This is a genomic window from Flavobacterium sp. GSA192, from assembly GCF_006386525.1.
Taxonomy (GTDB): domain Bacteria; phylum Bacteroidota; class Bacteroidia; order Flavobacteriales; family Flavobacteriaceae; genus Flavobacterium; species Flavobacterium commune.
Genome location: NZ_VAHC01000008.1, coordinates 1 through 93,453, shown reverse-complemented (window position 1 = coordinate 93,453; position 93,453 = coordinate 1). Strand labels below are relative to the sequence as shown.

The window sequence follows — 93,453 nt, the reverse complement described above, 5'->3', positions numbered from 1 at the left end:
GTTGGTTCCGTGATTGTTACATCAATAGTTGTAGTACAACCTTTAGCATCCGTTACCGTGAAAGTATGTAAACCAGCAGCAAGCCCTGTTTGAGCAGGAGTGATTGTGTATCCGGCAGTTCCACCAGCAGGTGTAATAACAACCGAACCATCATTACCTCCTTTACAAGACACATTTACTTGGTTAGAAGCAGAAGCAGATAAAGCGTTAGTTGGTTCCGTGATTGTTACATCAATAGTTGTAGTACAACCTTTAGCATCCGTTACCGTGAAAGTATGTAAACCAGCAGCAAGCCCTGTTTGAGCAGGAGTGATTGTGTATCCGGCAGTTCCACCAGCAGGTGTAATAACTACCGAACCATCATTACCTCCTTTACAAGACACATTTACTTGGTTAGAAGCAGAAGCAGATAAAGCGTTAGTTGGTTCCGTGATTGTTACATCAATAGTTGTAGTACAACCTTTAGCATCTTTCACCGTAATGTTATAATTACCAGCAGCAAGACTAGCAAAAGTTCCGTTTGCTCCGAAAGTTGTACCGTCAATAGCATAAGTATAAGGAGCAGTACCATTAGCACCTGCTACCGTTACACTAGCTGTTGCATCTCCAAAACAATTCACATCAGTTTGAGAGGTAATAGCAGCAGTTGGTCCAGTTGAAACAACAATAGAAGTTGAACTACTAATAGTACAGCCATTACCGTCTTTAGCAGTGATTGTATATGAGCCATTTGCCAAACTATTAAAAGTAGCACTTGTTTGGTAATTTGCACTATTATTGATACTGTAAGTATAACTACCATTACCACCTGTAACTCCGCTAGCTGTTATGCTTCCTGGTGAACCATTACAAGAAGTAGGTGAAGGTGTTAAAGTTAAACCAGCTAATTGAGGATATATAGTAACTGTATGAGTTTTGACACTACTGGCTGGAGTTGGCGTAGCTGTATCTGTGGTCGTTAGGGTAATTGTATAATTAATAGGGTTTGCAGTATTGTTTACTGGAAAGGAATGTGATGAAAAAATGTAATCATCAAATTCTTGATTTACATCATCATATAAATCAGGAGAAACGGTAAAATCTCCTGTGCCATCACCATAATTAATTTTAAGTGTGTAAGGTGATTGAATTGCTGTCAAACCACCAGTTTGATATAATTTTCCTCCAGCGATATCTGTTGTAACAATAACATTATTACAGTTACGAGTATATGTAAAATCAGTTTTTAGTGGAGCATCTACGGTAATGTTAGGTAATTGACCATTACACTGGGAATAATTATTGTCAGGAGGACAGTTGGAAATGTTATCACTGCTGGTATCCCATGAAACCAAAATATTTTTTAATTCGAGTTCGTCACCACAAACCCAACCAGGAACTTCAATTGTTTTATATAAACTTGTTGATACCTGTCCATAATATTTAATTGTGTATAATGTACTAGCAGATCCATTAACAGATAATTCAAATTGAACTAACATGTCATGCTTGACTCCATTTCTAGAAACATCAACAAAGATGTAATAAGGACCTGTTTGATTACAATTTGTGATTGCTGTCCCATTTGATTGACCAATATAAGCTCTGTTAATCTCAATGGAGTTCGCTGTACAACCTCCAGAAGGGCATAAAGATCCACCTGTTGTAATGTTGTTTGGTTGTATTATTTGAGAAAAACCAATCGTTGTAGAAAACAACAATATTAGAAAAGTTAAAAATCGGATGGGAATGATTTTTCTCTTACGATTCTGTAAATAACTGTTTACTGTCGAGAATAGCAGAGCCGTAATAGTCAGTAAAAAAAGTAGAGTTGTTTTCATACAATTAATTTTTAATTTATGATTTGGGTAATTTTAAATCTATAATTGTCAGATTATATATTGATTTATTGTTGATGTTTGTTAATTATCATAAAGTTTATAAAAACCTTAATTTTTTATTTTGCCGAAATTACAGACAAATAAATTATTTGGTATTTTTTCTCTATCAATAACCTAAAAACTCGTTAAATAGCTTTTTTTTCGATTATCTGCGCTATATTGACCTTTGATTTTGTAATAAAATCTACGTGTTTTTATATTTTGATCCGCTGTCTTGTTGCAGTTGATTGTTTTTTATATCTTAAAAATTAACATAAAACCATGTTAAAATTTTAATCAAACTTAGATTGTTTTTTTCTATCCACCAAACAAAACATCGATAAAGTGTAAAAAAACATCGGTAAAATACATTTTTATAGGTTTTTACTTTCTTTTTTGTGTTTGTAGAAATATTCTTGTTAGTCTTAAGGCTTATAATTTTATATAAAATTGTTTATGGTTTATTTAGAAAGAGATAACTGTAGTTTATAAAAAGCAAAAAATAAAATGGGAATCTTTCGCTTTTCTTTTGTAAATTGTAAGTTCGATTTCTGTTTTAGAATTAATTACAATTAAATTCGTTATCTATGAAAAATTTAGTATTAATCAGACATGCAAAATCAAATTGGGACATGCCATTAAAAGATATTGACAGACCTCTGGATCAGCGTGGTTTACAGGATGCTCATTTAGTTTCTTCAAAAATTCAAAAATATGTTCCCAAAAAGTATATCATTTGGAGTAGTCCAGCTAAAAGAGCCTCAGATACTGCTATAATATTTGCGCAAAATGTATTATACCCAATAGAAAATATCGTTTATAAAGACGATTTATACACTTTTGACGAAAAACAATTGGAGCATGTCATTAAATCTTGCGCTAATAAATTTGATAGTGTAATTCTTTTTGGTCATAATGCTGCAATTACAAATTTTGTTAATAAATTTGGAGATATATTTATAGATAATGTTCCTACAAGTGGATTTGTTTCTTTAGAATTTGAAACAGATAATTGGAGTGAAATAAATAAAGGTAAAACCAAAAAAATAATAATTCCAAAAGATTTTAAATAAAAAATGTTTGATCAAAAGTATATTGATAGAGAAAAAAGTTGGTTAGCATTTAACGCCAGAGTACTACAAGAAGCAGCCGATGATTCGGTACCATTATTAGATAGATTACGATTTTTAGGAATTTTTTCCAATAATTTAGATGAGTTTTTCAGAGTTCGGTTTGCGGCTGTCCGCAGGTTGAGTTTATCCGGAAAAACTGGAGAAAAAATATTAGGAGGGATTTCTGCTCAGCAATTAGTCAAAGATATAACTGAAATTGTAATTCAGCATCAGGCAGAAAGTTTGGCAATTCTTAAAGATATTGAATCTAAACTGGAGACTCAGAATATCTTTATCATTAACGAAAATGAAATTTCGACTGAACAGGAAATTTTCCTGAAAGATTTTTTTATTCAGACATTAAGTCCCGAATTAGTTACCATTATCCTGAATGATTTGGCCGAATTTCCTTTGTTGAAAGACAATATAGGTTATTTGGCCGTGAAATTAGTCATGAAAAAAAATGCGGCTGTTCATTATGCAATTATCGAAATTCCCAAAACAATCAATCGTTTTGTTGTTTTGCCGTCAAATGATCATAAGCAATATGTGATTCTTATTGATGATGTAATCCGACATAATTTAAAAAGTATTTTCAATATTTTTGATTGTGAAAGTATTGCTGCTCACATGATTAAAATTAGCAGAGATGCTCAATTGGATATCGATAGTGATATGAGCAAAAGTATGCTCGAAAAAATTTCTACCAGTGTTAAAGATAGAAGAATAGGGGAGCCGGTGCGTTTTATCTACGATCAGTTGATTGAAGAAGATACCTTGCAGTTTTTTCTGGATAAGATGAAAATTGTTTCTACTGATAGTATCATTCCGGGTGGACGCTACCATAACAGAAGAGATTATATGGAGTTTCCAAACTTAGGAAGATATGATTTACTTTATAAAAAAAATATAGCGTTACCTATTCCGGAACTCAATTTGGAAGGCAGTATTTTAGAAAAAATCAGTAAAAAAGACTATCTTTTGCATGCTCCTTATCAGTCGTTTTCTTATTTAACTAAGTTTTTAAGAGAAGCTGCTTTGGATCCAAAGGTAACTTCGATAAAAATAACATTATACCGATTAGCTAAAAATTCCCAAATTATCAGTTCCTTAATTAATGCGGCTAAAAACGGAAAACAAGTTACAGTTCAGATAGAATTGCAAGCTCGTTTTGACGAAGCTTCAAATATTTCCTATGCTGAGCAAATGCAAACTGAAGGTATTGATCTTATTTTTGGTATCAAAGGATTGAAAGTACATAGCAAAATATGTGTAGTTGAAAGAAATGAAAACGGAAAAACAAAACGTTACGGCTTTATTTCGACAGGAAATTTCAACGAAGCTACTGCTAAAATATACACTGATGTCACTCTTTTTACAGCACATCAGCAAATTCTAAAAGACATTTCAAAAATTTTCGATTTTTTTAATATCAATTATAGAGTACATCGTTACAAGCATTTGATTGTTTCCCCTCATTATACCCGTTATCGATTTTATAAATTAATTGATAGGGAAATTTCGCATGCACTTGCGGGTCGTGTGGCTTATATGAAGTTGAAAATGAATAGTTTGTCTGATTTTGCCATGATTGATAAGTTGTATGAAGCCAGTAATGCCGGAGTTAAAATTCAGTTAGAAGTAAGAGGAATTTGTTCATTAATTCCGGGAATAAAAGGAATGAGCGAAAATATAGAAGCTATAAGTATTGTAGATAATTATTTGGAACATTCCCGTATTTATATTTTTGGAAATGGAGGTCAAACAGAAGTTTTTATTTCCTCAGCTGATTTCATGACCCGAAATTTAGATGGAAGAGTCGAAGTTACCTGTCCTATTTATGATCAGGATATTAAAAACGAATTGATTGAAAACTTTGATATAGGCTGGAAAGGAAATGTAAAAGCACGTTTTCATTCGTATAAATTAGATAATAAATACCGTAGTAATGATGGCGTAAATGTATTTAGAGCACAAATTGAAACGTATAAATACTATCAAAGAAAAGTAGGTTTATTAGAAGAAATTATTCTTTAGTGGTATTAAAACAGAAAAACTAATGATTAAAATTAAAAAATACGCAGCTATCGATATTGGTTCTAATGCCATGCGATTATTAGTTGTCAATATTGTGGAGCAAGAAGGGAAAGAGACTCAATTTAATAAAAGTTCCCTTGTACGTGTGCCAATTCGTTTGGGGCAGGATGCTTTTACAGTGGGAGAAATTTCTGCTGAAAATTCAGACCGAATGGTTGACGCCATGAAAGCATTTAATCTTTTAATGAAGGTGCATAAAGTTGAATCTTACAAAGCTTTTGCTACTTCGGCTATGCGTGAAGCCTATAATGGTAAAGAAGTTGTGGCACTTATCAAGAAAAAGGCCGATATAAAAATCGAAATTATCGATGGAAAAAAAGAAGCGGCTATTATTGCATCGACCGATTTGCACCATTTGTTGAAAACAGATAAGACCTACTTATTTGTTGATGTAGGTGGTGGTAGCACCGAATTCACCTTGTTTTCGGACGGTAAAATTGTTACTTCAAGGTCGTTTAAGGTAGGTACTGTGCGTTTGCTGAACGAAATGGTTCACGATGTGGTATGGGAAGAAATTGAAAAATGGATTAAAACCAATACAGCCGAATTTGATGAAGTTTCTCTGATAGGATCGGGAGGTAATATCAATAAATTATTCAAAATGTCTGGAAAAATGCAAGATAAGCCCCTGTCTTATTTGTACATCAATTCGCAATACGCCTTTTTAAATTCGTTAACCTACAATCAGAGAATTTCCGAATTAGGTTTGAATCCTGATCGTGCCGACGTAATTATTCCTGCTGTTCGTATTTATCTCAATGCGATGAAATGGAGTGGGGCCAGAAACATCTATGTTCCTAAAATTGGACTTTCGGATGGTATTGTTAAAGCCATGTATTTTGGTAAAATATAAATTATGATATGAATAAAACGAGATTAGAAGCCTTTAGTGATGGTGTTTTAGCTATCATCATTACCATAATGGTCCTGGAGTTAAAAGTTCCCGAAGGAGAACATTTTACCGATTTACTGACTCTTTTTCCTGTGTTTATTAGTTATGTGTTGAGTTTTATCTATGTTGGAATCTATTGGAATAATCATCATCATTTATTGCATAGTGCTAGCAAAGTTAATGGAAGAATTCTATGGGCTAATTTACATTTGCTTTTTTGGTTGTCATTAATTCCTGCTTCTACTGCCTGGATGGGTGAACATGATTTTGCAAAAGCTACTGTGACAGTTTACGGAATTGTACTTTTTATGTCGGCAATTGCTTTTGTTGTTTTGCAAAATACAATTATTTGTGCCGATGGTAAAGAATCCTTTTTAGCTAAAGCGGTAGGTAAGGATAGTAAAGGAAAGTTATCCCAGGCTTTGTATCTGTTAGCAATTGTGATTTCCTTTTTCAATGAGTGGATTTCTTTGGCGATTTATTTAACAGTTGCCTTAATGTGGTTAATTCCTGATACCCGAATAGAAAGCAAGATTTTAAACAGGGAGAAAAACTAAAATTTAAACATTTAAATCTAATCCAAATGTTGTTCTTAACAAATCAATATTTGGATTTATTTCATGTAAACGATTGTATCTGTCCTGATCGTTTAATGCTTTTTTGACAGCTACATTTTCATTCACGATTACTTCTATGGTAATGTTGTGATTGTGAAGATGACCTCTGAGATGTCCTAAAAGTCCATTCATTTCTTTTTCGAAATCCAATTTCGAACCTTCATTTGGTAATTCAATACTAATGGTCGTTCCGTTTAAAACAGGATCATTAATAAGTAATAAAGATTCCATGATTTTGAAACCTTTGTCTCCCAAACGTTTGGCGTAATTAGTCCATTGCAATAACATATCAGTTTCCGAAAAAGCTTCGGTAGGTAAGTCAACAGTTTCTCTTACCACTACTTTTTTGTTTTCTTCTAATGCTTTTTTAGCACGAATACTCGATAATGATAATGCCGAAAATTGTGGTCCTGTTGGTTCAGTTTTTTTAGGAATTTCAGCAGCTGGAGTTTCAGTTGCAACTTCTTTTTGAGGAATTTCAGGGGCAGAAACTGCTTTTCCAATAGGCTTAGATTGCTCTACTATTGAGTAATCATTTCTTCTAAAATAAGTAGGCGGAATTATAAAGGACTCAGCTTTTTTTTTTCTCCATCAAAAGTGATAGAGGCTAATTGCATCAGGCAAAGTTCAACAAGCAAACGCTGATTTTGACTTAATTTGTATTTTAAATCACATTCGTTGGCAATTGCAATTCCCTGTAAAAGAAATTCCTGAGAACATTTTTGAGCCTGAGTTCCATACATTTTTTGAGCCTGTTCACCTGCTTCTAATAAGCTTAAGGTTGAAGGTGTTTTGCTTACCAATAAATCTCTAAAGTGCGAAGCTAATCCGGCAACAAAATGATGCGCATCAAATCCTTTTGAAAGGATATCATTGAAAGCCATCAATAAATCAGGGATTTTATTCTCTAAGATCAAGTCGGTTACACTAATGTAAGTTTCGTAATCCAGAACATTCAGGTTTTCGGTAACGGCCTGACGGGTCAAATTGCTTCCACAATAAGAAACTACTCTGTCAAAAATAGACAAAGCATCACGCATAGCACCATCGGCTTTTTGAGCAATAATGTGCAAAGCATCATCTTCAAAAACAATTCCTTGACTTTGTGCAACTTCGGCAAGATGTTCTTTAGCGTCTTTTACGGTAATTCTTTTGAAATCAAATATTTGACAACGCGACAAAATCGTTGGAATGATTTTGTGTTTTTCGGTTGTAGCCAAAATGAAAATTGCATGCTTTGGTGGTTCTTCTAATGTTTTCAAAAAAGCATTAAAAGCCGCCGATGATAACATGTGCACCTCATCAATAATATAGACTTTGTATTTTCCGGTTTGTGGTGGGATACGAACCTGATCAATCAAATTACGAATATCATCCACTGAGTTGTTTGATGCCGCATCCAATTCGAAAACATTAAAAGCAAAGTCTTCGTTAGGATTATCATAACCAGGTTGATTGATTTTTCGAGCCAGAATTCTGGCACAAGTCGTTTTTCCAACACCTCTGGGGCCAGTAAATAAAAGGGCAGAGGCCAAATGATTGTTTTCTATGGCATTCAATAAAGTATTGGTAATCGCCTTTTGTCCCACAACATCATTAAATGTTTGCGGACGGTATTTACGGGCTGATACTATAAATTGTTCCATAGAAATTTTATTCGAAAGCAAATATAGGATTTGAAAAACCAAAAAGCAAATGCCAAATTCTAAATTAAAAAATAGTTTAATTTTTGTGTTTTCTATTCTTCAACAAAAGGAAAATTAAAGATAAAAAAAGTATCCCGTTAATGATTAATGAGATAAAAAAGAGTTGATTATTAAAATCATTTGTATTTTCATCGTTACTACTACTTTGTGATAATTTGTAAGCCCTTAATTGTTCCAATTGATAGAACCAATTCGACATTGTTTCGTTCCTGATTTTTAAATTATCAATTTCATTGCTTAATGAATCTATTTTTGTAGTTTTTCTTTCAGAGCTTGTAAATAATGGAATTGGAGGTAGGAATCCTGGTGGAATTTCTATTGTTTGAGTCGGTAGGCAATAATCTAACTTTATTGTTTTGTCATTATTGAAGTTAGCATATACAATCCATAAATCTTTTTTAAACGGGAATATTTCACAATTTGAATTTATAGATTTTCCTTTAATGATGGATGATTTATAATTTCCTTTGTAAAGTTCAATAATTCTAAAAGAATAAGTCTTTTTTATTGTATCAATCGTTATTAATTCTCCGTAAAAAACAATATTTGAATGTTTAAGTCCTTTCGAAACCATTGTCTCTCTTAAATGAGGAGGACAATTGCAACAATATGTAGTATTAAACCATAGGCATAGTATTAATATGAAGATGTTTTTCATTTTTTTAATTTATACAATAATAACGATTTTTGAAATTAATACTAAATTGATTTAATACTATTTTTTTATTTTGTTCTTCTTGATTTTATGCTAATGTCTAGTAGAATTTGCCCAGCTTCGGTAATAGAATTGGCAGCAAAACCGGATACATAAACCCCTTTTTTTCCAGTTTTACATTGTATGCCATATACTATTGCTTCGTCATCAGGATTTGATTCTCCTTCATAGCGATAGATGTGTTTGATTTCGTAATGATTTGGATTCTTTAAAATTTCATCTTCATGTTGATTGAAGTCATAATTGAATCCATTTTCGTTCAATTCGTCCAAAGCTTTTGAAACGGAATCGTAGTGGTATATATTTTTCATAATGTTAAAAAATTAAGTTGAAACCAATATTAAATATAACTAATTTATTTTTAAACTGTTATGTAATGCTTGTTAAAAGTAGCTTTGTTAGGCTTGTTGGCCTAATTTAATTATTGTAATTTTGCAGGACAGACCGCCTTATCGCCGTTTTGTTCCCGATAGCTATCGGGACAAGAAGGAGGAAAGTCCGGACACCACAGAGAAGCATAGCGGGTAACACCCGTCATTCGCCGCGGCGAATAGGACAAGTGCAACAGAAAGTATGTACAGGTAATGCTGTAGTGAAACCAGGTAAACTCTATGCGGTGAAATACCAAGTATATCAGCACTTAAGGATTTCTCGTCCGTTGTTGAAGGGTAGGTAGCTTGATCTTGTTGGTAACAACAAGGCTAGATAAATGATAAGGCTCCGATTTATCGGAGACAGAATCCGGCTTATAGGTCTGTTTTTTTTTATTTAAAACAAAAATAAAACCATTAAGGAATTCAAATTTGTTAATGGTTTTCTTATGTTGTGTTGGTTAAAATTATTCTTTTTCGTCATCTTCAAAAGAATCGTCTTCAAATTCTTCATCCGATTCAAATTCGAAAAAACTAAAAATAGAACCACCATAACTTTTCTGAAAAGAGAAATTAGGCAAGTGGTCTAACTTAGTATATTTAGAATGTTCAATAACCATCATTCCATCCTGGTTAAGAATGTTTCTTTCTAAAACAAGTAAAACTACTTTTTCAAAAGTGGCTTGGTCTAATCCATAAGGCGGATCGGCAAAAACAATATCAAACGAAGCATTGCATTTTTCCAGAAACTTAAAAACATCACTTTTGGTTGCAGCAATTGGAAAATCATATTCGGCAGCCGTTTGTTTGATGAATTTTACACAACCAAAATCGCCATCAACAGATGTTATTGGTGAACTTCCGCGAGAAGCAAATTCGTAACTGATATTTCCAGTTCCGGCAAATAAGTCCAACACTTTTAAACTATCAAAACTAAAATGATTGTTTAAAACATTGAATAAAGCTTCTTTGGACATATCGGTTGTAGGGCGAACAGGTAAACCTTTTGGTGGGCTAATGCGTCTTCCTTTGTATTTTCCTGAAATGATTCTCATGAGTTGAAAAGTATAAAATGATTTCTGTTTTCGGCCTCAGAAAAATAATTGTTCCATCTTAAATCTTCCACGTCAATAAGTGAAACATTGCGGATGTATTTGTAAGCTATTTTAAAAAACGGACTTTCGGTAGTGATGTTCCCAATTAATTCCAAAGGAAAATTTTCAGGATTCATATTTAGTTGTTCGGCAGTGAACAAAATGTAATAAATAAAATCTTCGGGAGTTTGGTATTCAAAAGAATTAAACAACAACAACTTTTGATTTTGAATCACCACAATTTCAAAATGAGTCGAATTAAAATGAACCATCATTTTTTTAGTGTCTACATTTTTAGAAGCATCTAATAATTTAGTAACTAAAATACTGTTGGCATGTTTGTATTCGAAAGAGCCAAATTTGTCTATAAAAAAATTATTCATATTCACATACGGAATATAAACGGCATTGATTTCGTAATTGCTGATTTCGTCAAAAGCAAAAAAATCAGTTTCAAAAACTTTAGTATTGTATTGCAAATAGCTTCCCAGATAATTTTCATCAAAAAGTGGAGCCGGAACAAAAGTCGATAGATTGTTGTTGTGAATTACAAGTACGTCATCATATTGTTCATTCAGTTCAGGATGTTCTGCAAAAGCATTCGCAAACAAATCTTCTATTTTTAAATTTTTGTCAAAATGGTCAAAATGGATTTCTTTGAAAGAAGAAACGGTATTGTTAAGTGTGTCAAAACAGCAAAAAGAAAGTCCCGTCAAGGAAACCTGAATGGAGAGTTTTTTATATTTCTTTTCGGTAATGTCCATTAATGAAGATTTTTTCTGCTTGGCAAACTTACAAATTTAAATAGCAATAACAATGTCAAAAGTCAATTTCAATACAATGCAGTTGCTGAAAGTTTTACCACAAAGAGTCACAAAGTAAAAGGAAAGATTCACTAAGTTTTTTATAACTACAAATTTCAAAAACTTATATTCACTTTATGCATTTAACTTTTCTATTTGTACTATTTTAAAAACTTAAATGACTTATATGGTTTAAAAAGTATTTTCAGTTTAGAAACATTTATCTGTAAAAACCTGCTAAATCTGCGTGCTAAAAAAACTATCTTTGAAGTTAAAATACAATACATGATTTCCTCCCAGTTTTATAGTCTTTTAAAAAAGAAATTCCCGTTTTCTCCCACTTATAATCAGGATATTTTTTTTCAGAAGATTGCCATCTTTTTGACAGAAACAACTAATGATAGCATTTTTGTTCTCAAAGGATACGCTGGAACGGGGAAAACTACGGTTATTTCGACTATTGTAAATAACCTTTTAGAGATTAATAAAAAATATGTTTTGTTGGCTCCAACAGGTCGCGCCGCTAAGGTAATTGCTAATTATTCGAACAAACCTGCTTTTACCATTCACAAGAAAATTTATTTTCCTAAGAAAAATTCGGGTGGTGGCTTGTCTTTTACTTTGCAACAAAACAAACATAAAAATACCATTTTTATAGTTGATGAAGCTTCGATGATTTCAGATGTGGATTCCGATTCAAAGATGTATGCCAATGGTTCCTTGCTTGATGATTTGATTTCGTATGTCTATTCAGGAACCAATTGCAAAATGATTCTTTTGGGAGATACTGCCCAGTTGCCTCCTGTAAATTTAGATATCAGTCCCGCATTAGACATTCGTACTTTGAGTATGAACTATAATAAGGAAGTCGATTATATCGAACTCGACGAAGTCATGCGTCAGGAAGAGAGTTCCGGGATTTTGCATAATGCGACCGAACTTCGGGAATTATTGAAAGATTCCTTCATTACCGATTTTCAGTTTAATGTTCGAAAATTCAAAGATATTGTTCGTTTGGTAGATGGATATGATATTCAGGATGCGATCAATTCGGCTTACAGTAATTATAGTATTGAAGATACCGCCTTTATTGTTCGTTCGAATAAAAGAGCGAATCAATACAATGAGCAAATTAGAACCAAAATTCTGGATAAAGAAAGTGAATTGTCTACCGGAGATTTTTTGATGGTGGTTAAGAACAACTATTTTTGGCTGAAAGAATCAGACGAAGCCGGTTTTATTGCCAATGGTGATATTATCGAAATTTTGGAGATTTTTAATATCAAAGAATTGTACGGATTTAAGTTTGCCAAAGTAAAAATCCGAATGGTCGATTATCCGAATCAGATTCCGTTTGAAACGGTTTTATTATTGGACACTATAAAAAGCGAATCGCCATCGTTGACTTACGAAGAATCAAACCGATTATATCAGGAAGTCTTAAAAGACTACGAAGGCGAAACCAAATTCAAGCAATTCCAAAAAGTAAAAGCCAATGAATATTTCAACGGACTTCAGGTGAAATTTTCTTATGCCATTACTTGTCATAAATCGCAAGGAGGGCAGTGGAACACGGTTTTTATAGAACAACCGTATTTGCCTAACGGAATTGACCGGGATTACATTCGCTGGTTGTACACCGCCATGACTCGTGCCAAAAACAAATTATACCTAATAGGATTTAAAGACGAGAGCTTTGTAGATTAATTTTTAGAAATTAATATCGTCAAGAACAGAAGCATACCGATCATGAAAACCCTTCCGATAATTAGTATAAAAATGAAAAACCAGTATTATTAAGGTATTAGTTAAATTGTGGTCGCAAGCGAACAAATGTCGAACCATTTTATAGAGGATTTGGAGTGAATCAATTCTTTAATTTGTAATACTATCTGATAATGTTAAATTTATTTTTAACATTTTTAGCGTAAACGAAAATACAAGTTTGGAAAAAGAATTGAATGAATTAGAATTATTAGAGTACCATACAAGGACTATAACTACAGAGAGAAAGGAATTATTGAACTTGAATGACAAATTCATTTTTTTAATAGATTATAAATTTGTCCAAACTTTTGGTTTTAGATTATGATGGCTAATGTTTTATTGAACCCTGTTAGAGTTCAAAACTTTGACAGGGTTAATGATTTATTGAGATTGCTTCGTTTCAATAACTATCGGAACGAAGCAATGACTAATACTTAAACTTCTTCTGTTTCACTTTGATTCCTGAAAACCAATTGACCGTCAAAAGCGTCCAAAAGGATAATGCTATCGGTAGTGATTTTTCCAGCCAGAATTTCTTTAGACAGCTGGTTCAAAACCTCTCTTTGAATCACACGTTTTACTGGTCGGGCACCAAACTGCGGGTCAAATCCTTTTTCGGATAAATAATCGATAGCTTGCGGAGTGGCGTCCATAGTGATGCCTTGTTGTGCCAGCATTTTAGTAACCGATTTCAGTTGTAAACCTACAATTTGCGCAATATTAGCATTGCTCAACGGCGTAAACATCACGATTTCGTCAATACGGTTGATGAATTCGGGGCGAACGGTTTGTTTCAATAAGCCTAAAACTTCTACTTTGGCAGCTTCGGTTGCGGCTTCAAGACCACCTTTTAGATTTTCAAATTTCTCCTGAATAATCTGGCTTCCCATATTAGAAGTCATAATGATAATCGAGTTTTTAAAATCGGCCAAACGTCCTTTGTTGTCTGTCAAACGTCCTTCGTCCAACACTTGTAATAAGATGTTGAAGGTATCGGGATGTGCTTTTTCAATTTCATCCAACAGAATAACAGAATAGGGTTTTCTACGAACCGCTTCGGTTAATTGTCCGCCTTCGTCATAGCCTACATATCCCGGAGGCGCACCTACTAATCGGCTTACGGCATGGCGTTCTTGGTACTCACTCATATCAATACGTGTCATGGCATTTTCATCGTCAAATAAATATTCTGCCAGAGCTTTGGCCAATTCCGTTTTACCTACACCAGTTGTACCCAGGAACAAAAAGGTACCCACAGGTTTTTTCATGTCCTGCAATCCGGCACGGCTTCGGCGTACAGCATCACTCACAGCTTCAATGGCTTCTTCCTGACCTACCACACGACGGTGTAATTCTTCTTCCAGATGCAGGAGTTTTTCTCTTTCTCCCTGAAGCATTTTCACAATCGGAATTCCGGTCCATTTGGCCACCACTTCGGCAATGTCTTCCCGGGTAACTTCTTCTTTTATCAAAGAACTTCCACCGGATTGGTTTTCTTGTAATTCTTTACCAAAAGTTTCCAGACGCTCTTGAGCTTCTTTGATTTTTCCGTATCTTATTTCGGCTACTTTTCCGTAATCACCGTCACGTTCGGCACGTTCGGCTTCGTATTTAAAATCTTCAATTTCTTTTTTAACCGCCTGTATGTTTTCTACAATATCTTTTTCTGATTTCCATTTGGCAAAAATCTTGTTGCGCTCTTCTTTTAGGTTGGCTAATTCCATTCCTAAAATTTTGAGTTTGCTTTCATCGTTCTCCCGTTTGATGGCTTCAATTTCGATTTCTAATTGCATTACTTTTCGATCCAAAACATCCAGTTCTTCAGGTTTTGAATTGATTTCCATTCGGATTTTAGAAGCTGCCTCGTCCATTAAGTCGATGGCTTTATCTGGTAAAAAACGGTTGGTAATATAACGTTGCGATAATTCCACAGCCGCAATAATTGCCTCGTCTTTAATTTGTACCTGATGATGGGTTTCATATTTTTCTTTAATACCACGCAGAATCGAAATGGCACTTTCGGTATCGGGTTCTTCAATCATTACTTTTTGAAAACGTCTTTCTAAGGCTTTGTCTTTTTCAAAATATTTTTGGTATTCGTCCAAGGTGGTTGCCCCAATAGCACGCAGTTCTCCACGTGCTAAAGCAGGTTTCAGGATATTAGCCGCATCCATCGCACCTTCACCACCTCCGGCACCAACGAGCGTGTGGATTTCGTCAATGAAAAGTACAATATCTCCTTCGGCAGAAGTTACTTCTTTCACCACTGATTTCAAGCGTTCTTCAAATTCTCCTTTGTATTTAGCACCCGCAATCAAAGCTCCCATGTCAAGCGAATACACAATTTTTTCCTTTAGGTTTTCAGGAACATCACCATCAACAATTCGGTGTGCTAATCCTTCGGCAATGGCGGTTTTACCCACACCAGGTTCTCCCACCAGCATTGGGTTGTTTTTTGTGCGTCGGGTTAAAATTTGTAATACACGTCGAATTTCTTCATCACGGCCAATAACGGGATCCAGTTTACCGCTACGGGCTAATTCGTTGAGGTTTTTAGCGTATTTGTTCAAGGAATTATAGGTTTCTTCGGCTGATGCTGAGGTTACTCTTTCGCCTTTACGCAATTCTTCGATTGTTGCTTTCAATCCTTTTTCGGTAACGCCCTGATCTTTTAGAATCTGTGCTACTTTAGATTTGGAAGCAAAAATAGCTAAGATTAAATGTTCGATAGAAACGTATTCATCGTTCATTTTTTGCGCAATTATTTCGGCTTCGTTCAACGTTTTATTGGCTTCTCTGGAAAGCATGATGTCTCCACCCGAAACTTTAGGAAAACTTTGAATGGTGCTATCCAAAATTTGCAAAAATAAAGGCACATTGACATTGAGTTTTTTCAAAATAAAAGGTGCTACATTTTCATCTACTTCAAAAATAGCTTTGAAAATGTGTTCGTTTTCTATTTGTTGTTGACCATTGCTTTGAGCCAACTGTTGCGAAAGCTGAATGGCTTCCTGCGATTTAATTGTAAATTTATTGATGTTCATTTTGTTTTATAGATTTGGTTAAAACTAATTACTTAACTTTGCAGGAGTTGGGACAAATTATATTCCATAGTAAAATTACGGACAAAAAGACACAAAAAGAATGATTTTTATCAGTTTTAAATGTCAAAAAGTCAGAAAATAAGTCAAAATATGAGTTTTTTAAAAAATTTCTTTGGGAGTGAGGAAACTCCAAAACAACAGGAAAGCAAAATAAATTGGGAATTGCTAACAGATGTGGATCAGTTAGGTGAAATTATTTTTAATTCGAATGAGAAACCGGCGGTGATTTTTAAACACAGCACCCGTTGCAGTGTCAGCAGAATGGCGTTAAAACAGTTTGAAAACGAGTTTGACTTGCAGGATAAGATTACACCGTACTTTTTAGATTTAATTACGTATCGCGAAATTTCGAATGAAATAGCTAATCGTTTTAATGTGTATCACGAGTCACCACAAATTCTTTTGATTAAGGATGGAAAATCAGTTTATGATGCTTCACATTCGGATATTGATGCAGGAGATTTGAGTGATAAGTTGTAACAATATAATTAAATTAAAAGCCACGAATTCACGAATTATAATGTGTTAATTCGTGAATTCGTGGCTTTTTTATTTGAATAAATCTCTCTTTTAATAAGCCAGATTCATTTTTTCTTTAATCTCATTCAAGCAAAGATTATTGATACTTCCTTCGTGTGAATGTTTTGTTGCTTTTGGTGATTTGTAATTTCCGGCTTCAATTTGCAAAGCTACTTCTTTGTAGGCATCTCTAAATGGGATTCCAGCCGAAACCATTTCGTTCAAAGTATCTACAGTAAATAGATAATCGTATTTTTTATCCTCTAAAATATTTTCTTTTACTTTAATATCCGGAATGGAGAAAATAGCAATATCCAAACAGGCTTTTAAGTTTTGAATCGCAGGGAAAACACCTTCTTTTAAAAGTTGTAAATCTCTGTGGTAACCACTTGGTAGGTTATTGGTAATTAAGGTTAATTCATATGGTAATGACTGAATCTTGTTGCATTTTCCACGAATTAACTCAAATACATCAGGATTTTTTTTATGAGGCATAATGCTGGATCCTGTAGTCAGATTTGCCGGTAAACCAATAAAATCAAAATTCTGGCTCATATATAAACAAACGTCATAAGCAAATTTTGAAAGCGTACCCGCTACACTTGCCATTGCAAAAGAAACTGTTTTCTCAGATTTTCCACGACTCATTTGTGCCGCAACCGAATTGTATTTTAAAGTGCTAAAACCCATTTCCTGAGTGGTAAAAGTTCTGTCAATAGGGAAGGAGCTACCATATCCTGCAGCAGAACCCAACGGGTTTTGATCTACTACTTTTAAAGCAGCATTAAGCATACTCATATCGTCTATTAAACTTTCAGCATAAGCAGAAAACCACATTCCAAATGAACTTGGCATTGCAATTTGTAAATGCGTATAGCCTGGTAATAACACGTTTTGGTATTTTTCGGCAGAAGCCATTAATAAATCAAAAAGTGATTTTACTTGTTGTTTTAATTGTAGCACTTCTTCTTTTAAGTACAGGTTCATATCAACTAAAACCTGATCATTACGAGAACGGGCAGTATGGATTTTTTTTCCGGCATCGCCTACTTTTTGGGTAAGTAAATATTCAACTTTTGAATGTACGTCTTCAAATGAATCTTCGATAGTAAAATTTCCTGCTTTGATGTCTTCCTGGATTTCTGCCAATGCACCCAATAAATCTTCACATTCCTGATTGGTAATCAAGCCTATTTTAGCAAGCATTTTTGCCTGAGCTATATTTCCTGTAACATCATGTTTGGCTAAAATCAAATCTAATTCACGATCGTTTCCAACAGTAAAAAAGTCGATTTGTTTATCTGTTGGTATTCCTTTTTCCCAAAGTTTCATAATTCAGTTTTTTTTGTTTTGCAGAGATACACTGAGAACACTCAGAGATTCGCAAAGTTTTTATTTTTTAGCCCCGATAGCAGCGAAAATCCTTTTATTTTTTTCTTTAAAAAATAAAAGATTGTAGCGAATAGCGGGATTAGCTACTTAATATTATTAAAAAAATCACTTAGTATTTTGATATACAATTCGATTCCTTCTTCTATTTCGTTTACATATATAAATTCGTCAGCCGAGTGTGAGCGTAAGCTTTCTCCTGGCCCCAGTTTTAAAGATTTGCAATATAAAACCGATTGATCCGAAAGGGTAGGCGAGCCATAAGTGGTTCTTCCCAAAGCGATACCTGCTTGTACCAATCCGTGTGAAACAGGAATTGATGAAGCGTTCAAGTGCATCGAACGAGGTGTTACTTCGGCAGCTACGTTTGCTCTTACTGTGTCTAAAATTTCGGTATTGTTGTAGCAATCATTCACACGAATATCGACAACCAAATGACATTCAGCAGGAACAACATTGTGTTGCTTTCCGGCGGTAACCTGGGTTACAGTCATTTTTACAGGTCCTAAAACCTCAGATATTTTCTCAAATTGATAGCTTTTAAACCATTCAATTACCGGCATGGCATTGTAAATAGGATTGTCAGGATTGTTGTGTGCAGCGTGACTTGCCGTCCCTTTAACAACCACATCTAATACCAATAATCCTTTTTCGGCTACGGCTAATTGCATTAAGGTTGGTTCACCAACAATGGCACATTCCAGTTCCGGTAAATGTTTTAGAATACTATTCAAACCATTTTTTCCGCTGCTTTCTTCCTCTGCGGTAGCTGCAACTACAATATTGTAAGGCAGGTTTTCATTGGCATAAAAATGAGTAAATGTGGCAATTAGCGAAACTAAACATCCTCCGGCATCGTTACTTCCCAGACCAAATAATTTTCCGTCTTCTACTTTTGCTTCAAATGGATCGTTAGTATAACCCTGGTTTGGTCTCACAGTATCGTGGTGCGAATTGAGTAAAAGTGTCGGTTTGGATTTATCAAAATGTTTATTGTAAGCCCAAACATTATTGTTTTCTCTTTCGAAAGGAATGTTATTCTGAGTAAACCAATTTTCGATTAAAAGTGCTGTTTGCTCTTCTTCACTCGAAAATGAAGGCGTCTGAATCAGTGATTTTAATAACGCAATGGCTTCTTGTATAAGAGTTTCTATGTTTTTCATATTTTATTTTTTTGCTACGAAGAGACAAAGTCGCAAAGTTTTAAATTATTTCTTTGTGTCTTGGCGTCTTTGTGGCAAATTAATTATAATTCTATACTCGTACAAATTGCCTCTGAGTTTTTCAACATTCTGTGATGGCCAATTTTAATTTTTTGAACTCCTTTAGACAAACTATTGAAACAGTTATCCAATTTAGGAATCATTCCCGAATGAATGGCTCCTTCTTCTTTTAATTGCGAATAAAGAGCAGAATTGATTTGGCGAATAACCGAATTTTCATCTTCAACATCGGTTAAAACTCCCGCTTTTTCGAAACAATAGTTCAAGGTTACTTCAAAAACTTCCGATGCTGCTATGGCTAATTCGCTCGCAATTGTATCGGCATTAGTGTTTAATAATTGTCCGTTTTTATCGTGTGTAATAGCACAGAAAACAGGAACAATTCCGCTATTGATTAAGGTTTCCAATAAAGGAGTATTCACTTTTTGAACATCGCCTACAAAACCGTAATCAATCGTTGGATGGTCTCTTTTAGTAGATTGAATTAAATTCCCGTCAGCTCCTGAAAATCCCATTGCATTGGTGTTATGAGCCTGTAATTGAGCAACAACATTTTTGTTGATTTCTCCGGCATAAATCATCACCACTACGTCAAGCATAGGTTTATCGGTAATTCTTCGTCCGTCAATCATCTGAGGAACTAAACCAATACTTTGCGCCATTTTAGTAGCCGATTTTCCGCCACCGTGAACCAAAATTTTATTTCCTTCAATCTTAGAAAAATCTGCTAAAAAATGAGCTAATTCCGTTGGATTATCTATGATGTTTCCACCAATTTTTATGATGGATAAGGATTGCTTACTTTTTTCCATTTTCCAATATTTTTTGCAAAACTAATTGAGCAGAATAGGTTCTGTTATTTGCTTGTTCGATGACAACAGAATTTTCGCTGTCAATTACTTCGTCAGTAACAATTACATTTCTTCTAACAGGCAAACAGTGCATGAATTTAGCATTATTAGTTAAAGCCATTTTCTCAGCAGTAACGGTCCAATTTGGGTCAGAATTAGTAATTTTTCCGTATTCTTTATAATTACTCCAGTTTTTAGCATAGATAAAATCAGCATTTTCGAAAGCCTTATTTTGATCGTATTCGATTTTGGAATCTTTGGTGATTTCCGGATTCAATTCGTAGCCTTCAGGATGCGTAATTACAAAATCCATATTTTCCTGCTTTTGCATCATTTCTACAAAAGAGTTTGGAACAGCCTGAGGCAAAGCTCTAGGATGTGGAGCCCAGGTTAAAACTACTTTTGCTCTGTGTTTGGTTTTGTGTTCTGCCATTGTAATTGCGTCGGCAAGGGATTGCATTGGGTGTCCCGTAGCACTTTCCATGTTTACAACCGGTACAGAAGCATATTTTAAGAAACCGGAAATTACGGTTTCGGCATTGTCTTTTTCTTTATCAACCAATCCTGCAAAAGCTCTAATCGCGATGATATCGCAATATTGAGAAACAACTGCTGCGGCTTCCTTGATGTGTTCCGATGAACCTTGATCCATAACAACTCCATCCTGGAATTCCAAAGTCCAGCCTTCGCTGTTAAAATTCATTACAATCACGTTCATTCCCAAATTCATAGCCGCTTTTTGCGTACTCAAACGGGTTCTCAAACTAGAGTTGAAAAACAACATCCCTAAGGTTTTGTTTTTTCCCAGTTTTTTATTCTTAAGCGGATTTTTTTTGATTTTTAACGCTTGTTTCACCCATTTGTCAAGTGAATCGATGTTTTGTATGGATATAAAGTTCATTGTTCTTTATTTATATGTTTTTTGTAAGCTGATTAAACGGATTCACGATAGCGAATCCGCATTATATGTGTTCCTATCTAAACAATCTTTGTAAATGCAATTTCATTCTTCAAGGCATTCAAGATAAAATTATCTTTCAAACCATTGATAATCCAGGTTTCAATATTAGCTTCTTTTGCGATGGCTACGGCTTCTATTTTTGATTGCATTCCGCCAGTTCCGTGTGACGATTTAGAATCTCCAATTTCTTTTTCCAAGTCCTTCAACTCTTTTACTGAAAGTATGGTTTCAGGAGTTCCTTTATCCATCGATTCTTTGGTGTAAAAACCGTCGGTATTGGTGGCAATAATCAAAATATCTACTTTTAATAAAACAGCGGCCAAAGCGGCTAATTTATCGTTGTCGCCAAATTTAATTTCATCCGTGGCTACCGTATCGTTTTCGTTGATAATTGGGATGTAATTGTTTTTAACTAATACGTTGATGGTATTTACGATGTTTTTTCTGGTTTGTTCTTTTTCGAAATCAGAATAAGAAAGCAAACACTGAGAAGTATTTAAGCCTAAATCCTTGAAGTTTTCATTGTAAATCCGCATCAAGTGTGGCTGACCTATAGAAGCCAAAGCTTGTTTTACAAAAACATCTTTGTCGTTATTGTCTAACTTAACAAATTGTTTCGCTGCAGCAATAGCACCTGAACTCACAATGATAAATTCGTATTCATCGTTTAAGGCGGCTATTTGCATACCAATGTCTTCAATCTTTCCTCTCGAAATATGATTGGTTTCTTTGGTTAGCGTATTGCTTCCTAATTTTAATAAAATTCTTTTTTTTGCCATGTTTTTTTAACCGCAAAGGGCTTTTTTTAACCACAAACCTGTCTGCCGACAGGCAGGGGACACTAAGTAATCGCAAAGTGCACAAAGTTTTTTATTCTTTTACTTTGTGAAAAAGTTCACAAAGTCATGTTTATATTTTTTACAGTTTGGGTTTTAAATCTGTAATCAAAAATCTTAAATCATTTTTGTTCTCGACTTCGCTCGAACTGACAACGGATTACTGCAAACTGAAATCTGCCTTCTGCTATCTAACTTGTCCGTCTCCGTAAATATACCATTTATTGGTTACCAAATGCTGTAAACCAATTGGTCCACGTTGGTGCAATTTATCGGTACTGATGGCTAATTCCCCACCTAAACCGAATTGTCCTCCATCAGTAAAACGGGTAGAAGCGTTTTGATATACTGCTGCCGAATCAATATTGTCCATAAATTGCTGAGCAACGGCATTATTTTGTGTAATTATTGAAGCAGAATGTCCACCACAATATTTGTTGATTTTTGCAATCGCTTCTTCGTCTGAATTTACGACTCCAACTACAATTTTATAATTCAAAAACTCTTCGTACCAAATTTCTTCATTTTCAATTGCAGGTATCTGAGTCGCATTTGCGAAAGCGGTATCACCTAAAATTTCAACGTTATATTTTTTTAATTCTTCAACCAATTGTTTACCAAAAGTTTCCCAATTAGGTAATTTAGTATCAATCAAAACTTTGTCTAAAGCATTGCAGACACCAATGTTTGTTGTTTTTCCGTTGATGATGATATCAAGGGCTTTTTTCAAATTGGCTTCTTTGTTGATGTAAAGAAAGTTGTTGCCGCGACCACTTACAATTACCGGACAAGTAGCGTATTTTTTAGTAAACTCAATTAGTTTTTCACCACCACGTGGTACAATTAAATCCACTCTTTGTGTTGGTTTTTCTAAGAAAGCCTGAGTTTGAACACGATCATAATTTAAATATTCCACCCAGTCCGTGCTTACTCCGTTTTCTTCCAGTGCCTGATGCCAAAGACTTACAATCTTTTGATTAGAAAGTAAAGATTCTTTACCACCTTTTAATAAAATTTTGTTTCCTGATTTAAAGGCAATTCCACCCGCTTCCACAGTTACGTCCGGACGCGATTCGTAAATAATCAAAATCGTTCCAAAAGCAGCCGTTTTGTTGCTGATTCTCATTCCGTTGTCATGAGTAAACTCATAACGAACCTGTCCCACAGGATCTTCCTGACCGGCTAATTGTTTTACCGAAAGAATCATTCCGTCTACCTTAGCATCATCTACAAGCAAACGTTTTTCCATAGCTAAATCTTCACCGTTATAATTGGTTAAATCCTGCTGGTTGATGGCTTTTAAAGCTTCTCTTTCTTGTTCTAAAAGAGCCGCCATTTTTGTCAATACAGCGTTTCTTTTTTCTATGGATAATAATGTACTCATTTTTATGATTTAATTATTTTAAACAAAATATAAATTAAAAAATTCAACCATATAAGACATATAAGCTCATTTAAGCTAATTGGAACAAGAACTTATCTGTTCTTATATGTTTTATATGGTAAAAAAATCTATATTCTAAATGTTTTAATTATTATTTTAATTCAGCTAATGATTCCTGTAAAGCTTTGATAAATGTGTCAATAGCATCCGTTGTAATCGTTAGCGGAGGAAGGATTCTCAATAAGTTTTTATTGTTAGATCCACCTGTGAAAATATATTTTTCAATAATCATTTTCTTTCTCAAAGCACTCACGTCAAAGTCAAATTCAACTCCTAACATCAATCCTCTTCCTTTTACTTTTTTGATTTCAGGAATTACTTTAATCGCTTCCATAAAGTATGCTGATACTTTGTTGGTGTTTTCGATTAAGTTTTTGTCTGCCATCACATCTAATACTGCAATTCCTGCTGCACAAGCTAAATGACTTCCACCAAAAGTAGTTCCTAGCAATCCGTAGCTTGCCTGGAATTTAGGCGAAATCAAAACCCCTCCAATTGGGAAACCGTTCCCCATACCTTTTGCAGTAGTTACGATATCCGGATGGATTCCGTGGTGTTGGAAAGCAAAGAATTTTCCGCTTCTTCCGTAACCTGATTGTACTTCGTCCAAAATCAAAATCACTTCATTAGCCTGACAAGCTTTTTCTAAAGCCTGGAAGAATTCTGTTGTTCCCTGATCTAAACCACCAACCCCTTGAATTGGCTCGATAATCACCGCACATACATCTCCTTTTTGTAATTCCGCTTCAACCAATTCAATTTGGTTCAAAGGCAGGAAAGTAACTGCTTGTTGCGCATTCAAAGGAGCAACAATTTTCTTGTTGTCAGTTACAGCAACAGCAGCCGAAGTTCTTCCGTGGAAAGAATTATCAAAAGCAATTACTCTTGATTTTTCAGTATGGAAAGAAGCTAATTTCAATGCATTTTCATTTGCTTCAGCTCCTGAACTGCATAAGAACAAGCTAAAATCAGTTAAGCCGGAAGCTTTTCCTAATTTTTCAGCCAATTCTACTTGTAAAGGATTTTGAATCGCATTCGAGTAAAAACTCAAATTATCCAATTGTTCTTTTACTTTAGCCACATAATCCGGTTGGGTGTGACCAATTGAAATTACTCCGTGTCCAGAGTATAAATCTAAATATTCTGTTCCTTTTTCGTCGTAAATAGTGCAATCAACTGCTTTAACAGGCGTAATAGGATATAATGGGTAAACGTCAAATAAGTTCATTTTTTTTTTGTTGTTTAATTTTTTATTTGTTGATTTGGTTATTCGATTAAACAAATAACCGATTTACCAAATCAACTTTTTTTAGAATCCACATGGTTTAAGGTGTAATCCTGTAGTTTCTTCCAATCCAAACATTAAATTCATGTTTTGAACGGCCTGACCAGAGGCACCTTTTAATAAATTATCAATAGTTGATGTTATTAAAACCCGGTTTCCTTTTTTCATTAAACTAATGATACATTTGTTGGTTTGGACTACTTGTTTCATATTGATGTTAGTAGTTGTCACCGTTACAAATGGCTGATCAGCGTAGAAAGCTTCGTATTTAGCAACTAAATTCTCTAAACTCTCTTCTGATTTTGTGTATAAGGTTGCAAAAATTCCTCTTGGGAAATCTCCTCTGTTTGGAATGAAAATCAATTCATCATTAAAAGAAGCTTGCAATTGTTTAATACTTTGATTAATCTCACCTAAATGTTGGTGTTCAAATGCTTTGTAGTGAGAAAAGTTGTTGTTTCTCCAGCTAAAATGAGAAGTAGCAGCCAATCCTACACCGGCACCAGTACTTCCTGTTGTAGCATTGATGTGAACATCTTCAGTTAATGCTCCTTCAGCAGCCAATGGTAATAAAGCCAATTGAATAGCGGTTGCAAAACAACCCGGGTTAGCAATATAATCGGCAGATTTAATGTCGTTTTTGTTTAATTCAGGTAAGCCATAAACGAATGATTTTCCGTTGAAATCTTTGTCTTTTGTTAAACGGAAATCATTTCCTAAGTCGATGATTTTTGTGCTATCAGAGAACTTATTGTTTTCTAAAAACGCAATTGATTTTCCGTGTCCTAAACACAAGAAAACAACATCCACATCAGGATTGATAGTGTCAGTAAAATTCATTTCAATATCACCCAAAATATCCTGGTGAGCGATTGATAATGGTTTTCCTGCATTGGTGGTACTGTAAACAAAATCTAATTTGGCATTCGGGTGAAACATCAGGATTCTGATTAATTCTCCTGCTGTATATCCTGATCCACCAATTATTCCAACTTTAATCATAGTTTTTTATTTTTTTAGACTTTATTGTTTGAACAATTCAGTCTGAATTAAATGAACCATTAAGAAATTAAGTTTCATTAAGATTTTTAACTAAATGTTCCTTGATTTCTTAATGGTTGAAATTTTGTTTTAGCGTTTCTTATTAAAGAAAAGCTTATTCGTAAGTCTCTTTATTTACTGAAGAGAAAATGTTTTGAGCGTTACCTAAGATTTTGATAAATCCTTTAGCATCTTCTGATGTCCAAGCATTGTTCATTTCCCCGTATTGACCAAAACCAGTATTCATCAAGTCGTTTTCAGATTCGATACCATCTAATGAGAAGTGGTACGGTTTCAATGAAACAAATACTTTTCCGTTTACTGTTTTTTGAGTGTCTTCTAAGAAAGTCTCAATGTTTCTCATTACAGGATCTAAAAATTGCCCTTCGTGGAATAACATTCCGTACCAGTTTCCTAATTGTTCTTTCCAGTATTGTTGCCATTTACCTAAGGTGTGTTTCTCTAATAAATGGTGTGCTTTGATGATAATAAGTGGAGCAGCAGCTTCAAAACCAACTCTTCCTTTGATTCCGATGATAGTGTCACCTACGTGAATATCTCTACCAATGGCATAAGCGTTAGCTAATTTTTCTAAAGCTACAATATTGTTTGAAGGTTTGTCAGCAACTCCGTTGATAGCAACTAATTCTCCTTTTTTGAATTCCAATGTTACTTTTTCTTCACCTTCTTTTTCTAATTGAGAAGGGTAAGCTTCACTTGGAAGCGGCTCTTTAGAAGTTAAAGTTTCTTTTCCTCCAACACTTGTTCCCCAAAGTCCTTTGTTGATAGAATATTGTGCTTTTTCCCAAGAATAGTGTACTCCGTTTTTAATCAAATAATCCACCTCTTCCTGTCTTGATAATTTCAAGTCACGGATAGGAGTGATGATTTCAATTTCGGGAGCGATGGTTTGGAAAATTAAATCAAAACGAATCTGGTCATTTCCTGCACCTGTACTTCCGTGAGCGATAGCTGTAGCACCAACAGATTTAGCATATTTTATAGCTTCGATTGCCTGAAAAACACGTTCAGCACTTACTGATAATGGGTAGGTATTGTTTTTTAAAACATTACCGTAAATTAAATACTTAATGGCTTTGTCATAATATTTATCTAAGATAGTAAGGTTAGCATGCTTAGCACTTCCTAACTCATAAGCTCTGTCTTCGATAGCTTTTAATTCGGCATCATCAAAACCTCCTGTATTAATTAATACGGTGTGAACTTCATATCCTTGTTCATTTTTTAAATATTTAAGGCAATATGAGGTGTCTAAACCTCCACTATAAGCTAATACAACTTTTTTCATTTTTCTTGATCTATGGGCTATTTACTATTCTTTTAGAAGTTTCGTATTTAGCTGATTATATATAATTTAGTTTATTCGTTTTACTTATTCTAAAAACAATGCTTGCTTGATTTTTTTTAATCTGTTCCAAATCCTAACATTGAATGGATGTTTAGGCGGATCTTTTGGTTTCTCAGCCGGATCATATAACATTCCCGTGCACAAACACATTTTATAATCTTTGCTTTTTAGTATTTCAAAATTAGTACAGGTTTTACAACCGGACCAAAATGTAGGATCGCTGGTTAATTCAGAAAAAGGAACTGGTTTATATCCTAAATCAGAATTGATTTTCATTACAGCCAAACCGGTTGTGATACCAAAAACTTTGGCACCAGGGTATTTTTTCAAAGAATAATTAAACACAAAGGTTTTAATTTTCTTGGCCAGACCTAGATTTCTAAAATCAGGATGTACAATCAATCCAGAATGGGCAACAAACTTACCGTGTTGCCAACTTTCGATATAGCAGAAACCTGCAAAATCACCGTTTTTATCCAATGCGATAACGGCATCCCTGTTTTCCATTTTTTTCTGGACATATTCGGGAGTTCTTTTTGCTATTCCGGTTCCTCTCAATAGGGCAGACGTTTCTATAGTATCACAAATAATTTGTGCATACTTAAAATGTTCTTCCTGAGCTATAACAATAGAGATATTCATTTCAAAAGATGAATTTTGGGTTAAAAAATGTGAAATAATTATATTTTAATACGGAACCTTTTTTGAAATTGACTGCAAAATTAACATAATAAAACCAACAAGAAAAAATGTAGGAATATAAAATGTGTAAAATTTTGTTTTTAGGATATGTAAATCCAACAAATAATGGCTGTAATTTCAATTTTGGTACTGATAAAAAATAATGAATTGATTTAGACAAAGAAGTATTTAGATACTATACAAGTATCCGTACTTCGGGCGAAGTAACAGGCCTGTCTATCCGTGACAATGAGGTAATATGTACACTTTTGTAATTCATTGATGCAAAAGTACACATATTTTTCAAACTGAACATGGTTTTATAATTTATTTTAACATTTGAGTTTTTGTATCCAAATATTTGTAAATCAAATAGTTGTGTTTTATTTGATTGAAAAAGTTCTGAGGGTTTTAAATTTTGTTTTTTACCAGAATCCCTCTCAGTTTAGATTTCAAATCTTCACCAGTGTTGTAGATCATTTGTTCATTACTTGGAAACGGAACTAATTTTCGATTAAAATAAGAATAATAAGATTCTTCAGTAGCTCTTTTATCGCCTTTGTAAGTGGCATAATCATTCTTAAAAACAGATTCAGAAGTCAGTGGAAAAGATTGTAAAAGCTGTTTATTTTTAAAATCGATATAATCCACATTAGCAGTAATTTGAGAGGCTTTAAACTGATTGAATTCCCTAATTCGAATCACAATAGTTTTTAAATTATCTACTTTAATTACTTTTCCAAGGCTGTCTTTTACCGGTTTTCCGTTTTTGTCTAAAAGATCTTTCAGGCCGTCTTTGATTATTTTTTCTTTTACAAATTCTTTCTCTTTGATTTGCTCAGGTGTGATGTTGATGTCCTTGAAATTAACAACTATCTGGTAATCATATTTAATTTGTTTTTGAATGCTGTTGTGATAAACCGTCCATTTATCATTCATTCCAAGGGTGTTGAAATCCAGTAAATCGTTTTGTAAATCCACCGGAATTACCATATTAGTTTGATTGCGCAAGGCTACGGTAACGTAGTATCTTCCTTTGTTCAAGGCTTCTTCCTGTAGTTGTAAGGTGTTTTGGTAGTTAGGATTAATTTGGTTTAAATATTCCAAATCGTCATAAGCTTTTCTAATGTCCATTTTGTTAGTTGATTTTAGTAAAGCTTTGCTAGAATCATATAAATATTTAGACAAGGCATTTTTGCTTTCAACGATTTGTTTGTTGTAATTATCAAAAGAAAATTTAGCATTCTTTCCTTCTTTAAGAAGTTGTAAAGGAAGCAAAGGTTTTATTATTTCTTGACGACGGTCTAATTGAATATAGGTATTGTAAATTTTTTCCAGATTAGATGGATTTTTGTCTTGCTCGAGTAAGTTCAAACTGTTTAAATCTCTTTCTTTGGCTTTAAAAAAAGCTTCTTCAAGAAGATATACATAATCCTGATTTCCTTTTTTGTCTTTATTCGAACGCAAATTATTTACGGCGTTATCAATGGCTTCGTCATAATTTCCTGAAGTTAACATATTGCGGGTTTGTTTTACGCCACAGGCAGTTATGAAAATTAAAGTGATAAGTAAGGGTAGGTGTTTTTTCATGGTCAAAATTTTGAACAAATATATTTTTTTAAAATCAATTTTTTAGTATTATTAAGTGGCTCCTTAAAATTTATTAAAAAAAAGAAATTTTCCTTTCCCTAGTGCCTAAACGGAGAAAAATTTCTTTAAAATTCATTGAAATTACACCCTTTAGGGTTTTGGGGAATTAATTTTGATGAATTTTATGCCAAATAAAAAGCCATCAAAAATGAATTTGATGGCTTTCGGAAATATAAAAAGGTTTGTGTGTTAGTGAGCACCGCCTTCGGTTTCCACATGGGAAACTCCTTGTTTTTTGAGGATTTTAGGGCAATAAAAACCATAAAAGGCTAAATAACCAAATCCTAAAAGAGGTATGATGTAGGAGAAATGTGTCCAGGAAATCCCAAAAATTCCCTCAGGGTTACTTAGGTCAAAATCGCAAATTCTTCCCTGAACCAGCGGAATTACCCCGCCTCCTAAGATCATCATAATCAGGAATGAAGAAGCTTTTCCGGTATTTTTTCCTAAACCTGCAATGGCTAAGTCAAAAATTGAAGGCCACATTATAGATAAGAATAATCCTCCTGAGATAAAAAAGAATTTCGCAATTTCTCTATCCGGATAAATTAATCCCATTAACATCATTACTAATCCTGAAATACCAAAAAGCATTAATGTTTTTCCGGCATTTTTTCCACCAATGAAACTAATCAGGATAAAAATTAAAATCCAAATAGGATAGATATAGAAAGCATCGACTTCGTGTTCGGCAAAAATATTGGTAGCTATAATAACTCCAAAAGCAAGGGCAGGAACAATAAATTTAAGTGCCATCGTGGTTAGTTTGGAAGTATTAAATACGTTTACCCCTCCATTCCAGCGGCCTATCATTAAACTTCCCCAGTACAAAGCAATAAACGGAGGGATGGATTCTTCTAAGATATTTCCAAATTCGGCAGTTTTTAATAAGGCGGGAAGATTACTGATGATGCTCACTTCGGTTCCTACATAAATAAAAATAGCAATCATTCCTAAATACAATTGAGGATAATCGCTAATAGCAAATTTTTTATTACCCGCTTCTATTTTTATTTCTTCTTCTTTTGCAGGATCTTCAATTTTAGAAAAAAGCATAAAAAGTGCTACCAGAATAAATGCGCAACCTAGGATGATAAAAGGAAGTTTGATGTCTTCTAATGAAAGTGCTGTTTCTTTGCTGCTTCCCATTCCAAATAATGCAATTCCTAACAAAATAGCTCCAATAGTGGTTCCGAATGAGTTGACACCACCAGCTAATGTTAAACGATGCGCTCCGGTTGCGGGGCTTCCCATTTTAATAGCCAATGGATTGGCTACAATTTGTTGAATCGAAAATCCCAATCCTACGGTGAATAAAGCGGTTAGAAAGAAAGGAAAACTTTCCATTGTGGCGGCAGGAACAAATAAAAATGAACCAAAAGCAGAAAGAGTTAAACCGGCTGCCAGTGTTTTTTTGTATCCAAATTTTTGTAACACATCTGATTTTAGAGAAACCAGAAAAAAGATAATAGAACCCACAAAATAAGCTGCATAAAACGCCCAAGCTACTAATTGGGATTGTACCTGCGACAGCGTAAAAACCTTTTTAAATACCGGTATCAAAATATCATTGGCTGAACCAACAAATCCCCAGAAAAAAAATACGGTAACAAGGGAAATAAATTGCCCCCATTTGGTTTGTAAATTTTCAGAATTCATAATTTTTTAGTTGATTTTTTTAGTTTAGTGTTTTTTTTATTAGTGATGTTTTGCGTAAATGTATTTTTATTTTTTTTCAGTTCAAAAAGTTTAATTTTCTTTTTTGGAGTAAAATGTCGGTTTTTCGACGAAAGGCATAAATATTACATGTTTTCGACTGAATTGTACATGTTTTTGTTTTTATCGAGTGTAAGTTTTTTATTTCTTTTAAATAAAAGATGCTAGTTGGGATTTGATAAACAGTTAATGCTTATGCTGTGGAACTGGCTGTGTATAATGGTTTGGGGGAGTTGTTGAATAAGTAGTAAAATAGAATGATTTTTGTGATTTGAGTTTTTAAGAGCTTTTACCGCAAACTTGTTATCCTGACAGGGAAGGATCTTAGCAAGTTGTTCTGTGTGTGTTTTGTACTGTTATAGTTAATCAAGATACCACACGAAAGGATTGGTGCGGCAGCGTGGGGTTCATTGTTGCGGACACGGAAAATATTTCCGCGCTTTCAGTTTATATTTTTTTTCGATAATAATATTTTTCAAATCCTTTTGGGAAGTCAGTTTCGGTTCCAATCTTTTTAAATCCTAGTTTTTCATAAAATCCGGGTGCCTGAAATGAAAAAGTGTCTAAACTTATAAATCTGCAATTCCGATTTTTAGCTTCTTTTTCTGCTTCAATAATTAATTTTCGTCCAATTCCTTGATTTCTGTTTTCAGGTTTCACAACAAAAGTTTTTACTTCTAAAGTTCCCCAAATTGAACGTCCATAAAGTCCGCCAATAATTTCATTCCGTTCATCTCTGGCAATTATTTCAATTGGCTTGTTAATCTCATTTCTGAATTCTTCTGTTTTACTTAAATTATATTCAATGAGCAATTTGATAATTCTGTCGTGAGATTCTTGGTGAATTTCGTCGGTTACTTTTATTTTCATTTTGAAAAATGGTTGGAGGTTAGATATTGCTCACTGTTGCGGGCACGGATTATAAATCCGCGCTGTCTAGTTATATTTAGTTTTTCAAGTTTATGTCGAACTGTGTGCAGAGTCTGTCTATAAATGGTAAGTCATTCCAAAAATCATAGAACTCAATTACTTCTTCCATTACAATTTTTCCTGTGTCATCATAGCGTCCACGACTTATAGGCCTCGGTTTTGAAACCTCAGAATATTTATCTTTAAGTAATTCTTTAGCAGTTGCCTTGTCGCCACAATATAATAAATAGGCAACTAAGCCATGATAGAATCTGTTCTTGGCAGTTTCAAATTCATTTTGATTTTGATTTGATGGATAAATATTGTCTACTGAGTCAAATTTGAAGTTTTTTGAAAATGAAGATTTAATGTCGCTAAGAGATTTATTGTTGTCAAAAATGGGGGTTAGAGTCCGATTTAGCTCGGCTAAAAAATGCTTTGTCAATTCGTCAACTGTTTCTTTAGTGCTTTCTTGGTCAATGTCATAAAATGTTGTACCGGAATATAGGCCAAGGTCGTAGGATAGAAAACAATTGTCGATTTTTGATATGTGTAATTTAGTTTTGTCTGGCCAGATTATTTGTGCTATGCTTTCGTTGTGAAAACCAATTTGTGGCTGAATTACCATGCTTCTAAAACCTGTTTTTCTTTTTTTAAGAAGCTTATCAAAGAAAAAAACTTGAGTCAGGTCACTTGTTGATTTTGTGAACTTATTGCCTGATTTTTTAAACCCTTTAGGTTTAAAGTATAGGTTATAGATTGTCTGAACAAAATTTCCGAAACTATTTTCTATCTCTTCATAAGTCATTGGCTAGCCGTATTTAAGTGTTTGCAGGTAACTATTTATATTTGTGACAAAATAACATATAATCACCTATAAATTGGTGTATATGTTTGATAACTATCACACATTATTTGTTTTCAAATATATCAAAATATCTTTACAAAACATCTTCTGGAAACAAAACGAAGTAAATAGCCCTGATAGTCCCGAAACTTCGGGAGGTATCCTCTTGTCTTGTCTTTTGGGACGAGACAAGAGATAGAGTGTACAGCAGGAGGGAAGTACTTATGAAAATCAGTGAGTTGTGCTTCTAAAAAAGAAAAAAGTCAATAAAAGCAGTGTTGTTTGGGTTAAGTAGTGATTATCAGTGTGATTTGTTTTGTAGTTAAGAAAAAAAGAATTAATTTTGCGCACCTTTTGGTGAATAAGAGTTTCCTTTAGGTATCAACTAATTATATCAACAACTTCTGTTGTTTTCTATCACATTAAGAAACTCGAGAGAATACAGAATACAAATTTTTTATCAGCATGTCTGAACAAATTAAATCACAAGAAGAGTTTTTAGCAAATTTTAACTGGCACAACTTTGAAGAAGGTATTGATGCAGTAGATGAAAAAAACTTATTAGAGTTTGAAGAACTAGTATCTAAAACTTTCATCTCTACTGACCAAGAAGAAGTAGTTGAAGGAGTTGTAGTTAGAATTACAGATAGAGACGTTATCGTTGATATCAATGCTAAATCTGAAGGTGTTATTTCTTTAAATGAATTCCGTTACAATCCAAACTTAAAAGTAGGTGACAAAGTTGAGGTATTAATTGACATCCGTGAGGATAAAACAGGTCAATTAGTATTATCTCACCGTAAAGCACGTACTATTAAATCTTGGGATAGAGTTATTGCAGCTAATGAAACTGGAGAAATCGTTAATGGTTTCGTTAAATGCAGAACTAAAGGTGGTATGATCGTTGACGTTTTCGGAATTGAAGCGTTCTTACCAGGATCTCAAATTGATGTTAAGCCAATTAGAGACTACGATGTTTATGTAAATAAAACTATGGAATTCAAAGTGGTAAAAATCAACCACGAATTCAAAAATGTTGTTGTATCTCACAAAGCTCTTATCGAAGCTGATATTGAAGTACAGAAAAAAGAAATCATCGGTCAATTACAAAAAGGACAAGTATTAGAAGGTGTTGTTAAAAACATTACTTCTTACGGTGTATTTATTGACTTAGGTGGTGTTGATGGATTAATCCACATTACTGACCTTTCTTGGTCAAGAATCAACCACCCATCTGAAGTTCTTGAATTAGACCAAAAATTGAACGTTGTAATCCTTGATTTTGATGATGAGAAAACAAGAATTCAATTAGGATTGAAACAATTAAACGCTCACCCATGGGATGCATTAGATGCTAACTTAACTATTGGTGATAAAGTTTCTGGTAAAGTAGTTGTAATCGCTGATTACGGTGCATTTATCGAAGTTGCTGAAGGTGTTGAAGGTTTAATCCACGTTTCTGAAATGTCATGGTCTACTCATTTACGTTCTGCTCAGGATTTCGTAAAAGTAGGTGATGTTGTTGAAGCAGTTATCTTGACTTTAGATAGAGACGATCGTAAGATGTCATTAGGTATCAAACAATTGACTCAAGATCCATGGACTGATATTACTTCTAAATACCCTGTAGGTTCTAAACATTCAGGTATCGTTAGAAACTTTACAAACTTTGGTATTTTCGTAGAATTAGAAGAAGGAATTGATGGATTAATCTACATCTCTGACTTATCTTGGACTAAGAAAATCAAACACCCATCTGAATTTGTAAATGTTGGTGAGAAATTAGATGTAGTTGTATTAGAATTAGATGTTGACGGACGTAAATTATCTTTAGGTCACAAACAAACTACTGCTAATCCTTGGGATCAATACGAAGATTCTTTCGCTGTAGGAACTATCCACAACGGAGAGATTTCTGAAATTGTTGACAAAGGAGCTACTGTAGAATTCGGAGATGATATCGTTGCTTTCATTCCTACTCGTCACCTTGAAAAAGAAGACGGAAAGAAATTGAAAAAAGGTGATTCAGCTGATTTCAAAGTAATCGAATTCAATAAAGAATTCAAAAGAGTAGTTGCTTCTCACACTGCTATCTTCCGTGAAGAAGAAGAGAAAAATGTGAAAGCTGCAACTGAAAATACTTCATCTGCATCTACTACTAATGCACCAGCTGCAACTTTAGGAGATAACAATGATGTATTAGCTGCATTGAAAGCTAAAATGGAAAAATCAGAGAAAAAATAATTTCTTAGATTTTCTAAATATTGAAAGTCCCGATAAAATCGGGACTTTTTTTATGCTCATTTTTTTAAGTTTTTTAGGAGAAAAGAGTTTTATGTAATTTTAGTAAGGATGCTGCGTAATTATAAGGTTTAATGGCTTTGATTTTGAGTTTATTAAAAGTATAATTTCTTAAAAATATTGATTTCAACCGTTTTTTGATGCATTTTGTCGAATTTTTTGGATATTCTTGATGCTTTATTTCTTACATTAGCATTGTGTTACCCCAATAATCTAATCTAAAAAGTACAGTATGGCAATAAATCTACTTTCTTTTATTAAAAATAATCTTCTAAAATTCTCTGTTTTTCTTCTATTTGTTTTATCTTCAAATAGTTATTCGCAATGTGCCGGAGAAGATAGCAGCGTTACTATTTGTAATATTCAGGATCCTGCTAACAGCAATATTAATCTTTATAACCTTTTAGGAGGTAGTCCGGCAGCGGGCGGAACTTGGATTGATAACTCAAAACCTCTGGAAGAAAGTATTTTTAATGGATTTTTAAATGCCCAGGCATTACGAAGCAGTGGTATTTATACCTATACCTATGTTCAGGATCCATCAAGTTGTGCTGATAACGAAGCTACGGTTACTTTAAGAATTGGCCCTTATGCGGGTGTTCCCAGTCCTAACGTTTCTACTTGTAATGATGTAGAGTCTTTTAATTTATTTCTTGCTTTTGATGGTACAAAATTAGCTCCACAGCAAAATGGAACATGGAGAAACAGTGTTACTAATGCACTTTTACCAGGAAATACAATTAATCCAAAAGCTTTAGGGGAAGGAAATTATTCCTATACTTATACCATCCCGGCTTTAGACAGCTGTCCTGAACAGTCAGCTACGGTTTTTGTAACCGTTTTTAGAAAACCATTATCCGGAACTCCTTCCAATTTACTATTGTGTAGCAATAATGATTTAACGTTGTATAGAAATGTAAACTTGAATGATCTTTTATCAGCAGAGGATGCGGGTGGGAGATGGACAGATGTTTCTGGAACAAATCAGATAACAAGTCTAGCAGATAATAGAATAGATGTTGAGAGTATTTATAATACTTTTGGAGCGGGAACTTATAATTTTACTTATACCGTTTTATCCTCAAATCCTATTTGTACTAATTCACAATCAACCGTTCAGATTGTTATTGAAGATCCATTGGATTTTACAGGAAGCACCCTGGTTGTAAATTCAGATATTTGTGAAAACCTTATTCCTACAGCAACTTACAATGGTATTTTGACCAAGGGGCCGCAAGCTATTCCTAATGGTAATTATGATGTTAGTTATAGTATTTCGAATGGAACTACTACAAATTTCATAACTGTTAATGGTAATTTTGTCAATGGCAATTTTGTTTTTGATATAGATGAGGATAAAGAGTATCTTCTAGCCGTAGGCAATTATACTTTTACAATAACAAATATTGTCAACACAGCCAGTCGTCGTGCTTGTACTAATATTTTAGGAACTATTTCGGATATTTTAAATATTAATCCTTTGCCAAGAATTAATAATGCTACCGTAACCATTGAACCAATATGTAAAGGACTGGATGCTCTGGTTGAAATTTCAGGAAATACTAATTTAACAAATGGAAATTACAGAATTTCATATAATCTTTCCGGGGATAATGTCGCTGCAAGTCAGCAAACGGATTTTACGGTTACAAATGGAGTGGCACAATTTTCAATTCCGGCTACTCTGATTCCGAATGTTGGGGTGAATTCAGTTTTGAATTTTACTAATATTATGAATTTAACCAGCGGTTGTTCAAATCCTGTGGCTTTATCAAAAGCTTTTACTGTTAAGTCATTGCCAAATGTTGCTGCAGTTGCTTTAAATGCAAATAATATTTGTTTGGGTCAGGATGTCAGTGTTCAGCTTTCCGGATTAGGAACTTTGACCAATATTACCGTTGATTATTCTTTAACAGATGCTAATACTCTGGCTAATCAAAATATTATCCTTACAGTTAGCGCAGGGAATGCCAGTTTTACAATTCCTGCTTCAGCTCTTGTAAATACAGGAAATACAACAATTACGCTCAATTCTATTTTAGATAATTCAAATGGTTGTAGTTCAGTTGTTTTGAATAAAACCAAAACATTTGTTGTAAACAGTATTCCTAATAATCCTGCTGCTAATAGTTTTAGTTTTTGTAAAAATGATGTAAGAACAATAGCTAATTTGACACCAAGCGGAGCGCAATACCAATGGTTTGATTCGGTTTCATCTACCACAGTGCTAAGTGCTTCGACAGTATTGGTTACAGGAACTTATTATGTAAAAGAAGTAAATTCAACTACTACATGTGAATCGGGGAGAACAGCAATTTCAGTAACTATTAACGAATTAGATGCAGTTGTATTGGATACTGATGGTCAAAACTTTTGCGGTTTAGATAATCCTACAATTCAAAACTTAAGTGACAGGGTTTCGGCTAATGAAGAATTAGTTTGGTTTGATGCTCTTGAAAATGGAAATCAATTGAGTGCCAATACAGCTTTAGTTGAAGGAAAAACCTATTATGCTTACAATTTTTCAAGTACAACTAATTGCTATTCGGACGCACTAGAAGTTACAGTTTCACTTTCAAACTGTGACGTTCCTGATGATTTCTTTATTCCCGACGGTTTTTCGCCAAACGGAGATCAAAAAAATGATGTTTTCAGAATTAAAGACATTGAATTTATCTATCCTGACTTTACTTTAGAAATTTATAATCGTTATGGGAATTTAATGTTCAAAGGAAATCGTACTAAAACCGAATGGGATGGTCGTAATTCAGATTACAAAATAGGGGTTGACGGAATAGCGCCTAATGGTGTTTACTTTTATGTTCTTCATTTTAATAAAGGAAATAAAAAACCAACTCAGGGAAGACTTTACCTAAACCGATAGCTGATTTTGTTACATTAAAACTAAACTTCGAATGAAAAAAATAATATTAAGTATCAGTTTTTTACTGTTGGTAATAAAAGTAGCTGCACAGCAAGACCCCGAATATACGCACTATATGTACAATATGAATGTTGTGAATCCGGCTTATGCCACCGGAACACAAGCCATGTTAGATTTGGGAGTTTTGTATCGATCGCAATGGGCAGGAGCCATAGGAGCCCCTAAAACGTTTAACTTTTTTGGGCATATCCCTTTGAATAAAAAAGTCGAAATGGGTGCTTCCATAATTTCTGATGACATAGGCGACGGAGCTTTAAAAGAAGATAATTTCTATGCTGATTTTGCTTATGTACTTGATGTGAGTACTAAGGCAAAGCTGTCTTTAGGATTAAAAGCCGGTTTTACTTCGTTTAAAACTAATTTTAATGGCTTTGTGTTAGAAACAGGCGATTCTTCTACCGATGAGGCATTCTCGGAGAATAGGAGTACTGTTTTTCCAAACATTGGTGTTGGAGCCTATTATTTTACCGATAATTATTATTTAGGATTGTCGGCACCTAATTTATTTTCGTCTAAGCATATTGAAGAACGCTCAGGAATTAATGCTTTTGGTTCTGAGAAAATTCATTTGTTTTTTACAGGAGGATATGTTTTTAATTTGTCGGATACCTTTAAGTTGAAACCGGCATTTATGACTAGGATGGTTCAGGGTTCGGCAGTTTCATTAGATCTTTCGGCTAATGTTTTGTTCAATGAAAAATTCGAATTAGGAGCTGCTTATCGATTTGATGATGCGGTAAGTGCCTTAATGAGTGTTAAGGTATCGCCAAGTATTAGTGTAGGTTATGCTTATGATTATACTACTTCTAATTTTGGACAGTTTAACTCGGGAACGCATGAAGTTTTTGTTTTGTTTAATATCGATTTGTTAGGCAAAGGATTTGATAAATCACCAAGATTCTTTTAATATGATAGCAATGAAAAGAATATATCTTATTTTAATTGTATTGACTTTACAATTTACTCAGGCGCAAACACAAGATTTACAAAGAGCCAAACGCTTATTTGAACGAACGTATTACAGCGAAGCAATTACGCTGTATGAGTCTATCATGATTAGCAATCGTTCTTTTGAAGTGGTTAAAAACCTGGCTGATTCCTATTATTATACCAATGATTATGCAAATGCGCAAAGGAACTATCGCTTTTTGATAGCTAGATTTGCTGAAAATCTTGATGCTGAATATTATTTTAGATATTCTCAAACCTTAAAAGCTTCAGGCAATTATGATGAGGCTAATAAAGTAATGCGTGATTATTTTTTGAAAGCCAACAATCAAAAAGCTATTGAAAATCTTGAAAAAGAGAATCTGATTCTGGAGAATATTTCGGCTTTAGGCAATCGTTTTGATATAAAAAATATGCCAATCAATACATCAAATTCTGAGTTTGGAGCAGTAAAATATGGCGACAAATTGGTTTTTTCGGCAGTAATAAGAAAGCCTTATACTTTTGAAAAAGTATATAAATGGAATAACGAAAGTTATCTCGATTTAATGTCGGTTTCGCTTAAAAATCCTAAAGCCGATTCAATTCGAAAATTTGCTGTCGAATTGGCTACACCTTTACATGAATCCAATGCGGTTTTTACTAAAAACGGAAACACCGTTTACTTTACCCGCAACAATTCTAATGATGGTGTAAGAGCTAAAAACGAAAATAAGGTTTCGACTCTAAAAATTTACAAAGCAGAATTAGTTGATGGAAAATGGCGAAATATAACGGCTTTACCGTTTAACAGCGATAATTATTCGGTAGAACATCCTGCTTTGAGTAATGACGAGAAAACCTTGTATTTTGCATCGGATATGCCGGGTTCTTTGGGGTCATTTGATATTTACAGTGTTGCTATTTTAGGTTCTGATTACGGAACACCAAAAAATTTAGGAGCAACTATTAATACCGATAAAAAGGAGCAATTTCCGTTTATTTCAAAACATAACAAACTGTATTTTTCGTCTAATGGTCATGCAGGTTATGGTTTTATGGATGTTTTTGTTTCTGAGATTAAAAATAACGATTTTGCGAAGCCGGTGAATATTGGTTTGCCGGTGAATTCAGGATATGACGACTTTTCGTTTGTAATAGATTCCGATACCCAGCACGGTTATTTTGCATCGAACAGAAAAGGCGGAAAAGGCGGAGATGATATTTATGAAATTAATGAAATTCAGCCTTTAGTGGTTGAAAATTGTATGCAGTACATTTCGGGAATTATTACTGATATTGACAGTAAACTTCCTTTAGCAAATACCAAAGTAGTTCTTCAGGACGCTAAAAATAAGGAAATAGAAAGCAGTATCACTTCAGCCGATGGACGTTTTTCTTTTACAGTAGATTGTGAAAAAAGTTATTCGGTTCAGGCTTCTAAAGAAATGTACACGAATGCTTCCAAATTCTTGAAATTGTACAAAGAAAGAAAAAAAGTGAATGATGCTTCGATGGCTTTAAAATCATTAGAAGTTATTAAAAAAGAAGAATTAGCGGTTATAGAACAAAAGAAAAATGAAGCTAAACTTCTGGCTGAAAAACAGAAAAAAGAGGCAGCAATTATTGCCGAAAAGGCAAAAGTTGAAAAAGAAGCTGCGGTTAAAAAAGCTATTGTAGAAGCCGAAATCAAGAAGAAAGAAAAAATAGCAGCTATTGTCGCTGCTGAGAAAGACGTAGTAAAAGACAAAGAAAGATTGTTGATTAAAACCGATCCTATTTACTTTGATTACGATTTATGGTACATTCGAAAAGAATCTAAACCTATTTTAAATCGAGTAATTGAATTGATGAAAAAATATCCGGATATGGTAGTCGAAATAGGTTCGCATACTGATAATCGTGGAAATGGGAAATACAATTTGGACCTTTCTTCTAAAAGAGCTAATTCTACAAGAGAGTATTTTATTAGCCAGGGAATTCCAGAAAAAAGAATTTTTGCCAAAGGTTATGGTGAATCAGTTCAAATAGTAAAATGTGAACCAAGTGAATCTTGCAGCGAAGAACAACACGAATTGAATAGAAGGAGTGAGTTTGTGATTAAGAATTTGTAAAAGTAATGTAGTTTGTATTTATATCTATATAGTATCTATACAATTATTCTAACACAATACTAATGAATATACAATCAAATTAAATATTTGATTAATGTTCAAAAGGTATCAAAGAAATATTGTTTTTCATTGATACCTTTTCTTTTTTTCGTCCCTTCTTGACGATATTTATTTAGGAGATTTAAAAAAACTTCTATTAAAAGTTAATTAATAATATCATAATTCTGAAAACTGCCAGTAATCAAAATTAAAGAGTTCATGAGGTTTTCCACCGTGAAATATAAAATATATATCATGTATGCCGATAACGGGTTTTACATCAACGGAATGTTTTTTCCAATTTCCCCATTCACCTGTGTAGGAGGTATTTAAAATCCCTAGTAATTCTCCGTCACGAGAATCTATTCTTATTTCTATCAGGCCACCTTGATACCTACTGGAAGTAGTGGCTAAAAATTTATTAGGTCCTTTTTTTCCAAAATCAACATTTCTTACCTTTATGTAATCATTATCATTGATGGAGGTGATAAAGTTTCCAATCTTTTTATCACTTTCAGAAGTAATACCTTCGGACCAAGCTATGGTTTCGGCTTCATTTTTTTTATATGGGTTTAATGTGGCAACCGCTTCTTGTATGCCATTTGTCATTTTCATTTCAGGTATAGTACCATCTTTATTGTACTTAAATTTTTCAATACATACTGAACGACAATAGCTATGCCCTCCTGGAAGTCCATCATTGTGATAGAAAAAATAAGAATTCCCTTTATAGTCGATAATTCCTGGGTGGTTTGTGTTGCTGCCTTTTTCCAATGGCATAACGACTCCTTTGTATGTCCATGGACCTGTTATGCTTTTACTAGTTGAATAATGAATATCTTCTGGAAAGCCCGAAGCATAAGTCAAGTAATACAGTTTGTTGCGTTTATGTATCCACGGAGCCTCAGTAAAACCTTTTCCAAATATCGATTGATCATTTTTATTATAAGCAGTAATCGGACCATTAATTGAAACCATATCGTCGTTTAATTTCGCCCAATAACATACACCATTTCCCCAATATAAATAAGCTTGACCATTGTCATCTATAAAAACCGTTGGGTCAAGATCATCATAAGAGTGTTTGGCATCTGTGGTCATGTTGTTTGTTATGAGAGCTTTTCCTAAGGCATCTTTATATGGCCCATAAGGGCTGTCTGCTACGGCAACTCCAATAGAAACTCCCCTGACATTTTTGTTCATGGTAGAAATGTAGAAGTAGAATTTCCCATTTCGTTCGATACATTGTCCAGCACTGGCATCGCCAACTGACCATGAAAAATCACTTGTTTTTAATGGTGCGCCGTGATCTGTCCAGTTAACCATATCGGTGGTTGTGTACAAGCGATACTCTCGCATAAGGTATCTATTGGATGGAGCATCTTTTTCATCACATCCGACAAAAAGAAATACGGTATCTTTATATACCATTGGTGCAGGATCGGCTGTGTATTTAGTTTGTATTATTGGGTTTTGGGCTATCGTAATTTGATAAGCCATTAAAAATAGTCCAAGTAAAATAATTTTTATAGCACTAAAAAATTTCATAATAAATATTGTTAATTTAAAATAATAATAATAGTTCAAGGTTTTCTCAATTCTACAAACGTAGGTTTATTTCTATCGGCTCTAATTCAAATCTATATTTCAATTTAAACCCAACAACCTGAATAGAAGAACGGCCTTGTTCAAAACCGTTCTTTTTTATATCCGTCCCAACTTTCCCTGGGTGTGGAAATAATATAAATAAGCAAGTTTGTTATTGATGATAAGATTACCTAATTAAGGTTACTTGTAAAGTTGTAAAATCCAGAACCAATCTCGTATACAGCTTTTCCACTTTCCATTCTCAAAAATTTGACTCCATCCGACTGAGTAGTTCTTTTACCTTTTTTGATAACTTTTTTTTCTTTTAAAGCTGGTACATAAACTGTTGCTGTGGTGTTTGCCGGAATAGTAATATTGAGCGTAAATTTACCATTGTCTCGTTTCCAGTCGACGGAAATAAGTCCGCTAACAGTCTCATAAGAACCTTTAACCCACTTAAGGTCGCCTACAGGGTTAGGGTTAATAATTGATTTTCGAAAACCGGCACCGTCTTCTTCAACTCCTATCCCTAATAAATCGTGGAAAAACCATTCGTTAATTTGACCAGACATGAAATGATTTTGCGAGCCAAAGCTACCCACGCCGGCATCCCATTTTTCGGTTAGGGAAGTGGCCCCTTTCTTAATTTGATAGCCATATCCGGGCTTTTCGGTCTGATTATTCATATCGTATATGACGTCTGAATATCCTTCCTTTGCCAATGCACCCAATAAAAATCGATAGCCAACTTCCCCAGAAGTAAAGGAGTTGCCCTGGCTGCGAATGTCAGAAACTAGTGAGGTAATAAGCTTATTGCGGTTTTGAGGATCTGTAATATTCAAAAATAAAGGCATTGCAAGTGTAGTGTTTGATCCTGTTGCATAAATACCTTTGTCGGATTTATAGAATTCTTTGTTGAATGATTGACGAATGTCTTCAGTGCGTTGTTGATAAAACTTAGCATCGTCGACCTTTCCTAGAATTGTGGCTATTTGTGCCATAATTTGATTATCGTAAAAGAAAATTGCAGTTCCGGTGAATGATATCGGAGTTAATTGAGAACCCCATGCCGGTTTGGGACCAATGTCGTACCAATCGCCCAATCCAGCGGTTATGATGTTGTTTTTGGCGGATGAATCAAGAAAAGCGACGTACTGTTTCATTTTATCGTAATAGCGGTTGAGCAGTGATATATCGCCGGAGAAAAGGTATTGTTGCCACGGGACAATAATGAACGAGCTGCCCCATTCTACCGAGTTGCGAAATCCATTGTTGATGTCTTTTACCGCATAAAAATACTCGGGTGCAATGTTTGGTATTAATCCATTATCCAATTGAGAATCGGCCATGTCGTTCATTCCTTTTCGGAAAGTGGGCAGTAAATCAAAATTATATCGAAGCGAAGGCCCATTTAGGTGGTATTGCTCCAACCAGCTTTGTTTTTCACGGTGAGGACAATCGGTCATTATCGACATCATATTGCTGCGTTGGGCCCAACGAACTAAACTATAAATGCTGTTAAAAAGATTATTGGAACAGGAAAACTTTCCTATTGGTTCTGCAGAAGAATGCACTACCACTCCATTAAGCTTTTCGATAGTTGGCAAAATGCTTTCATTTTGGGCTGGAAATAATTCCACTTGCAGATAGCGTCCGCCTTGATAGAAAAACTTTGGGAACCATTTTTCGGTTTGGCGTGACGAAATGGTGTATTGCCACCATGCCGGACGCACACCGCCCTGAGTCGCAGAAGTTCTGTCCACAGTGCCATCTGGTTTTAGAAGCTCTGAAGGAATAATGCGTACATAAGCACCTGGATTTCCTTTTATGCTGATTTCGGGCATAATCGAAGCATTCTGACCAAGGTCGTACACCCAGAGATTGGGCTTTATCTTATTTATTTTAACCGGGTTTAATGGTTCAATGGCTTTAACTGGAGAAGATGAACAGGACAAACCTTTGAGTTTTCCTCCTGTTCCTTCGCGTTCAATTGCCTGATTCCAATGTTGGTCTGCTTTAAATGACGGCTGATCCCATCCCTGAGGTTCAAGCCGTGCATCGTAATCTTCGCCTCCAAAAAAGTTTGAATAGGTTATAGGGCCTGTACTTACCTGCCATGTTTTATCAGAGCAAACCGTTTGAACAGTTCCGTTTTCGTATTCGAGACGTAATTGGACAATTGCTTTTAAAGGTCCATAGGAATTTAGAAATTTTACATATCGTACTGCGTCAGGTTGAATGTTATACATGCCATTTCCAAGAATAAGACCGATAGCATTCGAACCTGTTTTGATTTGTTGGGTAACATCGTATGTATCATAAAGGACCGTTTTGGGATAATAGGACCAACCGGGAGCCATAATATAATTGCCGACTTTGCTTCCATTAATAATCATTTCGTATTGACCTAGACCGCTAACATGCACAACTGCCCTTTTAAGGCCAGATTGGGATGCAAACTCTTTACGAATAAGCATAGAGGAAAAATTGGGGTCTTCAGGTTTGGGATTAAAAGCGGTAAACTCGGCGAAGTCAAGTTTTAAATTAAAATCCGTTTTTGCAGACTTGTATAAATGGGCATACTTTTCTGCACCAACAGCCGAAATCCATTTAGCTTTCCAGTCTTCATCATTAATTATTCCCATGGTCCATTGCGATGGCTCGCTCCATTTGGATTCAATTCCTTTTTCATCCCAAACCTTCACTTTCCACCAATATTGTTGACTTGATTTTAAAGGTTTTCCGACGTATGTGATTTGTCCCATCTGGGAAGATTGTATTTTACCGGAATTCCATAAGTCACCCTCATCCTTTTTAAGATTTTCGAGCGACGAAGCTACTAATACAGTATAAGTCGTTTGGCGCATAGCACGTTGCTTCACATTGGTTTTTATAGTCCAGCTTAAAACAGGATTAGAGATATCAATACCTTGTGGATTTGTCCAAAAATCGCAACGGAGATTAATAGGGGTAGATGAAGCAAAAATACTTAATGTAAAAAAATGCAATATCAATATTATAAGCTTGTTAAGTCGATTCATAAATATTTTATTTACTTATTATTAACTCAGAAAAGTTATCTGAAGCCAAAAATTAATTTAGCTGAAATTCCTTTTTTTTAATTATATCAAACACGTGGGGTGTAATTCTGTTTAAATAAAAACGAAACACATAGACACATAAAACTTAATAGCAAATCGTTAAAGAACTAATAAAAGTGGCACTATTTTTCATATAGATTGACTATGTCAATAGTAAAACGTCTATCAAGTTCTTTTAAAAACTATAAATTCTATGTCTCTATGCGTTAAAAAATATTTGCACCCGATGCGTTATACCAATTAGAAATATATAAAATAGTTTTTTAGCTAACCTCACCTCAACCCTTTCCACACGAGCTACAGCGTACTGACTCAGCAAAAGAGTGGGAGTAAAGATGATATTATATATTTCTAAACGATATTAGTTCTCAGGTTAATTTTTGAAATTGGATTTTTATTCCGGATTATCAAGTTGAATTAAAGTCGGAATATTACGGTTTGCCACTATCCATCCATCTTTCAGCTTTAACTCAACAACCTGAATAGAAGAACGACGTTGTTCAAAACCGTCCTTTTTGGTATCCTCGCCAACTTGTCCAGGGTGTGTGAAATAATAAAAATAAGCATGGTCATTACTAATGACCACATCCCCATGACGTGCCGTTGCTATATCGTCTCTTCCTGAGCCCGAACCTTCAGGCATCAACGGACCTCCGGGTTGTTTATCCCATTTTTCTGCATCAACTGATCGTAAAGTGGTGAAACCCTTGCCGTCACAGAGTATCATCCAATAATAGTTTTTCCATTTAAACACGGCAGGCCCTTCACCTTTAATGGACATGACTAGTTTAGGCTCAGACCAATCTTTTAAATTACGGCTTTCTAAGTAGTAAAATGTTGAAGAATGGTTGTTAGGGTCTTTGTAATACATACGCCATACACCATCCGGCATTTTAATAACGTCGGCATCATAACTTCCAACAGGTAATTTAAATCGGCTTTGATAATTCCAATCACGGAGATTATAACTGCTTAGATGGTCAATAGATCCGGGAACTACACCCCATCGTTCGGCAATTCCAGCTTGAATACTCAGAAACATGTGCCATTTTCCATCGTCACCATAAATCACATCAGGTACCCACAATGTAGCGTTTTCACCACCAGCTTCAGCAGGAAGATTTGGAAAATTAGCATTGCCAACATAGCTCCAGTTAGCACCATCTTCCGATTCGGCAATGCCAATTGGGGTCTTAAACACCCAGCTTACTCCCGGCAATTGGGTTTCGGTAGCTCGGCGATTTGTATAAAGCATCCACCATTTTTTCTCAATAGAGTTCTATATTACAACAGGGTCAGCTGCTCCATCATAAACCGGATCACGAAAAACCGGTTTTGGAGCTAAAACACCTTCAGTATAAATGAAGTTGTTAAATTTTACCGTTTCATTCCCTGTAGCTACCAGACCTGCACGTAAGGCATAAAATCCACGGTAGTTATTATGATGTAAACCAGATACGTCAAAGTGTTCTTTTATAGTTTCCCATTTCAAACCATCTTTGCTTATTTGTAGTGTACATTGGTTTTTTTGGTTAATGATTTTCAGGAATAGGTGTTTTCCGTATTTGTTAGGCAATGTTGAGACTTCTTTTGCTTCATTATAAATTGTTATGTTTTTTTCGTTAGCTGTAAAACTGGCAAATGCATTTTCGCGATAATATAAAATAAGCCCACCAGTTCCGCCGTTTTCAAGAGTAACTTCGGTTTGTATTTGGTAATTTTTGCCTGGAACTGTTATTAATAAATTACGGCCATTTGCTGGAGAATCACTTTTGCCTTTTAAATAAAGGCTGTTGTTTTTTAGTACAATATCCTCCTGAGTATATCCTCCCCAGCTTGTCCATTGAATCCCCAGTTTTTTTGAAGAAAAATCATCAGATAAATTCATTCCTGCGAAAGTAGGGTTCGCTTTTAGAGGTTCGCGGGTTTCGTCCAATTGAAACCATCCGTCTTTTGTCCATTTAATGGGATCTATAAGTGTATGTCTACCCAGTGTATAAGCTTCTTTATCGTAAGCATGATATACGATCCACCAATTTCCCTGCGGATCATCAACAAGAGTACCGTGACCTTTTGACCACCAATCTTCGCTTGCTGAATAAGTATGAACAATTGGGTTATTTGGTGAGTTTTCCCATGGTCCTTTTGGGCTTTTGGAACGGGCGGAAACTACCATGTGACTTGTAGCGGGACCAGCAGTGCCTCCCTGTGCACTTGTAAGATAGAAATAACCATCTTTAAAGGTGAGTTTGGGAGATTCAAGACAAAAACATTCTGTTTTCCATTCTTTTGGATATTTCCATCCCTCATAAACATTGAATAGTTCCCCCACAGTAGCTAATCCGTCATCAGTTAGTTCAATCATAGACCCTTTACTTAAATGGAGATATCGCTTTCCGTTCGTATCAACTACATGTCCTGGGTCGATATTTTTAACTTTTAAATCAATAGGATCACTCCAAGGGCCCGCAATGTTATCAGCCCATATTACCCAGTTGGTTCCAGCGGAAGGATAATAAATATAATATTTGTTTTTGTATTTAACCAGGTCAGGTGCATAAGCAGAACCTTTTACTTTAGTCATGGTTCTGGTAAGTGGTTTCCAATCGATAAGATTGGTTGAATGCCAAATCAAAAATCCAGGGGAATATACAAAAGCAGAATGTGTCATGTAGTAGTCATTGCCGTCTCTAAGAATAGTAGGGTCGGCATAGTCTCCTTTTAAAATTACCTGCGGGTATTTTTGGGCAAAAACACTAAATGAGAAAAGGATTAAGCAGCAGCCAATAATCCAATTTTTAGCTAAATTCATTTTATTTGTATTTTAAATTAAAATTTCATTTTTAAATTCCATTTCGAAGCTAGTTTTTCAGCTTCAGCTTTAGTAATTTGAATTACTGTAGGATGTTTTGGTATAGAGAAGTTGACAGCTTTCATAACTCCTTCGTTAAAATGGCCTAAGTAGGTGAAGCTTTTGAAATCGGAAGTTTCACTAAATCCGAAATTATGTGGATTGACACGATACACATCGTAAATAAGTACCCATTTATTTTCTCCAATACGTTTAAAAACCGTTGGTGCTTCGCAACCTACTTTTTCACCATCACTACGTCCTGGAATAAGTTGATAGCCTTTATTAATCGAGTCAGAAACAGCTTGCTCTATATGAGCACCTCCATCGTGTAAAACAAAAAACATGTGGTATTTGTTGCCAATTTTTGTGATATCCGAATCGATGTATTCCACATTATTTGGGTATTCAAAAATAGGTTTGGGCAGGGTTTCCATTTGGGTAAACTCTTTGTTCATATAGGTGTAATATACTTTTGCCTTGTCGTTGCCAAAACGCATGGTAAAGTACATCATAATTTTTCCTTTGTCTTGGTCAAAAATCAATTCGGGTGCCCAAGCACAACCAATGTTTGTCAATTCAGGGAAAGCTGTATCGACTCTAAGTGTTGTATGAGACCAATGGATCAAATCAGGAGATTTCATTAGAACTAAACTACGGTTGTTTCCCCAGCCATAATCTTTAACATCTCTTTCCCACTGCTCTTTACGATATCCCGCTTTTTGCCCGTAGACATGCAAATCAGTCAGCGCCATGTAAAACATATTATCAGGTCCGCGCATTATATGAGGATCTCTAATTCCTTTTTGGATAGCAATAGTGTCTCCCAAAATAACAGGATTCCCATTGTTTACATCTGTAAAAGAATAACTATCGGGACTAAGTGCCATGTGGATACTATGGTCACTATCTTTAAAGTAAACCATTAAATAAGCCTTCATGTCTTTTTCTGAAGGGATTTTTGAAGTTTTTGGTCGAAAACAGGAGGTAAGCAAGATAACAGCAAGTGCTGTGTACAAGAATTGGTTTTTCATCATTTTTAATGTTTTTTTCATGCTACGAAGTAACATTATTCACCAATGATTGGAGCGTAAAATGGTTGAAAAAAACAACAAAATGGTTGAAAATGACTGTTACTCTTTGTTTTTTTTCTTAAGTTTTGCTATGTATTCCGAAGGTTTTATCCCAAATTCGTCCCGGAAGCATTTGCTTAAATAACTTGCGGTACCAAATCCAACTCGATCTGCTGTTTCGGCCACCGTATAACCTTCCTCGAAATGTTTTATAGCTCTTTTCAAGCGGGTGGAACGAATAAAGTCTGTTGGTGTTTTTCCTATAATGTTAACCAGTTTTCTGTAGAGTCCTGTACGATCCATACCAAGGTCTTGACTAAGCTGTTCTACTGAATAGTTTGCGGAATCAATATTTTCTTCGACTAAACTTAATGCTTTTTGGATAAATTTTTCATCAAAAGAGGATAATAAGGGTTCTGCATTTTCTGTTTTTAAACCTGAATTTAGTTTTGTTTTTTGTTCTCTTTGTTGTTGCAGTAACTTTTTCATGTCTAAAAGCAATGCTTTCAGGTTTAAATCTTCTGAAGTTTGAGAGTTACTATTATCTCCGTAGAGTTGATTAACCAAGTCTTGTAAATCTATGGCACTGTTACGAATTTGTTCGTCAATTAATTTTCTTTTGTTCCATTTTAGATAATAATGAACGCTGATTAAAATAACTACTATTGCTAAAATTATATAAACAATTATTGCCCATATAGTTTCGTACCATGCCGGCAATCGGTCAATGGTGATTTCGGTGATTTTATTTGTCCAAAGACCATTTGCATCGGTGGCTTTGATTTCTAAAGTATGTAAACCTTTAGATAGTCCTGTTAGAAATACATTGTTGTGCCCTTCTGTCAGGTATTCCCATTTTTCGTTTTTGTTTTTATATCTAAATGCAAAACGTATTTTGTCGGCATTTAGATGGTCAAGTGTCGAGAAAAAAAGCTCTACATTAATTTCGTCGGCTTGTAATATTACTTTGTTTTTTTCGAAGTCAGACAATCGTGTTTCTCCTCCAACGGTAACAGAAGTAAGTTTTACAGGGATTTCTTCGGGTTTGTTTTTAAATGCTGTATAAGATGGGAAAGTACAAAATCCGCCCATTCCGCTTACATGTATGGTTCCTTTTTCATCTTTGCCTAAAGAAAGAAAATTATTCATGGCAATCGCAGGATCTGAATTGAATAGCACATTGCTGGATTGGTTCGCGGGATTATAGATTATTATCCGTTGATTTGTTAATATCCAAACGTTGCCTGAATTGTCTGTTTCTAATGAAAGAATGGCATCCCCATTTAATCCGGCTTTTTCGTTGACAGATACGATTTGATTGTTTTTAGAATCAAAATAATAGACATCGCCTTGCTCAGTTCCTGACCAAATGGTATTATTTTTACCAACAGCAATGGATGAAAAAATCTTATTCGTGCCAAAACTTTTGATTTTTCCTTCTTCGGTTACTTTACAAAGCCCTGATTTTTCTGTTGCTAAAAATATTTTTTTATCGTGAGTTACAATAATGTTGTTTACTGTGCCAATATGGTTGCAGACTGTAGTTGTTTTTTTTGATGTTAAATTATATTTATACAGTTTATCGTTTGTCCCAATCCATAAGTTAGAGAATTCGTCTTCATACAAAGCATGAATTCTTTGGTTTTTAGGAATTTGAACAATTGTTTCAGGTAGTTTTAATTTACCATCTAAGTGATTTAATAAAACTACTTTCGTATCGTTCAATACAGTATAGACACCGTTTGTGTGTTTTGCTTTTTCAATCAGTATCGATTTTTTTTCCCAATGAAGACCAGGAGCATCTGATAAATAAGTGAGTTTTTGTGTCTGATTATTGTATAGATATAGTCCTTTTTGTTTTTGCCAAAACCAATAATAGTCTTTATCATAGACAAATGTGTTGGGCGCAACGGGGAATCCTAATTCATTTTTGATTTCAGGTATCTTAATGTGGTTAACCCGTTTTTGATTGAAAGATAAAGTGAACGATTGTGGATAATCGGCAGCCACCCATAAATTGCCTTTTTTATCAGAAATAATCTGATTTAAAAACATTTTATCCAATGGTAAATTATTTTTTATTGCTACCGGAATTAATTCATTTTTGGCAGAATTAATATAGCTGTATAAATTATCTTTTGTAATAGTCCATATCTGGTTATGAACCGAATCTTGAGCCATTCCCAAAATATAATTTCTTGAAAAATCATTTTCTCTGAAAGTTGTATTTTGAACAGTGTAAATTTTGTTTAAATTTTTCGCATCTGGACTAAATTTTACAATTCCTTTTCCCCATGTTGCTATCCAATATTGTCTGGATTTTGAATCTTGTAAAATAGCTGTGGGACTCTCTTGAAATGGCCAATGGTAAGAGGTGAAATTATTTTTTTGAGCATCAAAATTCCATATTCCGCCTTTCCATTGAATGATCCATATTTTTTTGGAGTTGTCCTCATAAATTTGTGAGACACTTCGGGATTCTCCTTTCCATTTTACATTGTAAGTTCCTAGTTTTTGCCCATTTATATTGTAATGAATTATTAAATTGGCAGTTGAAACCCATATCGTGCCGTCTGAAGCTGCTTTAAGGGCATCTATGCTCCAGCTTTTAATGGTTTTGTCAGCTACCTCTGTAATCTGATAATTATATTTGTTTAAAATATATAAACCTCGTCTAGTGCCAAACCAAATTCTGTTTTTATTGTCTTCGGTAATGCAGCTTATCCAATTGCTTTCTAATAAATTAGGAGTAGTATAGTCTGATCTAAAAATTTTCACTGAATAGCCGTCATCTCGACAAAGACCTCCTCCCTGAGTACCATACCAAATATAGCCTTCAGAATCTTGAAAAATCCTGAATAACTGCGACATAGGAAGCTGTTGTTGGTTTCTTAAATTTGAAGAAACTATAGTTTGAGCCACTATAGAAGTCTTTAAGAATAGATTAAGAAGAGATATAATTATAATCCTTACAAGCATTATTTAAGTTTATTTATGACAAAAATAGGTTTTTCAGTCTCTAATTGTTTAGTAAAAAACATGAAAATATCCTTTTTGTAAGTACTAGTCTGCAAAATATAATTTTGTAAAAAGTTTATTTTTTTAAAACCAAAGCGAATCCATTGTCGTAAATGCTTTTATACAACTTAAAAAAGTACATTTATGAAAACTTCAAAATTATTATCAGTAGCCTTTTTTGCCCTGGCATTTGGAGTCGCTTCTTATGCTCAAAAAACAGTAATGGTGGGTGGAGCACCCATGTATCCTACTAAAAACATTGTTGAAAATGCTGTGAATTCTAAAGATCACACCACATTAGTAGCTGCGGTAAAAGCAGCCGGATTAGTTGAAACCTTACAAACATCCGGGCCGTTTACTGTTTTTGCACCTACCAATGCCGCTTTTGAAAAATTACCTGAAGGTACTGTCGAAAGTTTATTAAAACCGGAAAGTTTAAAAACCTTGCAAACCGTTTTGACCTATCATGTGGTTGCAGGAAAAATGAATGCTGCCGATGTTGCTAAAGCCATTAAAGCCGGAAATGGAAAAGCTACTCTAAAAACAGTGAGTGGTGGAACTTTGACAGCTTGGATGAAAGGAAAAAAAATATACATCACAGATGAAAACGGATCAATGTCCGAAGTTACAATTGCAGATGTAAATCAGTCTAACGGAGTAATTCACGTAGTTGATACTGTTTTATTGCCAAAACAATAGTTGTTTGTTAATTTAGATTGTTGAGAATGACAAGTTGGAGTTTATTCACTTGACTCATTCAAAATCAAAAAGCACAGTATTACACTGTGCTTTTTGCGTTTTAGATGTTGTTTATAGATTCGGCCGTTTTAGCAAACGGTCGAGTTTATAACAACATTTTATTTTTCAAAGTCAACTTTTACTTTGAATTCGTTTGATTTTAAAATATTTTCGATAGAACCAAAAGTGGCAATGGTTTTTTGGTATTCTTTTTCTTTTTTCAGGGCAATTTGTCTCAAGGCATTTTGAAAACGGCTCACTTCTTTCAGCGTGGTTAAAATTAAACCCGGAACGGCTGTGTTTTTTCCTTCTTTATCTTTGGCCACCATTGTAAAATAAGAAGAATTGCAATGTTTAATAACTCCGGTTTGAATGTTTTCGGCTTCTACACGGATACCAATAATCATCGAACTGTTTCCCACATAATTTACGCTGGCTTTCATGGTTAGCAGTTCGCCTACTTCAACAGGTTTCAGAAAGTTTACGGTATCAACAGAAGCTGTAACGCAATAATTTCCTGAAAATTTAGAACCACAGGCAAAGGCAATTTGGTCCATTAGCGATAAAATATAACCACCATGGATTTTTCCACTGAAATTAGTGTGCGAAGGCAACATTAATTCAGAGATTGTTATTTTTGAAGAATCGACAGTTTTATATTCGGTACTCATAAATGTTGTTTTTGGGTAATTTAGATTTTAAATATCTTGTTTTTCAGCTGTTAAAAGTACAAAATTAGATTTTGGAGATTCGCATAAAGAACAGCAATAATCAACAGGCAAATCATTGAAGAATACGCCTTTTTCAATTCCCTGAACAGCATCGCCATATTCTGAATTGTAAATAGTCAAACATTCTGAACATTGGTAAATATCATGTTCTTGTTTTTCTTTTTTAGTGGCTGCTGCCGCATTGTTTTCAACCGGAGTATTATTTCCTAATTCGTTAAAGTATTTTTTACTTAATTCGATAAGAATACTAGGCAATTCCAGTTTGTCAATATCTTGGGTATGAATGATGTATTCACGGGTGTTAGGATCGAAATGTTTGGCATACAAAACATTGTAAGTATCCCTGATCTTTATGGATTCCAAATCTTTTGGTAAATTATTCTTTTCGATAACAATAGAAGTGAAATAATGTCCCTCGCGGTTGTAATCAGAAATACCAAAGGTGAGTCCGTAAGTACTGATGTCAAATTGATCTAATGTTCTAACCAAAAAAGTTTTCAGATTCAGAGACCAGTCGGTAGCTACAGGAAGATGCCAGTTTAATTCTAAAAGCGAATGACGCACATTAATTCCTTTTTTTCCCAGGAATTTTTCCCAGTCTAATTTTCGATCTTTTGGAATTCCTTTTATAATGAAGGATTTCCAGGGCGTGATACATATTTTTCCGATTTTGCAATCAAAACATAAATCACACATTTCTTTTAGGAATTCTAAATCGTAAAGGTTGTTTCTCCAGTATAATCCAAGCCAGTATTGATCAATTCCCAAGCGGTTCATTCCTTCGTAATACGGAAAAGGATAAAACGGAACATTTAAGGCTTTGTCAATCGTTCGGTTATTGGTGTCTAAATTTTCACTCACAAGGTTGAAAATCATCTCGATACCTATTGTAGGTTCTTCGTTAACAATGCGTTCGATTTCATAATAAATTTTAGAAATATCCCAGCTGTAAATCAATACAGGATACACTTCCATGCGCTGCCAGTTAGGCAAACGAATGTATAAATACCAATAATCTTCATGTTCAGAAGCAATAAAGTTGATATGTCCTGTAAATAGAGGAACAAGCTGTTGTTTTGGGTCGGTTATGTTTACCTTTAAAACCGGCTGTTCTTTGAATTGTTCTAATACATACAGGAATTTATTACCTGTAAGCCAAGGTGTATTTCTGAAAATATCAGTAGAAACATAAGAAGAAACAATGTTGTTTCCGCTTTGTTCATTAGGATAAACAATATGTAATTTGCCATTATTTTCCGTTTCCGAATATTGAAATCCATCAGGAAAAATAATGTCTTGTCGGGAACCAAAAGAAATTGTTTTTAGCCCTTGTGCCATACTCATGTTTACAATATTTCGTAATTCTCCTGGCGAAATAACGCCTCCTTTTACTATTAATCGTGTTAATTCCATGTTCTTGTTTTTTTAGTCCTTAGTCCTTAGTTTTTAGTCCTTAGCTGTTTGAAAAACTAGGGACTAGGTACTAAGGACTTTTTAACTTATTTACACTTTGCTAAAATCTCTTTTACTTCGGTTTTACAGCTACCACAACCTAATCCGGCTCCGGTTGATTTGCACAATTCTGTGAAATTAGTTGTTCCTGCTTTGACAGCTTCTTCGATGTTTCCACTTCCTACCTGGCTGCAAGAGCAAACTAGTTTCCCCACAACAGGCTTGGCAGAAGCACTGCTGCCTCTCAACAACTGATTACGTTTGTCTGATAATTCGATTTTGCTTTCAATCATGGTTTTGAATTCGGCAAATTCATTTTTATCTCCCATTAAAATAGCTCCTATTAACAAATCGTCTTTAACGATACATTTTTTGTAATAACGCTTTTTCAAATCGGCAAAGACAATTTCCTCGTAACTATCGTCATTTTCAGGAATACTAACTTCTCCAATACTACAAAGGTTGATGTCTTCCAGTTTTAGAATATTCATTAATACCGAACCTTTATAGAAACTGCTAATATCTCCGGCTAAAAAGTTAGCCAAAATATCAGCCTGTTCTTCGGCAGCTGAAGTAATTCCGAATAGTTTACCATCAAATTCGGCAATTTCTCCAATGGCAAATACATCAGGATTAGAGGATTGTAAATACTGATTGACTTTTACTCCGCGTCCGCAAGCAATACCGGATTCTTTGGCTAGTTCTATATTTGGAATTGTTCCAATGGCATATACAATAGCATTAGCCGTTAAAATACGTCCACTTTTCAGCGCAATTTCCAGTTCGTTAGCATTATCAGTTTCGAAAACCGTACTTACCTCATTATCAAAATAGATTTGAATATCCCGAAGTTGTACTTCTTCAGCTAATAATTTGCAGGAAATACGATCTAACTGGCGCTCCATTAATCGGGAAGCTCTTTGAATTATGGTGATTTTTACTTTTTTATGTTTTAAGGCAGCTGCTAATTCCAAACCTAATAAACCACCTCCTACAATTACTACGTGTTGTTCTTCCGGTGCTAAATTAGTGCTGTCTAAATAGTCCTTCAATCGGTCAGCATCTTCTTTTTTACGCATTGTAAAACGTCCCGGCAAGTGCAATTGCGCATTTTCCGGAACAAAAGGACGGCTTCCTGTAGCAAGGATTAGGTTGTCAAAAGTATGGATTTCACCACGACTATCGGTTATTGTTTTAGCAGTAGTGTTTATATTCTCTATACCTACTGATGATTTTAAAGTAATATTGAGTTTACTTAAACCTTCCTGATCTTTTACTTTTAATAAGTTTTCCCAGGACAATTCATTGGTAACATATTCGGGTAATAATACACGATTGTAAAACGGATTGGCTTCATTAGAGAAAACAATAATTTCATCCTTAGCATTCAGTTCTCTGTAATTTTGGATGAATCTAAAAGCAGCCGCTCCGGCACCTACAATAGCAATTTTTTGAGAAGGTTTTTCATATTTTGCTACGGCTACCGCAGTATATTTAAAATCAGGTTCTTTAGAAACAGGGTCAATTAGTGTATTGGTCAGGTTATTGGTTCTGTTTAAATCGTTGTCTAATTGTTTCCCCCAGTGCATTGGTAAAAAGACAACTCCTTCCTTGATAGTGTCAGTTACGGTGGCTTTGACACGAACTTCTCCGTTTTTACTGCTCACCACTACAATATCTCCGTTTTCTATTTCGGCTTTAAAAGCATCGATAGGATTGATTTCTAAAAACGGATTCGGAATGTGTGATAGCAATCGGGATACTTTTCCTGTTTTGGTCATTGTATGCCATTGATCTCTAATGCGTCCTGTGGTAAGTATAAAGGGATATTTATCATTAGGTTGTTCTGAAGTATTTTCAATTGATACAGGCAAATTGAAAATAGCTTTTTGAGAAGGCGTATAAAACTTTTTATCAGTAAAAAGGCGAGTTGTTCCCGGGTGTCCATAATCAGGAACAGGCCATTGAAAAGTACCTTCGTGTTTTAAACGGTTGTAATTCAGAAAAGAAATATCAATATTGGTGTTTTTTGTCATTTGACAATATTCCTTATATACTTCTTCTGATGTGTTGAAATTGAATCCGTTGAAGCCCATTTTTTTAGCAAAACGGGTTAGGATTTCAAAGTCAGGCAGTGCCTCTCCGGGTGCGTTAATTCCTTTAGGTAAATAGGAAATACGTCTTTCTGAGTTGGTCATTGTTCCTTCTTTTTCTAACCATCCGGCTGCCGGTAATAATAAATCGGCAAATTTAGCCGTATCAGCATTATGAGATATTTCCTGAACCACTACAAATTTGGCATTTTGCAATGCTTTTTCCACTTTTCGGGAATCGGGTAAACTCACCATTGGATTAGTACAAATAATCCAAACAGCTTTCATTTTTCCGGATTCTAAGGCTTCAAACATTTCGGTAGCAGTCAATCCCGGTTTTTCCGAAATACTATCTACTCCCCAAAAATCAGCAACTTCCTGACGGTGTTCCGGGTTGTTTAATTCCCTGTGAACCGCTAATAAACTGGCCATTCCACCTACTTCTCTTCCGCCCATGGCGTTAGGTTGTCCTGTTAAAGAGAAAGGTCCTGAACCAGGTTTACCAATATGTCCGGTTAATAAAGAGAGGTTTAATAAGGCAGTATTTTTATCAACGCCCACAGCACTTTGATTTAGTCCCATTGCCCAAAGCGAAAGAAATCCTTGAGCTTTACCAATTAGATCAACAGCCAAATCAATTTCTTTGATTGAAATACCACACAGTTGTGATGCTTTTTCCAGTGAAGTAGAAAGTACTAACTTCATGTAGGCATCAAAATTTTCGGTATGTTGTTTGATAAAATTAGTATCCATATAGCCTTTTTCAATAATTCTTTTGGCTAAGGCATGGTATAGTATAATGTCGCTTCCCGGAAGGATTTGCAAATGTAAATCGGCAGTTAGGGCAGTATCGGTTTTTCTTGGATCGATAACAATAACCTTTACTTTTGGGTTTTTCTCGCGGTGTTGTTCTAAACGTCTGAATAGGATAGGGTGGCACCAGGCCGGATTAGCTCCCGTAATCAGGAAAGTATCAGCTAGTTCAATATCTTCATAAGCAATAGGCACGGCATCTTCTCCAAAGGTTTTTTTGTAACCCACCACAGCCGAACTCATACATAGACGAGAGTTGGTGTCAATATTATTTGTTTTCAAAAAACCTTTTACCAATTTGTTTACCAAATAATATTCTTCGGTAAGACATTGTCCGGAGATATAAAAACCTACAGAGTCAGGACCATATTTTTTTATCATTGAAGAAAACACAGCTGCGGCACGATCTAAACCATCGTCCCAGCTTACACGCTCCATAGGGTGCGATTTGCTCCAACGCATTTCAGGATAAAGAATTCTGTCAGAAGTATCGTTAGCTACATAATGTAGGTTCATTCCTTTTGAACAAAGCATTCCTCTGTTTACAGGATGGTCTTTGTCTCCTTTTACCGTTACTCCATTGCTGGGATCTTTGCTTACAATGATTCCGCATCCTACTCCACAATATGAACACGTAGTTTTGATTTCTGAATTTTGCATTATCATCGGTATTTTTTAATTGCGAAATCTTTTTAAATAGTAGATACTATTTTTAAAATGTAAAAATACGTATTTATTACGTATAAGTACGTAATTTTTTTAAAAAAAAATGCAAGTTTGCCAAATAGCTAAAAGAAGTCTAAAATAATGCTTTTTATCTTTTTTTTGGTTCAAAAAACAATTATTAATTCAAAAAACAAATGTTTAGTCTGCTGTCAATTTTTATTTATTCGAAAGTAAATTCATGATTGTATCGTTTGTGGTAAATCTAATTTTCGATTTATTTATTAGGTAGTTGCAAATAAAAAAGTGTTTTTGAGTATTTTGTTCTATTAGTTTGATAATGTGTGTTTTTTGTTCTGCTTTTGATTGGTTTTTGAGTTTTATATTTATTGTTAGAATAGCATTCTTATAGTTTATAGTAGTCTATATATAATAAGGTGTAATTTTCTAAAAGACGGTTTTTCGTTTTTAGCTTTGAAATTTAAGGATGCTCAATTTTGAATTTTGCCACTTAAAATATTTTATCAGCACACTGATTTTTCTTTATCTATATATTATAGCTAAGCCGTTTCTTTTTTTTGAATATAAATTTGACTGCAAACAGCTATTTCCAGCTGTTATTTTTAATTATACGTATTTTTCTTTTTGCGAATAACTAGTTATTTTTAGTTTTTCGGTGTGTACTTAATTTTTGTTTTTCCTTGTGTTTATTGGGTTTTGTTCTTGTTTCTTGCGTTTTAGCAAGGTTTTGAATGATTTTTAATATTGGATTTACTGTTTTAAAAAGTTGTTTTTGACTGGTTTTTAGATGGTTTTTAAGTATTAGTACTTACGTACATTTGCTTCATACAAAACATAAATCATTAAAATTGTAAAAATGGAAAAATCAACTCAAAAAACAGCAAAGTTCTTTTCAAGAGTCCTATTAGCGGCTATAGTAACAGTGTTTTCTTTATCTGCAATGAAAACAAATGCGCAGGCAGGTGAACCAATTAAATTAGGATTCATTCCTTTAACAGATTGTTCGCCTATAGTTATGGCTAAAGAATTAGGTTTATTTAAAAAATACGGTGTAAATGTAGTGGTAACAAAAGAGTCTTCATGGGCTAATGTTAGAGATAAAATCTTAACAGGAGAATTAGATGGGGCACACTGTTTGTATTCAATGCCTTTCTCAGTTTACACAGGAGTAGGTGGAAAGGCTGGTTCAGAAATGAAAATTGCCATGATGCTTAACTCAAACGGACAAGCTATTACCTTATCAAATGATTTTTGTGGAAAAGTAGGTTTTAAAGATATGGCTAAGGTAGCTCCGGTAGTAGCTGCTAAGCTAAAAGCCGAAAAAGAAGTAACTTTTGCGATGACTTTCCCTGGAGGAACGCATGATTTATGGCTTCGTAACTGGTTAGCTGCGGCTGGAGTAAATCAGAAAACATCTAAAATTATCACTATTCCGCCTCCGCAAATGGTGGCTAATATGAAAGTAGGTAACATGGATGGATACTGTGTTGGAGAGCCTTGGGGTGGTGTTGCAGCTATGCAGGGAATTGGTTTTACACAAATTGCTACTCAAGACATCTGGAAAGACCATCCTGAAAAAGCATTGGTAGTAAACAAAGATTTTAGTGCTAAAAGAAGAGAAGATCTTAAAAAAGTAATGAAAGCCATTTTAGAAGCTTGTATGTGGTTAGATGTTCCTGCAAATCGTAAAAAAACAGCAGATATTATTGGAAAAGCACCTTATGTAAACGCTAATAACGATGTTATCCAAGATCGTTTGAATGGAGAATACAACTTGGGTTGTAAACTAGGACAAAAAATATACAAAGGAGACCAAATGGTTTTCCATAAAGGCGGATTGGTTAATTTTCCTCGTAAATCTCACGCTATTTGGGCTATGGCACAATATGTAAGATTTGGATATTTGAAAGAAGCACCAAATTACAAAGCGATTGCAGATAAACTAATTCTACAGGATTTGTATAAAGAAGTTGCTGCAAGTATGAAAGTAAAAGTACCTGCTGATGATATGAAACCATTTTCACTTACTATGGACAAAACGGTTTTTAACCCAGCAAATCCAGCAGCTTATCTTAAAGTTGTAAAAAGATAATAAAATAAAATAACAAATAATCCCTCTCGAAGGGGAGGGATATTTGAAAAAGCATCCCCAGAATAAACAAAAACAATTAAAAATAAACATTACAAGGAAGTTAAACTAAAAAAGATTGAATCATGTCAGAAAGAGAAATAGTAGCAGTAGGAACTTATGAGGAGGTAAAAGCAGCTTCGGTAGCCACTTCTCAAAGTGAAGAAAACAAAAACGAAAGATTAAGTGCATTAGCTGATAAGCTGTTAGAAAAATCAAAATCATTGCTTTTTGCAGCATTAGGATTGTTCATCGTTGGTGGATTGTGGGAGTTATTGAGTAGTATTACAAAAGATGCTCTGCCGGGTCCAATAGCAACATTAACGGTTTTATACGAAATGATTAGTGATCCGTTTTACGATTATGGTCCTAACGACAAAGGAATCGGATTGCAATTGTTTAACTCTATAAAAACCGTATTATTAGGTTTCTTTTTAGGCTCATTAGTAGCTATTCCAATAGGGATATTGATGGGAGCAAGTACTGTTTGCAAACAAATTTTTTACCCTATCGTACAACTTTTAAAGCCGGTTTCGCCATTAGCATGGTTCCCAATTGGTTTAGTGGTATTCAAAGACACAGGTTTAGCAACTATTTTTATTGTATTTATTACGTCGTTATGGTCAACATTAATTAATACTTCTTTTGGTATTGCATCTTTGCCTCAAGATCATAAAAATGTAGCCAAAGCATTTGGATTTTCTAAAATGAGATATTTAACTAAAATTTTAATTCCATTTAGTTTACCTCACATCATTACAGGTTTACGTTTGAGTATCAGTGTAGCCTGGTTAGTAATTGTAGCTGGCGAAATGTTATCAGGAGGAGCCGGAATTGGATTTTTTGTATGGGACAGCTGGAATGCTTTAAGTCTTGAAAAAGTAATATCAGCCATTATCATCATTGGTGTAGTAGGATTACTTTTTGATAAATTATTTACTTACATAGAAAACAAAGTGGCTTACAAAGCGTAAAACAAAGTGACTAAGGTACTGAGTTGCTATGACTCTAAGTTTAAAAAAACTTATAACCTGAAATCTAAAATCAATAGTCTAATATCTAAAATTGAATATCATGAGTTATTTAGAAATCAAAGATTTGGAAATTTCATTTCCAACACCAAAAGGAAAATATACAGCCGTAAGAGATATTAATTTATCCATCCAAAAAGGCGAAATCATATCTATAATCGGACATTCAGGTTGTGGAAAATCAACTATCTTAAATGCTATTGCGGGAATGTTAACACCATCAGCAGGTTCAGTAGTACTAAACGATCAAAACATCAAAGGTCCGGGACCTGACAGAGGAATTGTTTTTCAAAACTATTCGCTTTTACCTTGGTTGACTGTTTATCAAAATATATTTCAGGTAGTAGATTCGGTAATGGAAGGTACTGCTACAGAAAAGCATGAAATTGTAGAGAAGAATCTAAAAATGGTAAATTTATTCGAACACAAAGATAAATTACCAGGACAATTATCAGGAGGAATGAAACAAAGAGTGGCTATTGCCCGTGCCTTTGCCATCAATCCGGGAGTTTTATTGATGGATGAACCTTTTGGAGCATTGGATGCTTTGACCAAAGGAACCATGCAATTAGAAGTATTAAAACTATGGAATTTGGATAATCGTGAAAAAACTATTGTGATGATTACGCATGATATTGAAGAAGCTTTATTCTTATCGGATCGAATTATAGTTTTGAATAATGGGCCATCTTCAACTATCAAAGAAATCGTTGAAGTGCATTTGCCAAGACCAAGAAACAAAATCGAAATTGTAAAAATGCCTGAATATATTGAGCTTAGAGATAAGTTGTTGCATTTATTAACAGATCATTTCTCTATTGAAGATATGGGAATGAAATATAAAAATTAGTTTAATTTGTTTTGTTTGTTTTTTAAATCCCTATTGTAATCCAGCAATAGGGATTTTTCAATACAATTAATTTGTTTCCAATGTATAACTTAACCCAAATTCAGCATTAAAGAATGCTAAATCGGGGTTTACCCCTTATGGAATCATTAGTTTGCTTTTGCAAAGCTTTTAATGGTTAATTCGGGTTTAAAATAATTTCAGATGAATAACACAATTTTTGACTTTGTTGGCGGAACAATAGGAGAATGGAAAGTAATAAAAATGGCAACCATAAAAGGAGACAATTTGCCTGAGATTCCCTATATTAATAAAATTTCAAGTTCTCTGATTAAAAATGATGAGGGAATTTGGACCTTAAAAGGAATTGTCAGTAACCTAAGATACACGGAGAAAGCCGAAAAAGAGCAATTAGTAGCTATTCAGGAAGATTTAGGCAGGCCATTGGCAACTCAGGCAGCATTTATTCCTTTGCGAAAATCGGCTGAATGGTGGAATCTCGCTCAGGATGAGAGAAGAAAAATCATGGAAGAGAGTTCTAAACACACTCAAACCGGACTAAAATATTTACCCGCCATAGCTCGAAAATTATTCCACAGTAGGGATATTGGTGAAGCTTTTGATTTTTTAACCTGGTTCGAATACGCTCCTGCTGACGAAGAAGCTTTCGAAGAATTATTATATGCACTAAGAAAAACGGAAGAATGGAATTATGTCGATAGGGAAGTAGATATCCGATTAATCAAAGTTTAAGTTCGAACTCCCATCTCCCATCTTACTTTGTTCTTACAGCTTTTGGAACTAATAATTCATATTCTCCGCCATTTCGAAGTACATCTCTTACTATGCTTGAACTAATGTAGGAAGTACTGGCTGCGGTTAGTAAAAATACCGTTTCTATTTTTGATAATTGTCTGTTGGTGTGCGCTATGGCTTTTTCAAATTCAAAGTCGGCAGGATTACGCAAGCCTCGAAGAATGAAATTAGCGTTGATTTTTTTACACAAATCAATAGTCAGACCTTCATAAGTTATTACAGAAACCTTTGGTTCGTCTTTGAAAGTTTCTTCAATAAAACGTTTTCTTTCTTCCAGAGGGAACATATATTTTTTCTCAGCATTCACCCCAATGGCAATAACAATTTCATCAAAAAGTGGAATTCCTCTTTTGATAATATCTTCATGACCTAAGGTAATTGGATCAAACGATCCCGGAAATATGGCTTTTCTCATTTGTGAGAGTTTAAGATTCTGAGCTGCTAAGTTACAAAGTTTTTTAGGAGTTAATTTAGGTTTTTATGACTTCAATGTTTTAGGATTTAAAAAAATACAGGAGAAAAGATTGTTTTTTGTTTATTTTCTATTGAGTAATCTCGAAATAAAGGTTTTATGAAAAGTCTTGATATTGATAAAAAAAGATAAAACTTTAATTGTGGTGTTTTTAATTACTAAAAACAGACTTTTTATTAAACTTTAGTTAATGTTGCTTCCCGATGTTGCAAACCCCATTCCAGCATTTTGTCCAATACATCACTCAATAATTTTCCTGATTCGGTCAACTCGTATTCAACCATAATTGGAGTCGTATCATAAACGGTGCGTTTGACCATTCCGTTTATTTCTAAATCTTTCAATTCTTTAGATAACATTCGTGGAGTAATTTTTGGAATATTACGTTGAATATCTGTAAAACGTCTTTTCTCAAATAATAAGGAACCTATAATAGGTAACTTCCATTTACCGCTAATCACATTTAAAGTATCATTAACGGCTAATACAAACTGAATCGGGCAGGCTTTGGCTTCTTTGAAACTGATTGTACTTTCCATAATCTGTTGATTTTGTTATTACTATACAAAAGTATATCGATATATTTTAGTACTTTAGTATATTTTGTATAGCAAATGTAGTTAACTTTGAATAAAAATTAATCATAAAATCTTAAAAATAATGAGTGCAAAAATTTTAGTTACTGGGGCTACGGGAAATTTCGGAAGATTAACAATCGATTTTTTATTGAATAAAGGAATTGCTGCAAATACTATTTCGGCTTTGGTTAGAGATGAAGCAAAAGCATTAGATTTAAAGCAAAAAGAAATCAACCTGAGAATAGGGGATTATGATAATTATGACTCTTTGTTAGCAGCATTTCAAGGAATCGATAAATTATTATTAGTTTCAGGAACTGATTTGGTAAACCGTGGTAAACAACAATTAAATGCGGTTAAAGCAGCAAAAGAAGCCGGAGTCAAACACATTTTATATACTAGTTTCGAACGTAAAAATGAGACTGAAACATCTCCGATTGCTTTTTTAGCCCAATCGCATATTGATACAGACAATGCAATTAAAGCAAGTGGAATCAGTTATACTATTTTTAGAAATAATTTATATTTGGATGTACTACCGATGTTTTTAGGAGAAAAAGTATTGGAACAGGGAATCTTTTTTCCTGCCGGAGAAGGTCAGGCCGCTTATGTTTCGAGAAATGATTTAGCCGAAGCAGCTGCCAATGTATTGATTTCTGGTAAACACGAAAATAAAGAATATGCTATGAATAATGTAGAAAATTATTCGATGAAAAACGTAGCGGATACTTTGAGTGAAATTACGAATTCAACGGTAAGCTATACAAGTCCAGGTGTTGAAGTGTATTCAGATGTTTTGACTAAAGCTGGTGTTCCCGGAGAATATGTTGGAATGTTTGTAGGTTTTGGGGAGGCCATCAAACAAGGAGAATTTCAGGCTGAATCCAGTGATTTAGAAAAACTATTAGGTAGAAAACCAGTAAGTCTAAGTGATTTTTTGAAACAGCTTTATGGTAAATAATATATTTAGACTAAAAAGTTTGTAGTCATTAATCAAACACAGATTACACAAATTGCACCAATTTAATTAGTGCTAATTTGTGTAATTTGTGTTTAAAATAAAATATATTTGTTTATGAACACACTCAACGACCTACATAAAATTTCAAGTACTTTTTCGAATACCGAAAAAATGCCCGTTTTGTTTCTGGGGCATGGAAGCCCGATGAATGCGATTGAAGAAAATCAATTTGTGGCGGGTTTTAGAAGTATGGCTAAAACGTTACCGCAGCCGAATGCTATTTTGTGTATTTCGGCACATTGGTTTACCAAAGGGACTAAAGTCACCGCAATGGAAATGCCAAGAACGATTCATGACTTTGGAGGTTTTCCTAAAGAATTGTTTGCCGTACAGTATCCTGCTAAAGGCAATCCTGATATAGCCATTGCTACTAAAGAATTATTATTACCAACAGAAGTCGAGCTCGATCACGAATGGGGATTAGACCACGGTGCCTGGAGTGTAATCAAACATTTGTATCCCGAAGCTAATGTTCCCGTAATTCAATTGAGTATTGATTATTCAAAATCGCCACAATACCATTTTGAGTTGGCACAAAAATTAAGTGCTTTGCGACATAAGGGCATCCTTATTATAGGTAGCGGAAATATTGTACACAATTTACGCTTGGTTGATTTCTATAATATGGACATAGATAATTATGGTTTTGATTGGGCCATAGAAGCAAGAGAAAAAGTGAATTCCTATTTATTAGACGGTAATTTTCAGGCTTTGATTGATTATGAAAAAAATGGACAAGCTTTGCAACTTGCCATTCCTACACCGGAACATTATTTGCCTTTGATTTATACTTTGGGATTAAAAGAAAAACAAGAAGAACTAAGTTTGTTTAATGATAAATTATTGGGAGGATCTTTAAGTATGACTTCGGTGAAGATTGTTTAAAAGAAAAGCTCCTTAGTAATAATATAAATTCCCATAATCAATACAAACCATCCAAAAACAGGTTTTAGTTTGCTGCCGTCTATTTTTTTAGAAAGAAGAATTCCAATAAACATTCCTATAAATGCCATGGCTGAAATCAGTAACAGGAAGCCATAATCGATAGGAGTGTTAAGGTATAAATCGCCGGCGAAACCGATGGCTGAATTGATGAAAATAATCAATAGTGAAGTTCCTACGGCTTGTTTCATAGGTAAGTTGGCAAAAAATAACAAAGCAGGAATAATTAAAAATCCGCCACCAGCTCCCAGAAATCCAGTTACAATTCCTACTAAGGCACCAATAATAGCCAGCTGACTGTAGTTGATTTTATGGTTTGTAATCTCAGTTTTGTTCTTTTTTATCATTGATATCGATGCTCCGATCATTAGAATGGCAAAGACAATCATAATCAATAAATCTTTGGAAACAGCATAAGAAGCAACCGTAAATAGTGTAGAAGCAATTTTTGGAAAGATTACTTCTCTAATTATCAATATCGAAATAACAGACGGAACTGCAAAATACAATGCCGTTTTTAATTTAAGATTACCTAATTTATAATGACTGTAACCGCCATAAAAAGCAGTTATTCCAACAATAAATAATGAATAACTTGTCGCTAACTCAGGATTGATTTTAAATAAGTAAACCAAAATAGGTATCGTGAGAATTGATCCTCCGCTGCCAATTAATCCTAATGAAAGTCCAATGATAATAGATGCAAAATAACCGAAATATTCCATGTTGTAATTTTTTTTACAAAGGTTGGAACTATTTAGGCTAGTCACAGTAACATTTGTCACATGGATTTTTTTACATCAATAATTCAATTTGGTTACGGTGTAAGTTGACTAATCCGCGCTGTTCCATTTTTTTTAATAAACGCGAAATGACTTCTCTGGACGTATTTAATTCAAGGGCAATTTCCTGATGCGATAAGTTGATTTCTTTACAACCACAAGCTTTTGCATGACGTTTTAGATAGAATTCCAATCGTTCGTCCATAGCTCGAAACGCAATGTTATCAATGACTTCCAGAACTTCTTCAAATCGGGTGCGGTAGGTGTAAATTACAAATTCGTACCAAGTGCGATGATTCATCATCCATTTATCCATTAAAGCAAGCGGAATACTGATGGCTTCGACATCTTCAACTACCTTAGCGGTAATTTGGCTCGTTTGATTTTTTGTCGAACAAATTAACGAAATTGCGCAGGCTTGCCCGGGTTGCAGGTAGTACATTAAAAACTCTTCGCCATCTTCGCCTTCACGATAAATTTTTAATTGTCCTTTAAGGATTAAAATGGTGTTTTTGATGTATTGTCCTGTTCGCATAATGACATCTCCGGCTTTAAAATATTGATAGCTGGAATTGGCTTCAATTTCCTGAATAAGTTCATTAGAGAAATTTGGAAAGGCTTTTTTTATTGTAATGGTTTCTTCTGACATGATGGTGAAATTTTAGGCTACATCTTATTAATATGATGGATTTTTGTGCAAAATTCTAAGACTTTGGTAAAAGTAATTAAAAAAACGTGACATTTATTAGTTGATATGCTAAGAATAGTTGGCTGAAATTTAAAATAGCAAATTGAAGATATTGCATTTCTAATGGGAATAACGCGTTGTTTTTTAACAAAATATTAAGTGATTGTAAAATTTGTTGATTATTGTAAGCTCACTAAAACGTTTTCTTTAAAATATTCTCTAAATCAAATTTGAGGAGTCATTTTTTTATAAAAACATCGTATTTTTACAAAAAACACAACATTATTATGAATTTAACACAAGAAGATTGGATTGCTCAACTCGAAGAAGATGAGAATGCAGTAATTTTAGATGTCAGAACAGAAGACGAATGTGACGAAGGAATTATTCCTAATGCTATCAATATTGATATTCATAAAGGTCAGGGTTTTATTTCTGAAATAGAGAAATTAGACAAAAGTAAAAATTACTATGTCTATTGTCGTTCTGGTGCCAGAAGCGCAAAAGCATGCGAAATCATGAATGAATTAGGATTTGAAAATGCCTATAACTTATTGGGAGGTATGTTAGATTGGGATGGAGAAGTAGTTGCTCCCTAATCACTAATACATTTTTTAACACTAACTAAAATATTAAAACTAGATGAATTCAATACCGGAAGAGTTTAAGATAAAAACATTATTACACCAGGATACTTATTTAGTTGATGGCGAGTTGAAAAAATGGACAGGAAAGACAACCGAGGTTTTTTCTACTATTTCTTCTACCGAAGAATATGCTCCTACTTTGTTAGGGACCATTCCGTTTATGGGTGAAGAAGAAGCGGCAGAAGTGGTGAATTCAGCTAAAAAAGCGTTTAATAACGGTCAGGGTTTATGGCCTACTATGAAAGTAGCTGATCGTATTAAGTGTATGGAAAATTTCGTTACACAAATGAAAACTACCCGTCAGGAAGTAGTAAAGTTGTTAATGTGGGAAATTGGAAAAACCTTAGGCGATTCTGAAAAAGAATTCGACAGAACGGTAGATTATATTTACGATACTATTGAACATTACAAACAATTAGACAGAAGTAATGCTCATTTTACAAAAAGCCAGGGGGTAAATGCGATGATTCGCCGTGGGCCTATTGGAGTGGTTTTGTGTTTAGGACCTTACAACTATCCTTTGAATGAAACTTTTTCATTACTGATTCCTGCTTTGATTATGGGAAATCCGGTAATTTTCAAGCCTGCTAAAAACGGAGTATTGTTAATTTCACCTTTATTAGAAGCTTTTAAAACCAGTTTTCCAAAAGGTGCTATAAATATCGTTTACGGTAGAGGTAGAGAGATTGCTTCTCCAATTATGAAATCAGGAGTGGTAGATATTTTGGCTTTAATTGGAAACAGTAAATCAGCGATTGCATTGCAAGATCAGCATCCAAATAAAAACAGATTGCGTTTGGTTTTAGGATTGGAAGCTAAAAATCCAGCTATTATTTTACCGGATGCCGATTTAGATTTGGCAATTTCTGAATGTATTACAGGAACTTTATCTTTCAACGGTCAGCGTTGTACAGCTTTGAAAGTGTTGTATGTTCACGAATCGATTGCTGAAGAGTTTAATAAGAGATTCTCTCAAAAAGTGGATGAACTTATTTTTGGAAATCCTTGGGACAAATCAGTTTCATTGACTCCGCTTCCGGAAACTGAAAAACCGGCTTACATTCAGGGATTAATTGATGATGCTACTGCAAAAGGAGCTAAAATTATCAACCAAAAAGGAGGAGAGCATTCTGAAAATTATATTTTTCCAGCAGTTTTATTCCCTGTGAACAAAGAAATGCGCGTATATCATGAAGAGCAATTTGGACCTGTTGTGCCAATTATGACTTTCAAAGATATTCAGGAGCCATTAAACGATATGGCTGAATCTAATTACGGTCAACAAGTAAGTTTATTTGGTAAAAATATCACAACTATTGCACCGCTTATTGATGCTTTAGTAAATTTAGTATGTAGAGTAAACCTGAACAGTTCTTGCCAACGTGGACCAGATGTGTATCCGTTTACAGGTCGTAAAGACTCTGCAGTAGGTACATTAAGTGTTTTTGATGCCTTACGTTCATTCTCTATTAGAACCTTTGTGGCTTCTAAAGACAATGCTTACAATAACGAAATATTACAAGAATTATTAAATAGTAAAGAATCAAACTTTATTAATACTGATTATATCTTGTAGTACTAACTAAAACTAACTAAAAACAAGAAAACCGTTTCGATTATTTTCGGAACGGTTTTTTTATGTTTTGGATTATAAGTTTAAAACAAAATGATTGAGTAATTTAGCGTCGTATTTTTCTTTGTCAAACATATAAAGATAAGAGCCTTTTCGGGACGATAACATGTCTTTTTCGTTGAGTTTTACCAGAATATCTAAAGAATTGATTTTGCTGATAAAATTACGTTTGTCTAATTCTTTGTCTAAAATGGCTTCGTACAATTCCAGTAATTGACGCATGGTAAATTTTTCAGGTAAAAGCTCGAATCCTACCGGTTTTGTTGAAGTTCTGTAACGCAATCTTCTTACTGCATGAGCAACCATATCATCGTGATCAAAAATTAATTTGGGCATTTTTGATATATTAAACCATTCGGCATGGTAATTCCTGATTAATTCAGTATTGTGATTTTCAATATTGATAAGTGCATAATAAGCTACTGAAATAGTTCTCTCTTCAGGATCCCGATCTACTTCGCTGTAAGCATAAAATTGTTCCATGTAGATGTTTTGTAATCCCGTATAATGATTCAAAACCCTTATAGCGGCATCATTTAAAGACTCACTTTTCTTTAAAAACCCTCCCATTAAAGACCATTTTCCTTTTTCGGGAGCAAAATCTCGTTTGATTAGCAGGATTTTTAATCCCTCTTTGTCAAAACCAAAAATGATACAATCAACTGATAATAAGACTTTGTCTTCGGTGCTATAATTATTTAACATCTTAGTTGTTTATTTTGGGGTAAATATACTTACTTCTAAAAAAGTATCATAATTAATATAGAATGAATACTTCCTGATTTTTTAAAGAAATCGTTGGATTTTACTAAAAACCATTTGAATTCAATATTAATTAGCATAAAAAATGCCTGAAAATTTCTATTTTTTAAAGATATAAAACTAAATCCTGATAACAATTATCCAAACATCAAAAACAAATAGATATTTGTGTTTTCTCCCAAAGAATTACGCAATATAGCATAGGCTTTTGTTATATGAGCTTCAACTGATTTGATAGAAAGGTTTTTATACTCGGCAATTTCTATATTAGTGAGTCCTTCTTCTTTACTTAATAAAAAGATTTCCTTACATTTAGGTGGGAGATTTTGAATTTCTCTTTTGACCAATTTGATGATTCGTTCAAGTGAATGTTCATCCTCATTTTCTACAATAGCATTAAGAGCATCAATATATTTTTTTTCCAGAGGATAAACCGCTTTTTGACTTCGATATTGATCAATAAACTCATTGTAAACGGATTTATACAGAAAACTGATAAGTACAAAATCTTCTTTTAGATTTTCGCGTTTGTTCCAGATACGCATGAATACATTTTGAACAATATCTTCAGACAGACTACGATCATGAGTAAAATTATAAGCATAGACGCATAGTTTATGGTGGTAAGTATTTACCAAATAAGTATATGCTTTTGGAACTCCCGTCTTTAAAGCATGAATAAGTTCAGTATTATCAGAATAAACCTCTTGCATTGGGGTAAATAGAAATAATTAGCTTAATTTTTATGCAATGTATAAAAAAAAATATAAAAAAGTTAGGGTAGTGTAAAAACCACACGTATTAATAAAAAATAGTATTGCGATGATAAGTAGTAAAATTGAAAATATAATAGCCAAATTTTTAACTAATCAGGCTTCAGCATCCGAGTTGGGCGAGCTAGAAGTATGGATAGAAGAGGCTAATAATCTTGAATTATTTAATCGGTATGTTAAAATTAATTATGCAATTGAATATAATATGAGAGAATTTGATTCGAACAAAGTAAAAAATAAATTGCAGGAAGCATTTGCCATAGAGAATAAAGTGAGAAAACTTAAAAAGTTACGCAAAACAATTTATTATTCGGCTGCGGCAGTTGTTTTAGGAATAGTAACTACTACTTTTTTATACAATTCCGGTTTGTTTGATAAACCTGTAGCTCCAGTGGCAATAGTAAAAAACACCATTGAAGCAGGAACAGACAAAGCCATATTAACTCTCGAAGACGGAACGGCTGTTGTATTAGAAAAAGACAAAACCTATCAAAAAAATAATGTAGTCAGTAATGGTAAAGAATTAGTTTATGATGACCAAAATAAGACCAAATCAGGAATTGCCTATAATTATTTAACGATACCAAGAGGAGGGCAGTTTCAAATAAAATTATCTGACGGAACAAAAGTCTGGCTGAATTCAGAATCGAAATTAAAATTTCCGGTAGCTTTTAAAGAAGGCAGCACACGTCAGGTAGAATTAATATACGGAGAAGCTTTTTTTGATGTATCACCAAGTTCAGAACATAATGGAGCAAAATTTAAAGTATTGAATAAAAGTCAGCAAGTAGAGGTTTTAGGAACAGAATTTAATATAAAAGCCTATGAAGATGAAGATAAAATTTATACTACTCTGGTAGAAGGAAAAGTAGCGGTAAGCAATTCGAATTCAAAAAAGCAATTAATTCCTAATCAACAATCGGTTATTAATCTTAAAGGAGGAGACATAGTTGTTAATCCAATTGATGCTTATAACGAAGTATTGTGGACCAAAGGAATTTTTAGTTTCAAAGGAAAAAAATTAAAAGAAATTATGAATGTAATGGCTCGTTGGTATGACTTTCAGGTGGTGTTTCAAAATCCGGAACTTGAGAAAGTGAAATTCAATGGAGTACTGAGTAAAAACGATAATATTAAAGAGATCCTGTCAATAATTAAGAAAACTAACTTTATAAATGAATATGAGATAAAAGACCAGAAAATTATAATAAAATAAGAAAAAAAGGGGAGTAAAGTAATACCTGGACAGTACCCTACTTTATCCCCTAATGCGATTATTAATTAACATTTAACCAATAAACACAAATATATGAAAATTGAATTTACTAACCATTTTTTCTTTTTTAAGAGAAAATTTTTACTAACCAGTATGAAAGCTTTTATATTGTTTTTTTGTACGACCGCTTTTAGTTTTTCTTCAACTAATGTTTTTACCCAAAACGTAAAAATAGTTGTAGATAAAGATAAAGTTGTAACTATTGATGAAGTTTTTGACCTTTTAAGGGAGCAAACCAATTTTACATTTATCTATCAGGAAGATATGTTTAAGAATGCACCTAAAGTAAAGCTTAAAAAAGGAACTATTAGTGCCAATAAGTTACTCACAGAAAGCCTTTCTAATGAAGGTTTCAATTATGAACTGACCGGAAAAAATAAAATTATAATAACCAAAGCCAAAGCAGAAGAAAAACCGCAACAGAAAAAAAAGGTCTTGGGAGTTATTAATAACGCTGAGGGTTTACCCATTCCGGGAGTAAATATTTTGATAAAAGGATCTGCAGTAGGTGTGCAGTCTGATTTTGACGGAAAATTTGCTATAGATGTAGAAGGACCTAATTCAGTATTGGTGATTTCTTATATAGGCTATGTAAATCAGGAAATTACAGTGGGTAATCAAACCAATATTACAGTTAAACTTTTAGAAGATTATGCTAAGTTAGAAGAAGTTGTTGTAGTAGGGTATGGGACTCAAAAGAAATCAGATTTAACAGGTTCTGTTTCTGTTGTAAATGTAGAAAGTGCCAAAAAAGCAGTTACTTATGATGTTGCAAAAATGCTGCAAGGTCAGGCACCGGGTGTTAGCGTACAATCATCAGGAGAGCCGGGCGGATTTGTAAATATTAAAATTAGAGGAGTGAATTCCTTTAGTAACAACAATCCATTATTTGTTATTGATGGAGTGATTGTAGATTCTCCATTTGATTTTGCACCTGGAGACATCGAGTCGATGCAAGTTTTAAAAGACGCTTCTTCAGCAGCTATTTATGGGGTTCGTGGTGCCAATGGAGTAGTAATTATTACTACCAAGAAAGGAAAAGTAGGCGCAATGGAGGTTAAATACAAATCGCTTTATGGTGTTCAAAATGTAGCAAAACAATGGTCAGTAACCGATAGAGTAAGTTATCAAAGAATTACCACAGCAGCTGAACAAAATGATGGTTTGGGAGTAGCTCCAGGTAATGATCCTACAAGCCCATTTTACATCAATAATGTAAATACCAATTGGCAAAAAGAAGCTTATGGCACGGGTACAGTTCAAAATCATTCACTTACATTCAATGGTGGAGCAGAATCTCTTGGGTACAATTTGAATGTTGATTATTTCAAAAACACTTCATATTTAGAGACTCCACAGGATTACGAAAGGTATTCTATGAATTTGAATTTGCATGGAAAAAAAGGAAAATTCAAATACGGTTCAAAAATAGCTTATACAGAATCAGACAAAGAATCATTTAATAGCTGGGTAGGAGAATCGGCTATTCAGGCTTTGGTAACTGCTATTCCTACAATGCCGGTCTATGATGATAATTGGATAGGTGGATATGGAGGAACTTATAGTGATACGCAAAAAGCAATTTCACTTAATGTTATAGGATATAATAATTTAATTTCAAACTCAGGAAAAAGAAACCATTTTATTGGTGACATCTGGGGAGAATTGGAAATAGTTAAAGGACTAAAATACAAACTGGATGTAAGTTATGATAAAGTACACTGGTTTGACAAACGATATACTCCGGAATTTGAACTGGGATGGTATTATAAAGTACCAAGTACCAGAGCAACTCTTAACATTGCTACCGGAAACCAAATCAAAACCTTTGTAAATAACATTCTTACTTATAATGTAAGTTTAGGAAAACATAATATTGATGCTTTAGTTGGTTCTATTGACGAAAGAAATGATCATTACAATCATTTTTCTTCCGGAGTAGGATATGAAGCTAATGATATTAAAAAATTACAATTTGCTGATAATACCAACACCAATGAATACGAATATACCATTACCGGAAAATCGTATATCAGCAGATTGAATTATGGTTTTGATGATCGTTATTTGCTTACAGCTAACTTTAGACAGGACAAAACCTCTTTGTTTAGTCAAAAATACAATTCGGCTAATTTCTACTCTTTTTCAGGTGCCTGGAAATTAAGTAATGAAAAATTCATTCATTTACCGGAATGGGTTAGCAATGTGAAGTTAAGAGGAGGATATGGAATTATTGGAAACAACACCATTCCACAATATTTCTTTGCCACTACAATGAACAGTTTTGCCAGCTATACTTTTAATAATGAATTGGCTCCCGGTGCAACAGTTGTGAGCGCCTTAGATCCAAATGTACATTGGGAAGAAACTAAAACAACCAATGTAGCTCTTGAATTAGGAATGTTTGACAATGATTTGCAGTTGACAGCAGAGTATTTTATTAAAAAATCAAATGATTTATTAATTAGAGTTCCGTTACCTTTTTCTTCAGGAGCTTTTCCATCAGATGTTACAACCAACGCAGGAGCAGTAGAAAACAGAGGGGTTGAATTCTCGTTGATTTATAATAACAACAAGAATGAGTTCAAATACAGTATTGCGGCTAATATTGGAACTTTAAAAAACAAAGTAACACAAATAGGTTTTTCTGAAAATGGAAATCCTATACCGGGTCTTGCCGCTATGACAGAAGTAGGAAGATCGATAGGCGAAATTTACGCATACGAAACAGATGGAATTTTCCAATCTCAGGAAGAAATTAATGCAGCACCTTCACAAACAAATGTTCAGGTAGGAGATATAAAATTCAAAGATCAATTAACAGTCGATACTGATGGTGATGGCGTTTTTGATGCTGCTGATGGAGTTATAACTGATAGAGACAGAGTGTTTCAGGGAGTTACTATACCTAAATACAATTATGGTATCAATTTGAGTGCTTCTTATAAAAACTGGAATGCTACTATGTTTTGGCAAGGAAGCGGCGGAAACAAAGTATTTAATGGTTTGTACCGTGACTTAATGGTTGGAAAATATGGAAACCATCATACAGATATGTTAGATTACTGGACTCCAACAAACACTGATACTAATGTGCCAAGACCATCAATACAGGATGCTAACGGAAACAGCCGAGATTCGAATCGTTTTATAGAAAGTGGAAACTATATAAAATTACAAACAGCTGAGATTAGTTATAACATTCCAGTTAGTAAAACGAGTTTTATTAAAAACGCAAGAGTATATGCTAATGGACAAAACTTATGGATTATATCTAAATACAGAGGCTATGACCCTGATTTCATTAGCGATGGATTGTTTTCAAGAGGATATGACGGAGGCTCTTTCCCTAATCCAAGAACCATCTCTTTAGGTATTGAAGTGAATTTTTAAAACCAAGAAATCAATTTAAAACAAATCAAAATGAAACATAAAATATATAATTATTTAGCTGGTTTCTTTTCGCTGGCAATAATAACAACAAGCTGTGTTAACGATGAAGATTTAATTCAGGTTGACCCTAATAATAATGCTGTTGACTCTTTTTGGAAAACCGATTCAGATGCTTTACAAGGTGTCAATGCTGCCTACGGAAGTTTACTTACTGACGGAACTTATATGCGTAGTACACCTTTATTATTAGATTTAAAAGGGGATGATTGCAGAAGTAACAGCCCTTGGCCGGCTATGGCAAATGTGGGGAAATTTAATTCTAATGTGAGTGATGCCGCAATTTACGGTTGGGCATTTGAAACTTATTATCAGGGAATTTTTAGAGCTAATCAGGTTTTGACCAATGTACCATCTATTGACTTTACAGATGCAGCACTTAAAAACAGAATTTTAGGTCAGGCTTATTTTTTAAGAGGATTGTATTTGTTTCACGCAGTTAATATGTTTAAAAATGTACCGGTTCCAACACAATTGGCTGCAATTTATCCTCAAAAAACAGAAGCAGAAGGCTGGGCTCAGGTTATTTCCGATTTTAAAATGGCAGCCGAACTGTTACCAAAGTCCTATACTGAGGTTTCAGGTTTGGATGCAGGAGAAAAAGGTCGCGCAACTAAAGGTGCTGCATTGGGATATTTAGGAAAAGCCTATTTGTTTACCAAAGATTTTACAAATGCCAGAGATACTTTTAAAGAAGTGATTGATTTAGGAGTTTATTCATTAGTTTCTAATTACCGTGATAATTTTACGGAAACCAATGAAAACAATTCCGAGTCTTTGTTTGAAGTACAATTCAGCAGAGAAGCTGGAGGTGTTGACTTAGGATGGGGAGGTGCTCCTGCTTCGGGATGGGGAAAAACTTCTGCCAGAGCAATTACTTATGGTCCTAGAGATTTTGGATTTACGGATGTTCAGCCAACCAGAGCTTTATTTGACGAATTTCATCAGGAATTAACTCTATCGGGAGCGATAGATCCACGTTTAGATGCAACCATGTTCTATAACAAGCCAGGCGGAATGCAATTGTATGGACAGGATTTTGCTACTAAATACGCTTCAAATTCGGGAGATTTAAATGATTTATTTTGCAGAAAATATCAAAATTCTGATGGACAAAAAGTAAATGAATTTGACTGGAGATCAGGAATCAACGAGCGCTTATTGCGTTATGCTGATATTTTGTTAATGTATGCGGAATGTCTAAACGAAACTGGAAATACAGCCGGTGCTTATACTTACATCCAAATGGTTAGAGACCGTGTGAATTTACCAGTTTTGAGTGTTGTGAAACCAAATATGACAAAGGAACAAATGCGTGAGCAAATAGGTCACGAAAGATTCTTAGAATTCCCATTGGAAGGACACCGATTTGATGATATCCGTCGTTGGGGATGGTTACAGGATCCTGTTAAATTGGTTTGGTTAAAAGCCAGAGATGCTGAATTTAACTCTTATGCTGCAGGAAGAGAATTTTTTCCGATTCCGCAATTAGAAAGAGATAATAATCCTGGAACGATTCAAAACGACAGTTATTAGTATTTGCTGAATCAGTTTTCTAATACAATTAAAATTCTAAATAATCATGTGGTAAATTTTAAGGAGTTTACCACTTGATTTTATATCTGAATAAAAATGAAAAATTCAAATTCCATTTTAAAAATAGCTTCTTATTTAGGGCTTTCCTTATTTGTGCTTGCTACAGTAAGTTGTTCTAAAGATGATCCTACAACTGATGAGACCGACCCTCCCATTGTTGTTCCACCAGTAGTAACACCTACATTTAATGGGCCTAAATATGCTGATAATTACACCTCGATTGCTTCCTGGAGTAGCAGATCACAATGGAATTTAGCTAATGTCCATGATCCTACTGTTGAAAAATCAGGAGAGTATTATTATATGTATCAAACCGATGCTTCTTATGGTAATGCGCATGATGGACATGGCCATTTTCCTTACAGACGTTCTAAAGATTTGATTACTTGGGAATTTATGGGAACAGCTATGGCACAGGCTCCGGCATGGGTAAAAGATTCTTTGAATAACAAAAGAGCCAGAATGATTCCTGCTTTGCCACCAATAACTAATCCCAGATACGGATATTGGGCTCCATTTGTGAAAAAGGTTGGTAATAAATATCGAATGTATTACAGTATTGTGGTCGATGAACCTATTACGGGAACTAGTTTTGACACTTCGTGGTCAGAAAGAGCTTTTATTGGATTGGCAGAATCCGATGATTTAGCATCGAATGTTTGGGTGGATAAAGGAATGGTAGTATGCTCTGAACCGGATGGAGTAAAACCTTATTCTTTTACTGGCGAAAGAAATTGGGAAAACGCTTATTTTAAATTCAATGCAATCGACCCCACTTTTACAATCACTCCGGAAGGCGAACATTATCTAATTTATGGTTCCTGGCATTCGGGAATTGCAGCCTTGAAATTGAATCCAACTACAGGAAAACCGGACCAACTCAAAACCTTAAGCGATTATGGAACCCGAATCGCTTCCCGTCATCCTACTAGCCGTTGGCAAGCTTCTGAAGGTCCTGAAATAATATACAATCCGGACACGCAATATTATTATTTGTTTTTGGCTTATGATGAACTTTCGGTGGCCTATAATACCCGTGTGGCACGTTCCAGAAGTATAACTGGACCATATTTAGGTATTAACGGTGCTAATATTACTAATGGAGCCGATTGTTGGCCAATGCTTACACATCCTTATGGGTTTAATAATCATACGGGTTGGGTAGGTTTTTCTCATTGTTCTGTATTTCAAAATCCAGATACTAAAGAATGGTTTTATGCTTCTCAGGCACGTTTGCCTGAAGGAGTTCCCGGCATCAATGCGTCTAATGCTGTTATGATGGGACATGTTCGAGCCATTCAATGGACAGAAGATGGCTGGCCTGTAGTGGATGCTGAGCGTTATGCCGGAGTACCTAAAACGACTATTACCGAAGCTTCGTTTATAGGTCAATGGGAACAGATTACTATGAATTACCAATATAAAACGATTCAAAAATCAGTGAACATTTTTTTGACTGCCGATAAAAAAGTAAGCGGAGCTCTTACAGGAACTTGGTCTTATGATAGTATAAACAAGACTTTAATTGTAAATGGTATTAAATGTAAAGTTAGTGATGCCTGGGATTGGGAAGCTTCAACAAGAAAAGTAACGCTGAGTTATTCCGGACTAACCGCTGATGGAAGACCTGTTTGGGGCAAAAAAAAATAAATTAAAATAAATGCCCCATTAATTTGGGCAAATGCATAAGTTTTATTTTTAACCACGACCCGAGCAATAGCGAATAGGCAAAGCAATTACACGAATTAGCACCAATTTTAAGGCTAAAAAAATATACTAATCAATAGATTCGTGTAATCAATGACATCTCAATTTGTGTTATTTCGTGTAATTCGTGGCTGTTTTTTTATTCCTGAAGCTGATGCGATTATCTTGCCCTTTCGATTTTAGAAAGGGTTTTTGTTAAAATATAAGTTGAGTTTATTTATAGCTTGCTTTTATCTTTTTATTTTACCTATATTTACAAATGTTAAACATACACTTATAACCAATAAAAAATGTAACTAGAATGAAAAAAAATCTGTTCTTATTGTTGGCTTTTACTTTTTGTAGTCAACTTGCTTTTTCACAAAAAGAAACCACAATTCTTAGTATTAAAAAAGCTGAGAAACCTACTGTTATTAATAAAAATATTTATGGTCACTTTGCAGAACATTTGGGGAGATGTATCTATGGAGGTTTTTTTGTAGGCGATACGTCTAAAATTCCTAACACAAACGGAGTTAGAAATGACATTATCGCAGCATTAAAAGAATTAAAAATACCAAATTTAAGATGGCCTGGAGGTTGTTTTGCGGATACTTATCATTGGAAAGATGGTATTGGTCCAAAAGAAAACCGACCAACAATTGTAAATCAATGGTGGGGAGGAACAACTGAGGACAACAGCTTTGGAACTCATGATTTTTTAAATTTATGCGAAGTATTAGGAGCTGAGCCTTATTTGGCGGGTAATATTGGAAGTGGAACAGTTCAGGAATTAGCTGACTGGGTTCAGTATGTGAACTTTGCAGGCAAAAGTCCAATGAGTGATTTACGCAAGAAAAACGGAAGAAATGAACCTTGGAAAGTGAAATTTTGGGGTGTTGGTAATGAAGCCTGGGGATGCGGAGGAAATATGACTGCTGAATATTATGCAGGAGAATATCGAAAATATGCCACATTTATGTCAGATTGGGAAAATACAGGTGGAATCACTCGTATCGCATCTGGATCAAATGGAGCTGATTACAACTGGACAGAAGTTTTGATGAAAAACATTCCTACCAATATGATAGGAGGTTTAGGAGTACATCATTATGCTGTTATTAATTGGAATAAAAAAGGAGATGCTGTAGATTTTAGCGAAGATCAATATTTTGAAACGATGAAATCGGCGTTGAAAATGGAAGAATTAGTTACTAAGCACGCTGCTATTATGGATAAATATGATCCTGCTAAAAAAGTAACTATGGCTGTAGATGAATGGGGTGGCTGGTATGAAGTACAAAAAGGAACTAATCCTGGGTTTTTGTACCAACAAAACACTATGCGTGATGCTATGATTGCAGGTACAACGCTGAATACTTTTAATAACCATGCCGATAGAGTGCGTATGGCTAACTTAGCACAATGTGTAAATGTATTGCAAGCGGTTATCCTGACTGATGAAGCAAAAATGATTTTGACACCAACATATCATGTTATGAAAATGTACCGTGTGCATCAGGATGCTGAGTTATTGCCTGTTAACTTTACTTCGCCAATGTACACTTTTGAAGGTAAAAGTTTGCCTGCTATTTCTGCTTCGGCATCAAAAGATAAAAGCGGTTTAGTACATATTTCATTAGTAAATGTTGATTCTAAGAAAGAAAATAAAATCGAAATCGATTTGGCTGAATTAGGTTTGAAAAATGTTACTGCAACCATTTTGACTTCTAAGAAATTACAGGATTATAATTCATTTGATAAACCAAATGCAATTGAACCTAAGGAATTCAAAGGCTTTAAAAATGCTAAAGGGAAATTAGAAATAACTATTCCTGCGTTTTCTGTTGTAGTATTTGAAGGGAAATAAATTTATGAAAATCACAACTCTATTATTTAGTGTGAGTCTTTTATCAGCAGTTGTTTCTTGTAAAACAACTGCTGTAAAAGAAACGACTACTACTGGAAATCAGCTTTCGCTGAAAATGAATAATCCTATTATTACCGATAAATATACTGCTGATCCAGCTGCCATTGTTTACAAAGACAAGGTGTATCTTTATGCAGGACATGATGTTCCGCCAAAAGATGTGAATTCGTATCGAATGAACGAATGGCTGGTTTATTCTTCTTCAGATATGGTCAATTGGCAGGAACATCCAGTGCCTTTAAAACCTACTGATTTTGCTTGGGCAAAAGGCGATGCCTGGGCAGGACAAGTGATTGAAAGAAACGGGAAATTCTATTGGTATGTAACCGTTTCTCACGGATCGATTCATGGAAAATCGATAGGAATTGCAGTTTCTGATAGTCCAACAGGGCCTTTTAAAGATGCTTTAGGAAAAGCATTAATTACTAATGATATGACTACCAAAACAAAAATCAGTTGGGATGATATTGATCCAACAGTGATTGTAGATGATGATGGTCAGGCTTATCTTTTTTGGGGAAATACCGTTTGTAATTATGTGAAACTTAAAGAAAACATGATTGAAATGGATGGACCAATACAAACTATAGATTTACCTAATTTTACCGAAGCACCTTGGATTCACAAACGAAAAGGATGGTATTATTTGTCTTATGCGTATCAGTTTCCTGAAAAAATTGCTTACGCTATGAGTAAATCAATTACCGGACCCTGGGAATATGAAGGAATTTTGAATGAAGTTGCTGGAAATTCGAATACCAATCATCAGGCAATCATCGATTTTAAAGGCAAGTCGTATTTTATTTACCATAATGGATCAATACCTACTGATGGAGGAAGTTTTAGAAGATCAGTATGTGTGGATCGTTTGTATTATAATCCAGATGGAACTATGAAACGTGTAGTGATGACATCAGAAGGAATTCAGCAATAAATTTAAATGAAATCAAGTAAAAAAATACAGAACCTATTTCTCTCTTTAGTAGTTTTGATTGGTTATTCGTCATTGGCTCAGGATATCAGTGTTCATGATCCAGTGATGATTAAACAAAAAGATACTTATTATTTGTATTGTACAGGACGCGGAATCAGTGTTTTTAGTTCAAAAGATCTGAAAAACTGGAATAAAGAGCCAGCAGTATTTAAAGAAAAACCTGTTTGGGCTGATTCTGTTGCGGCTGATTTTAAGAATCACATTTGGGCACCGGATATTTCCTTTCACAACAATACTTATTATTTGTATTATTCGGTTTCCGCTTTCGCAAAAAATACTTCCGCGATTGGGGTTACAACTAATACGACTTTGGATCCAAAAGATCCAGCTTATAAATGGGTCGATCACGGAATTGTGATTCAATCCGTTCCTAACAGAGATTTATGGAATGCGATAGACCCCAATTTGACTTTCGACGAAAATAACACGCCTTGGTTGGCTTTTGGTTCTTTTTGGGAAGGACTGAAAATGGTGAAATTGAATCCCGATTTATTGTCAATCGCGCAGCCGCAGGAGTGGCACACTATTGCAAAACGAAAGAGAACTTTCGAATTAGCCGATGCTAACCCAGGAGATGCAGCCTTAGAAGCTCCTTTTATATTTAAAAAGAACGGTTATTATTACCAGTTTCTTTCATGGGATTTTTGTTGTCAAGGAGAAAAAAGCACTTATAAAGTAGTAGTGGGGAGGTCTAATAAAGTTACCGGACCATATTTAGACAAAGATGGGAAATCTTTAAATGAAGGAGGTGGTACTATTTTGTTACAACCAAATGAAAATTGGTACGGAGCGGGTCACAATAGTGCTTATACTTTTGATGGGAAGGATTATATTATTTTTCATGCTTATGAAAAAAAGAATAATGGAAAACCAAAATTAGAAATCAAAGAGTTGAAATGGGATGCTGATTTCTGGCCAAGTCTATAAAGTATTCAATATTCACTTTACAAATTGATTATTAAAAAAGCTTATTTTTTTAAAATAGTTTGGTTTATTCCAATGTGCTATGGGAGGACAATATTGAGAATAGCTTGTGATAAACATATCAAAATCCATCTCTCAAATTAATTTAATTCAAGTATAACATGCAAACAAACAGATTGAAAAACCTCGTATTATCAGCCATTGTTTTGGTAAGCGTCGCTTCCTGTACAGATAAAAAAGTACAAAAAGATAAGTCTAAAGAAGAAGTTACAACAAGTACAAAAACAACTTTGTCTAACAAACCTATTGTGTTACAAAGAGCAGATCCGTTTATCTACAAACATACAGATGGGTATTACTATTTTACAGGGTCGGTACCAACTTATGACGCTATAGAGTTAAGACGTTCAAAATCTATTGATGAACTTCAAAATGCTGAAACTTTTAGGGTATGGGAAAAACATAAAAGCGGACCAATGAGTCGTCATGTTTGGGCTCCGGAAATTCATTATTTGGATGGAAAATGGTACGTTTATTTTGCAGCAAGCGAGGAAGAAGATATTTGGAAATTAAGACCTTATGTTTTGGAGTGTACAGGTCAGGATCCTTTACATGACAAGTGGATTGAGCTAGGACAAATGCAGGCAGCTGATGCAGATCCAAAAAGCTTTACTGATTTTTCTCTGGACGGAACCGTATTTGAGCATAAAAATAAACGCTATTTCTGTTGGGCAGAAAAAACGGGTGGGCAGTTCGCAGCTTCTAATTTGTATTTAGCCGAAATGGAATCACCTATAAAACTAAAAACAGTTCAATTTATGCTAACGACTCCAGATTATGATTGGGAACGCATTGGCTTTTGGGTGAATGAAGGTCCAGCAGTTATTAAAAACAAAGGGAAAATTTACATTACTTTTTCGGCAAGTGCTACAGGTGCATGTTACAGTATGGGTATGATGGAAGCAGACGAAAATGCAGATTTACTAGATAGAAATTCTTGGAAAAAATCCAGATATCCAGTATTAAAGACCAATGAAGCGAAAAAAATTTATGGTCCAGGACATAACTCCTTTACAGTTGATGAAAAGGGAGAACCTTTAGTAATATATCATGCAAGGGATTACGAAAAAGCTGTTGGTGATCCAAAAGTAGTGCCAGCGACTGATAAAAGACCGTTGAAAGAAATTATTGCAGATCCGTTATATGACCCGAATCGTCATGCGAGAATGATGAAATTAAAATTTGATGAGAACGGTACACCAATATTTGAATTTAATTAAAAGTGTAAAATAAAAACTTGTCAAAAGAACTTAATACAAAGGATTATTGATGTGGTCAACTGAAAATTTATTGGACACATTATTGACTGACAAATAAAAGAAAAATTAAAATATGAAATTAAACTTAATGACTAAAAGTACCGTTTGCGGTTTGTTACTTAGTAGTTTTTTGGCGATAGCCCAAAAAACAAAACTGGAAGTAGATTTAACAAAATCAATTACTAAAATCCAACCAACGATGTATGGTGTCTTTTTCGAAGATATCAATTTTGCTGCCGATGGAGGTTTGTATGCCGAAATGGTTAAGAACAGAACTTTTGGGTTTGATGCTCCGCTTATGGGATGGTTGCAGCCTAATAGTAATGTGCATTCATTTAATAAAGAATCAGGAATTGCGACTCCAATTCATGCTTCTGAAAATCCTAATAATCCTGATTTTTGTAGAATTAACATCAATAATGATAAAGGATACCAAATTTTAAATGAAGGTTTTAGAGGGATGGGGATTAAGAAAGATGCAAAATACAATCTTTCTTTAAAAGCAGCCAATCATAACAATGCCATTAAAAAGATAATTGTACAATTTGTTGATGCTGACAAAAAGGTTTTGGGAGAGACTTTTATTGTTCCAACATCTACTGGCTGGAAAGACTATTCAGCACAAATTGTAGCTACAGAAACTGAAGCAAAAGCACAATTAAAAATTACTTTTGAAGGTACAGGAACAATAGATTTAGATATGATTTCGTTATTTCCTGAAGAAACATGGATGAACCGAAAAAATGGTTTGCGTAAAGATATTGTTCAGTTGTTATACGATTTAAAACCTGGATTTATCAGATTCCCTGGTGGTTGTATCGTTGAAGGAAAAACATTGGAAAACAGATACCAATGGAAAAAAACCGTTGGTGCTGTTGAAAACAGAGAGACGATGATTAACAGATGGAATGTGGAGTTTAAAAATAAACAAGCACCTGATTATTTCCAGTCTTTTGGTTTAGGATTTTTCGAATATTTCCAACTAGCAGAAGATGTAGGAGCACAGCCATTACCAATTTTAAGTTGTGGAATCGCTTGTCAGTACAATTCGGGTGAATTAGTTCCAATGGAAGAATTAGACCCTTATGTTCAGGATGCTTTGGATTTGATCGAATTTGCTAATGGAGCCGTGACAACCAAATGGGGGAAATTAAGATCCGATATGGGACACCCAAAACCGTTTAATCTTAAATTTATTGGGGTAGGAAATGAGCAATGGGGACCTCAATATATTGAAAGATATAAGGTTTTTGCAGCAGCTATAAAAGCAAAATACCCTGCTATGACGATTGTTTCGGGTTCAGGACCTTCGCCTGACGGAGCAATGTTCGATTACGGATGGGATGAATTGAAAAAGTTAAATGCTGATGTTATTGACGAGCATTATTATAAAAACCCGGAATGGTTTAAAGAAAATGCTGCAAGATATGATAAGTACGACAGAAAAGGACCTAAGATTTTTGCTGGGGAATATGCGTCACATCCTAAAGGTGTAGAAGACGGATTGAAAGAGAATAACTGGTTGTCAGCGCTTACAGAATCGGCATTTATGACAGGTTTAGAGCGTAATGCCGATGTGGTTCATTTAACTTCTTATGCGCCTTTAATGGCTCATGTTGATGCTTTTCAATGGGCTCCGGATATGATTTGGTTTGATAATTTGAATTCTTATGGAACAGCGAATTATTATGTTCAGAAATTATATTCAAACAATAAAGGAACTGATGTTTTGTCAATAACTAAGGATGGAAAAGCCTTAACGGGACAAAATGAGTTGTATGCTACTGCGGCAAAAGATGTAGATAAAAAAGAGTTGATTTTGAAACTGGTAAATACATCTGACAAAGCTCAGGATCTTGAGGTTAATTTATCTGGTCAAAGTGTCGATTCTAAAGGAAAGATGATTGTGTTGAACCATGAAAATTTAGAGGATTACAATACATTGGCTGAGCCAACTAAGATTGTTCCTGTTGAAAAAGAATACAAATTAAGTGGAAAAAAAGCTTCAGTAAGCTTACCGGCTTATTCATTTGTGGTATTGAAATTAAAGATGAAATAAGTCTTATTTTTTCGAGAAACTTTAGTTGAGCAAATTTTTAACTTAATTGTTCAAAATTTAATAAAAAACATTAAGTGTGAGTGGTACACTTAATGTTTTTTTGTTATATATTTGTAGCCATATTTTAAATAATGAAGATGAAAAATTATGTAATAGGTCTAGATTACGGATCGGATTCAGTTCGTGCCGTATTAATTGATACCGAAAACGGGCAAGAATTAGCCTCAGATGTTTGCCATTACAAAAGATGGAAAAACAAACAGTATTGCAATCCGTCAATCAATCAATTCCGTCAACATCCTTTGGATCATATCGAAGGATTGGAATCAACAATTAAAAATATTGTATCAGCAAGCAAGGTAGATCCTTCGTTGATAAAAAGTATCTGTATTGATACAACAGGTTCTTCGCCTGTTCCTGTTACCGAAGACGGAACTCCGTTAGCTTTAACAGCTGAATTTGCTGAAAATCCAAATGCAATGATGGTTTTGTGGAAAGATCACACAGCTATCAACGAAGCCAATGAAATTAACGAACTTGCCGCTACTTGGGGAGGTGAAGATTTCACTAAATACGAAGGAGGAATTTATTCTTCTGAGTGGTTTTGGGCAAAAATATTACACATCGCTCGTGAAGATGAAGCAGTTAAAAATGCCGCTTATACCTGGTTAGAGCACTGTGATTTAATGACTTATTTGTTAATTGATGATAAGGATTTAAAAACATTCAAAAGAAGCCGTTGTGCAGCAGGACATAAAGCAATGTGGCACGAAGACTGGAATGGATTACCACCAGAAGAATTTTTAGGTAAATTACACCCATACTTGGCTCAGCTTAGAGGGAAATTATACGACGAAACTTACACTTCAGATCTAGTTGCCGGAACTTTAAACCAGGAATGGGCAACAAAATTAGGTTTGACTACTGACACTATTATTGCTGTTGGAACTTTTGATGCACATTCAGGAGCTGTTGGTGCTAAAATTGACGAGTACGCTTTAGTTCGTGTAATGGGAACTTCAACTTGTGATATTATTGTTTCTGCTAAAGAAAACGTAGGAAGCAAAACCGTTAAAGGTATTTGCGGACAAGTAGATGGTTCAGTTATTCCGGGGTATATTGGTCTTGAAGCGGGACAATCAGCTTTTGGAGATGTATTGGCTTGGTTTAAAGATACGCTTTCCTGGCCATTGGATAATTTGGTTTACAACTCAACTATTTTATCTGAAGAGCAAAAAGCGCAATTAAAAGAAGAAGTAGAATCTAATTTCATCAAGACTTTAACAGAACAAGCTGAGGCAATTCCGTTGTCAGAAAGTATTCCAACTGCTTTGGACTGGGTAAATGGTCGTAGAACTCCGGATGCTAATCAAGGACTGAAAAGTGCGATGACTAATTTATCATTAGGAACAAAAGCGCCACATATTTTCAAAGCTTTAATCAATTCAATCTGTTTTGGTTCTAAGAAAATTGTAGACCGTTTTGAAGAAGAAGGTGTTCGTATTGACAGCGTTATCGGAATTGGTGGTGTGGCGAGAAAATCACCATTTATTATGCAAACTTTGGCTAATGTATTAAACAAGCCAATTAAAGTTTGTGCTTCTGATCAGGCACCGGCTTTAGGAGCTGCTATCTATGCTGCTGTTGCTGCAGGAATTTATCCAAACGTGATTGAAGCCGCTAAGAAAATGGGAAGTGATTTTGAAAGCGAATATTTCCCTCAGGCTGATAAAATTGAAAAATACCAGGAATTGATGGATTCGTATTCTGTATTAAGTCAATTCGTAGAAAGTATAACAAAATAATTAAGTAAAATGAGTAAATACCAAGTATTAAAACAAGAATGTTACGAAGCTAATATGCAACTAAATGAATTGAATTTAGTAGTATATACTTTTGGAAATGTAAGTGCTGTAGATAGAGAAAATGGCGTTTTTGCGATAAAACCAAGTGGTGTGCCTTATGAAGAGTTAAAAGCTGAGGATATTGTAATTGTTGATTTTGATAATAATATTATCGAAGGTGACAAACGTCCTTCTTCTGATACTAAAACTCATGCTTATTTGTACAAACATTGGCCAAACATTGGTGGTGTTGCTCATACTCACGCTACTTATTCAGTAGCCTGGGCTCAGGCACAAAGAGATATTCCGATTTTTGGAACAACTCACGCCGATCATTTGACTTCAGATATTCCTTGTGCTGCGCCAATGGCTGATAACTTAATCGAAGGAAACTACGAGCACAATACAGGAATCCAAATTTTGGATTGTTTCAAAGAAAAAAATCTTTCTTATGAAGAAACGGAAATGGTTTTGTTAGGAAACCACGGTCCATTTGCCTGGGGTAAAAATGCAGCTAAAGCGGTTTATAACTCTAAAGTGTTAGAGGTTTGTGCTGAAATGGCTTATTTGACGTTACAAATTAATCCGGCTGCGCCAAGATTGAAAGATTCTTTGATTAAAAAACATTACGATCGTAAGCACGGAAAAGACGCTTATTACGGACAATAAATTAGGTTTGTAGTTTAGGGTTTTTGGTTTTAAACGATAAACGCTAAACAACAATCAATTAACAACAAATAATAAACAATAAACATTTAGATAAAATGATAGATATTTCTAAAAAAGAAATTTGGTTCGTAGTAGGAAGCCAAAACCTATATGGTGAAGAAACTTTAAGACAGGTTGCGTTGCATTCTCAGGAAATTGCAAAAGGAATTGATGCTTCTTCTCATGTTCCTGTAAAAGTAATTTACAAATCAGTGGCAAAATCACCTAGTGAAATCACTGATATTTGTTTGGAAGCCAATACGAACAAAAACTGTATTGGAATCATTGCCTGGATGCATACTTTTTCTCCGGCTAAAATGTGGATTAATGGTTTAAGTATTCTTAAAAAACCATTATGTCATTTACATACACAATACAATGCTGAAATTCCATGGGCTTCTATTGATATGGATTTCATGAACTTGAATCAATCAGCTCACGGAGACAGAGAGTTTGGTTATATTATGTCAAGAATGCGTAAAAAACGTAAAGTGGTTGTAGGTCACTGGGAAGACGTGCGTGTTCAACAAAAATTAGGAAACTGGTCTAGAGTAGCTTTAGGTTGGGATGAAATGCAAAACTTAAAAGTAGCGCGTTTTGGGGACAACATGCGTGAAGTTGCTGTTACTTGTGGAGATAAAGTAGAGGCTCAAATTCGTTTTGGTATGTCTGTAAACGGATACGACTCTTCAGATATCGTTAATAAAATGAAATTAGTTACTGATGCGCAAGTAGATGCTTTAGTAGCGGTTTATGAAGAATCATACAATTTAGCTCCAAAATTACAAGTAGGAGGAGAGCAAAGACAATCATTGTTAGATGCTGCTAAAATCGAATTAGGTTTAAGAGCTTTCTTAGAAGAAGGTGGTTTTGGTGCTTTCACAGATACTTTTGAAAACTTAGGAGAATTAAAACAATTACCAGGTATTGCAACTCAGCGTTTAATGGCTGATGGTTACGGTTTTGGTGGTGAAGGTGACTGGAAAACAGCTGCTATGGTTCGTGTTATGAAAGTAATGAACATCGGTCTTGAAGGAGGAACTTCTTTCATGGAAGATTATACTTATCACTTTACACCTGAGAAATCATACGTTTTAGGTTCTCACATGCTAGAAATTTGTCCTTCTATTACTGACGGAAAACCTTCTTGCGAAATTCATCCATTAGGAATTGGTGGAAAAGAAGATCCGGTTCGTTTGGTATTCAATTCACCTGCTGGAGATGCTATCAATGTTTCGTTGGTTGATATGGGGACTCGTTTCCGTTTAATCGTTAACGAAGTAACTGCGGTTAAGCCAATGGCTGATTTACCAAAATTACCAGTAGCTCGTGTGCTTTGGGATTGTAAACCTAACCTTGACATCGCTGCTACAGCTTGGATTCTTGCTGGTGGTGCTCACCATACAGTATATAGCCAGGCGGTAACTACTGAATTTATGGAAGATTTTGCTGATATTGCTGGAATCGAATTAGTGGTTATTGATAACGATACCAGAATCCGTAATTTCAAAGATACTTTGAATGCTAATGAAGCTTACTACCATTTATTTCAAACTGGATTATAATCTTTTTTAGAAACAAATTTACCAAGTCATAAAGTCAAAAGTTAGTATTACTTTTGGCTTTATGGCTTCTCTATTATCATTAACCTAATAAAATAAAATTATGAATCTATTAAAAAGTTGTGTCTTAGGATTGGCTGTTATTACTACAGCAGGACTTTCTGTTCAATGTAAAGGGGAAAAGAAAGAAAACCAGGAACAAAATGTTACTCAAAAAGACAGTGTTACTATTGAGAAATCAGAGTACGGAACTACTGCCAAAGGTGAAAAGATTGACAGCTATAAGTTGAAAAATCAAAAAGGAATGGAAGTGGATATTATGACTTATGGAGGAATTATTACTTCTTTAAAAGTGCCTAATAAAGCAGGAGTTTCTGAAGAAGTAGTGGTAGGTTTTGATAATTTCGAACAATATACTAAAGACAATCCTTATTTTGGAGCTTTAATCGGTCGTTACGGAAATCGTATTGCTAAAGGTAAATTTACTTTGGATGGTAAAGAATATAAATTGGCAACTAATAATGGTGAAAATGCTTTACACGGAGGGCCTGAAGGATTTCATAGAAGAATTTGGACTGTCGAAGAGGCTAAAGGTGGTAATGCTGCAGTCTTAAAGTTGAAGTACATCAGTAAAGACATGGAAGAGGGTTATCCTGGGAATTTAACGGTTTTTGTTACTTATACATTAAACAATGATAATTCTTTGGATGTTCTTTACGAGGCTACAACGGATAAGAAAACAGTGGTGAATTTAACACAACATTCTTATTTCAACTTATCAGGGGATTTTACTAAAACTATCTTGAATAATGAAATCACTATTGATGCGGATAAATTGGTACCTGTAGATGCTGATCTTATTCCAACAGGTAAATTAGATGATGTGACTAATACTCCTTTTGATTTCAGAAAACCAAAAGCGATTGGTAAAGATATCGAAGTAACAAATGACCAATTGAAAAAAGGATTGGGTTACGATCACTGTTGGGTGTTGAATAACCAGGACAAAGGATTCCGTTTTGCAGCTTCTGCTTATGATCCAACTAGCGGAAGATTGTTGGAAGTATACACTGATCAGCCTGGAATCCAATTGTACACAGGAAACTTCTTGGACGGAACTTTACCAACCAGAGACGGTAAAACTTACGCACATAGAACAGGACTTTGTTTGGAAACACAGCATTATCCGGATTCTCCAAATCAAAAAGATTTCCCAACTACGGTTTTGAATCCGGGAGAAAACTATAAAACAAAAACTTCTTTCAAGTTTTCTACTAAATAATATTAGGAAAAAGAATTTGTTTTAATTTATTGAACCCATCTCGTTCCAAACGGGATGGGTTTTTTTTGTGCTTTTGAGTAAAGTAGATTTTATACATATATATAAGAGAGATTTTTTGGTAGCTATTTCCCGCTATCCGCTATATCTCTTGTGTCCGCTGTCGCTACCACAAGAGGATGCCGCTGCTATCAGGGCTAGGGCTGTGTGCTAGAAATAGCGATATGTACTATATATAATAGTATAGTTTATTAGAAAACCTTAGCGAATCTCTGTGTTTTCTTTGAGTATCTCTGCGAAACAACTTCTGATAAACTCCAAAATCCTACAAAAGCTAAAAAATAAAAACCACGTTTTCAGTTGATTAAAAAATACTTTCAAA

At 34.5% G+C, this 93,453-nt stretch carries 68 protein-coding genes, 1 other RNA gene and 1 pseudogene; 33 read left to right on the top strand and 37 right to left on the bottom strand.

Going from position 1 to position 93,453, the window contains the following annotated elements; translation table 11 throughout:
* A pseudogene (locus FDM27_RS15770) lies at window positions 1–1,820 on the bottom strand (hypothetical protein); the annotation flags it as partial.
* Window positions 1,821–2,446: 626 nt separating this feature from the next.
* Here FDM27_RS15770 and FDM27_RS15765 point away from each other — a divergent pair.
* Genes FDM27_RS15765 through FDM27_RS15750 form a run of 4 tightly spaced genes read left to right on the top strand, consistent with a single transcriptional unit; the run spans window position 2,447 to window position 6,517 of the window.
* A complete protein-coding gene (locus FDM27_RS15765; protein ID WP_071183316.1) occupies window positions 2,447–2,932 on the top strand; it encodes a SixA phosphatase family protein in 486 nt (161 codons plus the stop codon).
* Window positions 2,933–2,935: 3 nt separating this feature from the next.
* Complete coding sequence (ppk1, locus tag FDM27_RS15760) at window positions 2,936–5,008, top strand: polyphosphate kinase 1 (RefSeq protein ID WP_071183315.1); 2,073 nt, start codon at window positions 2,936–2,938, stop codon at window positions 5,006–5,008.
* A 22-nt stretch (window positions 5,009–5,030) separates the two neighbouring features.
* On the top strand, window positions 5,031–5,921 hold the full coding sequence (locus tag FDM27_RS15755; RefSeq protein WP_071183314.1) for a Ppx/GppA phosphatase family protein: 891 nt from the start codon (window positions 5,031–5,033) through the stop codon (window positions 5,919–5,921).
* Between the two features lie 8 nt (window positions 5,922–5,929).
* Window positions 5,930–6,517, top strand: a complete 588-nt coding sequence (locus FDM27_RS15750; RefSeq protein WP_140487924.1) for a TMEM175 family protein — start codon at window positions 5,930–5,932, stop codon at window positions 6,515–6,517.
* Window positions 6,518–6,520: 3 nt separating this feature from the next.
* Here the strand turns inward: FDM27_RS15750 and FDM27_RS15745 are convergent, their stop codons facing one another.
* The 4 genes from FDM27_RS15745 to FDM27_RS15730 all read right to left on the bottom strand — a co-directional run bounded on the left by FDM27_RS15745 (window position 6,521) and on the right by FDM27_RS15730 (window position 9,309).
* Window positions 6,521–6,916 carry a DNA polymerase III gene (locus FDM27_RS15745; RefSeq protein WP_255510573.1) on the bottom strand — a complete coding sequence of 132 codons (396 nt, stop codon included), beginning with the start codon at window positions 6,914–6,916 and terminating at the stop codon, window positions 6,521–6,523.
* Between the two features lie 221 nt (window positions 6,917–7,137).
* Window positions 7,138–8,223 carry a DNA polymerase III subunit gamma/tau gene (gene dnaX, locus FDM27_RS15740; protein WP_140487922.1) on the bottom strand — a complete coding sequence of 362 codons (1,086 nt, stop codon included), beginning with the start codon at window positions 8,221–8,223 and terminating at the stop codon, window positions 7,138–7,140.
* Between the two features lie 76 nt (window positions 8,224–8,299).
* Window positions 8,300–8,941: a hypothetical protein gene (locus FDM27_RS15735; RefSeq protein ID WP_140487920.1), complete on the bottom strand. Its 642-nt coding sequence runs from the start codon at window positions 8,939–8,941 to the stop codon at window positions 8,300–8,302.
* Between the two features lie 65 nt (window positions 8,942–9,006).
* Window positions 9,007–9,309: a hypothetical protein gene (locus tag FDM27_RS15730; RefSeq protein WP_140487918.1), complete on the bottom strand. Its 303-nt coding sequence runs from the start codon at window positions 9,307–9,309 to the stop codon at window positions 9,007–9,009.
* Window positions 9,310–9,434: 125 nt separating this feature from the next.
* Between FDM27_RS15730 and rnpB the strand changes: the two genes are divergently transcribed.
* Window positions 9,435–9,763: RNase P RNA component class A (rnpB, locus tag FDM27_RS15725), an RNA gene on the top strand.
* A 73-nt stretch (window positions 9,764–9,836) separates the two neighbouring features.
* Here the strand turns inward: rnpB and FDM27_RS15720 are convergent.
* Together FDM27_RS15720 and FDM27_RS15715 are read right to left on the bottom strand one after the other, a co-directional pair.
* Window positions 9,837–10,424: an RsmD family RNA methyltransferase gene (locus tag FDM27_RS15720; protein WP_140487915.1), complete on the bottom strand. Its 588-nt coding sequence runs from the start codon at window positions 10,422–10,424 to the stop codon at window positions 9,837–9,839.
* Window positions 10,421–11,227, bottom strand: coding sequence for a DUF3822 family protein (locus FDM27_RS15715; protein WP_140487912.1), 807 nt, complete (start codon window positions 11,225–11,227; stop codon window positions 10,421–10,423). Before FDM27_RS15715 ends, FDM27_RS15720 begins: the two co-directional genes overlap by 4 nt.
* 324 nt (window positions 11,228–11,551) lie before the next feature.
* Here FDM27_RS15715 and FDM27_RS15710 point away from each other — a divergent pair, with 324 nt between their 5' ends.
* Window positions 11,552–12,973, top strand: a complete 1,422-nt coding sequence (locus FDM27_RS15710; protein WP_140487910.1) for an ATP-dependent RecD-like DNA helicase — start codon at window positions 11,552–11,554, stop codon at window positions 12,971–12,973.
* Window positions 12,974–13,467: 494 nt separating this feature from the next.
* On the opposite strand, the gene clpB is transcribed toward FDM27_RS15710, so the two are convergent.
* Window positions 13,468–16,077, bottom strand: coding sequence for an ATP-dependent chaperone ClpB (gene clpB / locus FDM27_RS15705; protein ID WP_140487908.1), 2,610 nt, complete (start codon window positions 16,075–16,077; stop codon window positions 13,468–13,470).
* Window positions 16,078–16,227: 150 nt separating this feature from the next.
* Here clpB and ytxJ point away from each other — a divergent pair, with 150 nt between their 5' ends.
* Window positions 16,228–16,617, top strand: a complete 390-nt coding sequence (gene ytxJ, locus FDM27_RS15700) for a bacillithiol system redox-active protein YtxJ (protein ID WP_140487905.1) — start codon at window positions 16,228–16,230, stop codon at window positions 16,615–16,617.
* A gap of 90 nt (window positions 16,618–16,707) precedes the next feature.
* Here the strand turns inward: ytxJ and argH are convergent, their stop codons facing one another.
* From argH to FDM27_RS15630, 14 genes are all read right to left on the bottom strand, one after another.
* Window positions 16,708–17,988 carry an argininosuccinate lyase gene (gene argH / locus FDM27_RS15695; protein WP_140487903.1) on the bottom strand — a complete coding sequence of 427 codons (1,281 nt, stop codon included), beginning with the start codon at window positions 17,986–17,988 and terminating at the stop codon, window positions 16,708–16,710.
* Window positions 17,989–18,131: 143 nt separating this feature from the next.
* Window positions 18,132–19,208 (bottom strand): M20 family metallo-hydrolase, encoded by a 1,077-nt coding sequence (locus tag FDM27_RS15690; RefSeq protein ID WP_140487901.1) that lies wholly within the window; start codon window positions 19,206–19,208, stop codon window positions 18,132–18,134.
* Window positions 19,209–19,291: 83 nt separating this feature from the next.
* The gene (argB, locus tag FDM27_RS15685) at window positions 19,292–20,080 is read right to left on the bottom strand and encodes an acetylglutamate kinase (RefSeq protein ID WP_071183302.1); all 789 of its coding nucleotides are present in this window, start codon (window positions 20,078–20,080) and stop codon (window positions 19,292–19,294) included.
* Window positions 20,067–21,020 (bottom strand): N-acetylornithine carbamoyltransferase, encoded by a 954-nt coding sequence (locus FDM27_RS15680; RefSeq protein WP_071183301.1) that lies wholly within the window; start codon window positions 21,018–21,020, stop codon window positions 20,067–20,069. Before FDM27_RS15680 ends, argB begins: the two co-directional genes overlap by 14 nt.
* A 77-nt stretch (window positions 21,021–21,097) precedes the next feature.
* A complete protein-coding gene (proB, locus tag FDM27_RS15675; protein WP_140487899.1) occupies window positions 21,098–21,859 on the bottom strand; it encodes a glutamate 5-kinase in 762 nt (253 codons plus the stop codon).
* 244 nt (window positions 21,860–22,103) lie between these two features.
* Window positions 22,104–23,300 (bottom strand): glutamate-5-semialdehyde dehydrogenase, encoded by a 1,197-nt coding sequence (locus FDM27_RS15670; RefSeq protein WP_140487897.1) that lies wholly within the window; start codon window positions 23,298–23,300, stop codon window positions 22,104–22,106.
* Between the two features lie 151 nt (window positions 23,301–23,451).
* On the bottom strand, window positions 23,452–24,588 hold the full coding sequence (locus FDM27_RS15665) for an aspartate aminotransferase family protein (protein ID WP_140487895.1): 1,137 nt from the start codon (window positions 24,586–24,588) through the stop codon (window positions 23,452–23,454).
* A gap of 81 nt (window positions 24,589–24,669) precedes the next feature.
* Complete coding sequence (gene argC / locus FDM27_RS15660) at window positions 24,670–25,647, bottom strand: N-acetyl-gamma-glutamyl-phosphate reductase (protein ID WP_140487893.1); 978 nt, start codon at window positions 25,645–25,647, stop codon at window positions 24,670–24,672.
* A 154-nt stretch (window positions 25,648–25,801) separates the two neighbouring features.
* Window positions 25,802–26,995, bottom strand: coding sequence for an argininosuccinate synthase (locus FDM27_RS15655; protein WP_140487891.1), 1,194 nt, complete (start codon window positions 26,993–26,995; stop codon window positions 25,802–25,804).
* Window positions 26,996–27,079: 84 nt separating this feature from the next.
* Window positions 27,080–27,697 (bottom strand): GNAT family N-acetyltransferase, encoded by a 618-nt coding sequence (locus FDM27_RS15650; protein WP_071183295.1) that lies wholly within the window; start codon window positions 27,695–27,697, stop codon window positions 27,080–27,082.
* A gap of 450 nt (window positions 27,698–28,147) precedes the next feature.
* Window positions 28,148–29,326 carry a hypothetical protein gene (locus FDM27_RS15645; RefSeq protein ID WP_140487889.1) on the bottom strand — a complete coding sequence of 393 codons (1,179 nt, stop codon included), beginning with the start codon at window positions 29,324–29,326 and terminating at the stop codon, window positions 28,148–28,150.
* A gap of 249 nt (window positions 29,327–29,575) precedes the next feature.
* Window positions 29,576–31,045, bottom strand: a complete 1,470-nt coding sequence (locus FDM27_RS15640) for an MFS transporter (protein ID WP_140487887.1) — start codon at window positions 31,043–31,045, stop codon at window positions 29,576–29,578.
* A gap of 504 nt (window positions 31,046–31,549) precedes the next feature.
* On the bottom strand, window positions 31,550–31,972 hold the full coding sequence (locus tag FDM27_RS15635; protein ID WP_140487884.1) for a GNAT family N-acetyltransferase: 423 nt from the start codon (window positions 31,970–31,972) through the stop codon (window positions 31,550–31,552).
* A 76-nt stretch (window positions 31,973–32,048) separates the two neighbouring features.
* Complete coding sequence (locus FDM27_RS15630) at window positions 32,049–32,819, bottom strand: hypothetical protein (RefSeq protein ID WP_140487882.1); 771 nt, start codon at window positions 32,817–32,819, stop codon at window positions 32,049–32,051.
* A 504-nt stretch (window positions 32,820–33,323) separates the two neighbouring features.
* On the opposite strand from FDM27_RS15630, the gene rpsA reads away from it, so the two are divergent.
* The 4 genes from rpsA (at window position 33,324) to FDM27_RS15610 (ending at window position 41,144) form a co-directional block, all read left to right on the top strand.
* Window positions 33,324–35,102, top strand: coding sequence for a 30S ribosomal protein S1 (rpsA, locus tag FDM27_RS15625; protein WP_071183288.1), 1,779 nt, complete (start codon window positions 33,324–33,326; stop codon window positions 35,100–35,102).
* A gap of 289 nt (window positions 35,103–35,391) precedes the next feature.
* Window positions 35,392–38,043 carry a gliding motility-associated C-terminal domain-containing protein gene (locus FDM27_RS15620; protein WP_140487880.1) on the top strand — a complete coding sequence of 884 codons (2,652 nt, stop codon included), beginning with the start codon at window positions 35,392–35,394 and terminating at the stop codon, window positions 38,041–38,043.
* Window positions 38,044–38,074: 31 nt separating this feature from the next.
* Window positions 38,075–39,010, top strand: a complete 936-nt coding sequence (locus FDM27_RS15615; RefSeq protein WP_071183286.1) for a type IX secretion system membrane protein PorP/SprF — start codon at window positions 38,075–38,077, stop codon at window positions 39,008–39,010.
* A gap of 10 nt (window positions 39,011–39,020) precedes the next feature.
* Complete coding sequence (locus FDM27_RS15610; RefSeq protein ID WP_140487877.1) at window positions 39,021–41,144, top strand: OmpA family protein; 2,124 nt, start codon at window positions 39,021–39,023, stop codon at window positions 41,142–41,144.
* 216 nt (window positions 41,145–41,360) lie between these two features.
* Here FDM27_RS15610 and FDM27_RS15605 read toward each other — a convergent pair whose 3' ends face one another.
* From FDM27_RS15605 to FDM27_RS15580, 6 genes are all read right to left on the bottom strand, one after another.
* Window positions 41,361–42,683, bottom strand: a complete 1,323-nt coding sequence (locus FDM27_RS15605; RefSeq protein WP_181161691.1) for a glycoside hydrolase family 43 protein — start codon at window positions 42,681–42,683, stop codon at window positions 41,361–41,363.
* Window positions 42,684–42,961: 278 nt separating this feature from the next.
* Window positions 42,962–45,811 carry a family 78 glycoside hydrolase catalytic domain gene (locus FDM27_RS15600; protein WP_140487872.1) on the bottom strand — a complete coding sequence of 950 codons (2,850 nt, stop codon included), beginning with the start codon at window positions 45,809–45,811 and terminating at the stop codon, window positions 42,962–42,964.
* 454 nt (window positions 45,812–46,265) lie between these two features.
* Window positions 46,266–47,126 (bottom strand): family 43 glycosylhydrolase, encoded by an 861-nt coding sequence (locus FDM27_RS15595; RefSeq protein WP_140487870.1) that lies wholly within the window; start codon window positions 47,124–47,126, stop codon window positions 46,266–46,268.
* Window positions 47,127–47,150: 24 nt separating this feature from the next.
* Window positions 47,151–48,683 carry a family 43 glycosylhydrolase gene (locus FDM27_RS15590; protein ID WP_140487868.1) on the bottom strand — a complete coding sequence of 511 codons (1,533 nt, stop codon included), beginning with the start codon at window positions 48,681–48,683 and terminating at the stop codon, window positions 47,151–47,153.
* 17 nt (window positions 48,684–48,700) lie between these two features.
* Window positions 48,701–49,759 (bottom strand): glycoside hydrolase family 43 protein, encoded by a 1,059-nt coding sequence (locus FDM27_RS15585; protein ID WP_140487866.1) that lies wholly within the window; start codon window positions 49,757–49,759, stop codon window positions 48,701–48,703.
* Between the two features lie 96 nt (window positions 49,760–49,855).
* Window positions 49,856–52,717 carry a two-component regulator propeller domain-containing protein gene (locus FDM27_RS15580; RefSeq protein WP_219846426.1) on the bottom strand — a complete coding sequence of 954 codons (2,862 nt, stop codon included), beginning with the start codon at window positions 52,715–52,717 and terminating at the stop codon, window positions 49,856–49,858.
* Window positions 52,718–52,957: 240 nt separating this feature from the next.
* On the opposite strand from FDM27_RS15580, the gene FDM27_RS15575 reads away from it, so the two are divergent.
* On the top strand, window positions 52,958–53,512 hold the full coding sequence (locus tag FDM27_RS15575; protein WP_140487861.1) for a fasciclin domain-containing protein: 555 nt from the start codon (window positions 52,958–52,960) through the stop codon (window positions 53,510–53,512).
* 158 nt (window positions 53,513–53,670) lie between these two features.
* Here FDM27_RS15575 and FDM27_RS15570 read toward each other — a convergent pair whose 3' ends face one another.
* The 3 genes from FDM27_RS15570 to FDM27_RS15560 all read right to left on the bottom strand — a co-directional run bounded on the left by FDM27_RS15570 (window position 53,671) and on the right by FDM27_RS15560 (window position 59,300).
* Window positions 53,671–54,222: an acyl-CoA thioesterase gene (locus FDM27_RS15570; protein WP_071183284.1), complete on the bottom strand. Its 552-nt coding sequence runs from the start codon at window positions 54,220–54,222 to the stop codon at window positions 53,671–53,673.
* A gap of 27 nt (window positions 54,223–54,249) precedes the next feature.
* Window positions 54,250–55,695, bottom strand: a complete 1,446-nt coding sequence (locus FDM27_RS15565; RefSeq protein WP_071183283.1) for a rubredoxin — start codon at window positions 55,693–55,695, stop codon at window positions 54,250–54,252.
* An 86-nt stretch (window positions 55,696–55,781) separates the two neighbouring features.
* Window positions 55,782–59,300: a nitrate reductase gene (locus FDM27_RS15560; RefSeq protein ID WP_140487859.1), complete on the bottom strand. Its 3,519-nt coding sequence runs from the start codon at window positions 59,298–59,300 to the stop codon at window positions 55,782–55,784.
* Window positions 59,301–60,180: 880 nt separating this feature from the next.
* Here FDM27_RS15560 and FDM27_RS15555 point away from each other — a divergent pair.
* From FDM27_RS15555 to FDM27_RS15540, 4 genes are all read left to right on the top strand, one after another.
* On the top strand, window positions 60,181–61,416 hold the full coding sequence (locus tag FDM27_RS15555) for a CmpA/NrtA family ABC transporter substrate-binding protein (protein ID WP_255510572.1): 1,236 nt from the start codon (window positions 60,181–60,183) through the stop codon (window positions 61,414–61,416).
* Between the two features lie 122 nt (window positions 61,417–61,538).
* On the top strand, window positions 61,539–62,426 hold the full coding sequence (gene ntrB / locus FDM27_RS15550; protein ID WP_083382019.1) for a nitrate ABC transporter permease: 888 nt from the start codon (window positions 61,539–61,541) through the stop codon (window positions 62,424–62,426).
* Between the two features lie 100 nt (window positions 62,427–62,526).
* Window positions 62,527–63,333, top strand: a complete 807-nt coding sequence (locus FDM27_RS15545) for an ABC transporter ATP-binding protein (RefSeq protein ID WP_071183280.1) — start codon at window positions 62,527–62,529, stop codon at window positions 63,331–63,333.
* A 201-nt stretch (window positions 63,334–63,534) separates the two neighbouring features.
* Entirely contained in the window at window positions 63,535–64,083 is a 549-nt protein-coding gene (locus FDM27_RS15540) for a chlorite dismutase family protein (protein ID WP_140487857.1), read from the top strand.
* 22 nt (window positions 64,084–64,105) lie between these two features.
* Here the strand turns inward: FDM27_RS15540 and coaD are convergent, their stop codons facing one another.
* Entirely contained in the window at window positions 64,106–64,561 is a 456-nt protein-coding gene (coaD, locus tag FDM27_RS15535) for a pantetheine-phosphate adenylyltransferase (protein ID WP_071183278.1), read from the bottom strand.
* Window positions 64,562–64,794: 233 nt separating this feature from the next.
* Window positions 64,795–65,157 carry a winged helix-turn-helix transcriptional regulator gene (locus FDM27_RS15530; protein WP_071183277.1) on the bottom strand — a complete coding sequence of 121 codons (363 nt, stop codon included), beginning with the start codon at window positions 65,155–65,157 and terminating at the stop codon, window positions 64,795–64,797.
* A gap of 121 nt (window positions 65,158–65,278) precedes the next feature.
* On the opposite strand from FDM27_RS15530, the gene FDM27_RS15525 reads away from it, so the two are divergent.
* On the top strand, window positions 65,279–66,157 hold the full coding sequence (locus tag FDM27_RS15525) for an SDR family oxidoreductase (RefSeq protein WP_071183276.1): 879 nt from the start codon (window positions 65,279–65,281) through the stop codon (window positions 66,155–66,157).
* Between the two features lie 114 nt (window positions 66,158–66,271).
* The gene (gene ygiD / locus FDM27_RS15520; protein WP_140487855.1) at window positions 66,272–67,102 is read left to right on the top strand and encodes a 4,5-DOPA dioxygenase extradiol; all 831 of its coding nucleotides are present in this window, start codon (window positions 66,272–66,274) and stop codon (window positions 67,100–67,102) included.
* On the opposite strand, the gene FDM27_RS15515 is transcribed toward ygiD, so the two are convergent.
* Window positions 67,099–67,884, bottom strand: coding sequence for a sulfite exporter TauE/SafE family protein (locus FDM27_RS15515; protein ID WP_071183274.1), 786 nt, complete (start codon window positions 67,882–67,884; stop codon window positions 67,099–67,101). The genes ygiD and FDM27_RS15515 overlap by 4 nt on opposite strands.
* Before the next feature lie 70 nt (window positions 67,885–67,954).
* Window positions 67,955–68,590, bottom strand: coding sequence for a Crp/Fnr family transcriptional regulator (locus tag FDM27_RS15510; RefSeq protein ID WP_071183273.1), 636 nt, complete (start codon window positions 68,588–68,590; stop codon window positions 67,955–67,957).
* 326 nt (window positions 68,591–68,916) lie between these two features.
* Between FDM27_RS15510 and FDM27_RS15505 the strand changes: the two genes are divergently transcribed.
* Complete coding sequence (locus FDM27_RS15505; RefSeq protein WP_071183272.1) at window positions 68,917–69,228, top strand: rhodanese-like domain-containing protein; 312 nt, start codon at window positions 68,917–68,919, stop codon at window positions 69,226–69,228.
* 43 nt (window positions 69,229–69,271) lie between these two features.
* Window positions 69,272–70,852, top strand: coding sequence for an NADP-dependent glyceraldehyde-3-phosphate dehydrogenase (locus FDM27_RS15500; RefSeq protein WP_071183271.1), 1,581 nt, complete (start codon window positions 69,272–69,274; stop codon window positions 70,850–70,852).
* Window positions 70,853–70,924: 72 nt separating this feature from the next.
* Here FDM27_RS15500 and FDM27_RS15495 read toward each other — a convergent pair whose 3' ends face one another.
* Window positions 70,925–71,614: an NUDIX hydrolase gene (locus FDM27_RS15495; RefSeq protein WP_071183270.1), complete on the bottom strand. Its 690-nt coding sequence runs from the start codon at window positions 71,612–71,614 to the stop codon at window positions 70,925–70,927.
* Window positions 71,615–71,808: 194 nt separating this feature from the next.
* The gene (locus tag FDM27_RS15490) at window positions 71,809–72,384 is read right to left on the bottom strand and encodes an RNA polymerase sigma factor (RefSeq protein ID WP_140487853.1); all 576 of its coding nucleotides are present in this window, start codon (window positions 72,382–72,384) and stop codon (window positions 71,809–71,811) included.
* 109 nt (window positions 72,385–72,493) lie between these two features.
* Between FDM27_RS15490 and FDM27_RS15485 the strand changes: the two genes are divergently transcribed.
* The 13 genes from FDM27_RS15485 (at window position 72,494) to FDM27_RS15425 (ending at window position 93,074) form a co-directional block, all read left to right on the top strand.
* Window positions 72,494–73,660 carry a FecR family protein gene (locus FDM27_RS15485; protein WP_140487851.1) on the top strand — a complete coding sequence of 389 codons (1,167 nt, stop codon included), beginning with the start codon at window positions 72,494–72,496 and terminating at the stop codon, window positions 73,658–73,660.
* A gap of 153 nt (window positions 73,661–73,813) precedes the next feature.
* Window positions 73,814–77,113: a SusC/RagA family TonB-linked outer membrane protein gene (locus FDM27_RS15480; RefSeq protein ID WP_181161689.1), complete on the top strand. Its 3,300-nt coding sequence runs from the start codon at window positions 73,814–73,816 to the stop codon at window positions 77,111–77,113.
* A gap of 30 nt (window positions 77,114–77,143) precedes the next feature.
* The gene (locus FDM27_RS15475) at window positions 77,144–78,706 is read left to right on the top strand and encodes a RagB/SusD family nutrient uptake outer membrane protein (RefSeq protein WP_140487846.1); all 1,563 of its coding nucleotides are present in this window, start codon (window positions 77,144–77,146) and stop codon (window positions 78,704–78,706) included.
* 96 nt (window positions 78,707–78,802) lie between these two features.
* Window positions 78,803–80,416, top strand: a complete 1,614-nt coding sequence (locus tag FDM27_RS15470; RefSeq protein WP_140487844.1) for an arabinan endo-1,5-alpha-L-arabinosidase — start codon at window positions 78,803–78,805, stop codon at window positions 80,414–80,416.
* A 358-nt stretch (window positions 80,417–80,774) separates the two neighbouring features.
* Window positions 80,775–82,322, top strand: a complete 1,548-nt coding sequence (locus FDM27_RS15465; RefSeq protein WP_140487842.1) for an alpha-N-arabinofuranosidase — start codon at window positions 80,775–80,777, stop codon at window positions 82,320–82,322.
* A 4-nt stretch (window positions 82,323–82,326) separates the two neighbouring features.
* On the top strand, window positions 82,327–83,316 hold the full coding sequence (locus FDM27_RS15460) for a glycoside hydrolase family 43 protein (RefSeq protein WP_181161688.1): 990 nt from the start codon (window positions 82,327–82,329) through the stop codon (window positions 83,314–83,316).
* A 6-nt stretch (window positions 83,317–83,322) separates the two neighbouring features.
* A complete protein-coding gene (locus tag FDM27_RS15455) occupies window positions 83,323–84,303 on the top strand; it encodes an arabinan endo-1,5-alpha-L-arabinosidase (RefSeq protein WP_140487840.1) in 981 nt (326 codons plus the stop codon).
* Window positions 84,304–84,461: 158 nt separating this feature from the next.
* Window positions 84,462–85,580, top strand: a complete 1,119-nt coding sequence (locus FDM27_RS15450; RefSeq protein WP_140487838.1) for a family 43 glycosylhydrolase — start codon at window positions 84,462–84,464, stop codon at window positions 85,578–85,580.
* Between the two features lie 112 nt (window positions 85,581–85,692).
* Window positions 85,693–87,678: an alpha-L-arabinofuranosidase C-terminal domain-containing protein gene (locus tag FDM27_RS15445; protein ID WP_140487836.1), complete on the top strand. Its 1,986-nt coding sequence runs from the start codon at window positions 85,693–85,695 to the stop codon at window positions 87,676–87,678.
* Window positions 87,679–87,815: 137 nt separating this feature from the next.
* Window positions 87,816–89,483, top strand: a complete 1,668-nt coding sequence (locus FDM27_RS15440; RefSeq protein ID WP_140487834.1) for a ribulokinase — start codon at window positions 87,816–87,818, stop codon at window positions 89,481–89,483.
* Window positions 89,484–89,492: 9 nt separating this feature from the next.
* Complete coding sequence (locus FDM27_RS15435; RefSeq protein ID WP_140487832.1) at window positions 89,493–90,191, top strand: L-ribulose-5-phosphate 4-epimerase; 699 nt, start codon at window positions 89,493–89,495, stop codon at window positions 90,189–90,191.
* Between the two features lie 95 nt (window positions 90,192–90,286).
* Window positions 90,287–91,795 (top strand): L-arabinose isomerase, encoded by a 1,509-nt coding sequence (gene araA / locus FDM27_RS15430; RefSeq protein WP_140487830.1) that lies wholly within the window; start codon window positions 90,287–90,289, stop codon window positions 91,793–91,795.
* Between the two features lie 100 nt (window positions 91,796–91,895).
* Window positions 91,896–93,074 (top strand): aldose epimerase family protein, encoded by a 1,179-nt coding sequence (locus FDM27_RS15425; RefSeq protein ID WP_071183257.1) that lies wholly within the window; start codon window positions 91,896–91,898, stop codon window positions 93,072–93,074.
* Window positions 93,075–93,453 lie beyond the last annotated feature (379 nt).

Coding starts and splice junctions, on each gene's coding strand:
- FDM27_RS15635 (WP_140487884.1), bottom strand. CDS start 31,972: ATGAAAATAAAAGTAACCGACGAAATTCACCAAGAATCTCACGACAGA.
- argH (WP_140487903.1), bottom strand. CDS start 17,988: ATGAAACTTTGGGAAAAAGGAATACCAACAGATAAACAAATCGACTTT.
- rpsA (WP_071183288.1), top strand. CDS start 33,324: ATGTCTGAACAAATTAAATCACAAGAAGAGTTTTTAGCAAATTTTAAC.
- FDM27_RS15555 (WP_255510572.1), top strand. CDS start 60,181: ATGGAAAAATCAACTCAAAAAACAGCAAAGTTCTTTTCAAGAGTCCTA.
- argC (WP_140487893.1), bottom strand. CDS start 25,647: ATGATTAAAGTTGGAATAATTGGTGGATCAGGATATACAGCAGGAGAA.
- FDM27_RS15450 (WP_140487838.1), top strand. CDS start 84,462: ATGCAAACAAACAGATTGAAAAACCTCGTATTATCAGCCATTGTTTTG.
- FDM27_RS15470 (WP_140487844.1), top strand. CDS start 78,803: ATGAAAAATTCAAATTCCATTTTAAAAATAGCTTCTTATTTAGGGCTT.
- FDM27_RS15710 (WP_140487910.1), top strand. CDS start 11,552: ATGATTTCCTCCCAGTTTTATAGTCTTTTAAAAAAGAAATTCCCGTTT.
- araA (WP_140487830.1), top strand. CDS start 90,287: ATGATAGATATTTCTAAAAAAGAAATTTGGTTCGTAGTAGGAAGCCAA.
- FDM27_RS15670 (WP_140487897.1), bottom strand. CDS start 23,300: ATGAGTACATTATTATCCATAGAAAAAAGAAACGCTGTATTGACAAAA.
- FDM27_RS15510 (WP_071183273.1), bottom strand. CDS start 68,590: ATGTCAGAAGAAACCATTACAATAAAAAAAGCCTTTCCAAATTTCTCT.
- FDM27_RS15525 (WP_071183276.1), top strand. CDS start 65,279: ATGAGTGCAAAAATTTTAGTTACTGGGGCTACGGGAAATTTCGGAAGA.
- coaD (WP_071183278.1), bottom strand. CDS start 64,561: ATGAGAAAAGCCATATTTCCGGGATCGTTTGATCCAATTACCTTAGGT.
- FDM27_RS15540 (WP_140487857.1), top strand. CDS start 63,535: ATGAATAACACAATTTTTGACTTTGTTGGCGGAACAATAGGAGAATGG.
- argB (WP_071183302.1), bottom strand. CDS start 20,080: ATGGAAAAAAGTAAGCAATCCTTATCCATCATAAAAATTGGTGGAAAC.
- FDM27_RS15610 (WP_140487877.1), top strand. CDS start 39,021: ATGAAAAGAATATATCTTATTTTAATTGTATTGACTTTACAATTTACT.
- FDM27_RS15615 (WP_071183286.1), top strand. CDS start 38,075: ATGAAAAAAATAATATTAAGTATCAGTTTTTTACTGTTGGTAATAAAA.
- FDM27_RS15590 (WP_140487868.1), bottom strand. CDS start 48,683: ATGAATTTAGCTAAAAATTGGATTATTGGCTGCTGCTTAATCCTTTTC.
- FDM27_RS15645 (WP_140487889.1), bottom strand. CDS start 29,326: ATGAAAAAACACCTACCCTTACTTATCACTTTAATTTTCATAACTGCC.
- FDM27_RS15460 (WP_181161688.1), top strand. CDS start 82,327: ATGAAAATCACAACTCTATTATTTAGTGTGAGTCTTTTATCAGCAGTT.
- FDM27_RS15500 (WP_071183271.1), top strand. CDS start 69,272: ATGAATTCAATACCGGAAGAGTTTAAGATAAAAACATTATTACACCAG.
- FDM27_RS15560 (WP_140487859.1), bottom strand. CDS start 59,300: ATGCAAAATTCAGAAATCAAAACTACGTGTTCATATTGTGGAGTAGGA.
- FDM27_RS15490 (WP_140487853.1), bottom strand. CDS start 72,384: ATGCAAGAGGTTTATTCTGATAATACTGAACTTATTCATGCTTTAAAG.
- ytxJ (WP_140487905.1), top strand. CDS start 16,228: ATGAGTTTTTTAAAAAATTTCTTTGGGAGTGAGGAAACTCCAAAACAA.
- FDM27_RS15595 (WP_140487870.1), bottom strand. CDS start 47,126: ATGCTTTATACAAATCGCCGAGCTACCGAAACCCAATTGCCGGGAGTA.
- FDM27_RS15465 (WP_140487842.1), top strand. CDS start 80,775: ATGAAAAAAAATCTGTTCTTATTGTTGGCTTTTACTTTTTGTAGTCAA.
- FDM27_RS15440 (WP_140487834.1), top strand. CDS start 87,816: ATGAAAAATTATGTAATAGGTCTAGATTACGGATCGGATTCAGTTCGT.
- clpB (WP_140487908.1), bottom strand. CDS start 16,077: ATGAACATCAATAAATTTACAATTAAATCGCAGGAAGCCATTCAGCTT.
- FDM27_RS15425 (WP_071183257.1), top strand. CDS start 91,896: ATGAATCTATTAAAAAGTTGTGTCTTAGGATTGGCTGTTATTACTACA.
- ppk1 (WP_071183315.1), top strand. CDS start 2,936: ATGTTTGATCAAAAGTATATTGATAGAGAAAAAAGTTGGTTAGCATTT.
- FDM27_RS15680 (WP_071183301.1), bottom strand. CDS start 21,020: ATGAACTTTATATCCATACAAAACATCGATTCACTTGACAAATGGGTG.
- FDM27_RS15665 (WP_140487895.1), bottom strand. CDS start 24,588: ATGAACTTATTTGACGTTTACCCATTATATCCTATTACGCCTGTTAAA.
- FDM27_RS15735 (WP_140487920.1), bottom strand. CDS start 8,941: ATGAAAAACATCTTCATATTAATACTATGCCTATGGTTTAATACTACA.
- FDM27_RS15530 (WP_071183277.1), bottom strand. CDS start 65,157: ATGGAAAGTACAATCAGTTTCAAAGAAGCCAAAGCCTGCCCGATTCAG.
- FDM27_RS15605 (WP_181161691.1), bottom strand. CDS start 42,683: ATGGCTTATCAAATTACGATAGCCCAAAACCCAATAATACAAACTAAA.
- FDM27_RS15585 (WP_140487866.1), bottom strand. CDS start 49,759: ATGATGAAAAACCAATTCTTGTACACAGCACTTGCTGTTATCTTGCTT.
- FDM27_RS15630 (WP_140487882.1), bottom strand. CDS start 32,819: ATGACTTATGAAGAGATAGAAAATAGTTTCGGAAATTTTGTTCAGACA.
- FDM27_RS15655 (WP_140487891.1), bottom strand. CDS start 26,995: ATGAAAAAAGTTGTATTAGCTTATAGTGGAGGTTTAGACACCTCATAT.
- FDM27_RS15575 (WP_140487861.1), top strand. CDS start 52,958: ATGAAAACTTCAAAATTATTATCAGTAGCCTTTTTTGCCCTGGCATTT.
- FDM27_RS15485 (WP_140487851.1), top strand. CDS start 72,494: ATGATAAGTAGTAAAATTGAAAATATAATAGCCAAATTTTTAACTAAT.
- FDM27_RS15480 (WP_181161689.1), top strand. CDS start 73,814: ATGAAAGCTTTTATATTGTTTTTTTGTACGACCGCTTTTAGTTTTTCT.
- ntrB (WP_083382019.1), top strand. CDS start 61,539: ATGTCAGAAAGAGAAATAGTAGCAGTAGGAACTTATGAGGAGGTAAAA.
- FDM27_RS15435 (WP_140487832.1), top strand. CDS start 89,493: ATGAGTAAATACCAAGTATTAAAACAAGAATGTTACGAAGCTAATATG.
- FDM27_RS15620 (WP_140487880.1), top strand. CDS start 35,392: ATGGCAATAAATCTACTTTCTTTTATTAAAAATAATCTTCTAAAATTC.
- FDM27_RS15565 (WP_071183283.1), bottom strand. CDS start 55,695: ATGGAATTAACACGATTAATAGTAAAAGGAGGCGTTATTTCGCCAGGA.
- FDM27_RS15495 (WP_071183270.1), bottom strand. CDS start 71,614: ATGTTAAATAATTATAGCACCGAAGACAAAGTCTTATTATCAGTTGAT.
- FDM27_RS15515 (WP_071183274.1), bottom strand. CDS start 67,884: ATGGAATATTTCGGTTATTTTGCATCTATTATCATTGGACTTTCATTA.
- FDM27_RS15650 (WP_071183295.1), bottom strand. CDS start 27,697: ATGAATATCTCTATTGTTATAGCTCAGGAAGAACATTTTAAGTATGCA.
- FDM27_RS15455 (WP_140487840.1), top strand. CDS start 83,323: ATGAAATCAAGTAAAAAAATACAGAACCTATTTCTCTCTTTAGTAGTT.
- FDM27_RS15570 (WP_071183284.1), bottom strand. CDS start 54,222: ATGAGTACCGAATATAAAACTGTCGATTCTTCAAAAATAACAATCTCT.
- FDM27_RS15600 (WP_140487872.1), bottom strand. CDS start 45,811: ATGAATCGACTTAACAAGCTTATAATATTGATATTGCATTTTTTTACA.
- proB (WP_140487899.1), bottom strand. CDS start 21,859: ATGGCAAAAAAAAGAATTTTATTAAAATTAGGAAGCAATACGCTAACC.
- FDM27_RS15505 (WP_071183272.1), top strand. CDS start 68,917: ATGAATTTAACACAAGAAGATTGGATTGCTCAACTCGAAGAAGATGAG.
- FDM27_RS15690 (WP_140487901.1), bottom strand. CDS start 19,208: ATGAAAAACATAGAAACTCTTATACAAGAAGCCATTGCGTTATTAAAA.
- FDM27_RS15720 (WP_140487915.1), bottom strand. CDS start 10,424: ATGAGAATCATTTCAGGAAAATACAAAGGAAGACGCATTAGCCCACCA.
- FDM27_RS15730 (WP_140487918.1), bottom strand. CDS start 9,309: ATGAAAAATATATACCACTACGATTCCGTTTCAAAAGCTTTGGACGAA.
- FDM27_RS15755 (WP_071183314.1), top strand. CDS start 5,031: ATGATTAAAATTAAAAAATACGCAGCTATCGATATTGGTTCTAATGCC.
- FDM27_RS15475 (WP_140487846.1), top strand. CDS start 77,144: ATGAAACATAAAATATATAATTATTTAGCTGGTTTCTTTTCGCTGGCA.
- FDM27_RS15445 (WP_140487836.1), top strand. CDS start 85,693: ATGAAATTAAACTTAATGACTAAAAGTACCGTTTGCGGTTTGTTACTT.
- FDM27_RS15640 (WP_140487887.1), bottom strand. CDS start 31,045: ATGAATTCTGAAAATTTACAAACCAAATGGGGGCAATTTATTTCCCTT.
- dnaX (WP_140487922.1), bottom strand. CDS start 8,223: ATGGAACAATTTATAGTATCAGCCCGTAAATACCGTCCGCAAACATTT.
- ygiD (WP_140487855.1), top strand. CDS start 66,272: ATGAACACACTCAACGACCTACATAAAATTTCAAGTACTTTTTCGAAT.
- FDM27_RS15545 (WP_071183280.1), top strand. CDS start 62,527: ATGAGTTATTTAGAAATCAAAGATTTGGAAATTTCATTTCCAACACCA.
- FDM27_RS15765 (WP_071183316.1), top strand. CDS start 2,447: ATGAAAAATTTAGTATTAATCAGACATGCAAAATCAAATTGGGACATG.
- FDM27_RS15750 (WP_140487924.1), top strand. CDS start 5,930: ATGAATAAAACGAGATTAGAAGCCTTTAGTGATGGTGTTTTAGCTATC.
- FDM27_RS15715 (WP_140487912.1), bottom strand. CDS start 11,227: ATGGACATTACCGAAAAGAAATATAAAAAACTCTCCATTCAGGTTTCC.